Here is a 105,446-nt window from a genome sequence, read left to right as displayed (position 1 = left end):
TTGGTCGGATGAGTGTGGTAACCCATATCGAACCGGAGACCCTCGCCTATTTAACTTTTGCCACGCCGTTCACAACCACCGTAAGAGTTACAGCTAGTCCGCAGAGGCCCTCTGCCACACCGACGGCCTCCACCACTCAGGCCTCTGAGTCGGTGTCTGAAACATTGGGGGCAGAAGCGACGGCCGCTGAGGCTCCCGCTCCTGTTCCGCCTCCAAACCCGGCGATTAACCCCCAGCCGGCTACCGTGGAGTTTGTTTCGGCGGACGATGCGATAGGCATCATTGCGGAACACCTCCATTACAGTCCTGACCTCAGGTATGACGTTACCGACAATGGAGACGGGACCTACAATGTGCAGGTCACTGTTCTGTCGATCGTGGCGCAGGGGGGATCAGGGGACGCAGGGACATACCTAGTCAGGCAGGATCGCGCCTATTTCTTGAGGTAGATCACCAGGCGGGATTTAGGCTGTTGCGGCAGGTCCCGGAGCCCGTTTCTCTGTCAGAAGAAGCCGTCTTGGCACCACTCCTATGGTGATGCGTCCGAAAGCCGGTCCGCCACCGCGACAGTTCCAAAGGACGCACCCGCAAACGCCTGAAACTCGCTATAACCGCCGCATTGATTCGAGTAGGTCGCCCACAACGGCGCCCGGTGAGGGCGGCTGAAAAGCTACCGCCGCCTAAGAGTCACACGGGGTCCAACGTCCACACCCGCGCCGGCCTTAGCCGCGTGGCGTGGCCTCTGTCGGCTGCTGAGCCTGCTTCAGCCGGCGCCTTCGGCAATCTGGATGAGGTTGCCCACGGTGTCGGAGAAAACCGCCGTCGTGACCGGCCCCATCCGGGTTGGCGGCTGGGTGAAGTCCACGCCCAGGTCCGACAGCCGCTGATACTCGTCCTCCACACTGTCCACGGCGAAGGACGTGAACGGGATCCCGTCCGCCACCAGTGCCCCCGTGAACGGTGCAACGGCGGGGTGTCCGGCCGGCTCGAGCAGCAGTTCCACCCCACCGTCCTCCCCCGGCACCCCCACGGTCAGCCAGCGTGCCCCGCCCGCCGGCACATCCTGCCGCGGCTCGAAGCCCAGCACGCGGGTGTAAAAATCCAGTGCCCTGTCCTGGTCGTCCACAAAAATGCTGGTCACTACAATCCTCATGCGTGTTCCCTGCCTGTTCGGGTTGTCGGATTCGGCGGGCCGGCTATCCGGCGGTTCCGGCCGTGCACGGCAAGTATCCGGCGCGGAAGGCAAATGCGGGAGGGTGGACAGCAGGTAATTCGGCGCAGCTTAGTCCAGCCCCTCGAAAACATCACCGAGCACCGGCTCCCCCGGTGGCCGCGGCGGCCAGGCAATAACCAGCGGCTCTGCCCCCGACGTCCGCGTCCACCCCGCGTCCTCCTGCGCGTCCGAAGGCACGCCCGGGGACACTGCGTAGCGTTGGGTGCGGTGTTCCATCAGCCCTGCCACCACCCGCCCCGCGACGCTTCGGACGTCCACCTCGATCCCGATCAGCTCATCCGGGACCGGACGCAGGTCATACACGCGCGCCTCGTTCCAGGGCTCCAGGCCGTGCCGGATACGGCCGCGGTTCCAGCGCTCCCAAGTGGAGCGCCGCATGGCGCCGTGCAGCAGCCGCCGCAGCCCTGGTCCGCCGTCGGTACGCAACAGCTCGAAGGCTGCGTCGGTGGCAGCGCCGACGGCAATGTGATCGGGATGACCGGTGATCCCATCCGGACCAAAGGTAGCCACGACGTCGGGCCGTTCCTGCGCCAAGATCCCTCCGATGCGTTCCACCAGCTCGGTCCGCGGGACATCGCTGAGCGTCCCGTCGTCGTATTCGAGCCATTCGTGGCGGTCCGGAGGGCGGCCGTGCGCGGTCCATGCGGCCTCCATTTCCCGGCGCCGGACCTGGCCAAGCGGCTCATTCAGGGGAGGATAGGCAGGGTCTATTCCTCCTGCACCGCCGTCGGTCGCGTGGACCAGGACGAAGCGGAACCCCGGATCGTGTTCGTGCAGCGCAACCGTTCCCGCCAGCCCGTACGCGTCGTCGTCCGGGTGGGCGACGACGAGGGCGAGGACACGTGATCCCGTCATTTCCGGCACCTCCTGCCGATGTGGAGTCTTGCTCCCGTTCCAGCCTAGGACGGGAGGCAGGCAGGAGGAACGGGCGGCGCGTACTGTCGGTTCCGTCCGCCACCGGAGCTAGGCTGGATTGCCATGGAGCTCTTCAGCGCGGAAGGATACGAGTTCGCCCGGCAGGTGCTGCAGCGCGGCATCGCCGCAATCTTCCTGCTCGGGTTCCTGAACGCGGTTTTCCAGTTTCCCGCCCTGCTAGGTGACAACGGGCTGCTGCCCGCGCCGCAGTACCTTGCCCGGATCAAGGGCCGCGGCATCCCCACACTGTTTCACTGGCACTACACGGACCGGTTCCTGCTCGCGGTGGCGTGGTCCGGGGCAGCCGTCTCCGCGCTCCTGGTGGCGGGAGTGCCGCAGTCCGGGCCGTGGTGGCTGCCGATGGCGGCTTTCCTGCTGATCTGGGGCCTGTACCTGTCCATTGTGAACATCGGCCAGACCTTCTACGGGTTCGGCTGGGAGTCGCTGCTGCTCGAGGCGGGTTTCCTGGCCGCGTTCCTGGGCTCCAACGACGTCGCTCCCCCGCTGACCGTGCTCTGGCTTTTCCGCTGGCTGGTCTTCCGCCTGGAATTCGGTGCCGGATTGATCAAGCTGCGCGGCGACAGGGTCTGGCGGGACCTGACCGCCCTCTACTACCACCACGAGACCCAGCCCATGCCGAACCCGGCCAGCTGGTTCTTCCACCACCTGCCGAAGCCGCTGCACCGGGTGGAATTGCTGGGCAACCACTTCGCCCAGCTGGTGGTGCCGTTCCTCCTGTTCTTTCCGCAGCCGGTGGCCTCCATCGCCGCGGCGGTCATTATCGTCACCCAGCTGTGGCTGGTGGTCTCGGGGAACTTCGCCTGGCTGAACGTGCTGACCATCCTGTTGGCGTGCACCGCGGTCAGCGATTCGGCCGTGCAGGCACTGCTGCCGTGGGCGAACTTCGGCTCACCGGCTCCGGAGGGCACCCCGGTGGCCTTCGCCGTCGTCGTCGGCGCCGCCACTCTCGCAATGCTGTATTGGGCCTGGGCACCGCTGAAGAACCTGTTCAGCCGCCACCAGCTGATGAACGCCAGTTTCAACCGCTGGCACCTCTCCAACGCCTATGGCGCATTCGGCAGTATTACCCGGCAGCGCAGCGAGGTGGTGGTTGAGGGCACGAACGATCCGCCCGGGCCCGATGCCCGCTGGCGCGAGTATGAATTCCGGGGCAAGCCCGGGGATCCGCGCCGGCTGCCCCGCCAGTTCGCGCCCTATCATCTGCGTCTGGACTGGATGATGTGGTTCCTCGCGCTGGGTTCCTACGGCGCCTGGTTTCCCGCGCTCCTGCGCAAGCTCCTCGCCGGGGACGCACGGACCCTGCGGCTGCTGCGCAGGGACCCGTTCGACGGCGAGCCGCCCCGCTGGATCCGGGCGCAGGTCTACCGCTACCGCTACTCCACTCCCGCGGAACGGCGCAGCGACGGTGTCTGGTGGGTGCGCGAACCGGCCGGGATCCTGGTAGATCCGATCGAGGGTCCGGGAACGGTCAGGAACTGACCTCCGGCTTGGTGAGGACCGTGTGCGTGGCGTGGTCGTAGAGGAAGCTCAGCGGACCGCCGGAATGCTCAATCTGGATGTTGCCGCCGTCGCGGTGTGCCCCGAATCCGTAGTTTTCCTCCCAGCCGCCGTTCAGCGCCACCTTGTACTCGTAGCTGCCGGCGGGCAGGTCCAGGGTCAGTTTCCACAGTTCGTCATGACGGTCAAAGCTGAACGCTGCTGCGGCCGGATCCCAGTCGGCGATCCCCAGGGCGCTGCCAAAACTGCCGGCAAGGGCAACGGCTTCGGGCTGCGGGAAGGACGGCTCGAATCCGTCGCCGCTGTCCCGGTGTGAACCGCTGGGTTCTGCCGGCACGGTGGGAACGGCAACGGCGTCCCGTACCGCTTCCTCGACCACTTCCGCTGCGGGCGGGGTCTTCCGCGCGGCCGACGGCGTTGCGCCGTTGCCCTGCAGGGCTGCGGCGAGCCGGGTGGGTTCGGGGAAGTCCACCAGTGCCTGGCGTCCCCCGCTGGTGATGCTCCAGCCGGCCCGGCCTTCCTTGAGGATCCAGCCTGCTTTGACCAGCTTGGTGGTGGCGTTGACCAGGGCGCGCTCGCCGCGCGTGGTGCCGCTGGCCAGCTCCTCGGCTTCGCGCCCGGTCAGCGGGACGCGGTGCAGTGCGGCGGAGATGACCGTAGCCCTGCTGACTTTGCCTGACGGGTCCTCTGCAGCGAGGATCTCGAGGACCGCCCGAAGCCGCAGTGCAGTGTTTTCAACGGTGTCTGAACCCAATGGAAATCCTTTGTGACGTGTGTACTGATCAGCCTGCTGTCAGTTCCCTACCCTAGTCCGGGCGCTTCCCGGCAGGAAGCACCGCCGGGCCGGTGTTGCGTCACATCGCCCGCCGCAGCGCCTCGAAGTCCCCGTCGGCCAGACGGGCATATCCGCCATAGGCCTGCAGGACGGCGTCTTCCACGTCCGCCATGGAAAGGCCGGGCACCAGGTCCCGGGCGGCGCCGGCGGTCCGCGGGTCCCAGCCCAGCCCCAGTTCGGCGTAGCAGTCCGTCAATACCTTGCGCAGCGGGGTCCCGTTGCCCACCACCAGCACCGTGGAAAACAGCCAGGCGCCGGCGACCACCCGCTGTGCGGTGCCGGCGAGCTTGATGCGCTCCCCCGCCGCGCCTTCGCCGTACACGGTGAATTCGCCCGGACAGTATTCACCGGGGATTTCGCCGACGCCGGTCTTCAGCCCGGCCTTCTCCAGCGCCCCGGCCAAGAGGACGCCGAAGTCGGCAAACCGGCCCCGGGAGCCGGTAAGGGCGTCGGCGTCGGGCTCCACATGGTCCAGGACCAGACAGTCGCGGTGGTAGGCGGCGGCCCGCCCGCCGGCTTTGCGTACCAGCGGTTCGAACCCGTTCCGCCGGCAGGCCGCCTGGGCGGCGGCAAAACCGGGCAGTTTTGCATCCCGCTGTCCCAGCGCCACCGTGGGCCGGGGCCGGTAGATCCGCAGGGTGGGTCCCAGCACCCCGCGGCGGGCGGCCTCAAGCATCGCCAGCGCGAAGTCCAGATCCGCGGCGGCGCCCAGCGACTGCTGCTGGCGGACCACCGTCAGGGCGCCGGGCACTGTCTAGGCTCCGCCGAGCGGCCGGACGGTGAGGATCTGCTCGCTGCGGCCGAACGGTCCCCGCTCGTCATGCAGGATGGCCGAGGTCAGCCCGATGCCGTCGGTGCCGAAGGAAACCTGTGTGTCCAGCCCCAGCCACTCTCCCACCGGGTCGCGGTGCAGGTGCAGCTGCAGGTCCACGTTGGGGAACATGTAGCTGTCCCCGCCCGGCGGCACCCGGGTGGAAATGCCGTTGGCGGTGTCCGCCATGCCGACCAGCCGGACCAGGTCGGAGGTGGGCATGCCCTCCACCATTTCGTGCGGGGTGCGCAGCCAGGCCCGTCCGCGGCCGGGGCGGAGGCCGGGCAGGGCACGCATCTCCACCGATTCGATGAAGGCGCCCGGCCAGGCCGTCAGGCCCTCGCGGCCGCCGGCCTCGGCGGGGCCGGGCATGGTGCCGTCTTCGACAGCCGCCACCTCCGACGTCGTACCCCGGGCCAGGCGCCAGGCGGTGGCCCGGACGGCGGTGCGGCCGTCCGCCACCATTTCCGCCTGCAGGAGTTCGATGGTGCGGCCCGGGCGCAGGAGCGAGGTTTTCACTTCGAAGGTGCTGCGGGGAATGAGGCCCAGAATGTCATAGCTGATGCGGGCCATCCGCAGCTCCGGGCGGGGCTGGAACTGCTCCAGGCAGTGCGCGAGCAGCCCGGAGATGGGAGCCATGTGCTGCTCCTGCGGGTTCCAGGCACCCTGGGTGTGGATGGTTGCTTCATAGACGCCGTTGCCCAGCGAGCGGTAATACGATTCAGCCACGTGCTTTGCTTCTCCCTGCCGTTCGGAATTGGCTTTCAGGCTACCTCAGCACAGTGACCGGTCTGGCCTGCGAGTGCGCCGCGGGTCACAATGGCCCGATGGAATACACCCACCTCGGCCGTTCCGGCCTGTCTGTTTCCCGTCTCTGCCTGGGCACCATGAACTTCGGCCCCAAAACCGAGGAGGCGGACGCGCACTCCATCATGGATTCCGCCCGGGACTCGGGCATCAATTTCTTCGATACGGCCAATGTTTACGGCTGGGAGCGCAAGGGCTGGACGGAGGAGATTGTCGGCCGCTGGTTTGCCAAGGGCGGCGGCCGCCGCGAGGACACCGTCATTGCCACCAAGCTGTACGGCTCCATGAGCGAGCGCCCCAATGACACCTTCCTTTCCGCCCTTAATATCCGCCGCGCCCTGGACGCGAGCCTGAAGCGGCTGCAGACGGATTACGTAGACCTCTACCAGTTCCACCACATCGACCGGAATACGCCCTGGGACGAGATCTGGCAGGCCATGGAAGTGGCCGTGACCCAGGGCAAGATCATCTACAACGGCAGCAGCAACTTCGCCGGCTGGCACATTGCCCGGGCACAGGAGAACGCCCGGCGGCGGAACTTTACCGGCCTGGTCAGCGAACAAAGCATCTACAACCTGATCAACCGGACCGTGGAACTGGAAGTGATCCCCGCCGCCCGGCAGTACGGCCTGGGCCTGCTGCCATGGTCGCCGCTCCAGGGCGGGCTGCTGGGCGGAATCCTGCAGAAGGAGGCCGACGCCGGCGGGCGCCGGGCCGACGGCAGGGTGCGGGACCTGCTGGAGAAACACCGCGACCAGATCCGCCGGTACGAGGACCTGGCCGGGGAACTTGAGATCCGTCCGGGAGTCCTGGCACTGGCGTGGCTGCTGCATCAGCCGGCCGTCACCGCTCCGCTGGTGGGGCCCCGCACCCAGGAACAGCTGGACGAGGCCCTTCTCGCCCTGGAGGTGACCCTGGAGCAGAAAACCCTGAACCGGCTGGACGAAATCTTCCCCGGCCACCGCACCGCCCCGGAGGACTACGCCTGGTAGCGGCCGGTCAGGCTCTTTGGAGCCGAAGATTGTACACAATTCACGAGTTACCCCTAAATTCCATCCGCAAAACACCTTGACTGTGATCTAGGTCTCACCTAGGTTGTATACATCTTGCTCGAAACAATGGTGTTTTCGGAGGCCCCCATGCGTTTGAGATCTACGTCCGCCCTGTCACTTGCAGCTCTTGCCGCCATCTCCCTAGCTGCCTGCGGCGGCTTCTCCGGCGATGCGGACGGCCCGGACACCGTTACCGTCTCCGTTACCCACCCGGAGGACCTGTACGGACTCCCCTGGGAGGTAGGCATCGACCAGGGCTTTTTCGAGGAAGCCGGGGTGAAGATTGAACAGATCATTCCCTCCGAAGGCGGGGGAACGACCCTTCAAAACGTGGTCTCCGGAAAGCTTCCCTTCGGAGAAGTAGCCACCGGGGCGATTGTGTCCGGTTTCAATGAAGGTGCCCCGGTGCAGGTCATCGGAGGTGGTATCCAGTCGGTCTCGGATGTTTCGTGGGTTACGCTCCAGGACACCGCGCTGACCAGTCTGGAGGACGCGGAGGATGCGCGTTGGGGGTTCACCAATCCCGGTTCGGTTAGCGAGGCAATGAGCTTCCTGACGCCGGAAGGAGCCGGAATTGATCCGGCAACCGTCGACCGCACGTCTACCGGAGGCACGGGAGCCGGCATTGCACTGCTCGAGGCAGGGGACGTCGACATCACCTACGCGTCTCCCCGGGTGGCGATGGAGAACGACGACCGGCTCAAGGTCATCGGCAGCAGCGCGGACTATGTTCCCTCGTACCAACAGACAATGATCATCAGCAGCCGCGATTATGCGTCGAAAAACCCTGAAACGGCCCGGGCAATCCTGCAGGGATACTCCGACGCCGTCGACTGGATCGAAGCCAATCCGGCGGATGCCGCCGCGTTCTGGGCGGACCTGGCTGATCTGGAAGTGGCCGACGCCGAAGAGATCCTCAATGCCGCCTTGGACGCCGGCCACTGGGGTATCGCCTACAACCCCGATGCACTCACGGCAGCCGAAAAGGGCCTGGCCTATACGGACGAGCTGGAAAGCGTCAACTGGGATGAGCTCCTGACGGACGAGTACCTTCCCGAGGGCAAAAAGGGAGAAATCCCCTAACCGGTAACGCCGACAGCATAAGCGTCATGAAGCTAATACCGGCCCGGACTTCCGGTCGGCTCGAGGAAAGGCATGTGCATGGGTGCAACTGTAGAACTTGACGATGTTGACCGCAGATACGGAGACGTGCAGGCGCTCAGCCCCACAACCAAACGCTTGGAACCGGGGTCATTCACGACACTGGTCGGTCCCAGCGGATGTGGCAAATCCACCCTGCTGGACATCATTGCCGGACTCAACACCGGCAACGGCGGACGTGCACTCATCAACGGACAGCCGATCAAGGGACCGCGCAGGGAAACCGGCGTGATCTTCCAAGAGGCGGCAGTACTCCCCTGGCGTACAGTGCTGGACAACACCGCCTTTGCACTCGAGGTGCAGAAGGTCCCCGCGAAGAAGCGCAGGGAGATAGCGGAGGACGTTCTCCGCAGGGTGGGGCTTTCACAATTCGCAGGACACTATCCCCACCAACTGTCCGGCGGCATGCGCCAGCGGGTGGCGATAGCCCGCGTACTGAGCACGGACCCTGACCTCGTACTCGCAGATGAGCCCTTCGGTGCCCTGGACGAACAAACCCGGGTAGTCCTCGGTCTGGAGATGCTCCGGGTTGTCAGACAGACGGAGGCAACGGTCCTCTTCGTAACCCACAGCATCCAGGAAGCGGTACTGCTCTCCGACCGCATCCTCGTGATGGGAGCCCGCCCGGGGAAGATCCTGCTGGACTTGGCAGTTGACCTGCCGTTCGAACGGGATCCGTCCCTGGTCGGCACACCGGCGGCATCGCACCTGGTTGAACAGATCTGGTCAGTGCTTCGAAGCGAAGCCGAGCGTGCGCTCGCGGAACAGGGCGCGAAGCGATGAGTGATCTGCAGCCTCACGCCTCGGCACCGCCGGCCGCGGCTCCCGCACGCCAGGCACCGGAACAGAGACGCAAGATACAGCCGGCACCGGAGCGACGCCTGGGACTAACGGCGCGCGGATGGACGGCCGTCGGAGCCCTCGCCACCATCGCCGTCCTCGAACTTGCGCCTCGGCTGGGCCTGGTGGACTCGTATTCCCTGGTTCCGCTCAGTGACATGTCCGTCCGCGCCTTCACCCTGCTCGGCGACAGCCGTTTCCTGCTTGAAGACCTGCTTCCGTCCCTCACCGCAATCACGGCTTCATTTGTGCTGGCAGCTGTGTCAGGCATCCTCATAGGGCTGCTGATCTGGACGGTGCCTGCGGCGCAGAAAATCCTCGACCCGTGGCTGGCCACATACTATGCAATCCCCACCTTCGCGCTTTATCCGCTGTTGGTAGTGCTGATGGGCGTCGGGATGGCGCCCATCATCCTCCTGGGCACCCTTTTCGCCGTTGTTGCAATGATCAGTTCCACGGTGGACGGGCTTCGGTCCATCCCCAAGTCGGTTCTGAAGTTATCCGAGGTGCTTCAGATGGGTGCGGTTCAACGCACGTTCAAGGTGCTCCTGCCGGCGGCGCTGCCGCAGATCAATGTAGGGCTCCGGTTGGCGCTTTCGTACAGCTTGATCATGGTGCTGGCGAGCGAGTTTGTGCTCTCAACCTCAGGACTTGGGCACTTCATCTCAAATGCGTACAACGATTTTGCCATCACCGACATGTACGCGGGCGTGCTCCTGGTGTTCGTCCTCGCCCTGGGAGTAAATGCCGCTTTTGCCGCTCTCCTCAAGCGAAGCTCGAAGGGAAGAATGTGATGACCAGCAGTCCAATAGTTAGCGCCGCGCCCGGGACGTTCCGCCGCGCCTCTTCGGGCCTTGGGTGGACCCTGGTTCTACCCGCGGTCATCGTCATCGTGTGGGCCGTCATCGCCGCCGTCATGGACAGTGCAGTGTTTCCCACTCCCTGGGAATCCTTTCAGCGGCTAACCGAAGATCTTGCCCGCCCGGACTTCCGTGCCAGTATCTGGTCTACCGTCCAACTGCTTCTGCTGGGTTGGCTGCTGGCTGTAGCAGTCGGCACCCTCGTCGGATTTGCCTTGGGCCTGTCAAACTTTTGGTCCTCGGTTTTCTCTACTCCCCTGTTTGCCCTTTACAGCATCCCCAAGGTGACCCTCTACCCGGTCTTCCTCTTGTTTCTGGGCATAGGGGACAGCAGCCGTCTGGCCTTTGCGTTCTTCCACGGGGTTTTCCCCATTGCACTGCTGGTGATGGCCGCTACCCAATCAATGGATAAGAACCTCTTGAAGCTCGCCAAAGTCCTCGTGATGCCGTGGCATGTCAGGCTCCGGTCGATCCTCATACCCGCACTCCTGCCGGCGATCGTCACCGCCCTGCGGATTGCTTTCGGGCTGACCCTCCTGGGGCTCATCCTGGCCGAAATGTTCTCCGCCGAGTCCGGTCTGGGCCGTGAGCTGGTTTCCAACGTCGCAAATGTGCGGATCGACCGCATCGCCGGGCAAGTGGTGTTCATTGCCATCATCGCCGTTATCCCCGGCTTTGCCCTCCGTTGGATGGAACGCCGGGTGACACAGCGCTACGGGACGTAACCGTCCACCATGGTGCGGACCCGCCCACCTGTTTCTAAAGTTTTTTGTTTCGACCAGGAGGTCAATCTTGACTACAGTACCCACTCAGGCCACGCCATCGCGGGGACCACTCAGCGGCCTGCGGGTTGTCGAAACGGGCCAGCTCCTTGCGGGTCCCTTCTGCGGCCAGCTCCTTGGCGATCTTGGAGCCGATGTCATCAAGCTGGAGGACCCAGGCAAGGGCGACCCGCTCCGGCAGTGGGGACGGGAGCGCCCGCAGGGCCAATCGCTTTGGTGGTCCGTTGTGGGCCGTAACAAACGCTCGGTGACCCTGAACCTGAGAGAGCCTGCGGGCCAGGACCTGGCGCGCGAGATCATTTCCACAGCTGACATCCTCGTTGAGAACTTCCGTCCGGGCACCCTGGAACGCTGGGGGCTGGGTTACGAAACCCTCCAGAGCATCAATCCAAAGCTGATCATGGTGCGGGTTTCGGGGTTCGGCCAGGACGGGCCGTACGCCCAGCGGGCCGGATACGGCGCCATCGGGGAGGCAATGGGAGGGTTGCGCTACGTGGTGGGCGATCCTTCTACGCCGCCGTCACGAGTGGGCATATCCATCGGGGACACCCTTGCCGCAATGTTTGCCGCGATCGGGGCATTGGCGGCCCTTCGTGAACGTGAGGTCAGCGGGCGGGGACAGATTGTCGATTCCGCCATTTACGAGGCAGTCCTTGGAGTCATGGAATCCCTGGTGCCGGAGTGGCAAATTGCCGGCTACCAGCGCGAGCGGACGGGTGCGATCCTGCCGAATATCGCGCCCAGCAACGTGTACCCCAGCAAAGACGGCAAGTGGGTTCTTATTGCAGCCAACCAGGACACCGTCTTTGCACGACTCGCCACGGCAATCGGCAGGCCCGAACTGGCAGCCGATGAACGGTTTGCGACCCACGTCGCCCGGGGCGAACGGCAATCGGACCTGGATGAGATCATCGCGGAGTACACCTCGTCCTGTTTGGCCGAGGATCTGGAATCAACACTCATCGAACATGGTGTGCCGGTTGGAAAAATCTTCCGTCCGGTTGAGATGCTGGCTGATCCCCAGTACCAGGCACGGGAATCCATTACTGAAATAGAGCATCCCGTTCTGGGCTCCGTCGCCATGCAGAATGTATTTCCCCGTCTGAGCCGCAGCCGTGGAAACGTGCGCTGGCCCGGTCCGGCACTGGGCGAGCACACTGATGAAGTCCTTGCTGAGATGGGGTTGTCACCGGCCGATGTGGAGACCATGCGGGAGAAGGGTCTCGTTTGAGCCGGACGGGACCCGCGGATGCCTGACCGTTTAGATCAGAGCCGCTCGCCCTGCCCGCCGGGAGAGCGCTCGCCGGTTGTGCGCTCGAGGTCAGGCGCCCGCCGGCTCAATGAGCTCCGGCCCGTTGTTCCGCACGGAATTGACCTGGCTGGAGACCACCCGCGGGGTCAGGACGGGTTCGGGTACGGCGTCGAGCAGCTGCGCCACGTCGCTTCCCCCGGTCAGCTTCGGATCCAGCCAGTCCGCGTAGAGATCCGGCGGGATGATCAGCGGTGTCCGGTCATGGATGTGGCCCAGGGCGTCGGTTGCCTGCGTGGTGATGATGGTGACGCTCAGCAGCCACTTGTGCTCGTGGTCCTCGGGCAGTGCCGGGTCGGGCCAGAACTCGTAGAGTCCGGCAAAGGCCAGCGGATCCTGCCTCTCCGAGTACAGGTAGGTGGGGATCTTTCCGTCCGCGGTTTTCTCCCACTCGTAGTAGCCGTCGGCGGGCACCAGTGCCCGGCGCCGAACAGCGGCCTTGCGGAATGCCGGTTTCTCCAGAATGGTTTCCCGCCGGGCATTGATCATCCGGGCTCCGATTTTCGGATCCTTGGCCCACACCGGCACAAGGCCCCATTTCGCCGTCGCCAACCGGCGCACCGGTTCCTCCTGGCTGAACCGTTCGGTGACAATCCGCACGTCATCCGTGGGCGCCACGTTCCAGGACGGCAGCACATCCGGTCCCACCGACTGTTCGACGGCGAACGCCGACACGAGGTCCGACGTCGCCCTGGCCATGACATAGCGTCCGCACATGGCACCCATTGTGCACCATAATCGACCCGCCGGCCCGGGAGGATTCCCGGCCGGAGGACGAAGTAGGCGGTTCTCCCGGTTCGAATATATGTTCTATTTTTAAAGCATGAACCAAAACGCTGCCGAGCGGCTCGTTGCCCGCCTGGCCCGGCGGGCGGAGCCCCTCAGCCTGACCCCGGAAGAGCTGGACTTCGAGCACAATCCGGTCACCACGTCGGTGCCCGGAGTGCCGGTGTGGGCCTGGATCAGGTTCCCCGGCGCGGCCGAACGGGTGAAGGGAGAGGCCTGCAGCTGGTCCTCGCGGGCAGTGCAGGTGCTCTGGGAGGACGCCGGGCTGCGGCGGGCCACCTGGGTGTGGGCCTCCGCCGTGACCCGGAGGGAAAACAACAGCCGCAAACAGGCATTGGGCGACAGGACGGCCCCGGACCGGACGCAGCGGTGAAGGATGCCGACCGCTAATTCACCGCCCGGCAATTGATTTCATGCAAACCCGGCCAGACTGGATCGCCGTTGGTGTGAAGGATGAGCGAACCACCGCCGTCGTCGTGCCACTTGAGCTCATAATTTCCACTGTTCACCGGCTCATACCCGTCATCGGCTGTCCAGGAACCGGTTTTCCAGCCGATGCCGGCGGCGTTGACGACGTAGACCGCACCGCTGCCGGCAAACAGGAACGAGACTTCGCGCACTGCCACACGGCAACCATCGCTGTTGGCCGGTGAGAGGACGTGGTACTTGGCGCTGGAAACGTCCCCCAGTGCGCCCAGCCCGCTGAAGATGACCGAGACAACCGCCGGCAGGGTCACAAACCAGGGCCACCGGATGCGCCGGTCCCGGCCCCTGAACGTCATTGATCGCCGTCTGGACGAATCCATATTCAGCAACACCATGGCGGCCAGGAAGAGAAGCCCGCCGACGGCCCACCCGGGGACGGCCTGCTGCCCGAGAACGAACAGAAATCCGGCCCAGCCCATAACACTGCACAGCGGGGCAAGCACCAGCAAAGCAACTGATGCCCGGAAAAGTCCGGAGGAAGGCTTGGCCCCGTCTGTTCCTGGCGTCCCTACTGGTCCTGAAACCCCGGCTGCACGAGCATCACTCGGTCCCACGATCCTCCTTCATCAGCGGTGGCAGATTCCCGGCCCCGGACACGTAAACCGGGCGCCGCCCCTCAGTACTGGCTGAAATCCGCCGTCGCCGGGTCCGCGCCCAGCCGGCTGCCGGATTCCAGTCCGTCCAGGACCTCCAGGTCCTCCTGGGCCAGGTCCAGTTGTGCCGCGGCCAGGTTTTCCCGCATCCGCGCAGAATCGGCCGACTTGGGGATGACAATCCTTCCCGATCCCAGGTGCCAGGCCAGCACCACCTGGGCGGGTGTGGCCTCGTACTTGTCCGCGAGCGCGGCCACTTCGGGCGCATCCAGGCCGGCGCCCTGGCCCAGCGGCGAGTACGCCTGCACCGCTATGCCCCGCGCCGCTGTCTCGGCGGCAAGCGCCGCCTGCTGGAAGCCGGGGTGGAGCTCAATCTGGTTCACGGCCGGAAGTATCCGGCTCTGCTCGGCCAGGGCGTCCAGATGCTCCACCAGGAAATTGGACACGCCGATGGCCCGCATGAACCCGTCCTGGTAGAGGCTCTCGAGCTCCTTCCAGGCCTGGACGAAACGTCCCTGCGACGGCACCGGCCAGTGGATGAGGTAGAGGTCCATGGTGTCCAGGTTCAGGGCGTGCCGGCTCTCCAGGAACGCCGACCGCGCCCGACCCTGATCCCCGTTGCGCAGTTTCGTGGTCACAAAAACCTCCGAACGCGGAATGCCCGACGCCGCGATGGCCGCCCCCACTCCTGCCTCGTTGCCGTAGGCGGCCGCGGTGTCGATGTGCCGGTATCCGGCGGCGAGCGCATCCTCGACCACTTCCTGCGTCCGCTCGGGCGGGATCTGGAACACACCGAAACCAAGCTGCGGAATGCGCACGGAATTGCCCAGAGTCAGGTCCGGGACGGGGGTGCGGGGGCTTTCGGTCATTGCGTCGCCTTCCTCGGAGTCCGGCCGCGGGATGGTGGCTTAGGCTTGGGTGCAGTTGGGTGCCGGGAACCTCCACCTAAGCCCGCCCGCCGACCGGCGTCAAGGCGCGGGGCGGAGGTAATCCCGGCGCGGGAACTCTCGAGTAAGGCATCGCGTGGCATTGAACCTGCTCTTCCTCGGCGGAACCGGCGTGATCAGTTCCGCCGCCGTCGCCCGCGCCCGCAGCCTCGGGCACCGCGTGACCGTGCTGAACCGGGGCGTCTCCGAACAGCGTCCGGTACCCGCCGGCGTCGACCATCTCTGCGCCGATGTGCGGGATCCCGCCGCCGTCCGCACCGCCCTGGGCAACCGGGAGTTCGACGCCGTGGCGGACTTCCTGTCCTTCACCGCCGACCATGTGGCCGCCGCCGTGGAGCTGTACCGCGGGCGCACCGGGCAGTATGTCTACATCAGTTCCGCCTCGGCCTACGCGAAGCCACCCTCGCAGCTGCCCGTCCGGGAGTCCACTCCCCTGCGCAATCCGTTCTGGCAGTATTCCCGGGACAAGATCGCCGGCGAGGATGTCCTGGTGCAGGCGTACCGTGCGGCAGGTTTCCCGGGAACGATCGTGCGTCCTTCGCACACCTATGACGCGACCAAGGTGCCGCTGATCGGAGGCTGGACGGATATCCATCGGATGCGGGCCGGGCTGCCGGTCCTGGTGCACGGTGACGGTACGTCCCTGTGGACCCTGACGCACAGCCGGGACTTTGCCACGGCGTTCGTAGGGCTGCTGGGCCGTCCTGCCGCCGTCGGAGAAAGCTTCACCATTACCTCCGATGAGTTCCTGCCGTGGGACGCCGTCTACCGGACACTGGCCGCGGCGGCGGGGGTGCCGGAACCGCAACTGGTCCACGTGGCGTCCGAGACCATTGCGGCCCATGATCCGGGGCGCGGCCCGGGACTGCTGGGCGACAAAAGCCATTCCGCGGTCTTCGACAACACCAAGATCAAGGCCCTGGTTCCGGACTATTGTGCAGTCATTCCGTTTGTTGCCGGCGCCCGGGAAATTCTGGACTGGTATGACTCCCATCCGCGGGCACGGGTGCCGGACCCGGGCTGGATGGATGTCAGTGACCGTCTGGCCGCGTGGGCCCGCGCCGGCGCGGCCGAGGGCAGGCGGCGGAATGCGTCGCCGGCTACCGGTGTTTGACTGTTAGAGTGCCTGCAAGAGGCCAAATGAAAGGCAAGAGCATGTCGGATAACAACCCGTTTGCGGGACTGGGTGACGGAGCACGATCCGGTTCCGGTCCCGACGGCGACCAGTACGCCTACCCGCAGTCCAACGAACCGCGGCCGGCACCGCGGGCTCCGGAGTCCCCGGCCCCGCAGCAGGCCCCCTATCAGCAGTACCCGAACCAGGGCCAGTACCCGAACCAGCAGCAGGGGCACACCTACCCCGGCCAGCACCAGACGCCGCAGCAATACCCCGGCTATCCCGGCGGCCAGCCGCCGCAGGGGTACCCGAACCAGGTCCAGAATTACCCCGGCCCCGGACAGCACCAGACGCAGCACGGGTACGGCCAGAACCAGTTTGGTCCCGGCCCGTACGGCCAGGGACCCTACGCACAGGGCTACCCGGTCCAGAAGTCCCGGGTAACTGCCGGCCTGCTGGGCGTATTCCTCGGCGCCTTCGGCGTGCACCGCTTTTACCTGGGCCACCCGGGAATCGGTGCTGCGCAGATTGTGACGACCGCGGTTACCGGCGGCTTTGCCGGTGTCTGGGGATTTGTGGAGGGCATCATGATCCTCTGCAACGCCCAGGCCTTCCGCACGGATGCACGCGGCATTCCGCTCAAGGGATAGCGCGACGCGCGGCTGTCCCGTCCGGCGGCGGGACAGCTAGCCCTGCATGTTCCTGCGGTAGCGGTGCTCCAGCAGCAGGCGGGCCCCGTTGACCACCAGTGTTTCGACCGGCACCCCCTGTTCCTCGGCCAGTTCCTCCAGTTCCCGTCCCAGCTTCGGCGGGATCTGTACCTCAATGATCATGGCTTAAATCGTATAGCCGCCGTTGGCCTCTTCCTGACGGAGTGTCCGTCAGCTGCGTCACCACCGTGTGCCGGCGCTCGCCGCCGGGTGTTCCTTCCGCCCCTCCGGCGGGCTCCCAGACTGGCTCGCTACGATGCGAGTGAAGACTCTGAGTAAGGAACCAGGAATGTTGACCGTTGGCATTGCCGCCCACCCGTCCAAACCGATCGCAGAGGCCGTCGCCTCCGTTATGGAGTGGTGTTCCACCCATAATGTCCGTCCCGTTGGCCTGAAGTCCTCAGCCGGGCAGTTGCCAACCTCGGCTTTCTGATCGAGCTGCAGCCGAATGAGCTGGACGGCGCACTGGCACGTATTGTCGACGGCGATTTCTCCATCGAGGCCCACCACGCACTGGACGTCGCAGTGACCGATCCGGATGGTGCCGAGCAGCATCACCTGGTCTTCAACGACTTTGTGCTGACCCGCCAGCCGGGGCAGGGAACCGTACAGGCGGATATGAGCGTGGCGGGCATTCCCTACGGTTTCGTCAAAGCCGACGGAATCATCACCGCCACCCCCGCAGGGTCCACCGCATACAGTTATGCCGCCGGCGGCCCCGTGGTCTCTCCCGCGCTCCCCGCCGTCGTCGTGACGCCGGTGGCGCCCATGGCCGGACTCAGCCGCCCGTTTGTACTCGGCCATGAGGACGGGCTCTCGCTCACCCTGACAGGGCAGCGCAGCACCGTAGCGATGGAGGCCGACGGCGTCCTGATCGGCGCCGCAGGTCCCGGCACCCGGATAATGCTGAAGCTGCGCCCCCACGCCGGCGAAGTCATTCGCCTGGACAAGAGCGGGCATACCCAGCGTGGAATGCTCAAGTTGAGCCTGCTGGACCTGCCGTTCACCCGGGAGCAGCTGGCCGAGCGCTTCGGCCGGTAACCGGGCCACAGTCAAGGCCCGGTCCGGCCGGCCGATCCCCGCCCGCTCCCGGCCGTCCGGTGCTACGCTGGGATTCGAAAGTTTGTTCTAGTTGGATTCTGTTCCAGCCGGGTAAGGGTCGGAGGTCGGGCATGGCAGTGTTCTCAGCGGACCGCTCCCGCAGGACGGCGCCTCCGGCGGAGTCCGACGCCGCAACGGCCGCCGGGTTTCCCAGCCCCGCGCGTGACTATTTCGACGGCCGGATCGACCTCAACCGGCACCTCATCCGCGATCCCACCTCCACCTATGTAGTACGGGTGGAGGGCGATTCCATGGCCGGCACCGGCATCTGCAGCGGTGATGAACTGATTGTGGACCGCTCGCTCACCCCGCGGGACGGCGCCGTCGTTGTTGCCGTGGTGAACGGAGAGCTGGCGGTGCGCCGGCTGTTGCTGGACGGCGGCCGGATCGCGCTGCGGGCGGACAGTCCCGGCTACCCGGATATCGAGGTGGCCGAGCCCTCGGAACTTCAGGTGTGGGGCGTCGTGACGCGGTGCCTGCACCATGTCTGACGTGCACGGGAGGCCGGGATCCGGTGAACGGATCGCACTGGTGGACGTCAACAGCTTTTACGTCTCCTGCGAGCGTGCCTTCGATCCGAAGCTTGCCGGTGTACCTGTGGTGGTGCTCTCCAACAATGACGGCTGCGTGGTGGCCCGCTCGGATGAAGCCAAGGCGCTGGGCATCAAAACCGGCACGCCCTGGTTCCAGCTCGCCGAATCAGCCCCGCAGGTGGGCCTGGTCCAGCGCTCCAGCAACTACGAACTCTACGGCGACCTGAGCTCCCGCGTGATGGAACTGCTGGGCCGTTATGCCCTGTGGCAGGAGGTGTACTCCATCGACGAGTCCTTCCTCGGCCTGGCCGGCACCCCCGCCGAACTGGAAACGCAGGGGGCCACCATCCGCACCGCCGTCGCCCGGCACACCGGCCTGCCCGTGTGCGTCGGCATCGGCAGCACCAAAACCCTGGCGAAATTCGCCAACCGCATCGCCAAGCAGAACCGGCACCTGCGGGGCGTCTGCAACCTGGACACCATGGACCCCGCCGTTGTGGACACCATCATGTCCCGGGTGCCGGTCACCGGACTGTGGGGCGTGGGCTCCCGGCTGGGAACCCGGCTGGCGGCACTGGGCATCGAGTCCGTGGCAGACCTGCGGGCCGCGGACCCGGCAATGATCCGGCGGAAGTTCTCCGTCATCCTGCAACGGACGGTGCTGGAGCTGAACGGCACCTCGTGCATCCCGCTGGACGACGAGCGTGCGGACCGCAAACAGCTCATCTTTTCGCGCAGCTTCTCCACCCCCGTGACCACGCTGGCGGACATGCGGCAGGTAATGAGCATCTACGCGCAGCAGGCCGCTGCCCGGCTGGAGCGCGAGGGCCAGCAGGCGTCCGTCCTGACCGCTTATGCCGGCACCTCGCACTTCAGCACCTCCGCGGCGTCCTTCCCGTCCGCCACCGTCCGGCTGGCGGCCCCGACGTCGGACCCGGTCCTGCTCAGCCGGGCGGCGGTCAACGCCCTGGACGCCCAGGTGGTCGAAGGCGTGCCGTACACCAAGGCCGGCGTGATGCTCACCGGGCTGGAGGCGGCCGGAGCACAGCCTTTGTTCGAGGAATTCGTCTCCGCGCAGGAACGCCGGAACCTGGGTGAGCTGCTGGGCCGGGTGACGGACAAATACGGTGCGGCGAGCATCGGCCTGGGCCTGGCCGGGATGGCAACCGCCAAGCCCGAGTGGACCATGTCCCGCAAGTACTCTTCCCCGCGCTACACCACCGAGTGGAGTGAGCTGCCGGTGGTGAAGGCACTCTAAGCGGATACCTGCGCCCGTGCGTCCGTACAGGTAGCGGCAGTTCCCTGACAGCGCCGCCCTGTGCGGGGTAGCCTGCGGTCCGGGAGCGGTACGGACCTTCATCCGCGCGGGTGCTCCCGTCTCGCAGCCATCCCCGGGGGTACACATGGAGATTTTCTGGCCCGGCGCCGTCATCGGCCCGGTAGTGATGCTGCTCTGCCTTATCGGCTTCAGGAAGCGCGAGGCGCTTGCCCGCGGGTTCTTTTCCGGGCAGGAGGCCCTCCACGGAACGCAGCAGGCCAACCGCATTATGGGCGACCCCGCGGCACGGCCGGGCAGGCTCACTGCTCCCCTGCTGGGCGGCATGGGACTGGGCGCGGTGCTCTTTGTCCTCTCGGTCACCGGCGTTCTGGCGACGGACGGCCCGGCGGCGCCGGCCCCTCCCCCGGGCTTTTTCCTTCTCGCGGCGGCCGGCATCGGCTTTGGCGTGTCGGCCCTGGTGTATGTGCTGACCCGGAAAGGACGCAGACCCGTACGGGCGCTGCTGTGGGCACTGGTCGGCGCCGGGATGGCCTGCATCCTCCTTGCCGGGGTGCTGTTCCTGGGCCAGTGATGATGCCTGCCCCCTTCGTCAGCGGGTAGGCCCGCTTTCGTGGGAGGCTGTATTCATGGATCTGGTGGTATCGCCTGCGCTCACAATCCCGGCGGCGGAGCTCACCTGGCGCTTCTCCCGTTCCTCGGGTCCGGGCGGCCAGCATGTGAACACTTCCGACAGCCGCGTCGAGCTGCTGTGGAATGTTGCCGGATCGGCGGTGCTGACGGACGAACAGCGGACGATGCTGCTGCGGCGCCTGCAGAACCGGCTGGTTGCCGGCGTCCTGACCGTAACGGCGTCGGAACAGCGCTCGCAGCTGCGCAACCGTGAGACCGCGCTGGCCAAGCTCGCAGCGCTCGCCGCAGAGGGACTGACGCCCGCACCGCCGAAGCGGCGCAAAACCAAACCCACCCGGGGCTCGAACTACCGGCGGCTGGATGCCAAGAAACAACGCTCAGCGACCAAGCAGCAACGGCAGCGTCCGCCGCGGGACTAGCGTCACCGCCAGGCCAGGTCCGCGCTGCCGTAAAGCGGCGGAAGCCAGGGATACTCAAGCTGCTGACCGTTGATCTGCAACGGCGGCGGCACATAGGTCAGTGAACCGTAATCCCCCGATCCGCTGCGCAGCGCCGGCGCGGGCAGCGCGGACGGTTCAGTCCCCGGCGGAGGACCGGGCAGCCCCAGCAGTTCCTGCGCCGTCCGCGCCAGCGAGAGGTGCGCCGACCCGGCCACCCCGCGCGGGCGCGCCGTCACCAGGGCGAGGGCCGCGGCGGACATTCCGAGCCCGGTCGCATAGTCCAGGGCCTGCACCGGGAGCGCTCCGGGCCGCCAGCCGCCGTCGTCTCCGACACCTCCGTACAGGTACGAGATGCCGGTGGCAGCCTGCACAATGCTGTCAAAGCCCCGCCGTTCCGCCCACGGACCCCGGTCGCCCCAGGCATCCAGGGACACCACGGCCAGCTGCGGGTAATCGGCCCGCAGCGAGGCCGGGTCCAGCCCCAGCCGGGCCATCGATCCGCCGCGGTAGGCGGTCAGGACGACGTCGGCCTGCCCCAGCAGGGCACGCAGCCGGCCGGAGGCTGCCGGATCCGCGAAGTCCGCAACGGCGCTGCGCTTGGCGAACCCGGTGTCCACGTACTGGTCCTCCAGCTCCGGGAGGGCCGGCGGATCCACCCGCAGCACATCTGCTCCGAGGGCGCCCAGCAGGCGGCTGCCGGACGGGCCCGCAATAACCCGGGTAAGGTCCAGCACGCGCAGCCCGGCCAGGGGCGCCGCGCCTTCTGCGCGGGGCCGCGGAGCAGGATCTGAGGCGTCAAGGTCCAGCCGCAGCCACGGTTCGGCCCGGAGGCAGCGTCCCTGCTCCGACGCCGCCCAGGCCTCCGGTGTCCGCACCTCGGCGGCGAGCCCGCCGTGCGCGGTCACCGCTGCTTCCACGTCCGCCGCAGTACGGGCACGGACCGCCGCGTCCACCTCCTCGGGACGCTCCGCCCCGAGTGCCGTAAGCAGGGCCCTTTCATGGTGCGGATAGTTTGCATGCAGGCGTACCCAGCCGTCGGCGCTGCGCCGGAATCCGGACAGCGGAGCGAACCCGGCCACGGGCCTTCCGTTGACCCGCAAATGCGTAAAGGAGGCGAAGGCGGCCGCGGCGCCGTCGGACCTAAAACCGATCCGGTCCTGCCCGCCGGCGGAAGCATAGCCGGCCACGGCAGCGGCCAGCATCTGCAGTGCGCCCAGCGCGAGTCCCTCCACATCCAGCCGGCCCGCCCACCACCAGCGCGGCCCGGACCAGGACACCGCGCCCTCCGCCGGCTCCGGCAGCAGAGGGTCCAGGCTGCGCAGCAGCGGCGGCACTTTCCCGGGGATGCTCATGGAAGGATTATGCACCCGCCCGGGTCTCCGGAAACCCCCGGGTCTACGCTTGGCACACCGGGCGGGTCCCGGCCCTCGAAACAGCGTTTCCGGACAAAGGAGCATCATGGCAGCGGACGTACTGGTAATCATTGGTGTGGGCGGCATGGGCCTGGCGGTGCTCCGTCGGTCCGGGGCCGGGCGGAAGGTCCTTCTGGCCGATTACAACGAGGACCTCCTCGAACTGGTGCACGCCGCTGCGCTCGGTGACGGGTACGACGTCGTCTCCGCGCAGGTGGACGTCTCCTCCCGGGAATCGGTGGCCGCCCTGGCCGCCACTGCCCGCGAGCTGGGCCAGGTGACCGGCGTGGTGCATACGGCCGGCCTCTCCCCCGTTCAGGCTCCGGTCGAGGCGATCTGGAAGGTGGACCTGTTCGGTGTGGCCGTGGTGCTGGAGGAGTTCGAGAAGGTGATCTCCCCCGGCGGGTCCGGCGTCGTGATAGCGAGCATGGCCGGCTACCTGGGCGGCGGCGGGATATCAGCAGAGGATCTGGCGAGCCTCGCCGCTAAACCTGCCGATGACCTGATGCTGCTGCCGCTGGTTACCAGTATCGACCACCCGGGACAGGCCTACAGTGTGGCCAAGCGGGCCAACCAGGTCCGGGTCCAGGCCGCCAGCCCGCGCTGGGGCGCCCGGGGCGCACGGGTGAACAGCATCAGCCCCGGCGTCATTTCCACCCCGATGGGCCAGCAGGAACTCGCCGGCGAATCCGGGGCACAGATGCGCGCCATGATCGACGCCTCCGGCACCAAGCGGGTGGGGACCCCGGCGGACATTGCCAACGCCGCCGCGTTCCTGCTCAGCCGGGATTCCAGCTTCATCACCGGCACCGACCTGCTGGTCGACGGCGGCGCAGTGGCGGCCGTCGACACCGGCCGGCGAACCCAGCTGGCCGGCTGAACCCACCCCGCGAACCCGTTCGGCCGATCGGGGACGGTTACTGCGCGCAGTGATTGCCGGGCAGCCGGCGTCGTGGTGCAATCGGGCCATGGACTTCACCACTTCCCTCGATGGCACCCGGATTGCCTTGGACCAGCAGGGCAGCGGAACACCGGTGGTGGTTGTCGGCGGCGCATTCTCCACCGCCGCCGCCGGGCTTCCGCTGGCGGGCGCCCTGAACGCCGCAGGATTCCGTGCCGTGGTGGTGGACCGCCGTGCCCGCGGTGCAAGCGGGGACACGGCCCCGTACTCCCCGCAGCGCGAAGTAGAGGATCTGAGCGCTGTCCTGGATGCTGTGGGCGGAGAGGCTGCTGTCCTGGGCCACTCCTCCGGCGCCATGCTCGCGCTCCTGGCGGCAGCCGAAGGTGCCCCCGTCAACCACCTCTTCCTGTCCGAACCGCCGTTTCTTTTTGGCCGGGACGAGCCCGCCGGAGACCTTCCGGACCGGCTTCAGGCCATGGTGGACGCGGGGCACCCTGACGACGCCGTGACCACCTTCCAGCGCGAAGGCATCGGACTGCCGGAACCCTTCATCGAGCAGATCCGGACCAGCCCCATGTTTCAGGACCTGCTTCCGCTGGCGCAGTCCACCGTGTACGACGCGCTGCTGTCTGCGGCCGTGTCCACGCCCACGGCCGCCATGACCGGGGTATCAATGCCGGTCACCATCCTGCGCGGCGTGTCCACGTATCCCGTGATCATGACCGCCACAGAGCGCTTGGCCAGCCTGATGCCGCACGCGGTCCTGGTGACCGTACCGGAGTCACGTGACCACTCCGCGGATCCGGTGGGGACGGCCCGGGAGGTCGGCCGCAGGATGCCGGTGCAATGACGGGCGGACCGGCGGCGGAAGCCGTCCCGTATCTGGCACTGCTGCGCGGCATCAATGTCGGCGGCCGGAACAAGGTGCCCATGAAGGCGCTGAAGGGGCATCTGGAGGACCTGGGGTATCAGGGGGTCTCCACCTATATTGCAAGCGGCAACGTCCTGCTTTCCTCGGATCAGGAGGCCGCGGAGGTGGCCCGGAGCATCGAGGCCGCCCTGACCCGCAATTTCGACCTGGATGACGAGCTGGTCAAGGTTCTGGTCCTTACCCGGGATCAGTTGCAGGCCGTGGTGGACGGAAAACCGGAGAACTTCGGCGAGCGTCCGGATCTGTACCACTCCGACGCGGTCTTCCTCATGGATATCGACGCCGGCACCGCCATGGGTGCCTTCCGCCCGCGGGAGGGCGTGGACGAGGTGTGGCCGGGAGACGGGGTGATCTACTCCCAGCGGCTCAGCGCCGAGCGGACCAAGAGCAGGCTCAGCGCAATCGTCGCCTCCCCGCTGTACAAGTCGATGACCATCCGCAGCTGGAACACCACCATGAAGCTCCGGGACCTGCTCTAGGGCGTAACCCCCGCCACGGGCCCGCCGCTTCGGGCGGGCTGCTTCAGCCGGGCCGCCCGAAAGAACACCCTAGGGCGTCACATTGCCGGAAATCCGAGCACGCAGCTGCTCGTTTTCCGCTGCCCACTGGCGAAGCCCCGCAATAACCTTCTGCAGGAAGTCATCCACTTCGTCCTGGCCATAGCCCTCCCGGAATTTTGTGGGAGAAAACTTCTGGTTAATGACCTGATCTGCGCTCAGGCCCGGATTCGAGATGAATACCGGTTGGCTGAGGGGGTTGATGATATGCCGCTGGAGCAGCTCATTTTCCTCCTGGAGCCGGCGCAGCTCCACAACAACAACCGTGTCCAGGAACCTGTCCACTTCGTCCTGGTCATATCCTTCCCTGAATTTCGTGGGTTGGAACCGCTGGGCCATCACTTCCTCGGCCGTGATTGCGGGTTTCCGCTGGACCGCTTTGTGTTGGTCCGGCTGCTTTCCGGCTGTTCCCCTGGATTTTTTGGCTAGCGTAAAACCAAGGTAAATCAGCAGGGCAATGCCCAACGCAGACCAGAGGATGACGGAACCGCCGTCGTCGCTGTTTTCCTGGGCTATTGCCGCAATATTCACCAGGGACATGAATGCCGCCTTTCCTCAGGTTTGCCATAACGATTCGAGCTGAATACTACTGGCAATTCCTGATTCCCATCAGCACCCCAGCAGGCTCATTTTTCGTTATTCCCCGCCGACGTTGGTGACCAACCTGCCACCCATTGCATCAGCGAGTTCGTGTACTTCGTTGCTGCCCGGAACTGAGCCTTCGCGGCCCGGAAGAACCAGCACATGCCAGTTGTTCCCTTCAGCAAAGTAGCCGGGCCCGTTCTCCGCCCCCTCGATCATCTCTGCGGCCTTCACCCGGTCCGCCTCGTTTTCGTAGCGGATGATTTCGACCGTTTCAGTGCACAATCGGTACTGGGGCACGTGGCCGTCGAACTGCAGGGTTACCGGTTCGGCCAGCGTGACCGGGTCACAGTCCAGGGTCGCCGCGACGGCTTCATAGGCTTCGTCAACGGACCCGAAGGAGGACAGGGCAGGTTCCGTGGAGGAATCCTCGGGGGAAGCCGCGGTACAGGCTGTCCGCAGGTACGCCGCGGACAGCAACACGAGTGCAGAGGCGCTCCGTTTCATTACCGGTCCCCTTCCCTAGCAATTCCGCACATCCTCACACGGTTTAGCACTTTTTCGCGTCGCCGGACCTGGCGTGTGGCGGATGGGAGCCGAGTGGGCGTCCGGTGGGAAACGGATAGCGTAGAGACATGAGCTACGCGTACGACGTCGAGATCCTGCACCTGCTCGTCTCCGGCGGACACGCCTACTTCGGCCGGGCCAAGGATGGTCCCGCCGAGGTGGAAACCGTGGACGCGGATCGGGCCGAGGTCGTAGCCGGCAAGGGCATTGTGGGCGACAGGTTTTTCGGCAAGGCCGCGCACATGGACGCCGCGGTCACCCTGTTTGCCGTTGAGTCCCTCGAAGCCATCGCGGCCGAACTTGGCGCGGACCCCTTCGATCCGCTGCTGACCCGGCGGAACGTGGTGCTCCGCGGCGCCGAACTGGTGCCGCTGATCGGGCAGGACTTCACGCTGCGGACTCCCGGCGGCAGCGTCGACTTCCACGGCGGCCGGCACGCCCACCCCTGTGCATGGATGGATAAGGTCCTGGCGCCCGGGGCGCATAAGGCGATGCGCGGCCGGGGCGGCCTGCGCTGCCGGCCGGTGAGCAGCGGCGTGCTGCAGCGGGGACCGGCCGTGCTGATCAGCCCGGTTCCGCTGGATCCTGCCCGGGCGGGCGAGCCCACGCTGTTGCGTCCCGGCCGGCTGCCTTAGTCCCGGCTGCCCGGTCCCGGATGCCCCGGCCGCTGCCCGGGCCACGGCATCTGCCGGCTCCCCCACCCGTCCCGCTGGTGCCCGGCCGGGCGAATCAGCCACTTATGTGCCGATGTCCCTGCGGTTGAGGCTGAACACCGCGAGCAGCATCAGCAACGCACTGGTTCCGTACAGTGCCGCCAGCCCGGCCCAATCCGCCCCGGTGCTGAGCGGTCCCGCACCGAAGGCCCAGTGATAGGGCGAGAAGGCGTGCAGGTAGTCCAGGTCCGGGTTCTGGTTGGCCACGGCGTTGAGGGCATACCCGCCGACGGCGACCGTGACGGCGGCGCCCAGCGCCCAGGTGCGGCGACCGGTAAGTGCCCCCGCCGCCAGTGCGACGGACGCGGTGAGCAGCGCCAGTCCGACGAGCGCGGCACAGCCGGCCCAGACATGGGAGGCAATCAGTCCGAGTTCTGCCGGCCCGTTGAACATCAGCACGGCCAGACCGGTGAAGAGGCCCAACAGCACCAGCCGCGCCGCAATGGCGGCACTGCGTTCCAGCACGAGCCGGACCCGGCCGACTCCGTGGGCCAGCACCAGTTCCAGGGTTCCGCTCTCTTCGTCGCCGGCAATGGCCCGGGTTCCCCAGGAAACGGCGGCAATGGTGAAGAGTGCGAACCCTATGAGCCCGAAGAACGTCGATTGGGTGTACCCGGCGCCGGTGGTCAGCTCGTCGTAGCCCAGGGCATTGATGAGTTCGGGCGGCAGGCTCTGCAGGAGATCCTGAAAATCCTGGCCGGCCAGGGACGGATAGAGGGGCAGGTACAGGCTCAGGACAGCCAGGATGCCGGCCGCCCATCCAAGCAGGGCACGCCACGAGCCGGCCAGTGAACGGGTGAACAGTGGCAGTCCGCTCATGACGGTGCACCGCCGTCGGGTGACCCGGTGTGGCCCTCCGGGCTGTAGAACCTCAGAACAGCCTCCTCGAGGTCCGGCTCCTGCACCACCAAATCCAGGATGCGGTACCCGGCCAGGGCCGTGATCAGGTCCGCCATCTCGCCGTCGAACCGGCCATGGATGGAGGCGGCATCCTTCACCTCCCGGTCGGGTGCCTGCAGCAGCTCAAACCCGGGCACCCGCACAAGACGCTCCACCAGAACAGTCGCTTCTTCGGATGTGGCACCTATCCGCACCCGGCGGGCAGCGGATGCCCGGATGTCCTCGGTGCTGGCGGACGCCGCCACCGTCCCGGACCGGATGATCGCTATAGTGTCCGCCGCCTCCTCGATCTCACTAAGCACGTGGGAGCTCAGCAGCACTGTCTGGCCGTTGTTGCTCGCCTCCCGGACCATGCCCAGGAACTCCTGCTGAACCAGCGGGTCCAGTCCACTGGTGGGTTCATCGAGGATGAGCAGCTGCGGTTGGTGCATAAAGGCCTGGATCAGTCCGAGTTTCTGCCGGTTGCCCTTGGAGAGGGCACGCACGGGGCGTCCCAGGTCCAGGCTGAGCCGCTCTGCCAGCGCCGGGACGGTTCCCGGTTCCACGGGTCCGCTGATCCGAGCGTAGAAGCGAAGTAATTCCCGTCCGCTGACGCGCTCAGCCGCCGCCAGGTCACCGGGAAGAAAGCCGATCCTGCGGCGCAGGGCCGGACCTCCGCTGCGGGGATCCATGCCCAGGACCCTTATCGCACCGGAGCTGGGCGCAGCAGGTCCAGGAGCAGGCGCATCAGGGTGGTCTTGCCGGCACCGTTGGGACCGATGATCCCGAAGACGCTGCCGGTACGGACTTCCAGGTTTACCCCCTTCAACGCTTCCACGCGTCCGAAGGATTTATGCAGTGCACTCGTGCGGACGGCAGGCGAATTAGAACCGGTGTCCATGGCGTCAGAGCGGCCCGTCCGGAGGGTCCTCCCCCACCAGCATTCGCCGCAGGCAGCCGACCGGCGGCGGTTCGGTTTTCCGGCTCAGCTGTTCTTCGGTCATGGTGCGGAAGACTAGGCCGGACGGGGCAACCGCGTCCATAGGCAGCCGGTGTGGCGGTGCAGAACGACGGCGATTAAAGCAAAACGCCGCGGCGGTCCTTGGAGGGCCCGCCGCGGCGCCAGTGCTTGTGCTGTGGAACTACGGAACTAGAAGTCCCAGTCGTCGTCTTCCGTGTTCACGGCCTTGCCGATCACGTAGGAGGAACCGGAGCCGGAGAAGAAGTCGTGGTTCTCGTCCGCGTTCGGAGAGAGAGCGGACAGGATCGCCGGGTTCACGTCCGTCAGGGTGGACGGGAACATGGCCTCGTAGCCCAGGTTCATCAGCGCCTTGTTGGCGTTGTAGTGCAGGAACTTCTTGACATCCTCAGCCAGGCCGACGCCGTCGTAAAGGTCATGCGTGTACTGGACTTCGTTTTCGTACAGCTCGAAGAGCAGCTCGTACGTGTAGTCCTTCAGCTCCTGCCGGCGTTCCTCCGGCAGGGTCTCCAGACCGCGCTGGAACTTGTAGCCGATGTAGTAGCCGTGCACGGCCTCATCACGGATGATCAGGCGGATCAGGTCGGCCGTGTTTGTCAGCTTGGCCCGGGAGGACCAGTACATCGGCAGGTAGAAGCCGGAGTAGAACAGGAAGGACTCCAGCAGGGTGGAGGCGATCTTGCGCTTCAGGGGATCATCGCCGCGGTAGTACTCGGTGACAATCTGCGCCTTCTTCTGCAGGTTCTCATTCTCCGTGGACCAGCGGAACGCTTCGTCGATCTCCTTGGTGGAGGCCAGGGTGGAGAAGATCGAGGAGTAGCTCTTGGCGTGGACGGACTCCATGAACGCAATGTTCGTGTAGACCGCTTCCTCGTGCGGGGTGAGCGCATCGGGGATCAGTGAGACGGCGCCGACAGTGGCCTGGACGGTGTCCAGGAGGGTCAGGCCGGTGAACACGCGCATGGTCAGCTGCTGCTCTTCGGGGGTGAGCGTGTTCCAGGACTGGACGTCGTTGGACAGCGGCACCTTTTCCGGCAGCCAGAAGTTGTTGACCAGGCGGTTCCACACTTCTACGTCCTTCTCGTCCTGGATGCGGTTCCAGTTGATCGCCTGCACGTGGTCGATCAGCTTCAGCTTCTCGGTCATAGATAAATCCTTGTCTTCAAAAGTTCCGGGGAGGGAGTGCGGTGGATGCAGGCCTCACAGCATGCAGGAAACGCAGCCCTCAACCTCGGTGCCTTCCAGGGCGAGCTGGCGCAGGCGGATGTAGTAGATGGTCTTGATGCCCTTGCGCCAGGCGTAGATCTGCGCCTTGTTGATGTCGCGGGTGGTGGCGGTGTCCTTGAAGAACAGGGTCAGGGACAGGCCCTGGTCCACGTGCTGCGTGGCAGCGGCGTAGGTGTCGATGATCTTCTCGTAACCGATTTCGTACGCATCCTGGTAGTACTCCAGGTTGTCGTTGGTCAGGTACGGCGCCGGGTAGTACACGCGTCCCAGCTTGCCTTCCTTGCGGATCTCGATCTTGGACGCCACCGGGTGGATCGAGGAGGTGGAGTTGTTGATGTAGGAGATCGAACCGGTGGGCGGCACGGCCTGCAGGTTCTGGTTGTAGATGCCGTGGGCCATTACAGAATCCCGCAGCTCGGCCCAGTCAGCCTGGGTCGGGATCTTCACGCCGGCAAACAGTTCGCGCACACGCTCGGTCTGCGGCACCCATTCGGAGTTGATGTACTTCTCGAAGTACTCACCCGTGGCGTACTTGGACCGCTCAAAGCCGGCGAACTTGCGGCCGGTCTCAATGGAGAGCAGGTTCGAGGCCCGCACGGCGTGGTAGACCACCGTGTAGAAGTAGATGTTGGTGAAGTCGATGCCCTCTTCGGAGCCGTAGTGGACCCGCTCGCGGGCCAGGTAGCCGTGCAGGTTCATCTGGCCCAGGCCGATTGCGTGGGACTGGTCGTTGCCCTTGGCAATGGACGGAACGGAGCCGATGTGGCTCATATCCGAGACGGCGGTCAGCGCGCGGATGGCCGTTTCAATGGTCCGGCCGAAGTCCGGGGAATCCATGGTCTTGGCAATGTTCAGCGAGCCGAGGTTGCAGGAAATGTCCTTGCCGGTCTCGTCGTAGGACAGGTCATCCTTGTACGTGGTGGGCTCGGAGACCTGGAGGATTTCCGAGCACAGGTTGGACATGATGATCTTGCCGTCGATCGGGTTGGCACGGTTCACTGTGTCTTCGAACATGATGTACGGGTAGCCGGACTCGAACTGGATCTCGGCGAGGGTCTGGAAGAACTCGCGGGCACGGATCTTGGTCTTCTTGATCCGGGCGTCGTCCACCATCTCGTAGTACTTCTCGGTGACCGAGATGTCGGAGAACGGCATGCCGTAGACCTTCTCGACGTCGTACGGGGAGAACAGGTACATGTCCTCGTCCCGCTTGGCCAGCTCGAAGGTGATGTCCGGAACGACGACGCCGAGGGACAGGGTCTTGATGCGGATCTTCTCGTCAGCGTTTTCACGCTTGGTGTCGAGGAACCGGTTGATGTCCGGGTGGTGGGCGTGCAGGTACACGGCACCGGCGCCCTGGCGGGCACCGAGCTGGTTGGCGTAGGAGAAGCTGTCTTCGAGCAGCTTCATCACGGGGATGACGCCGGAGGACTGGTTCTCGATCTGCTTGATTGGTGCGCCGACCTCGCGGATGTTGGTCAGTGCGAAGGCCACGCCGCCGCCGCGCTTGGAGAGCTGCAGGGCGGAGTTGATGGAGCGGCCGATGGACTCCATGTTGTCTTCGATGCGCAGCAGGAAGCAGGAGACCAGCTCGCCGCGCTGGGCCTTGCCGGCGTTCAGGAAGGTGGGGGTGGCCGGCTGGAAGCGGCCTTCGATGATTTCATCCACCATCTGCACGGCCAGCTTCTCGTCGCCGCGGGCCAGGTGCAGGGCAACCATGCACACGCGGTCCTCGTAGCGTTCCAGGTAACGCTTGCCGTCGAAGGTCTTCAGCGTGTACGAGGTGTAGAACTTGAACGCACCCAGGAAGGTCTCGAAACGGAACTTCTTCTTGTAGGCACGCTGGTAGAGGTCCTTGATGAAGTTCATGGAGTACTGGTCGAGCGTCTCGCGCTCGTAGTACTCGTTCTTCACCAGGTATTCGAGCTTCTCTTCCAGGTCGTGGAAGAAGACCGTGTTGTTGTTAACGTGCTGGAGGAAGTACTGGCGCGCAGCAGCGCGATCGGCGTCGAACTGGATCTCGCCGTTCTTGCCGTACAGGTTCAGCATGGCGTTGAGCTCGTGATAGCCCAGGTCCTTGTAAGCCTCGGGGAGCTCCTTGGAGGCTGTCATGCCGGCTTCTGCGACTGATGTGTCCAAAACTTTTCCAATCCTTCGTTAACCTTGGCGACGTCCTCGGACGTGCCCGTGAGTTCAAATCGATACAGCACGGGGACCTGGCATTTCACGGCGATGATGTCCGCCGCGAGGCAGTAGGAGTCCCCGAAGTTTGTGTTGCCCGCTCCGATCACTCCCCGGATCAGGGAGCGGTTGTGCTCGTTGTTCAGGAACTTGATGACCTGTTTGGGCACGGCCCCCTTGGCCGCGGCCCCCGGCTGCGCCGCCGTTCCCCCGTAGGTGGGGAGCAGCAGCACATAGGGCTGGCGGGCCAGCAGCGTGGGCTGGGGGGTGTGGAGCGGAAGCTGGGCCGCGGAAACCCCGAGCTTTTGTACAAAGCGGCGGGTGTAACCGGAGGCCGATGAGAAGTAAATCAGGGACGCGTCCGTTTCCGGATGCCTCTCCCCTGCGGATGTACCTGCCGGAATACCGGCCTGATCTGCCATCCCCAGTGTCATGGTTGCTGCGCTCCTGACGGGTTTTGCGCGGGTGGTGCGGTGATGCGAGGTGCTGCTAAGGGAAACCGTGGGCGGGGCCCGGGGATTCTTAGGCGACGGAGGAAACCTGCGCCTGGGCCAGCTCTTCGATCTTGTCGGGGCGGAAGCCGGACCAGGAGTCCTGCTCGGTGACGACAACGGGGGCCTGCATGTAGCCCATGGAGCGGACGCGCTCAAGGACCTCGGGGTCCTGTGACATATCCACGCTCTGGTACACGATGCCCTTCTTATCGAGGGCACGGTAGGTGGCGTTGCACTGTACGCAGGCGGGCTTGGTGTAAACCGTAACGGTCATGGTCTGGTCTCCCCTAGTGAAGCTGTAAAAGCTGTTCTGTTGCTGGGTTTTGATTGCTGGCTGTAGCTGGTGAAGTCTGTTTTCTGCGGCGTTTCTGCGGTGATGCGGAAGCTTTCCGTGAAGCTCGAAGTCTGTTCCTAGATACTACATCCAGTTACATGCCCAGACACTACATCTAGTGCGCACCCCTAGGGGGAACCCCCACATGATGTATTACAAGTATGTCATTACAGGGGGCCTCCGTCCACAGTTTGTGCACAGGGATTGCCGCGATATTCGTGAGGTTTTCGCGGTTCCGGCCGGGTTCTCCACAGCCTGTGCAGAACGCGATGCACATGTGACGAGATCGGCAAGATCCTTGCGTGTCGCGTACCGTGGGCGTGTCGTCTCTAGTGCCCCCGAACACTAGATATTGTGGTCGGTGCCCCCAGGGCGGGGAAGAAGGAGCTGGCATGGTGAACCCGATCCATTTGAAGACCCTCCTTGAGGTGCTCCGTACCGGCTCCTTCGCCGCTGCGGCCCTGCGGCTGGGGTACACCGCCTCTGCGGTATCCCAGCAGATGTCCGCCCTGGAGCGGGACACCGGGACACAGCTGTTTATCCGCTCTGCCCGCACGGCATCCCCCACGGAAGCCGCCGTCGTGATGGCCCGGCACGCGGCGAAGGTGCTGACGGACATGGACGCGCTGCTGGCCGCCGCCGCGCGGACCGGGCAGGACACCGGGCACGAACTGAGGCTGGGCATCTTCCCCAGCCTCGCCACCTTTGCCCTGCCGGAACTGCTTTCCTCCCCCGGCTGGCGTGAGCTGGGTATCACCCTGAAACTCTCCGTCGCCGAACCCGCCCAGACTATCCAGGGGCTGCGCTCCGGCGGGGACCTCGACGTCGCGCTGGTCTACCAGGTGGGGCAGGGTGGACTCGCGTGGCCCTCCACCATCAGCCGCCAGTGGCTCGGGGACGACAATTTCAGGGTGGTGCTGCCGGAGTCCTGGGGCATCCGCAACGGCGCGGAAGTCACCGCCGAGCAGCTCGCCGGCATGCCCTGGATCATGCATCATCCCGGCACGCCGGATGCCCTGGTGATCGAGCGGCTGTTTGCCAGCTGCAGCCTGCATCCCCAGGTCTCCGCCTGGTGCGATGACTTCAATGCCAGCCTTGCCATGGCCGCAGCGGGCCTGGGCGCCGCACTGGTGCCGGAACTGGCAATGCTGAACCGGCCCGCGGGCACGGTCGTGCTGGACGTGCCGGAGATCCGGCTGGCCCGCAGCATCTTCGCCCTGCTCATTCACGAACAGAACGTCCAGGTGCGTTTGTTCCTGGACCGGCTGGCCGATGTCCTGGGCAGCCGGAGTATTGTGCCGATGCCCACATCCGGCGCCCGGAGCAGCTAAAAAATCGTCTTCCGGCCCCTACCGAGGCAATACTGACTTAATGACCACCGGCGAACAGTCCCTTTCCAAACGGTCATTCAGTGCCGTTACCAACCGGGTCACCGGATTCCTGCGCTACACGCGCCTTCAGCTCGCGCTGAAGGCAGCCATCGCCGTCGGCATTGCCTGGACCCTCGCCCCGCATGTTCCCGGGGTGGCTTCGCAGTACCCGTACTACGCGCCGCTGGGCGCGCTGGTGAGCATGTATCCCACCGTCTTCGGTTCCCTGCGCACCGGCCTGCAAACCCTGGCCGGGCTGGTGGTGGGCATGGCCCTGGCTCTGGGCGCGCTGCTCTTCGGCACCCCGAACGTGCTGACCATTTCCGTAATCGTGGGACTCGGCGTCCTGCTGGCCGGACTGCCTTATCTGGGTGCCTCCGGCCGGGACTACGTACCGATTGCCGCACTGTTCGTCCTGGTCTTGGGCGGTGATGATCCGGACGGTTATTCCTTCGGCTACACCGTGCAGATGCTGGTTGGAGTCGCCGTCGGGCTGGTGGTCAACGCCACCGTGTTCCCTCCCCTGCACCTGAACGGCGTCGTGAACGGACTCGTGTCGCTGCGCCGGTCCCTCGCCAGGCAACTGCGGGACATGGGCAGCGCGCTGCAGGAAACCTGGCCGCCGGAACATGAGGAATGGTCCCGGCGCGAAAGCGAACTGGACAGCCTTGCCGGCGAGGTCCGGGAAGCCGTGGAACTGGCCGACAGCAGCCGGCACGGGAACATCCGCAGCCGCAAATACCGGCGCGACTTCGACGCCGACTACCGCGCCCTGCGGGCGATGGAACGCGCAACAGCCCACGTCAAGGACATGACCGATGTGCTGACCGACGCCATCTGGCGCAACCCGGAGAACGTGGCAGTGCCCGCCACCCTGTCGGAGCCGCTGGCCAAGGCCGTGACGGCGTGCGCGGAAGCCGTGGAGGTCTGGGACCCCGAAAGCGAGGAGCACGCTGCGGCAACCAAGGCCCTGGTAGAGCTGGTGCGCCTGGTCAACACCTCGGGTTCCGCTGACAGCCCGGTCGATGCCACTGCGGCAATGGCCATGGACCTCCGCCGGATCCTGCGGGTCATCGCTACGGTGGCCGAAGGGTAAGTTGCGGGACAATTCCGTCTCCGCCGTAATCCCGCGGCGGCACTGGGAAGGACGCCCCTCGGAAACCCTGCGTCCGCAGGCAACGGTTGACACTTTTCCGCATAGTGGCAGACTCGCACTACATAGTGGAAAGTAAATGCACCATCCGTTGGGGTCGGCCGCCCGGGAACCCGGGCAGACATTCATGGTGGGCCTCCCGATACAGGGGGAACCAAATGCCAGCGAAAATACACACGAGTACCGGCACGATATTCGCCGCCATGGCAGTGACCGTCATGGCCGTCTCCGGATGTTCCGGAATGGAGACAGACACCCGTTCCAAGGACGCCGCCGCCACTGAAGTCCCGGTGACAGAGCAAACCCGATCGGTGACAGGTACTCCTGCCCCGGACAGGGGCCCGCTCGTCACCCGGATCGAAACCAACGAAGACGGCGCACCCGGCTCCCTGACAGTCGAGGGACTCACCACGGATGCTGAGGCCCTCGAGTTCGAAGTGGCATGCGACCGGGAGGACAGCATCAGGGTAGAGGTTGCGCGGATCGGTTTTGTGGAGATGACCTGCCCCATGGATAACGGCCTGAGCCACACCACCACCCTGGACATCAGCGGCTTGGAACAGGACATGGGGACGGGTGAGCGGAAGCTGCAGATTACGGCCACCGGAACCGAAGGCACGGTGTGGGAACTGACGGTCACCAAGGCGGACCTGGCCTGACGCCGCGGCGGCCCGGGGCCGTCCGTCCTACTCGGTCCCGGTGAGCAGCCCCAGCTCGGCCAGCTGCCGTGACATTCCGGCCCCGTCCGGGGCGTAGATCCACGGCACGTCAACCGGGGTCTCGCCCGGACGGCCGGTCCGGCCGCCGGCCAGGACTGCTTCCCCGGCCGACAGCTGGCGGATGGCAATAGCGCGCACCTTGTCGGGATGCTCCTGCGCGAACGCGGCGTAGATCTCTTCATCATGCTGGCCGTTATCGCCGATCAGCAGCCACTTAACGTCCGGGAACTCCTCCGCCAGGCGGGCCAGCTGGGTCCGCTTGTGCGCCTGGCCGCTGCGGAACCAGCGGTCGGTGGTGGGACCCCAATCCGTGAGCAGGAGGGGCCCGGCCGGGTAAAGGTTCCGTGTGATGAACCGGGTCAGTGTCGCCGCCACGTTCCATGCTCCGGTGGAGAGGTAAAAGACCGGACCCACAGGATTCTCTCGGGCCAGGCGGTCCATCATCACGGCCATGCCCGGGGTGGGGGTGCGTGCGTGTTCATCCAGTACGAAGGTATTCCAGGCCGCCAGCATGGGCCGCGGCAGGGCGGTGACCATGATGGTGTCGTCAATGTCGGAAACCACGCCCACCTTGGTGTCCGGATGCACCACATAGACCGGCGCCACCGTCGCCTCTCCGTCCTCGGACTGAAGGGTCACGGTGGTCCAGCCGGGCTCCATCTGCGCGGGCAGGACAACATCGACGACTCCGCCGCGGTCCGCGGTGACGACGTGTTTGCTGTCTCCTACCTGAACGGTGACGGTGGCTTTATTGACCGGAGGGCTCATGAAGTTGCGCCAGCCCCGGATACCGTCGGCAATCGCCTTGGACGCCATGGACTTTTCATTTCCGCGGAAATATCCGGGCTTGGCCAGGATCACGCGGCCCAGCACCCGTACCCAGGTGGTGGAACCGTAGCCGGTGAACGGCAGGACGGTCTGTACATCCCCGCGCTTTCGGGCATGCTCCTCGCGCCACGCGTGCAGCGAATCCTCCATGCGCATACCGAGATGGGCCACCGGGGTTTTTCCGGTGGACTGGTCCGAGGTGTTGTGTGCCATTTTCCCAGTCTGTCAGAAACGGGCGGCCGCCGTTTCCGGCGGCCGCATTGGCTTTCCTGCGCTAGACGCGGTATTTCGCCGTGACCGGGCAGTCGAACGGATCCCGGGCGGAAAGGCCCACCCGGTTCAGATACTTCACCACAATCCCGTAGGACTGCAGCAGGGTGGTTTCCGTATAGGGAATGGAGTGCTTGGCACAGTGTTCCTTGACCAGTTCACTGGCCCGGGCCAGGTGCGGCCGGGGCATGCTGGGGAACAGGTGGTGCTCCACCTGGTAGTTCAGCCCGCCCATCAGGCTGTTCATGCCTCGGCCCACAATGTTGCGCGAGGTCAGTACCTGCCGGCTGAGGAAGTCCACCTTGGAATCCTTCGGAATGATCGGCATGCCCTTATGGTTCGGGGCGAAGGAAGCTCCCATGTACACGCCGAAAACGGCCATCTGAACGCCGATGAACGCAAACGCCATGCCCACCGGAAGGAAGAAGAAAACAGCGCCCAGGTAGAGGCCCAGCCGCAGCAGGACAACGGTGATCTCTCCGACGCGGCCCTTGACCGCGTGCTTGGAGAACAGGTGCCGGAGGGAGGTGGCGTGCAGGTTGATGCCTTCAAACATCAGGATCGGGAAGAACAGCCATCCCTGCCGGCGGGCAAACCAGGCCATAAAGCCCTTTTGCCGGGCCGCCTGCTCGGGCAGGAAGGAAATGGTGTCCATCTCGATATCCGGATCCTTGCCCACGGTATTCGGGTTGGCATGGTGCCTGCTGTGCTTATTCATCCACCACTGGTAGCTGATACCCACCACTGCGTTGGCCAGGAACCTGCCTGCCCGGTCATTGGCCGGGCCGGATTCGAACACCTGGCGGTGCGAGGCCTCGTGCGAAATGAAAGCGAGCTGGGTCAGGAGAATGCCCAGTGCGGCGGCGATCAGCAGCTGGAACCAGCTTTCTCCAATGAAGAACGATCCCGTGGCCGCGGCAATAAGCCCGGCGAACAGGAACACGGCGGTGGTGATATAGAAAGACCGCCGGCGTTTCAGCAGGCCCTCGTCACGGACGGCTTTGAGCAGTCCGGAATAGGTGCTGGTGATACTGGTCCGGCGGGGCTTCTTTTCACTGGGTTCTTCATTTACGGCTGCAGTGGGGGGTGCGGTTATGCTCATTCGGCCTTCTGGTCGTCTGCGACTTCCCAGCCGATGTATCGAACGGATTCGTTCTATAGATGTGACCACCCTAACCCGGATTGCTGGTGTTTCGCTGTGACCTTTCCGTTATCCGCGTCCCTTCTTGACTTCGCGCACGTCCGCGTGGTCGTTATCCGCGCCGGGGGAAAGCGCGTTTAGGCTGTTCCAAACTGTTCCGGACGGAGGAGGACCTGAGCATGGGCGGCGATGTCAGCGCAGGAGGCGGAGTGCGGCTTTTTCCGCCCCCGGCGCACGGAAGCAGCAGCACACACCGGCCCTGGCTGGATCCTGCAGCGTACTGGCCTTCCCTCGCCGATGCGACAGCCGGGCTTCCGGCCCCCGTGGCGGTGCTGGGGATGGAGGCTTTGCGGTTTAATGCGGCTGACCTGCTCCGGCGCGCCGACGGTGTCCCGCTCAGGATCGCCAGCAAATCGCTGCGTGTCCGCGGCGTGATTGAGTCCCTGCTGCACTATCCGGGGTTCCGCGGCGTATTTGCCTACACGCTGGCGGAGGCGTTGTGGCTGGCGGAGACCTGCGACGACGTCCTGGTGGGCTACCCCAGCACGGACCGTGCTTCGCTCAGTCTCCTGCTGGGAGATGAACGGCTCACTGCCCGGGTGACGCTGATGGTGGATGATGAAGCCCAGCTGGATCTGGTGGATTCGATGGTTCCGCCGGGGCGGCGCCCGCCCGTGCGGATTTGCCTGGATGCGGACGCCTCCTGGCGTGCCCCGCTCCTGGGCTTTGTCGGGACCCACCGCTCGCCCCTGCACCGCCCGGACGACGCCGTCGGGCTGGGGGCCCGGATAGCGGAGCGTCCGGGTTTTCAGCTGGTGGGCCTGATGATGTACGAAGCGCAGGTCGCCGGAGTGGGCGACGCGGTGCCCGGTGCCCGGCCGGTGAATGCCCTGATGCGCCGCATCCAGTCCCGGTCCATGGCGGAGCTGGCCGTGCGGCGCAGCCTGATCGCCCGCCGGCTGCGGGAGCTGGCCGATCTGGAATTCGTCAACGGCGGCGGTACCGGCTCGGTGGATGCAACGCGCCGGGATTCATCGGTCACCGAAATCACCGCGGGATCCGGGCTTTTCGCCGGGCACCTCTTTGATACCTACCGTTCCTTCTCCCCCGCCCCCGCGGCAGCCTACGCGTTCGACGTCGTGCGCCGGCCCGCGCCGGACACGGCCACGGTATTGGGCGGAGGGTGGATCGGTTCCGGACCCCCGGGTGCATCACGCGTCCCGACGCCCGTCTGGCCCCGCGGACTGCGCCTGCTGCCGCGTGAAGGGGCGGGCGAAGTACAGACCCCCCTCCGCGGCGACGAGGCACGGTCCCTGCGTCCCGGGGACCGGGTCTGGTTCCGCCATGCCAAGAGCGGCGAGCCGGCCGAACACGTCAACGAATACCATCTGGTGGAGGCCGGAGAAGTGGTGGGCGTGCTGCCCACCTACCGCGGCGAGGGAAAGGCGTTCCTGTGAGCAGGCGCGAGTGGCGAAACTGGGGACGGAACATCACCGTTTCCCCGCTGAGAGTGGAGCACCCCGCCGGAACGGCTGACGTGCAGCGCAGCGTGGCGCGGGCATCAGCGGCCGGGCTGCGGGTGAAGGCGGTGGGAGCCGGACACAGTTTTACGGACATAGCAGCCGCCGACGGAGTTCAGCTAAACCTGGACCGGTTGCAGGGACTGGTCAGCGCGGACACCGGCACGGGCAGGGTACGGCTGCGGGCCGGCACCCGGCTGCACCAGGTCCCGGCATTGCTGGCGCCCTACGGGCTGGCCATGCCGAATCTCGGCGACATTGATCGGCAATCGCTCGCCGGTGCCATTTCCACCGGCACGCACGGCACCGGTTCGGCGTTCGGCGGACTCGCCACCCAGGTCTCCGGACTGACCCTGGTACAGCCCGACGGCGGCCTGCTGACGCTGGACCGCGGCGATCCTCTGCTTCCGGCCGCCGCACTGGGACTGGGGGCACTGGGGGTGATCACCGAGGTGACCCTGCAGTGTGTCCCTGCCTTTGTGCTCCGCGCCGAAGAACGGTCCGAACCATTGGCGGAAGTCCTGGCGGGGCTTGCGGACCGGGTCAAAGCGGCAGACCATTTCGAGTTTTATTGGTTTCCGCACACAGACCGAGCAGCCACCAAAACCAACACCCGGCTGCCCGGCACAGCACAGCGCAGGCCGCTGTCCCCCGCCGCCCGGTGGCTGGATGAGACCCTGCTCTCCAACACCGTCTTCCGTGCCACCTGCACTGCGGGCCGCGCAGCGCCGGCAGTCATCCCGGCAGTGAACCGCGCGGCCGCCCGGCTGCTGGGCGGCCGGGACTATGCGGACGCGTCAAACCGGGTATTTACGCAGCGGCGCACCGTGCGGTTCCGGGAAATGGAGTACGCCCTGCCCGCAACCCGGCTGGAGGCGGCCTTCACGGCTCTGCAGCGGCTGGTCCGCGAGCGCCGGTGGCGGATTTCGTTTCCGGTGGAAGTCCGCTGGGCGGCCGCCGATGACCTGTGGCTGTCCACTGCCCACGGCCGCGACACGGCCTATATTGCCGTACACCGGTATTACCGGGAGGACTACCGGGAATACTTCGACGCCGTGGAAGAGGTCATGCTGGCCCACGGAGGGCGGCCCCATTGGGGCAAGCTGCATTCACTTGCCGCGCCGGCCCTGGCCGGACGGTATCCTCGCTTCACGGATTTCCTGACCGTCCGGGACCGGATGGATCCGGACCGGGTTTTTGCCAACGCCTATCTCGACCGGGTGCTGGGGCCCTGACGCGCAGCGTCTGGAACCGCGCCGCCTGCCCGGCATTCGGCAGCACGCCGCCTAGGATGGGGGCAGCCCGAGCCAAAGGAAATTTCATGACATCAATGCCCCTCGCTGACCGGACCCCTTCCCGCGCCCGGGGATGGTGGTGGGGTTTCCTGCCGTTTATTGTCCTTTCCGTGATCCATGTGGGAGCGCGGTTCGCCGGGGCAGCCGAAATAGCAGATCCGACCAAGCTGACCCTGATGCCGTTGCTGGCCGTCGCCGCACTATGGGGCTTCCGGACGCTGGGGACGCATGGAAGCCGCTCTGTCGCGGTGCCGGCAGCCCTGCTGCTGGCGGCCTTGCTGTTCTCCTGGTTCGGGGATGGCGCGGCAACCTTTTTCCCCTTTGCCCCGGAACTTCCGGTAATGCTCGCTTCCTTCGGCATCGCCCATATCTGCTACATCTGGCTCATGGCCCGATACGTCGCAGACCGGCCCTTCCCCCGCTGGGCCCTGGTGTTTCCGCTGTGGTGGGTAGCCATGCTGGCGGCACTGTGGCCGGCCCTCGGCTCCCTGGCGTCGGCCGTGGCAGCGTACGGAATCGTGCTGGCCGGAACGGCGGCGACGGCGGCCCGCTGCGGCTGGGTGGTTGCGTCCGGCGGACTCCTGTTCCTGGCCTCGGATACCATCCTGTCCTTCCGGATCTTCATGCCGGAGGCAATGCCGGAGTGGACCAGCGGCATGGTCATGCTGACGTACTGCGCCGGACAGGCCCTCCTCGTGGCTGGAATCCTGCTGCGCGGCACCGCGCGGAGAACCGCTGCCGGGCAGCAGCCAGGCATGGTTTCCCGCCCCGCGGGGACCGCACGCCGGTAGCCTGTTGGCCGTTCGCCGGTGAGAACGATCACCGGTGCCCAAGGACGTCCGCTAGTACCCGAGCAGTTCGCGAAACAGGCCCGCACCGATGACCGTCGCGCCCGCCCCGCGGCTGCGTCCGGCCAGTTCCCGGTCGCTGGTGGCCACCGTGACACGGTGTCCGCCGGCGGCCAGCTCCTTGGCCAGCAGGGCTACGGCGTCATCGCCGGATCCCTGTGCCCGGACCACCCGGACCGGCAGCTCCGGCTCGGCCACCGCACGCGCCTCCCCTTCCACCACCACCACGAACTCGGGGAACCAGAGTTCTTCCGCGAGTCCCAGTACCGGTCCCGGCATCCCGCGCGCCTGCATGTCCCCGACCGCGGCCAGCAACCGGGCGGCAGCGCCGGCACGATCCTTCCACCATCCGTCCGGGACCGAGCCGATGACGTTTGCTGCGTCCACCACCACGACCGGCCGGATCTGAAGCAGGGCCCGCAGACGCGGCCAGGACCGTGCGAACCCCGGGTGCAGGGGGAAGGACGTCACCTGCGGCACCGGCACCCACTCCAGGGCCAGGCTCTCGGGATCGCTGATCACCGGTTCGAAGGCCTGCACCACGTCCCCCAGCAGCGTGGAGTACGTCCAGACACCGAGGTCCAGGACGCTCATCATCCGCGGCCGGATCGACGCCGGCGGCACTCCGGCTTCTTCCGCGGCCTCACGCAAAGCAGCAGCCGGCGCGGATTCGTTCCTGTGTCTGGCGCCTCCGGGCAGCGCCCAGGTTCCGCCGTGATGGCTCCAGCCTGCCCGGTGCTGGAGCAGGACTCCGCGCTGCGGATCAAAGGCAAGCAGCCCCGCCGCGCCGAACCGGCCCCAATAGCGCTGGCCGTCCGGCGCCGTCGTCCAGGCATCACCTGAATCCCGCTGCGACGGGCCCCGTCCGCTCGGCACAGAAGGTCCATTGCTCATGCGCCCAGCCTGCCATAACCCGCCCCTCAACGGCTGCCGTTCGGGGGCTTCCGGACAGGGGCTGCGACTAGGTCTCCCGCACGGGCCGGACCAGGGGCGGGCTCAGGTGCTCGTCCGCAACGGTGTAGACCGTGGCCGGTGCACCCTTGGCCCGGGGAGCCTTGCGCCCGGTATCGTGCAGCGCGCCCGTCATTTTCCGGGTGAAGTTCCCGGGATCGAGCTTGGGGACGTTCCACACGGCCTGATAGACGCGGCGCAGCTGATTCAGGGTGAACTCCTCCGGCAGCAGTTTTGCGCCGGTCAGCGTGTACTCGATTTTTCCGGCCAGGCGTTCCGCGGCCGCCGAGAGGATGTCCTGGTGGTCGAAGGCCGGCTTTTCGTTGGCGAGCACCCCGTACGCCGGCATCCACTGCGCAGTTGCGGTTTCCGTTCCGGCACTCAGAACCGGCAGCGTCCTGCCGTCGGTTGCCAGCAGGGTCAGGTGCGCAACCGACACCACGCGCATACGCGGGTCCCGCCGGGGCGAACTGAAGGTTGCGAGCTGCTCAACGTGGGCGCGGTGCTCCCCCAGGTCCAGGCCGGTCTTTTCCCGCAGCACGCGCCAGGCTGCCTCCAGGGCATCTTCCTCCGGCCCCACAAACCCCCCGGGCAGGGCCAGGGCTCCCTGCCATGGCCGGCCGTCGCGGCGGACCATCGCCGTGTACAGCGTTCCCTGGGCGACGGCGAACACCACCAGGTCCACGGCCAGGGCAACCGACGGGTAGGCCCGCGGGTCGTAATCCTTCAGGAACCGGTCTTCTTCGTTCGACATCAGACTCCCGCCAGTACCGTGCGGGTGGCCCACGGCGGGGACGTGAACCGGTTCCGCTCCTCGATGATCAGATCAATGATCCGGACGGCCGTAGCCAGGCGTTCGGCATGGTCTCCCGAAACCAGGATCCACGAATGTCCGGCCGCGGTCAGCTCTTCCTTGAACCACTCCGTCATCTCTTCCCGGGGGTGCTCGGCTTCCCGCCACCCGTCGTCCTCGAAGGCAACGCCGTCGTGGTCCGTGATGAGGTACAGGTCGCGCCGGGGCAGCTGCTCGACGGCGTGGTAGGAGCCGTAGCTCTGTTCGCCAATGTAGACACGTTCAAACAGCGCGGTGGTGATGACGTCGGTGTCGGCGATGACCAGGGGGCACCGGGCCGCTGCGTCATTTTCCAGCTGGTTCTGGCGTTCACCGATATGGGCAAAGTCCCCGGCAGTCCAAACCATGTCGGAAAGCCCTGCCCCGGGCTTGGCAGCCTGTGTCGCGGCGAACTTGTCATAGGTGTACTGCCGGCCGTATTCCGGAACGTCGGCAATCCCGGGATAGCGGGGGCGGTAGTGCGCCGTCAGGGCACGGGCAAGGGTGGTGGTGCCGGTGGACTGTGCTCCAACCACGATGATCCGCACGGCCAGGTCCTGCCGGGCGGGTTCGATGATGCCGGGCCAGGCGGCCGCAAGGTCATCGCGGCAGAGCGTGCCGCTGACCGGGTGGGTACTGCGGGAAGGATCCACCGGCACATGGACGGCGTCGAAGTCCCCGGCGAGCTGCCCGCCGTACTCCTCCGAGCTGAAGACCGCATCCACCGAGGTGATGCCGTGCATCTTCAGGGCCAGCCGAAGCGACTCGTTGTGGGCCTTCCACATGGCCGCCGAGGAATAGTCCACAGGGGCGTCGTCGGGCATCCCGATGACACTGACGTTTGTCGAGTCGAATTCGGCGGCGAGCCACTTCACCCGGTCCTCAATGCTGATGCTCTCAAACCGGCTGCCCAGCACCACGACGGCCAGCCGGACTGACTGCTCCGCAGCCCGGGCGATCAGGTGCCTGTGACCGGCGTGGGGCGGATAGAACTTGCCGATAACGACGCCTTGCCCAAAGCGGTTCATGCCGGAACCCTTCCCGCAGCGGCGGCAGGGGCCGCCGCATTGCGTGTGCGCTTCCAATCAATGAGCCCGTAGATGCAAAGGGCCAGGAAGCCGATGTACAGGATTGCGGTGAGATTCAGGCCCCGGGAGAAGTACAACGGAATACTGACCAGGTCGATGACAATCCAGGCGTACCAGTGCTGGAAGATCTTTTTGGCCTGCCCGTAGGTTGCCAGAAGCGATGCGGCGAGGACAAAGGCATCGGGCCAGGGAACCTGGGAGTCGGTTCCATGGGTCAGGATCATGGCTATGGCCACCGTGGCCACGGCTACCGCCCCGATCCCGCCGGCAAGCTCTGTCCGGCTGGCGTCCCGGATCGGCAGGTCCCCGGTGGAGTCGGTCTCCCTGGCTCCGCGGACCCAGTTGTACCACCCGTAGACGGAGACCGCAGCGAACACGGCCTGCAGCAGGGTTTCGCCGTAGAGTCCGGCACCGAAGAACAGGATCATAAAGGCCACATTGTTGACGATGCCGATGGGCCAGTTCCACGCCCGCTGCCGCGCGACGCCGTAGACACAGGCCGCGCCGGTGACAAACCCGATAACTTCTATCCAGCTGACGGGTGCTCCGAGCAGATCCGCTGCCGGGGCGTTCATCCAGTCCAGTAGTGCGTCCATGGCGTCCACGTCCTTATTAATTGTCAATCTGACAATTAATACCCTAGGCCTATGGGGCTGCAACGGGTAGACCAAGGACACGGCAGTTTTATGATTTAGCTCACAGGGCAGGTATCGGCGCCTGTTGTGAAGCGGCTTCCGGGCAATAAAAAAGCCCCACCCGAGGGCGAGGCACTTTCTATGAATATTTGGTGGAGCTGAGGGGACTCGAACCCCTGACCCCCTGCATGCCATGCAGGTGCGCTACCAGCTGCGCCACAGCCCCAATTATTCGGTGTCCGGCAATCCGTTGGATTTCTTCCACCGCAAACCCTCCGGTTTCCCGAAGGTTTTGGTGGAGCTGAGGGGACTCGAACCCCTGACCCCCTGCATGCCATGCAGGTGCGCTACCAGCTGCGCCACAGCCCCAAAAACCTGAGTTGTTTGCCTCACTTTTCCGGTGACCGGGGCGAAGCAACTCCTCTACCTTAGTACAAATCGGCAGGAGCGCAAAATCCAGTCCCGGCCCGGTTTAGCGGGCTGCACGGCGGGCTTTTCAGCCTTCCACCGGTCCGGTGGGAAGGGAGTCCAGACCCACATTGTGCTGGGTCAGGTGCCAGGCGGGACGGCCATGGCGGTCCGGGGTTTCCTGCAGCACCGACCAGTGACAGTTTGAGACCCCGGAGATAACAGCCCAGGATTCGGTGGGCAGCCCGAGCAGGGCACAGATTCCCGCCCGGATGGCTCCCCCGTGGCTCACGGCCACCAGGGTGCCCCCGGCGGGAACTGCCTGTACGGCGTCGTTCACCGCCTCCGCAACGCGCAGGCCGACGTCGACCCGCGTTTCTCCCCCGCCGGCACGGACGCTGCCAACGCCGGCGGACCATGCTGCCAGCATGGCGGCGTCCTGCTCGGCTATCTGGGTGAAGGTTTTTCCTTCCCACTGCCCGGCATAGGTTTCCCGCAGCCGTTTGTCCTGGACGACCGCCGGTTCCGTGTGCTCCGCCAGCGCCAGGGCCGTATTCAGGGCACGGCTCAGGTCGGAGGAGATGATGGCGGCAGGCTGCAGATGGCGCAGCACCTGCGCGGCGTGGGCAGCCTGCCGGGCACCGTCCGGATCCAGGGCAATGTCCTGCTGCCCCTGGAAACGTCCCACCCGGTTCCACTCAGTACGCCCGTGCCGCCAGAAGACGACTCGGCGGGACGCGGACCCGGGGTCCCAGGGGGCAGGAGCACTCATGCTCTGTGCTTACTCTCCGCCCGCGGGGGCGTCTTCCAGCTGGAGGTCAACCTCGGGGCAGTCCTTCCAGAGGCGCTCCAGGGCGTAAAACACCCGGTCCTCCTCATGCTGGACGTGCACGACAACGTTGGCATAGTCCAGGAGCACCCAGCGGCCCTCGCTGCGTCCCTCGCGCCGGACGGGCTTGAGGTCCATCTTGGACAGTTCCTCTTCGATGCCGTCAACGATGGAGTTGACCTGGCGTTCGTTCGAGGCTGAGGCAATGAGGAAAACGTCAGTGATGGCAAGCCGGTCACTGACGTCGATAGCAACAATGTCATCGGCAATCTTGGCCGACGCCGCTTTGGCCGCCGCCCGTGCAATGGCGATGGATGATTCGGTGGCGCTCAAAGTGGTTCTCCTTGGTGTAATCGGTCAGCCGCCAAGGCCGCCGACGATCATTAGTACTCCGACGATCAGGGCAAGTGTGCCCAGACCTGCAACACCGAAAACGGCAAAACGCAGTTTCCGGGTACGGCCGAGTCCGGCCGTCATAACATCAAGTGGGTCCAGGCCGAAGGCGTTGCGGGCACCAACGGGCCGTGCCGCCTCCTCGGACGCGAGCGGCGGATTGACGAGCGCATCGGCGCGGGCCAGGATCCGTGAATGCCGCACATCGGTGGCGTCCGCAGCATTGCGGCGCGGGCTGCCGGCAGGCTGCCGCGCCGGTGCCTTGGCCGGGACCACGGGAAGGGACCGTGCCGGCGGCGCGTCTGCCTTGGGGGTGGATGAGGTGACAACCGGTACGTGCGAGGTGGGCGGTGCCTTCATGACCGGATGTTCCATCCCGGGCACCTTCACAAACTCCAGCGGCGTCACCATGGCCAGGTTGTGCGCCGTCGACGGATCGTTGGAGGACGGCCGCCGCTCCTCGTTTTCCCGGGAGAGTTTCTGCATCGCCTCCGTGCGGCGGTTCAGCACCTTCGCACGCTCGGCCAGGGCCTTCTGCTGCGCCAGTAATTCGAGGTCAACCGCGTGCGGATCGTCGGCCTTCATGGCTTCCATGGCAGCGACCTGGTTACGTGCCTGGCCCTCAAGCGCCTCGCGGGCAGCCAGTGCCTGCTCAACGCTCATGCCGGCAATGTCGGCGTTGGGATCAGCGGTGGCAGCGCCCTCAGCAGACCCGGCGACACCGGACTTTCCGGGGGCGGCGGCGTCTGCCGGGGTTTTTGGTGCGGGGGTAGCCGCCGCAGGGGTGTCGGTTGCCGGAGCGGCCGAGACGGCATTACGGGCACGACGCCGGGATTCGAATCCCTGCGCCGGCTTACCGGGCGTCTTCGGCGAGGTGGTCTGGCCTGCAACGGAGCCGGCCCCTGCCGACACGGTTTCTTCACGCGCTGAGTCAGGGCGGGCGGTGGCGGATCCGGTTTCAGTCTCCGGCCGGACCGTCGCTCCCAGGTTCGGGCCGGTTTCGGCAGCCGGCTCGCGACGCCGTTCACGGCGCGGGTGTGCAGCGCCCCCGGTGGCCGGGGCGGCAGCTGCCTTGGACGTCTCCGGGGCCTCCGCGGAGCGTGCCGGCACGTTCTCAGCCGGAGCCGATGCGGACCCGGCGGAAGCCGCTGCAGCCCGCTGCTGCTGCAGCCGAAGCTGGCGGCGGGTGGGAGGAGCGGTTCCGGAGTCGCTGCGTTCCGCTGTTTCCGCCAGTGCTTTGTAGGCACGCAGAGCTTCCCGGTCGCGGGCTCGCTGCTGGGATTCACGTTCCCGCGGGCCGGCCGGCGAATCAACCGGTGCGTCAGCCGCCCTACGGCTGCGCCTCGGCGCTTCTGCAGACTCTGGACCGTTAGTCATTTCCTACCCATCCGGTATGTATGTTTACGCTACTGGTTCTGTTGTGGTTTCCACGGGGTTTGCCGCCTGTCGGTCAGGGGCATAGAGGCGGTGCTTCGCTATGTACTGAACCACCCCGTCCGGTACGAGATACCAGACCGGCTTGCCCTCGGCCACCCGCCGCCGGCAGTCCGTGGAAGAGATCGCCATGGCAGGGACCTCCATCAGCGAGACATCCTCACGGCCCACGTTCTCCAGCACATGTCCGGGGCGTGTCACGCCTACGAAATGCGCCAGGGACCATAGTTCCTGGATGTCCTTCCAGGACAGGATCTGCGCCATGGCATCAGCGCCGGTGATAAAGAACAGTTCGGCATCCGGCCGGGCTGCCTTCAAATCACGCAGCGTGTCGATCGTGTATGTGGGACCGGGCCTGTCGATGTCCACGCGGCTTACCGTGAACCGGGGATTCGAAGCGGTGGCTACAACGGTCATCAGGTACCGGTGCTCAGCAGGACTGACCTGCTGAGCCACCGGCTTATGCCAGGGTTCTCCCGTGGGGACAAACACAACTTCGTCCAAATCGAACATGGACGCCACTTCGCTGGCCGCGACCAGGTGGCCGTGATGAATCGGATCGAAGGTTCCACCCATCACGCCCAGGCGTACCCTGGGTTTACCGTTCCTGCCGGTGCTCTGCGGTTCACCCATGGGGAAGAACGCCTCCGCTGACTCCACGTGTCAGGTCAGTCCTGGATGGCCTGGCCGTGGTCGTGCTTGTTGGGGAACTGCCGCTGCGGATCTACATGCTCAGCCTCGGCTTCATGCCGGTTGCCGACGTTGCTGAAGGACACCGTGATCAGCATCATCAGCAGGAAGGCCGCGAAGATCACTGCGCCGTAGACGTACGGTGACGCCGGCAGTTCGACGTGGTGTTCTTCGGTCAGTTCCGCAGCAGTAAGCACGGCGCCCGTAAGCTGGATGAGCATGTATCTCCCCTAGAGAGCAGTAGTCGCCGGGTGGCCGGCGGGGTCGGTTTCTTAGTCAATGGTACGCGTAACGCGCTGCACATCGCAGCCGGACGCCGCCGGAGGCCGCCGGAGACGTTCTGCGGGGCTGCTAGGCCCGGGTGTGTCCGTCGCCCTGGATGATCCACTTGGTGGTGGTCAGCTCCTTCAGCCCCATGGGTCCGCGGGCGTGCATTTTCTGCGTGGAGATGCCCACTTCGGCGCCCAGCCCCAGTTCACCGCCGTCGGTAAACCGGGTGGAGGCGTTTACGATGACGGCGGCGGAGTCGATGTCCGCGATAAAACGTTCCGCGTTGGCCAGGTCATTGGTGATGATGGCCTCGGTGTGCCCGGTGGTCCACCGGCGAATATGCTCCAAGGCCTCGTCCATGGTCTCAACCACGGCCACCGCCAGGTCCATATCCATGTATTCCCGACCCCAGTCGCCGTCGTCGGCAGGTTCGGCGGTGACTCCGGCGGGCAGCAGGGCCATGGCACGCGGATCGGCATGGAGGCGAACCCCTGCCCCGGCCAGTGCTGCCAGGACATCGCCGGCTGCCGGTGCATCCTGGTGGATGAGCAGGGTTTCCACCGTGTTGCAGACGCTGGGCCGCTGCGTCTTGGCGTTGAGGAGAATCTCTACCGCCATCTCCACTGGTGCGCTGCGGTCCAGGTAGATGTGGACGTTGCCCTCCCCCGTTTCAATGACGGGGACGGTGGCGTTGGTGACCACGGACTGGATCAGAGACCGTCCGCCGCGCGGGATCAGCACATCCACCCTCCCCCGGGCCTTCATCAGGACGTTGGCGCCTTCGCGCCCGTACCGGTCAACGCTCTGCACCGCGTCCGCGGGCAGGCCTTCGGCCTCCAGCGCGTCGCGGATGATGTCCACCAGCACGGCGTTTGTCGCAGCTGCCGCAGAGCCGCCTCGCAGAATCACGGCGTTGCCGCTCTTGAGCGCCAGACCGGCAATGTCCAGGGTGACGTTGGGGCGGGCCTCGTAGATGGCCGCGACAACACCCATGGGCACGTGCACCTGGCGCAGCCTCAGGCCGTTGGGCAGCGTCTGTCCGCGGGCCACGGAACCGACGGGATCAGGAAGACCGGCAAGGTTTTCCAATGCGCCGACCAGTGCCGTGATCCGTTCCGGGGTGAGGGAAAGCCGGTCCAGCAGTGCCTGGGAGGTGCCGTTCTCCCGGCCGGCGGCAACATCCTTGGCGTTGGCGGCCAGGACCGCTGACTGCCGCTCCTCCACGTTCCGGGCGATCCGCACCAGCGCGCGGTCCTTCCAGGCCCGGTTCGCGCGGGCCAGCTGCCTGGCAGCACTGCGTGACCGGTCGGCCAGGGCGTGGACCTGGGCTTCGATGCCGGCGTCACCGGCCGGAAGGCCGGTATCCGCGGCGCTTCCGGCGGCAGGCAGGTCTCGGTTCGCGGTGTTCACTTCGGATGTGTTCACGGAAGTCATTCCCCCAGTGTAGGTCCGGTACCGGCGTCCGTCTCGGGCTCCGGCTTCTGTTGCTGGCGCAGCAGGACAAGGTCGTTGACGTGCACTACTGCGCGTTCGTAGCCGCGGCCCAGCTCGCGGGACAGCTCCCGGGTGGAGCGGCCCAGCATGGAGGGCAGCTCATCCGAACCGTAGTTGGTCAGGCCGTGGGCGATCACCCGCCCCGCGGCGTCCTGCAGGGCCACCGCGTCACCCGGCTCAAATGACCCGTTGACTGCAATAATCCCGGCCGCGAGCAGTGAGCGGTGCCGGTCCCCCACGGCCCGGGCGGCGCCGTCGTCCAGCACCAGGGTTCCCTGAAGCCGGGCGAGGTGTGCCAGCCACAGCAGGCGGATGGACTGGCGGCGGCCGCGGGTGGTGAACCAGGTTCCCACGTCTTCTCCCGCCAGGGCCGCGGCGGCGTTGGCGGTGGAGGTGACAAGCGCCGGGATGCCGGACTCCGCAGCGATGGTCGCGGCTTCGACCTTGGTGGCCATGCCGCCGGTTCCCACACCGGCCCTGCCGACTCGCCCAATCCGGACGTCGGCCAGGTCCCTGGGCCCGGTGACTTCGGGAATGCGGCGGGCACCCTCGGCGGGCGGACCATCATACAGTGCGTCGACGTCGGACAGCAGGATCAGTGCGTCGGCTTTGACCAGGTGCGCCACGAGGGCAGCGAGGCGGTCATTGTCCCCGAACCGGATCTCGTGGCTGGCAACGGCGTCGTTCTCGTTGACAATCGGCAGCACGCCGAAGTTCAGCAGCCGCTCCATGGCCCGGTGGGCATTGGCATGGTGGGCGCGGCGCATCAGGTCCTCGATGGTAAGCAGCACCTGGCTCACCGTGACCCCATGCCGGCCGAAGGCAGCAGTGTAGCGGGCCATGAGCAGGCCCTGTCCCACGCTCGCGGCGGCCTGCTGCGAGGAAAGCTGGGTGGGGCGTTTACTCAGCCCCAACGGGGCCAGTCCCGCGCTGATGGCACCGGATGAGACAAGGATGATCTCCGTTCCCTGCGCGTGCCGGGCGGAGAGCACATCGGCCAGGGACCGCAGCGCAGTATCGGAGATTCCACCGACCACGGAGGTCAGCGAGGACGAGCCGACCTTGACGACAATGCGGCGGGCACGGGCCAGCCCGGACCGGGAGGTCAGCGCACGGCGGGCAGGAGCGGCGGATTCGGTGTGTTCACTCATATCCTGCCCAGCCTATGCGTTTGCCCCGGCCGCCCGCCGGTGTATGAAGCCTTTAGCCTGCTTCATTACCCTCGGTGTCGGCGGGCTTGGAGGAATGCTTGTAATTGACCGATTCCGTCCAGATACCCGCCCGGCGCTCGGTTTCCAGCTCCTCGCGGGCAGCCGCCCGGGCTTCCTTGCGCTTCTGGTGGTCCTCGCGCTTTTCTTCACGGGTGGGCCGGGAGAAGTCCTCGATCCGGATGTCGCTGCCGCGCGGTGAGGCTGCCAGCAGTTCGGCACCGCCGATCATGGTCGGCTCCCAGTCGAAGACGACGCCGTCGCCCTCGCCGATGACCACGGCGTCGCCGGGCTTTGCGCCTTCCTTGAACAGCCTTTCCTCCACGCCCAGCTTGGCCAGGCGGTCGGCAAGGTAGCCCACGGCTTCGTCATTGGTGAAGTCCGTCTGCTGGACCCAGCGCACGGGCTTTTCACCCAGGACGCGGAAGAGCGGCTCCAGGTTGCGCTCTTCGCGGCGGATGGTGAATCCGCCCTTGCCGTTGACCGAACGCGGCTTCAGGACCGGCGGCTGGATGCGCGGCGGAGCCTGCTCCACGGCTTCGCGTGCTTCCTTGACGATGGCGGCCATGGCAAAGCCGAGCTCGCGCAGGCCCTCATGGCTGGCCGCGGATACTTCGAACACGCGGTAGCCGCGCTCCTCGAGCTCGGGGCGTACGAATTCGGCCATGTCGCGGCCGTCCGGCACGTCCACCTTGTTCAGCGCGACCAGCCGCGGACGGCGGTTCAGCGGGACGACGTCGCCGTCGGCCCCGGCATAGCTCATGTCCACTTCGTACTTCTCGAGTTCGCGCTCGATGATGTCCAGGTCACCGATGGGATCCCGGTCGGTTTCCAGTGCAGCACAGTCAAGCACGTGCACCAGGGCGGCGCAGCGTTCCACGTGGCGGAGGAAGTTGTGGCCCAGGCCCTTGCCCTCGGAGGCGCCTTCGATCAGCCCGGGCACATCGGCCACGGTGAAGCGGACATCGCCGGACTGCACTACGCCCAGGTTCGGGATCAGGGTGGTGAACGGGTAGTCGGCAATCTTGGGACGCGCCGCGGACATCGCGGCAATCAGGGAGGACTTGCCGGCGGAGGGGAAGCCGACCAGGGCAATGTCGGCAATGGACTTCAGTTCCAGGACAATGTCCCGCTCCTCCCCCGGGATGCCCAGGAGGGCGAAGCCGGGAGCCTTGCGCTTCTGCGAGGACAGCGACGAGTTGCCCAGTCCGCCCTGGCCACCGGCAGCGGCAATGAACTCGGCGCCCTGGCCCACAAGGTCCGCCAGGACTTCGCCGTCCTTGGTTTTCACCACGGTGCCGTCGGGAACGGAGAGGACCAGCGTCTCGCCGGTCTTGCCTGCACGCCAGTCACCCATGCCGTTGCCGCCGTTGGTGGCGTGGCGGTGCGGGGCGTGGTGGTAGTCCAGCAGCGTGGTGGTCTGGCCGTCCACGCGCAGGATGACGTCGCCGCCGTCGCCGCCGTTGCCGCCGTCGGGTCCGCCGAGGGGCTTGAACTTCTCACGCTTGACGGACACGCAACCATGGCCGCCTGTACCGCCCGAAACATGCAGCACTACGCGGTCTACAAAACTGGCCATGGTTCTCCTTCAAAGGAACTTCTTGATCATGCCAATTCTACTTGGCTTAAAAAAACGACGGGGCGGGCCATCAAGGCCCGCCCCGTCGGAAAAGCTAATTGCCGGTGATTACTCGGCGGCTGCAGCAGCCACGATGTTCACGACGCGGCGGCCGCGACGGCTGCCGAATTCAACTGCTCCTGCTTCCAGGGCGAACAGCGTGTCGTCGCCTCCGCGGCCGACACCCTCACCCGGGTGGAAGTGGGTGCCACGCTGGCGAACGATGATTTCGCCTGCCTTGACAACCTGGCCGCCGAAACGCTTTACGCCGAGGTACTGGGCGTTGGAGTCGCGACCGTTGCGAGTGGAACTCGCACCTTTCTTATGTGCCATTTCTTTGCCTGCCTTTACTAACTGATATTGAAACCCTCAGGCGGGATCACACCCGCGTTCCCGGCCCTGGGGCCGGCAGGAGAATCAGGAGTTGATGGACGTAACCTTGACCTTGGTCAGCGAGGAGCGGTAGCCCTGACGCTTCTTGTAGCCGGTCTTGTTCTTGAACTTCTGGATGACAATCTTCGGACCCCGGAAGTTCTCGACGATTTCTGCAGTCACGGTAACCTTGGCCAGGTCCTGTGCAGCAGAGGTGACCTTGTCGCCATCAACCAAAAGCAGGGCAGGCAGCTCAAAGGTGCTACCGGCTCCACCGGGGACGCGGTCCAGGGTTACGAGGTCTCCTACGGAAACCTTTTCTTGGCGGCCGCCAGCGCGGACAATCGCGTACACCACTTGGGAACTCACTTCTCTCGACGTTTAATACTTGGATGCGCATTTAGCGGGGCCAGATTTGTGCCCGCCTTGCGCCATGCAGTCACGCCCTGTACCGATAAACGGATTCGAAGGCGTTCGCACCGAAGTTCAAGGCTACGCTAAGGGGCCACAACCCGCAAATGCGCTCGGTGGATACACCCTGCACATATGCGGCGAGCCCCCGCGCCACCGACTTCCGGTGTCACTGCTCGGAGTCTACTTTATCCCATGAAAGCGCGGATCCGGGCATCCACGCGCCGAAGCGGGCCGATAGCCGGTTTAAACCGCGGCGGGCGGCCCGGTCCATGTGGACCGGGCCGCCCGCCGGCGGTTGGGGGAACCTGCTACAGCTCCGAGGCCGGTACGCCAACACCCAGGATGACGGGGGCCGGCGTGCCCGAGGTTTCCTTCCGGACCGCCTGCGGCCGGGACTCTGCCGTCACGGTGTGCCGTGCCTGGACTTCAGGGGCGGAGTCTGCCGACGGCGCCGTCACCTCAGCGGCGCCCTGCGGGCTGCTGGCTGCGCGGCGGCGGCGTGCCCGGCGGGCGGGCGCCTGTTCCTGCTGTGCCGCCGGTGCCTGGCGCACGGCCTCGGGCTGCGGCTTCTCTTCCGGCGCGTTGACTGACGCGGGCTTATCTGCCGCCCTGTCCGCGACGGCGGGTTCCTGCGCGGCCGGAGCCACGACTGAAGCCACCTCGTTGAACGCCTCGGTAAGGCTTTCCAGCGTCAGTGCGGGTTCTTCCTTGGCCGGACGCCGGCGCTGACGGCGCGGAACCACCACGGACTCGCCCTGAATGTTCAGCACTGCACCGGGTTCGGTATCCGTGCCGTCAGCGGAGTCATCCACGGCTGGAGCTGAGGTTTTCTCCGTCGACCCGTTACCGGCGGCGGCATCCACAACCTCATGGGCAGCGGCTGTGGCAGCGGCAATGCTGGCCAGGGCGGCACGGGCAGCCTCGGCCTTCGCCTGGCGCTCGGCGTCCTGCTGGACGGGTTCCTCCGCCGGGACAGGCTGCTGCTCGGGCGCAGGAGCGCCGGCGTTCTGCCCGCGGTCCCGGTTCCGGTTCCGCTTGCGGTCTCCGCGGCTCTGCTTTTCCTGCCGCAGGTGCTGCTGGTGGTTATCCTCGGCTACTGCGTGGGTGTGCCCCGACGGCGTGTGGCTGGTGCTCCGCCGGTGCTCAACGGGAACGTCCTGCGTCACTACGCCGCGTCCGTCGCAGTGCTCACACGTTTCGCCGAAGACTTCCAGCAGGCCGGTGCCCATCCGCTTGCGCGTCATCTGGACCAGGCCCAGCGAGGTCACCTCGGCCACCTGGTGCTTGGTCCGGTCCCGGCCCAGGCATTCCACCAGGCGGCGCAGCACCAGGTCGCGGTTGGCTTCAAGGACCATGTCGATGAAGTCGATGACAATGATGCCGCCGATGTCGCGCAGCCGCAGCTGGCGGACAACTTCCTCGGCCGCCTCCAGGTTGTTCTTGGTGACGGTTTCTTCAAGGTTGCCGCCGCTGCCGGTGAACTTGCCGGTGTTCACGTCCACCACGGTCATGGCTTCGGTACGGTCGATCACCAGGGAGCCGCCGGAAGGCAGGAACACCTTGCGGTCCAGCGCCTTGGCGATCTGCTCGTCGATGCGGTGTGCGGCGAAGATGTCTTCGTCCTTGGTCCACTTCTCGAGCCTGCCCACCAGGTCCGGAGCCACGTAGGTCACGTAGGCCTCGATGGTGTCCCAGGCTTCATCACCGGAGACCACAAGCTTGGAGAAGTCCTCGTTGAAGACATCGCGGACCACCTTGATGGTCAGGTCCGGTTCCCCGTAGAGCAGTTCCGGCGGCAGCGTCTTGGTGGATTTGGACTTGGCCTCGATGGTCTCCCACTGCGCACGGAGCCGGTTGATGTCATTCATCAGCTCCTCTTCGCTGGCACCCTCGGCCGCGGTGCGCACAATGACGCCGGCGTTCTCGGGCAGGTGGTCCTTGAGGATCTTCTTGAGCCGGTTGCGCTCGACATCGGGCAGCTTGCGGGAAATGCCCGTCATCGAACCGCCGGGCACGTACACCAGGTAACGGCCGGGCAGGGAGATCTGGCTCGTCAGGCGGGCACCCTTGTGCCCCACGGGATCCTTGGTGACCTGCACCAGGACCGAGTCGCCGGACTTCAGTGCCAGCTCGATCCGGCGCGGCTGCCCGTCCAGGCCGGCCGCGTCCCAGTTGACCTCACCGGCGTAGAGCACGGCGTTGCGGCCGCGGCCAATGTCAACGAAGGCGGCTTCCATGCTGGGCAGCACATTCTGGACCTTGCCGACATAGACGTTGCCGATAAGGGAGTCCTGCTGGGTGTTGGAGACAAAGTGCTCAGCCAGCACGCCGTCCTCGAGGACGCCGATCTGGATCCGCTCATCACGCTGGCGGACAATCATCTGGCGGTCCACGGACTCGCGCCGGGCGAGGAACTCGGCCTCGGTGATGACGTGGCGGCGGCGGCCGGACTCGCGGGACTCGCGGCGGCGCTGCTTCTTGGCTTCCAGGCGGGTGGAGCCCTTGACGCTGGTAACGCGGTCCGACGCCGGAGCGTCGGCATGCGCCCGCGGTGCCCTTACACGGGTGACCGTGTTGGGCGGATCATCATCCGCTCCCCCGGTCAGTTCCAGGTCCGCGTCTCCGCGGCGGCGGCGGCGCCGGCGGCGCGATGTTACGCCGTCGGACCCGTTGTCCTCGGGGCCGGCGGAGGCGCCGTCTTCGTTGTTTCCGGACGCGCTGCTCTCGGTCTCGGCGCCCTGCCGGCTGCGGCCGCGACGGCTGCGGCGGCGGGACCGGCCTGAATCGGCAGCGGCATCGTCTTCGTCGGTTTCATCCGCCGGCTTGGCCACCGGCACGGAACGCACGGCGCTGAGATCGGGCGCGTGGAACAGCACGGAGGTAGGCGATTCCGGCACCGTGAACGGATCCAGCGCCGAGGTGGGGCCGGCGGGAGCGGCGGCCGCTTCTGCCTGCTCGGCTTCGTTGGTCTGCGCTGCTTCGTTGGTGGCTGCTGCAGATTCGGTCCCCGCTGCCGCCTCCGGTGCCTCTTCGGCTTCCGACGGCAGGACAGGTTCTGCAGCGGAACCGGTTTCCGGTGCGCTTTCGGCTGAGCGGGCCGGGCCGGTGGGCGTGCTGGCCCGACGGCGGGTGCGCTTCTTGGGGGCCGATGCCTTGGCGGGCTCTGAGGTGCCGCCGCTCACGGAAGCGTCCTCAGTGGATTCACCGGCGGCCGGGGCAGTGCCGGCCGGCTCGGCGGGTTCGGTGTTCGTGGAGTCGGGTCCGGCTGCCAGGGTTACTTCGCCAGCGGGGCTGTCGGCCACCGGGGCGTCAGCGGGCGCGGCCTCGGCGGCTGTCGGTGTCTTCTTGGCCGGTGCCCGGCGCCTCCGGACTGCCTTGACGGGTGCTTCGGTGCCTGCTTCTGCGGAGGCTTCGGTGCTGTCGGCGGTAACCGGCTGCGCGGCGTCGGCAGCCGTGGTCTCTGCAGCGGGCGTCTCGGCAGCAGCAGTCGCAGCCGCAGGCTTCCTACGGGGTGCGCGCACCCGCTTGGGGTTCTCCGCTGCCGGCGCTTCAGCGGGAACATCCGCCTGCGGCGCTGCGGGGGCGGACTGTTCCGGGGCGCTTACTGCGCCGGTCTCAGCGGGGGAAGTTGCCGCGGGTGATGACGCCGGAACGGACTTGCGGCGGCTGCGGGTCGCTTTCTTTACCGGCGCGGCGCCCTCAGCAGTCAGGGCATCGTTCTGGTCATTCACAATGTCTGGATTATTCATTTAGGCCTATGCTCCGGCCCTGCGGCACTGGCCACATTCCAATGCCAAAGGGCAATGAGTCGGCTGTACGGTGGCATCGCAGCCTGCCCGCCAGCCGGAAGTCGTCTGGATGTCATTCGAGGTCGTGCCAGCTGTGGGGCGCGGTATCACTCGAAGACCAGCGGCGCTTTTCCTGCTACCTATGCGGAACGGATAACTACGTTTCGGCTATGGGTAGGTCTGGCCGGCGGATTCCCTGGTGCCCATCCGGATTGATGGGCTAGCTACATGGGAAGCATCACCGGCAGAACCGGAAGCCTGTCGCTGGACCGGTGACGGAATGTGGTTCCGCCATCAGCCAAAGTCATTATCTCATACGGCCACGTTTTTGGCCCTCACCAACGCATAGACTCGACCCAGACAACTACTCGGCTAAGGAGCTTCCGTGCCATCCAGTGCAGCCCGCCCATCCACCGGCAACGTATCACCGGAACCGTCCCGCGCTCAGGGCCGCAATGCCGAAGCGGTCCCCCGCGAACGCCGCTCGTTTATGTGGACGCTGCTGATTACTGCCGTAGTGGGCTGGATAGCGTCGGGAATCCTGGTCATCGAACGCCTGCATGTTTATGCGGACGCCGGCTACATCACGAGCTGCGACATCAACCCGTGGGTGTCCTGCGGCACGGTGTTCCAGACCTGGCAGGCCTCCATCTTCGGCTTCCCGAACCCGCTGATAGGGATAGTCGCCTTCGCCGTCGTCATCACCACAGCCATAGGCCTGCTGGCCGGTGCCCGATTTGCCCGCTGGTATTGGATCTCCCTGCAGATCGGGGTCACTGCCGGCATGGCGTTTGTGGTCTGGCTGTGGAGCCAGGCACTTTTCGATATCTACGTGCTGTGCATTTACTGCATTGTGGTCTGGGCCGCCATGATCCCGATGTTTGTCTTCACCACCATCCGCAACCTGGCTTCCGGCGTCATTCCCGCCCCGGCGGGTCTGGTCCGGTTCCTGACCGACTGGGGCTGGGCCATCGTCGTCCTGCTCTGGGTGGCCACGGCGGCGTCCATCTTCTTCCGCTTCCTGAACTCCTTCATCGGCGGCTAGGGACTCCTGCCACCGCAGCGGGTGCTCTGGTGGGGGAACATCAGGCGCCGGTAGTGTGCGCACATGCCCTCCCCCGTGCCTGAATTCCCCCATCTGCTCCACACTGTCCTGGACACGACCGATGTGCGGGGCCTGGCGGAGTTCTACCGCCAACTGCTTGGACTCCGGTACCGGCCGGGAGACGAGCCCGCGCCGCCGCAGGCGGACGACGACGCCGACTGGCTGGTTTTGACCGACACGGACGGCAACCGCCGGCTCGCCTTCCAGCACTTCGAGCAGCTCACGCGGACAACGTGGCCCGCTCCCGATGTGCCGATGCAGATGCACCTGGACCTCACCGTTCCCGACCGGAAGTTACTCGCAGACCAACACGCCAGGGCCCTGGCACTGGGAGCAAAACTCCTGATGGACCGCACAGCGGACGCCGTTGAGCCGTTATATGTCTATGCCGACCCGTCCGGGCATCCGTTCTGCATGTTCGTGGCCTGAAAACACCGCGTGCTGCGGATCCGGCTAACGGCCGTCCTGGACAGGCATGCCCCAGGCAAGGACCACCGGGATCGCCTGGTCCTGCCAGGTTGCCTCCAGCGAGGGATCCGGAGCTGTTCGCCCGTCCAGATCCAGCAGCCTCACCACCGAGAACTCCCAGCCGCTGTGCTCCAGCACGGACACGGTCCAGTCCTGTGGCTCCGACGGCGGTGCATCCACGAGCTCGGCGCCGTCGGGCATCCCGCTGCTGCTGATCCGCATGGACTCGGGCAGCAGCTCGCGGACACCGTTCTGCTCGGTGTACTGGGCAGCCTGCCCCTGCTTGGAAAAGAGCGCAGCCTCCAGTGCCTGCGCGTACACCGGGTCGCCCAAGGCATCGTAGACCCAGCGCCGGCCAAGAACGGAGTGGTCCATCTCGGTGATAAGGAACCGGTCCGCACCTGCCAGCGGCGCACCGCGGTAGGTGAGCGGCACCTGTACCGTCACCCCGCCCGCTGCGACGATGTGGGTTTCAATACCGACTTCACCGTCCGGATCGTCAAACCGGAAGGAGCACAGCTTGCGTGCGGTGACAGGCTCCTGCGTAGGGAACCACACCGTTGTGGGCAGCCAGTCTGAAATAAGGTCCATTTTGCCGGGACGCAGCTCGGCGTCATAAATGAGTGCCATGGGCACAGCTTAGGCGGTACTGCCGGACCGGTGCGGAATTTCCGCCACCGGTTTCCGGTTGCCGCCTAATACCGTCCGGAGAAAGTTCGGGCGTGTCCCCGCACCATTTATGAGGAGATCGATGCGTAGAACGCACGCTGCCCATCCATCCGAAAACACACCCCGCACGGCTTTGGTGGCCGGCGCCACCGGCATTGCCGGTGCTGCACTGGTGGACCTGCTGGCCCGGGAAGGATGGACCGTCCTCGCCCTGTCCCGCAGCGGGGGCATCGCCGACCCGGCGCGTCCCGGTGTTATCCCGGTAGCTGCCGATCTGACGCGGCCGGACAGCCTCACGACCGCGCTGGGCAGCGCCCGGCCCACCCACGTCTTTTTCACTTCCTGGTCCCGGCAGGAGACGGAGGCGCAGAACATTGCCGTCAACTCCGCCATGGTCCGCGACCTGCTGGCCGCGCTGGCCCATGCACCGTTGGAGCATGTGGCCCTGATGACCGGCCTCAAGCACTACATGGGACCGTTCGAGGCGTACGGCGAAGGCCCGATGCCGGACACCCCGTTCTCCGAAGACGAGCCGCGGCTTCCGGTGGAGAATTTCTACTACGCGCAGGAAGACGAACTGATGGCGGCCGCGGAACGGCAGGGCTTCGCCTGGTCCGTGCACCGCGCCCATACGGTCATCGGTTTCGCCGTCGGCAATGCCATGAACATGGGCCAGACGCTGGCCGCGCAGGCCACCCTGTGCCGGGAACTGGGGATGCCGTTTATCTTCCCCGGCTCGGAAACGCAGTGGAACTCCGTCACGGATATGACCGACGCCGGCCTGCTCGCCGAGCACATGCTCTGGGCCGCCACGGATGACAACACGGCCAACGAGGCATTCAACGTGGTCAACGGCGACGTGTTCCGCTGGCGCAGCCTGTGGCCGCGGCTGGCTGAATGGTTTGGCGTGGAGCCGGAGGGCTTTGCGGGCGACGTCCGGCCGCTGGAGGACCAGATGGCCGGGATGGGCGATGCCTGGAAGGAACTGGCCGTCCGGCACAATCTTGCCGAGACCGACCTCGGGCGGCTCGCCTCCTGGTGGCACACGGACGCGGACCTGGGCCGCAAGGTCGAGGTGCTGACGGATATGAGCAAGAGCCGTCTGGCAGGCTTCACCGGCTACCGGCGCACCGAGAACGCCTTCAAGGAACTGTTCCTGCGGCTGCGCGGCGAGAACCTGATTCCCTGATCCGTGTTCCCTGATTTCTGATCTCTGGATTGTCGGGCCTTCGGGCCCGGAGACGGAAAAGGCCGGCACCGTCAACGGTGCCGGCCTTTCTGCAAGGCTCGGGCTATTTGAACCAGATGCCGATTTCGCGGGCTGCGGACTCCGGGGAATCCGATCCGTGAACCAGGTTCTGCTGGACTGCCGTTCCCCAGTCGCGGCCGAAGTCGCCGCGGATGGTGCCCGGAGCCGCCGTCGTCGGATCGGTGGTGCCGGCCAGTGAACGGAATCCTTCGATGACCCGCTCGCCTTCGAGGACGGCGGCGACAATCGGGCCGCTGAGCATGAACTCCACGAGCGGCTCGTAGAACGGCTTGCCCTGGTGCTCCTCGTAGTGCTCTTCGAGGATGGCCCGGGTGGCTTCGGTCTTCTTCAGTTCCGCCACGGTGTAGCCCTTGGCTTCGATCCGGGCCAGGATGGCGCCGGTGAGGCGGCGCTGGACGCCGTCGGGCTTGATCAGGACGAGTGTGCGCTCGGTGCTCACGGTTGTATCTCCTTGAAAGTTCGGGTGTCTGGTCTAAGCCTAGTCGGTGCCGGGAACGGTTTCCGGGCCGTCGGCAGTGCCGGCTTCACCCGGATGTTCTTTTTCCCATTCGGCCTGCTGCCGGTCCCGCTCCCGGTTTTCCCGGTCCAGCCGCATCCCGGCCCGCAGCCCGTACCACCAGGTGAGGGCGAAGAGCACGCCCACCAGGAACATCATGGGCTCCAGGAAACCGGTGGCGATGATGACCAGCTGCAGAATCCAACCGATCACCGGCCCGGCAGGCTTGGACAGCAGCGCACAGGTTCCCACCAACGCAGCCGCCAGCAGCACGCCTCCGCCCAGCAGCAGCACCGGGGAGATGGTCCCGCGGTGCAGCCCGAAGACGGCGAGGGTGCCGAACAGCACCACGAAGGCTTCAAGCGTCAACACGGTGGAGGCGAACATAACCTTCACGGAACGGCGCTTTTTGGGCATGCCCGGGCGCCATTCGCGCTGGGCCTTGGTCAGTTTTGCCATAACCGGCTGCCTACTTTCCGAGGAGGGTGCGCGCTTCGGCGACCACGGTGATGGATCCGACGACCAGTATTCCGCCGGACAGGTCATTGTTCTCTTCGGCCTTTTCCACCGCGCGTTCCAGGGCGTTGTCCAAACCGGCCTCCACCTGGATGTCCTCGTCCGCGAATCCGGCGTCCACCGCGTCCTGGACAAGTTCCTCGGCCGGGATGGCCCGCGGCGAGCTGGACTGGGTGAGGACAACGCTGCTGACCAGGTCTCCGAGCTGCTCGCGCAGCTCGCTCAGGATGCCGACGGCGTCCTTTTCGGCCAGGATGCCGACCACCAGCACCAGCGTGCTGAAGTTGAACGCTTCACGGAGCGCTTCCGCGGTGGCCTTGGCCCCGGCCGGGTTGTGCGCGGCATCCACCACGATGGTCGGCGCCGTCCGCACTACCTCGAGGCGGCCCGGAGAGGTCACGGTGGAGAACCCGGTACGCAGCAGTTCGACGTCGAGCTCCTTGGTCCCGCCGCCGATGAAGGCCTCCAGCGCCGCCACGGCGACCGCCGCATTCTCGGCCTGGTGCGCGCCGTGCAGCGGAACCAGGAGGTCCTCGTAGCGCCCGGCGAGGCCGTTGATGGTGACCATCTGGCCGCCAACTGCCATGACCCGGGAATCGACACCGAATTCTACGCCTTCGAACCGGAACGGGACCCCGGCCTCGTGGGCCTTTTCCAGCAGCACCTGGGCAGCTTCCATAGGCTGGGCGGCACTGATGAGGAAACCGTTCTCCTTGATGATGCCGGCCTTCTCATAGGCAATGTCGGCAACGTCGTCACCGAGCAGGTCCGTGTGGTCCAGGGAGATCGGAGTGACCACGGAAACCTGCCCGTCGCCTACGTTCGTCGCATCGGTGATCCCGCCCAGGCCCACTTCGATCACGGCCACATCCACGGGCTCGTCGGCGAAGACGGCGAACCCCAGGATGGTGACAGCTTCGAAGTAGGTCAGCCGCGGCTCCCCTGCCGCCTCCAGTTCGGCGTCGACAATGTCCAGGTACGGGCGGATTTCATCCCAGATCCGCACAAACGTTTCATCGCTGACGGGTTCGCCGTCAATGCTGATCCGTTCGGTCACGCTGGTCAGGTGCGGACTGGTGTAGCGCCCCGTACGCAGCCCGTAGGCGCGCAGGCCGGCCTCGATCATCCGCGCCGTGGACGTCTTGCCGTTGGTGCCGGTGATGTGGATGATTGGGAACGCCTTGTTCGGCTCCCCCAGCACCTCCATGGCCCGGAACAGCGGAGCCATGCGCGGCTCCATCTTGTTTTCCGGGGCACGGCTGAGCAGTTCGGCGTACACGCTCTCGACGGAGAAGCCGTCAATGGATCCGGACGGACGGTCTGCTGCAGTCATTAGATCTTCTCCACGGTGACGATGTACTTGTCGGTGTCCTTGTCGTCGTCCGTGACCGTCAGGTCACCGACAACGATCAGTTCACCGGTCAGGGTCTCCGCCTTGATCAGCTCAGCGTTGGCAGTCAGCGCTTCGGCTTCGGCTTCCCCGGTCCGAACCGTCGTGCGGATGCGGTCGCTGATGTGCAGGTCCGCATCACGGCGGGCCTGCTGGATGGCACGGATGCCGTCGCGGGCCATGCCTTCAGCCGCCAGTTCGGGGGTGACCTCGGTGTTCAGCACCAGGAAACCACCGCCGGGCAGCACGGCAACCGCCTTCGCGGATTCGCCGTCACCGGACTCCACAACGGTTTCCAGAGTGTATTCGTGCTCCTGGAGTGCCAGGCCGCCGGCGGTGACCGTACCGGCGTCGTCCACCGACCAGTCCCCGGACTTGGCAGCTTTGATGGCAGTCTGGACATTCTTGCCCAGACGCGGGCCGGCGGCCCGGGCGTTGACCACAAGCTTCTGGCTGATGCCGAACTCGGCAGGATCCGCGGAGGCAGCCTCGACCAAGCGCACGTTCTTCAGGTTCAGCTCGTCGGCGATGATCGCGGCGAACTGGCCGGAGAGCGCTTCAGCATCCGGGGCGACGACGGTCATTTCCGACAGCGGCAGGCGCACCCGCAGGTTCGCTCCCTTGCGCAGCGAGGAACCCACCGAAGCGATCCGGCGGGTGAGGTCCATGCGCTCCACGAGGTCCGGGTTGTTCGGGAACAGATCAGCGTCGGGCCAGTCGGTCAGGTGCACCGAGCGGCCGCCGGTCAGTCCCCGCCAGATTTCCTCCGCGATCAGCGGCAGCAGCGGTGCAGCGACCCGGCAGACGGTCTCCAGGCAGGTGTACAGCACGTCGAAGGCCTGCGGGTCCTCGTCGAAGAACCGGGTGCGGCTGCGGCGGATGTACCAGTTGGTCAGGGTGTCCGTGTAGGCGCGCAGGATCTCGCAGGCCACGGACACGTCATAGGTGTCCAGGGCCGTGGTCATGTCCCGCACCAGGTCACCGGTGGCGGCCAGCAGGTAGCGGTCCAGCGGCTCGGTGGAGTCGTAGCGGGCCTTCGCTTCGTAGCCGTTGCCGTTGTTGGCGGCGTTGGTGTAGAGGCTGAAGAAGTGCCAGACGTTCCACAGGGGCAGGATGGCCTGCCGGACGCCGTCGCGGATGCCCTGCTCGGTGACAATCAGGTTGCCGCCGCGCAGGATGGGCGAGGCCATCAGGAACCAGCGCATGGCGTCTGAGCCGTCGCGGTCCAGCACCTCGGAGACGTCCGGGTAGTTGCGCAGCGACTTGGACATCTTCTGCCCGTCCGAACCCAGCACAATGCCGTGGCTGATGACGTTGCGGAACGCCGGCCGGTCAAACAGTGCCGTGGCCAGTACGTGCAGGGTGTAGAACCAGCCGCGGGTCTGGCCGATGTATTCCACGATGAAGTCGCCCGGGTTGTGGCTTTCGAACCACTCGGCATTCTCATGCGGGTAGTGCACCTGGGCGTAGGGCATGGACCCGGAGTCGAACCAGACGTCCAGCACGTCCTCCACGCGGCGCATGGTGGACTGGCCCTCTTCGGGGGTGCGGGGATCGTCGGGGTTGGGCCGGGTGAGCTCGTCGATGAACGGGCGGTGCAGGTCCGGCTGGCCCTCCTTGTTCAGCGGCAGCCGGCCGAAGTCCGCTTCGATCTCGGCCAGGGATCCGTACACGTCGGTGCGCGGGTAGTTGGGGTCATCCGACACCCAGACCGGGATGGGGCTGCCCCAGTACCGGTTGCGGCTAATCGACCAGTCGCGGGCGTTCTCCAGCCACTTGCCGAACTGGCCGTCCTTGACGTTGTCCGGGATCCAGTTGATCTGCTGGTTCAGTTCGACCATCCGGTCCTTGATCTTGGTGACCTCCACGAACCAGGAGGAGACCGCCTTGTAGATCAGCGGGTTCCGGCAGCGCCAGCAGTGCGGGTAGCTATGCTCGTAGCTGGCCTGGCGCAGCAGCCGGCCGTCAGCCTTCAGGGCACGGGTGATCGGCTTGTTGGCGTCGAAGACCTGCAGGGCGGCGATGTCCTGCAGTGCGGTCTGCGCGAACATCGGCAGGAACTTGCCGCCTTCGTCCACACTGAGGATCACGGGGATGCCGTTCTCCTCGCAGACCTTCTGGTCATCCTCGCCGTAGGCCGGAGCCTGGTGAACAACACCGGTGCCGTCGGTGGTGGTGACGTAGTCGGCCGTGACGATCCGCCAGGCGTTTTCCGTCCCCCACTTCTCCGTGTCGGTGTAGATGTCCCACAGCGGTGCATAGCGCAGCCCGGCCAGGTCCTTGCCCAGGTGCACTGCGCTGACGGCCGCGCGGGCGGCGTCGGCGTCGTCGTACCCCAGGTCCTTGGCGTAGGAACCGACCAGGTCCTCAGCGAGCAGGAAGCTGCCCTCACCGGCCTGCGTGCCGTTGGGTCCGGCGAGCACGACGGCGTAACGGACCTCGGGCCCGACGGCGAGGGCCATATTGGTGGGCAGGGTCCAGGGCGTGGTGGTCCAGGCGATTGCCTTGACGCCCTCCAGCTCGGCAGAGAGCGCGTTGTCGCCGCTGATCAGCGGGAACGTGACGGTGACCGTCTGGTCCTGACGCATCTTGTACACGTCGTCGTCCATGCGCAACTCATGGTTGGACAGCGGCGTCTCGTCCTTCCAGCAGTACGGGAGCACCCGGAAACCGCTGTAGGTCAGGCCCTTGTCATGCAGGGTCTTGAAGGCCCAGATGACCGATTCCATGTACTCGACGTTGAGCGTCTTGTAGTCATTCTCGAAGTCGACCCAGCGAGCCTGGCGGGTGACGTAGTCCTGCCACTCACCGGCGTACTTCATGACCGAGGCACGGCAGGCATCGTTGAACTTGTCGATGCCCATCTTCTCGATCTGGACCTTGTCGCTCATTCCGAGCTGCTTCATGGCTTCCAGTTCGGCGGGCAGCCCGTGGGTGTCCCAGCCGAAGCGGCGCTCCACACGGCGGCCGCGCTGGGTCTGGTAGCGGGCCACCAGGTCCTTCACGTAACCGGTGAGCAGGTGGCCGTAGTGCGGCAGGCCGTTGGCGAAGGGCGGGCCGTCATAGAAGACGAACTCGTTGTCGCCGTCCTGACCGGCGGGGCGGGCGTCAATGGAGGCCTGGAAAGTGCCGTCCTTATCCCAGTACGTCAGAACCCGTTCTTCGAGTTCCGGAAACTTGGGCGAGGAGGGAACGGCAGCGCCGTCGCCTGTGCTGGCCTTGGGGTATACAGAGGGCATATTCGTCATCCTGTTAGCGGCAAGTAAATCTGGCTGTGGAATTCAGGATGCGAGGGCGGCTGTCCCGGACCGGTCCGAAGACCGGCGGTAAACCGCGGTACCACCTCGCTTGCCGCCGTGTGTGCCCCGATGGAGTACGCACGGCTGCCGCTCGTTGACTGCTGTGACGGGCTTACCCGTCCGGTTCTACTGGGCCTCCGCCGCCTGAGCGGGGTGGCTGTTCTTCCGGAAGCTCACCGGTGATGGCCGGGTCAAAGCTGCTTCGCACAAGTTTAGGCCACGCCTGCGCCGGTTGTCGAAGCACCGGGGGCCTGCGCCGGGCCGGTGGTGCCCTGCGGCCGGGTGGTGCCCCGCGGGATCTGGCCTGCGGCGGGGCCGCTGCGGGACCGGGCCACGCGCGGGCGCCTGCCGACCGCCGCAGGGACGGCGGCCGGCAAAGACTGGCCAGTCCCGCCGGGCGGACCGCCTAGTTTCCGGTGCGGATGACCTTGTGCTGGGCGGCCTGGGCCAGCGGCCGCAGCACCACCTGGTCCAGGTTCACGTGGTGCGGCAGGTTCAGGGCGAAGGCCATCACCTCAGCCACGTCGTCGGCTGTCAGGGGCTTCTCGACTCCGGCGTACACCTTGTCCGCCGCGTTCGGGTCACCCAGCCGGTTCAGGGAGAATTCCTCGGTCTTCACCATCCCGGGAGCTATTTCAATCACCCTGACGTTATGTTCGGCCTCTTCAAGGCGCAGGGTACGGGCCAGCATCTCCTCACCCGATTTGGCCGCACAGTAGCCGGCTCCTCCTTCATAGGCGGTGGAGGCCGCCGTCGAGGTGAGCAGCAGAACGGAACCGCGGCCGCTGGCCCGCAGCGCCGGCAGGAACGCCTGCGTCATCCGCAGCGCGCCAAGAACGTTGACGTCATACATGCGCTGCCAGTCGCTGATGCTGCCCTCGGCAACGGAATCAAGCCCGAAGGCTCCTCCGGCGTTGTTGATCAGGGCATCCACTCTCCCTCCGGCCAGCACGGTTTCCGCCAGCTGCGCCACGGACGCGTCATCGGTAACGTCGGCGGCCACGGGGACGGCACCTGTCTCGTCCGCGAGCGCCTGCAGTCTGTCCGCGCGCCGGGCTACCGCCACCACATCCCAGCCTGAGGCCCGGAGCGCCCGCACGGCGGCGGCTCCAATGCCTGAACTTGCTCCGGTAACTACTGCGCGCTTGGGTGTGATCTCAGTCATGGGGATACTTTAGCCACGGTTGCCCCTCGACCCGTGTCCGCGGCTCTTTGCCACCCACTCTGTTACGGCCTGCTGTCCTCCCCCCGGCCATAGCCCGTTCTGCTGAGCCGCCGGTAGCGGCCTTGGGTTGTGCAGCCAGTCCCAGCGCTAGCGGCCGGTTGGTCGGGCCGTGGCTTGTCGCCGTACCCAGCTGCCACCCCAGGTGTCCCTTGTCTGCATCACCAGGCGAATGAATTCGTCCGGCTGGTGCAGGATCATCTCGGCCGTCATGCGCAGGGTGACCCACCCACCAGAGGATGAGCCGTTCCAGCGCTGTCTGTCCTTTCGGAATTCCACCCGCCCGCTGTGGAAGGCATATCCGTCAATCTCTACGATCAGCCATCCGTCTATCAGGAAGTCCACCCTTCCGACCCCGGGCACCACCACTTCCTCCTCGAATCCGATGCCGGCGGCCAGAAGGTGGAAGCGGGCGCAGACCTCCAGCGGTGAAGCCGTGGTGCGGCGGATGGAGTCCAGCAGCAGGCGGATGGGCCAGTCCCGCTGGCCGGTGAATTCCCGTCGTAGCAGTGGCAACCCCACAGCATCACGAATGACCGCCGATTCGGCCAGGACCAAGGCTTCCAGACGGGGAAGGCATCTGAAGGCATCGTGGACAATCTGCTCCGGCCGGGCCACCGGACGGTGTGCCGAGCGTTGTCCACGGTGAAGACGAGTGCCCGGGATTTCTTTGGAGGAGTTCCGGCGAATATGGGCACAGGTACCCGGCACAAGCACCCACCAACCCAGGAGGCGTGCGGCGGACACACAGGTCAGGGACGCCCCGTGGCGTGCTGCCGTCACCAGTTCCGGATCTGCATCCGGGACGGCGAAGGTCCCCCTGGCTATCCGCCGAATACTGCCCGCACCCGTTGCCCGTTCTATTTCCGTTCGGGAGAATCGGTTCGCCGTCAGGGTCCCGTACCCGGCAACACCGTGGCGGGCCCGAAGGAACAGTTCAAGTTGCTGCATTCCGCCAGCTTCGGTCCGCGAAGGGCCCGGTCCCGGCACCAGGATGCGGTATGTGGACAGAGACCCGGACGGTTCGCCTAAGCGGTATCCAGTGGAGGGGCCTCTTCCAAGGGTCCCGAATTCGTCCGGCACAGAATCCCACCCAGTGGGGCTGCTGGCAACCAGTGGGGTCCCACCAGCAACAGGGCTCACACTCGACGGGAAACTGTGCGAGACATTCCCCTTGGCGTCTCGGTGCCCCCGACAGGATTTCCCACCCAGTGGGGCTGCTGGCAACCAGTGGGGTCCCACCAGCAACAGGGTTCACACTCGAAGGGAAACTGTGCGAGCCCGGCCACCCGGTTTCCGCCACTCGGCCGCCGGGCAGGCACGAACCAAACGGCATCCGGGACCTACGCCCCGGGACCGGCCCCGGAGAGCAGATAGTCGCGCAGGACCACTGCCTCGTTCTCCTTTTCGTTCCGTGCCCCGAACAGCAGCACGGTATCCGGCCGGGACCGGCACTCGAGACTGAAGTCCGCCGCCCCGGGATTCTCCCCCAGCTCACCCCGGTACCGCCGGGCGAACTCCTCCCACCGTTCCTCCCGGTGCCCGAACCATTTCCGCAGTTCGGTGCTGGGGGCCAGGTCCTTCAACCATTCGTCCAGGTCGGCCTTTTCCTTGGACACGCCGCGGGGCCAGAGCCGGTCCACCAAAACCCGGAAGCCGCCGTCGGGAGGTTCATAGATCCGCCGGATCCGCACATTCCATGACGGGGATTCTCTCGTGGACGCCATACCGGGATGCTACTGCCGGGGCACCGGCCCCGGACAGTGCCCCAGACCATAGCGGTGCATGGAAGAATGGAAAGCATGGCTGAACATATCCCGGGCACAGACACGCCCGACAACGCACCCAAGACCGTATCCGTCCCCGACAAGCCCGCCCTTGAGGGGCTCGAGTCCAAGCTCAGTGCCCGCTGGCGCGAGGAGGGAACGTACGCGTTTAATCCGGACACGGTCCGGGAGCAGGTCTACTCCATCGACACTCCCCCGCCGACGGCGTCCGGTTCACTGCACGTGGGGCACATGTTCTCCTACACGCAGACCGACGTCATGGCCCGCTACCAGCGGATGACGGGCAAGAATGTCTTCTACCCGATGGGCTGGGATGACAACGGCCTGCCCACCGAACGCCGGGTGCAGAACTACTACGGTGTGCGCTGCGATCCCACCAAGCCGTATGACCCGGATTACCGTCCCCCGGCCAAGGCTGCCAAGAACCAGCGCGATTTCGACGTCGTCTCCCGCCGCAACTTCATCGAGCTGTGCGAGGAACTGGCTGTGGAGGACGAGAAGGTCTTCGAGGACCTCTTCTCCACCCTGGGCCTGTCCGTGGACTGGAACCGCACCTACCGCACCATTGATGACCACTCCCGCGCCGTCAGCCAGCGCGCGTTCCTGGAGAACCTGCGGGCCGGCGACGCCTACATGGCCGAGGCCCCGACTCTCTGGGACGTCACTTTCCGCACCGCCGTGGCCCAGGCCGAACTCGAGGACCGCGAGCAGCCCGGCGCCTACCACCGGATCAGCTTCCACGCCCCGGACGGCGAGAAGATCTTCATCGAGACCACCCGTCCCGAACTGCTCCCGGCCTGCGTGGCCCTCGTGGCGCACCCCGACGACGAGCGGTACCAGCGCCTCTTCGGCACCACTGTGAAGTCCCCGCTGTTCGACGTCGAGGTGGAGGTCAAGGCGCATCCGCTGGCCAAGCCCGACAAGGGATCCGGCATTGCCATGATCTGCACCTTCGGCGACCTGACCGACGTCACCTGGTGGCGGGAACTGAATCTGCCCACCCGCGCCGTGATCGGCCGCGACGGCCGCATCCTGGCCGACACCCCGGAGTGGATCGCCACCAACGCGGCGAAGGAAAACTACGCCGCACTGGCCACCAAAACCGTCTTCAGCGCCAAGGAAACCGTCGTCGAAATGCTCCGCGAAAGCGGCGACCTCGACGGCGAGCCCAAGAAGATCACCCACCCGGTCAACTTCTTCGAAAAGGGCGATAAGCCGCTCGAAGTTGTCACCAGCCGCCAGTGGTACATCCGCAACGGCGGGCGCGATGAAGAACGCCGCGAACGCCTGATCAGCCGTGGCCGGGAGATCGACTTCCATCCCGCGTTCATGCGCTCCCGCTACGAGAACTGGATCGAAGGCCTCAACGGTGACTGGCTGGTTTCCCGCCAGCGCTTCTTCGGCGTTCCGGTGCCGGTTTGGTACCCGCTGGATGCCTCCGGCAACCCGGACTACGACAATCCCGTCCTGCCGGATTCCGCGTCCCTGCCCGTGGACCCGGCCGCCGAAGCGGCACCCGGCTACGAGGAAGCCCAGCGCAACCAGCCGGGCGGTTTCATCGGCGACGCCGACGTGCTCGATACTTGGGCCACTTCCTCCCTGACCCCGCAGATCGTCGGCGGCTGGAGCGTGGACGAGGACCTCTTCGCCAAGGTCTTCCCGTTCGACCTGCGCCCGCAGGGCCACGACATCATCCGCACCTGGCTCTTCTCCTCCGTGGTCCGCGCCGATGCCCTCAACGCGGCCGCGCCGTGGAAGCACGCCGCGATCTCCGGCTGGATCCTGGATCCGGACCGCAAGAAGATGTCCAAGTCCAAGGGCAACGTGGTGGTTCCCACCGATGTGCTCAACGAATACGGTTCCGACGCCGTCCGTTACTGGGCGGCCTCCGCCAAGCTCGGCGCGGACACCGCATACGAGATTGCGCAGATGAAGATCGGCCGCCGGCTGGCCATCAAGCTGCTCAACGCCTCCAAGTTCGTCCTGAACCTGGGCGCGACGGAAGCGAACGTGGCGCTGGATGACACGTCGGTGATCACCAACGCACTGGATACTGCCCTGCTGGCCCAGCTCACCGACGTCGTCCAGGCCGCCACGAGTGCCTTCGAGCGGTATGACTACGCCAAGGCCCTGCAGCTCACCGAGTCCTTCTTCTGGTCCTTCACGGATGACTACGTGGAGCTGATCAAGGACCGCGCCTACGGTGCCGCCGGCGAAGCCGAGCAGGCCTCCGTGCTGGCCACCCTGGCCACCACCCTGGATTCACTGCTGCGCCTGTTCGCCCCGTTCCTGCCCTTCGCCACCGAAGAGGTCTGGGGCTGGTGGCGTACCGGGTCCGTGCACCGCGCGCCGTGGCCGAACGTCGACGGCCTCTCGGCAGCCGTGGCCGACGCCGACGCCGCGATCCTCGGTACGGTCGCCGCCGCGCTGGGCGGCATCCGCAAGGCAAAGTCCGAGGCCAAGGTCAAGCAGCGCACCGAGGTCCTCAAGGCCACGGTCACTGCTCCCGAGGGTGCTGTGGCACGGCTGCGGGCAGGCTCGGCAGACCTGAAGGCCGCCGGAAACGTACGGGAACTGAACCTGGCTGTCGGCGAGGGTGAACTCAGCGTCTCCGACGTGGAGCTGGCACCGCCCGCCGAATAGCGAAAAGCGCAAAGGGCCCGTCCGGATTTTTCCGGACGGGCCCTTTTGCTGTGCTCAGTGGATGTGCTCAGCGGCCCCGTGTTCCGGGGCCGGCGAAGGTCAGTCGAAACGCGGGCTTTCGGTGCGGCTGCGCTTGAGTTCGAAGAAGGCCGGGTTTGAGGCCAGCATCACTGCGCCGTCGAACATGGTGCCGGCTTCCTCGCCGCGCGGGATGCGGGTGAGCACCGGACCAAAGAAGGCGGTGCCGTTGAAGGCGACGATGGGGGTTCCGACGTCGTCACCCACCTTCGTGATGCCTTCCTTGTGGGAGGCACGCAGCTGGGCGTCATATTCGTCGCTGTCGGCGTACCGGGCCAGCTCGGCGGGAAGGCCCGTGGCTTCCAGGGATTCGCGGATCACGGCGGCGAAGTCATCATTGCCGCCGTCATGGATCCGGGATCCCATGGCGTCGTAAAGCTTTTTGACGTATTCATCGCCGTGGAGTTCCTGCGCGGCGATGATGACGCGCACAGGGCCCCAGGCCTTGTCCATCCGCTCCCGGTAGTCCGCCGGCAGGTCCCTGCCCTCGTTCAGGACAGCCAGGCTCATCACGTGCCAGTTGGTGCGGACGTCGCGGACCTGTTCCACCTCGCCCATCCAGCGGGAGGCCACCCAGGCGAAGGGGCACATGGGGTCGAACCAGAAGTCTGCGGTGGACGCGGAAGCAGTAACGCTCATGGAAATCTCCTTTGATGGCACTCTGCGGCTTTACCTGCCGCGCTCAGTACCGGGTAACAACCCCGGATCAGGCGGATTTGTTCCGGCGCTTGGTCGCCACGGCGTGCGAGATGAGCGTCGGTTCGCTCTTGTTCTGCACCGTGTCCGCGGTGATCACAACGGTGGCTACGTCGTCCCGGCTGGGCAGGTCGAACATCACCGGCAGCAGGACTTCCTCCAGGATGGCACGCAGCCCGCGGGCACCGGTGCCCCGGGCCAGCGCCTGGTCCGCGATGGCGTCCAGGGCGCCCTGCTCGAAGGTCAGCTCCACGCCGTCCAGCTGGAACATTTTCTGGAACTGCTTAACCAGTGCGTTCTTCGGCTCGGTGAGGATCCGGATCAGGGCGGTCCGGTCCAGGTTGGACACGGTGGTGATGACCGGGAGGCGGCCGATGAATTCGGGAATGAGTCCGAACTTCAGCAGATCCTCCGGCATCACCTCGGCGTAGGAGTCGGTGCCCTTGGTGGTTTCATTCAGCGGGGCACCGAACCCGATGCCCTTGCGTCCGGAACGTGAACCGATGATCTCCTCGAGCCCGGCGAAGGCGCCGGCCACAATGAACAGCACGTTGGTGGTGTCAATCTGGATGAATTCCTGGTGCGGGTGCTTGCGGCCGCCCTGCGGCGGGACCGAGGCGACCGTACCTTCCAGGATCTTCAGCAGAGCCTGCTGGACACCTTCACCGGAGACGTCGCGGGTGATCGAGGGGTTCTCGCTCTTGCGGGAAATCTTGTCGATTTCGTCGATGTAGATGATGCCCTGTTCAGCCTTCTTGACGTCATAGTCGGCGGCCTGGATGAGCTTGAGCAGGATGTTCTCCACATCCTCGCCCACGTAGCCGGCCTCTGTCAGGGCGGTGGCATCAGCGACGGCGAACGGAACGTTCAGGCGCCGCGCCAGCGTCTGGGCGAGGTAGGTCTTGCCGCAGCCGGTGGGGCCGATCAGGAGGATGTTGGACTTGCCGATTTCCACCTCGTCGCCGGCAACGGCGTCCGAGAGATTGCCGGTGGCACGGGTGGCGTGACCTGCCTGGATACGCTTGTAGTGGTTGTACACCGCCACGGCGAGGGAGCGCTTCGCGGGCTCCTGGCCGATGACGTACTCCTGCAGCGCGTCGAAGATTTCCCGCGGCTTCGGCAGCTCGAAGGTCCCCAGATCCGCAACCTCGGAGAGTTCCTCTTCGATGATCTCGTTGCAGAGATCAATGCACTCGTCGCAGATGTATACGCCGGGACCGGCAATGAGCTTGCGTACCTGCTTCTGGCTCTTTCCGCAGAAAGAGCACTTGAGCAGATCCGTGCTCTCACCAATGCGAGCCATAGTTCAGTCCCCTTAGATGGTCCATCGAAAATACGGTCTCCCGGCCAGGCGCAGTCAACCATGTTCCACTCTAGGACACTTGCCGGAGCTATTCAGCAACCAGAGAGCCCGTGGTGCCGAATTCCGCACCACGGGCCGTCTGTTGCCAACTGCTTCTATTACATTTTGTTGATGGCGGGAGTCTTGATCTTGCGCGAATCCAGCACCTGGTCGATCAGCCCGTATTCCAGGGCTGCATCTGCGGTGAGGATCTTATCCCGCTCAATGTCCGTGTTGACCTGCTCCGACGTGCGGTTGGAGTGCAGTGCCAGCGTGTCTTCCAGCCAGGTGCGCATGCGCATGACTTCAGCGGCCTGGATTTCCAGGTCGGAAGCCTGGCCGCCCTGTCCGCCGGAGAGCGACGGCTGGTGGATCAGCACACGGGCGTTGGGCAGTGCCAGGCGCTTGCCCGGCGTGCCGGCAGCCAGCAGGACGGCTGCGGCGCTGGCTGCCTGTCCCAGGCAGACCGTCTGGATCTCCGGGCGGATGTACTGCATGGTGTCGTAAATGGCCGTCATGGCCGTGAACGAACCGCCCGGGGAGTTGATGTACAGCGTGATGTCGCGGTCCGGATCGGTGGACTCAAGCACCAGCAGCTGGGCCATGATGTCATCAGCCGACGCGTCGTCCACCTGGACGCCGAGGAAGATGATGCGGTCCTCGAACAGCTTGGTGTACGGGTCCTGGCGCTTGAAGCCGTAGGGCGTACGCTCTTCGAACTGCGGCAGGACGTAGCGGCTGGTGGGCATCTGCGGTGCTGCGGCGGAGCCGGCGGTGCCGAAATTATGGTTCATGAATTACTCCTGAAGTCTGCAAGTGGAGGGGCGGGGTCCGGGACCTTAGTCCTCGTCCTTGCCCTCTGCCTGGTCCTGGTTGGTTCCGCCGCCGCCGGTAACGCCGCCGGCGTGGGCGGAGATCTTGTCGAAGAAGCCGTATTCCAGGGCCTCCTGCGCGGTGAACCACTTGTCGCGGTCATTGTCCCGAAGGATGGTTTCGACGCTCTGGCCGGTCTGCTCAGCGGTCAGCTCCGCCATGACGCGCTTCATGTTCAGGATCAGCTCAGCCTGGATCTTGATGTCCGACGCGGTGCCGCCGATGCCGCCGCTGGGCTGGTGCATCAGGATGCGGGCGTGCGGGGTGGCGTAGCGCTTGCCCTTGGTGCCCGAGGAGAGCAGGAACTGCCCCATGGAGGCTGCCAGGCCGGTCGCCACGGTCACGACGTCGTTCGGGATGAACTGCATGGTGTCGTAGATAGCCATGCCGGCCGTCACGGAACCACCGGGAGAGTTGATGTAGAGGTAGATGTCCTTCTCGGGATCTTCCGCCGAGAGCAGCAGAAGCTGGGAGCAGATCGCGTTGGCATTCTCGTCCCGGACTTCCGAGCCCAACCAGATGATCCGCTCTTTGAGCAGGCGGTTGTAGATGTAGTCGTCCCGGCCGGCCGGGTCCACCGTAGCCATGGTGGGGGTATTCGGTGCAGTTGCCATACTGAGTGACCTCTCGCTCTGGCAGGAATCAGATGCTGGCCGTGCCAGTTGCTCCTGCCGGTTGTCTCTTCTAGGACACTAGCCTGTCCACGCCCCGCCGGGCTGCCGTTTGACGGGCTGTTCGCTGACGGCGCACGATGCAGATCACATGCTCGCCGCCGTGGAAGAGCCGCGCCTCGGCGCTTAACGCACCGCGCCGCCGGCCCTTTCGGATCGGCGGCGCGGTTGGTCCTTCCTGCGGAACGCGGAAGGGCGGGACAGGCTAGGCCTTGTCTTCGTTCTGCTGCTCTTCGACGTCGGCTGCTTCGGCTTCTTCTTCACCGGCGGGACGGACGAATTCGCTCAGGTCAATCTCGGCACCGGTGGTGTCGGTGACCTTGGCGAGCTCCAGCACCTTGGCGAGGGCCTTACGACGGCGGACTTCTCCGACCATCATCGGAACCTGGCCGCTCTGGTCGATCAGCTGGGCGAACTGGTTCGGATCCATGCCGTACTGGCCTGCGGTGGAGACGATGTAGTCAATCAGTTCGCTCTGGTTGACGCCTACTTCTTCCTTCTCCGCTACTGCGTCGAGGATGATTTCGTTCTTGAAGGCGGCCTCGGTGTTGGCGCGCACCTCGGCACGGTGTTCTTCCGTGTCGTGGTCTTCGCCGGCGGCGTGGGCGCTTTCGGAGTTGAAGTGCTGCTCAAGCTGCTCTTCGATGACGGATTCCGGAACCGGAACCTCAACCAGCTCCAGGAGCTTCTCCAGCACCTTGTCGCGGGCTTCAACGCCCTGCTCCATCAGCTTGGATTCGGCTGCACGCTTGGTCAGGTCCTCGCGGAGTTCACCGATGGTGTCGAACTCGCTGGCAAGCTGGGCGAAGTCATCGTTGGCTTCGGGGAGCTCGCGCTCCTTGACGGCCTTGATGGTCACGGTAACCTCGGCGTCGGCACCGGCATGCTCGCCGCCGGCCAGCTTGGTGTTGAAGGTCGCGGATTCGCCGCTGCTCAGGCCGGTAACGGCCTCGTCCATGCCTTCAAGCATGGTCCCGGCGCCTACCTGGTAGGACAGATCCGCAGCGGAATCCACCTCTTCGCCGTCGACCTTGGCCACAAGGTCCATGGTCAGGAAGTCATCGGCCACTGCGGGGCGATCCACGGCCTTCAGCGTGCCGAAGCGGCTGCGCAGTTCTTCCAGTGCCTTCTCTACGTCGGCGTCGGAAGCTTCTGCGGGCTCAACGGTGACCTCGAGGCCTGCATAGTCCGGCAGTTCGATTTCCGGGCGCACATCCAGCTCAACGGTGAAGAGCAGCTGGCCTTCATCCGAAGCGGGGTCCGGAACTTCGGTGATCTCGACCTCGGGGCGGCTCATGGGGCTGATGCCGGTCTCGCGGACGGCTTCCTGGTAGAAGCCGTTCAGTCCGTCATTGATGGCCGTTTCGAGAACATAGCCGCGTCCAACGCGCTGGTCGATGATGCGGTTGGGAACCTTGCCCTTGCGGAAGCCCGGGACCTGCACCTGGGTGGCGATGGTCTTGTAGGCCTCGTCGATGCTCGGCTTCAGTTCCTCGAACGGAACTTCAACGTTGAGCTTTACCCGCGTGGGTGTGAGGTTTTCTACGGCGCTCTTCACAGCGTAAGTTCTCCTGAGGGTTCTGGGGTTGGTCTGCACCATGGTTATACAGAGTCGGGGTGACAGGATTTGAACCTGCGACTTCCTGCTCCCAAAGCAGGCGCTCTTCCAAGCTGAGCTACACCCCGTCAGTGCACCTGACAGCCTACCTGCCCGGCGGCGGGTATGACGAATTTCAGGGCTTACCGACGTGATCCGCGGCCGGCACGGAACCGGTTGCGGGCCGATTACTCACAGCGGGTTTTCCCATGCTAAGGTGAAACCTGCCTTACGGCGCCGGGGATGTAGCTCAATGGTAGAGCCTCAGTCTTCCAAACTGATTACGCGGGTTCGATTCCCGTCATCCCCTCCACCTTAGAAGGGCCTTTCGCACAGCGAAAGGTCCTTTTTCGTTTTTCACTGCAGATATAGACCCGACCGCGGAACAATGTCCGCGGTCGGGTGAATGCAGGCGGCCTGCCGGCGTAGAAGCCCTGACCCACAGGGCCCGGCTCAACGGGCGCGGCTCGGTTGCGTGGGTCAGCGGGCCTGGCAGACCGGGCACCAGTAGAGTTTCCGGGCGCCCATCTCGGTACCGGCGACGGCGGTTCCGCAGCATCTGCACGGCAGCCCGGTCCGCTTGTAGACGTAGTGCGCCTCGGACACCGGAACCGGCTCACCGGCATCCTGGCGGTCCTGCGGCTCGGTGGTGATGATCCGCCCCTGCCGCACGCCGTCGTTCATCAGCGTCACGGTCTCCGCCCACACGTCCGCAGCCTCCGCCGCGCTGATGTCCCGGCCCAGCCGCCACGGGGAAATGCGCCGGCGGAAGAGTATTTCAGCCCGGTAGACGTTGCCGACGCCGGCAAGCACCTCCTGGTTCATCAGCAGCAGCCCCACCGGGGAGCCCTTGCTACGGAGGCGTTCCGAGAACTGCCGGCCGCCGTCGCCGTCCGGTTCCGCCGCACCCAGGGGGTCCGGTCCCAGACGGGCCAGCACCGCCGCCCGTTCCTGTTCCGTGATGACTTCACACGCCGTGGGACCCCGCAGATCCGCCCAGCCGTGCTCGGACACCATGCGGACCCGCACAACTCCCCGGGGCGGCGGCGGGCCGGCATACCCCGTGTCCTGCGCACCGCCGTCGCCGGCAATCTCCCGTTCCCCCACGCGCCGCGGCGCACCGATGCTGGAGGCACCGGCAAACGTTTCATCCCCGCCGAAGTCGAAAGCGCCGTAGAGGCCGAGATGGATACGCAGGTACAGGTCATTGTCAAAACGCAGGAACAGCTGCTTGCCGTGCGCCTCGGCACCTTCAAGGACGTGCCCGTCCAGCTTGGCGGCCCCGGCGGCAAACCTGCCCTGCGGGCTGCTCACCGCCACCCGGCTGCCGGCAAACACCGAAGCGAACTGCCGGGCGAGCCGGTGGATGGAATGGCCCTCGGGCATCAGGCCACGGTGCCGCTGGTCTCGTACTCCGCAATCTGTCCGATGCGCCGGACATGGCGCTCCGCACCGCTGAAGGGTTCGGCCAGGAACGCATCAATGATCCGGGTCGCCTCCTCCACGCTGTGCTGGCGGCCGCCCACGGCCACAACATTGGCATCGTTGTGCTGGCGGGCCAGTTTCGCGGTGTCCAGGTTCCAGGCCAGCGCTGCCCGGATGCCCCGGACCTTGTTGGCGGCAATCTGCTCGCCGTTGCCGGAACCGCCCAGCACAATACCGAGGGCCTGCGTGCCTGCAGCCTGGTCGGCGGCCACGGCCTGCGCGGCGTTGATGCAGAAGGCAGGGTAGTCATCTTCGGCGTCATATTCGCGCGGCCCGTGGTCAACCACTTCGTAGCCGCCGTCCGTGAGGTGCTTAATCAGATGGGCGCTGAGTTCCAGGCCTGCGTGGTCGGTTGCAATATGGACGCGCATGTTAGGTCCGTTCACTTTGATCGAGGGAAGAAGAAATGCATGTCCAGCGTAGCTTTTTGGACGGCCTGGCTGACAAATCCGGGGCATCCGGCCGTAAACGCTAACCCGGCGCCTGTATATGCCGATAACACCAATAGGATTGTCCCGCCCCCGGCGGATCTACCGATCCCTAGCAACGGGCGCTGCTTGCTGCGCCCCAGGTCTCGCCCGCTCCACAAGGATTCCCATTGAAAAGTGCAAAACTGGCGCTATTGGCCCTGCTCGCTACCGCATTGACGGCAGGCGGGCTGCCCGCCCAGAGTTATGGTGATCTGGCTCCCGCGCCTTCCGCCACCCCGACGCCCGCCACCAGCCCGTCGCAGGTTGCTCTGACGCCCGGTGTCGAACTGCCGGCAGATCCGGCCCCCGAAGAGTCGCCGGTACCGGCGGAGGTACCGCCGCTGACTGCGCCGGAGGCCGTGGAGAGCGAACCTGCCGAGCCGGAGCCGGCCGCAACGGAACCTGCAGAGCCGGACGCGGAGCACACTGAAGCGGAAGAAGATGAGCAGGGCTTTGATCCGGTAGTGGGCGGCGGCTTCCCCGTGCCGGGCCCCAACACGCCGATGGTGACGGAGCCAGACGGAACAGTACGTTCAGCTGTTGAGACGGACATTTCCGCGATGCATGACCACGATCATGGCCAGGCGCAGAGCTTCAGCACCAGGGACGGCGGCGCCAGCACCATGGGCGCGGCGGCACGAAGCGGAACCATCCAGGTGACCCTCGTCTACGCCACCTTGAAGGACGACCGCCGCGGGGTAAACCAAACCGCCGCCAAAAACTCCATCACGGCGGCCAACAGCTACTGGCGTGCAATGTCGAACAACCGCCTGGGTATGACTATTGCCAGTACCCGGACACTGGCGAGCACCGCATCCTCCTGGCAGGACTACGCCGCCATGATGAACACCATCAAGAAGGACCTTGGCTGGCGGGACAGTGCCTATAAGGCGCTGGTGGTCTACGTTCCGGCAAGTGATCTCAACAGCGGGGGCTACGGCGGCATCCTGGGCGGCGGATGGACCACCGGCGGAACGGGCGGCAGCGTCCTTATGCCGGCCCCGTCCAGCTTCTCCAATAACGTGGTTACCCACGAATTCGGCCACGTACTGGGTTTGCTGCACGCCAACAGCCTCAAATGCAACAACGGCCGTGCAGATGTCGGGGTGAATGCCCAGGGACGCTGGTCCGATGGCTCCTGCACGTCCCGCGAGTACGGCGATACCTCGGACCTCATGGGTTACGCCCAATACAACTCACCGGCCATCAACTCCTTCTTCTGGGATGCAGGAGGGTTCGGCCGCGGCAACGAGGTGCTCAACGCAGGGACACCTGACCGGACCAAGAGCTACACCCTCCGCGCCTGGGCAGGATCGGCCGCAAACCGGGCCGTGAAATTCAGGGACACGTCGGGTGAAACCTATTACCTGGAACTAAGGCTTCCCGTGGGACGCGATGCCGCCACCGCGGTAGGGGGTAACCGCGGCGTCAAAATCGTCAAAGCGGACCTCGCCAACGACTGGGCCGTCAACTCACTCGTTGTCGGCCCCAACACCCGTGACTTCGTCGGCTACACCAACGCAAACAGCACGTGGCAGGCAGGCCAGACATTCACCACCCATGCCGGGACTAAGGTACGCGTGGAGTGGATCAGCGGTGATGCCGCCAGCATCACGATCAGCCCCAAGTACCCCCTCGACTGGTCCAAGAAGGTCTTCTCTCCCGGCGACTTCAACGGCGACCGGAAAGCCGACCTCCTCACCCGCCGCACCGACGGAACCCTCTGGTTCTCCGCCGGACGCGGAAACGGTACCTTCGGCACACCCGTCCGAATCGGCAGCGGCTGGGAAATCTTCAACGAGTTCATACCCGTCGGAGACACCGACGGCGACGGCCGGAACGACATATTTGCCCGCCATGTGGACGGAAGCCTGTGGCGGTACTCGGGAACCGGGGCCGTCGGATCCGGAAACGAAGGCTACAAGGCCGGCGTAAAAATCGGCAATGGCGGATGGGAAGCCTTCAATGCGTTCGCCGCTACCGGCGACGCTGACGGAGACGGCCGCAATGATTTCCTGGCCCGCACGCCCAACGGCACCGTTTCCCTCTACTCCGGCACCGGGAACGGTCAGCACGGACGTTCCCGCGTTGTTGCCACTGGCTGGCAGAAATACAACGCCATGGTCGGAGTCAGGGACTTCAACGGCGACGGACGGGTCGACGTGGTTACCCGCACTTCCGACGGAAACCTGCAGATTATGCGCGGCACCGGCCGGGGCGATTTCATCGCAGGTCCCAACATCGGGTCGTATTGGAACATGTATGCCACCCTCCTGGGCGGAGCCGACTTCAATTCCGACGGCAAGCCGGATCTCTATGGCTACCAGTCCAACGGCAAGCTGGTGTTCTACGCAGGCACCGGGCGCATCTCCGAGGGTTATGTCGCGGCCACCTCCACACGCGGGCTGGCCCCGGGAGCCGCAGCAAAGCTCATCAACGCCGGAGACTTCAACGGTGACGGCGTGGACGATCTGCTCTCCATGAATGCGTCCGGCAAGTTGCTCCTCCACCCGGGCAACGGAACCACCTCGGGGGCCTACCGCACGGCAACCGGCATCGGTGTGGGCTGGAACATCTATTCCGACGTGATTGCCGCGGACTTCAACCGCGACGGCAAGCCGGACCTCGTTGGCCGTGCCCATGATGGAACCCTCTGGTTCTATGCGGGTACCGGGAAGGTTAATTCCAAGGATGAGGGTTACAAACCCCGCGAACGAATAGGGTCCGGCTGGAACATCTTCTCCGAGACCATCGCCGCAGGGGACCTTAATTCCGACGGCATTCCGGACATACTTGCCCGCCATTCCAACGGAACCCTGTGGCTGTACACGGGCAGCGGCACCATGGGTAACGGCCGGGAGGGCTACCGGGCCGGCAAACAGATCGGCAACGGCGGCTGGGATGCCTTTGCCTCCCTGACAGCGGCCGGCGACTATGACCGCAACGGCACCAGCGACATTCTTGCCCGTTATCCCGACGGCAGCCTGTTCCTTTACCGGGGCGCCGGCAACGGCACACTCCGCAGCGGGGAGCCGGTGGGCAGTGGATGGAATATCTTCACCTCGCTGACGGGCCCTGGCAATCCTTCCGTGGCATCACGTTATGGATTTACGGCGCTCATGAGAGACGGCAGTTCGCGGTTCTACAAGAGCACCGGAATGGCAGATGAAGGCTACCGGGCAGGTACTGCGGCCGGAACACTATAAGCAATCGGCCGTCGGGCACTTGGCAGGGTGCTTAGCAATGAGAGAATGTTGCAGAAGATCACCAGCGTCCGGTGTCTCCCGCATAACCACGGGATATTTCCGGTCTCCTTTTCCGTCTGAAAGGCCTTACCTTGCCAGGTATGAATCTCACGCGCTCTGAAGCCCGTGAACGTGCAGAACTCCTCGACGTCGAGTCGTATGACGTCAATCTCGACCTCACGCGGGGGGATTCGGTGTTCGGCAGTACTACCGTTGTCCGGTTTGCCGCCCGGCCCGGTGCCTCGACGTTTATCGACGCGGTCACCGACACCGTTCACCGGATCACCCTCAACGGGGTGGCGCTTGATCCTGCCGAGGTGTCCGACGGCGTGCGCATCTCACTGCCGAACCTTGCCGAGTCCAATGAGCTCGTAGTGGAGGCCGATGCACGCTACATGAACACCGGTGAGGGCCTGCACCGCTTCGTGGACCCCGTGGACAACGAGGTCTACCTTTACTCACAGTTCGAGGTCCCGGATTCCCGGCGGATGTTCGCCGTCTTCGAACAGCCTGACCTGAAGGCCACCTTCCGCTTCACCGTCACCGCGCCGTCGCACTGGGATGTCATCTCCAACTCCCCCACGCCGGAGCCCCTGCCCGCCGGGGACCTCACCGAGACCAGCCCCCGCTCGACCTGGTCCTTTGAGCCCACTCCGCGGATCTCCTCCTACATCACCGCGCTGATTGCCGGACCGTACCAGTCCGTGCGCAGCGAGCTCACCAGCTCGGACGGCCGCGTTATTCCGCTGGGTGTCTTCGCCCGCCGTTCGCTGATGCAGTACCTGGACGCGGAAAACATCTTCGAACTGACCCGCCAGGGCTTCGCGTTCTACGAAGAGCAGTTCGGCACGCCGTACCCGTTCGAGAAGTACGACCAGCTGTTCGTTCCGGAGTTCAACGCCGGCGCGATGGAAAATGCCGGCGCCGTCACGTTCCTGGAGAGCTACGTCTTCCGCTCCCGCGTCACCGACGCCACGGTGGAGCGCCGCGCTGTGACCATCCTGCACGAACTGGCGCATATGTGGTTCGGTGACCTGGTCACCATGCGCTGGTGGAACGACCTGTGGCTGAACGAGTCCTTTGCCGAGTTCATGTCCACGCTCGCCGCCGCCGAAGCCACCGAGTTCAAGCAGGCGTGGACCACGTTCGCATCGCTGGAGAAGGCCTGGGCCTACCGCCAGGACCAGCTGCCCACCACACATCCCATCGTCGCCGAGATCCGGGATCTGGACGACGTACAGGTGAACTTTGACGGGATCACCTATGCCAAGGGTGCCTCGGTGCTCAAGCAGCTGGTGGCCTGGGTCGGGCAGGATAAGTTCATGGCCGGGGTGCGCGAGTACTTCGGCAAGCATGCCTGGGGAAACACGGAGCTTTCCGACCTGCTCTCGGAGCTGGAAACGGCCAGCGGTCGGGACCTGAAGGACTGGTCCGCCAAGTGGCTGGAAACCGCCGGAGTGAACACCCTCCGCCCCGAGTTCGAAACGGACGGGGACGGGAACATCACCTCCTTCGCGGTGTTGCAGACCGCAATCGAGGACTACCCCACCCTGCGCCCGCACCGCCTGGCCATCGGCTTCTACAACCCGGATGACGAGGGCAGGCTGCAGCGTACCCACCGTGTGGAGCTCGACGTCGACGGCGAACGCACCGAAGTGCCCGAACTTGCCGGCCAGCCGCGCCCGGCGCTGCTGCTGCTCAACGACGACGATCTCGCCTATGCGAAGATCCGGCTCGACGACGTCTCGCAGCACACCGCCACGCGGGCACTGCGCAACATCGCCGACTCCCTGCCCCGGACCCTGGTCTGGGCGGCAGCCTGGGATGCTGCCCGCGACGCCGAAATTCCGGCGCGCAACTACGTGGAACTCGTGCTGCAGAACATCGCCTCGGAATCCGATTCCACCGTGGTGCAGGTCCTCCTGCGCCAGCTGGCCACCACCCTGGCCTTCTACGTGAAGCCCGAGGACCGGGAGCCCATGACCGTGGCGGCCGCCGAAAGCCTCTGGGAACTCGCGGCTGCTGCGGCACCCGGCTCGGATTCGCAGCTGCAGTTCGTGAAGGCCTTCGCGTCGCATGCCTCCTCCGATGAGCACCTGGATACCCTGGCGGACCTCTTCGCCGGCAACCGTTCGCTCGAAGGCCTCTCCATTGACGCGGACCTGCGGTGGGAGCTGCTCACCGGCCTTGTTGCCGGCGGCCGGCTGGGCGAGGCGGAGATTGCCGCCGAACTCGAGCGTGACGCAACGGCCACCGGCGCCCTGGCTGCGGCCATGGCCCGGGCTGCCATTCCCACGGCCGAGGCCAAGGCAGCCGCCTGGGAAGCCATTGTTGAGCGTTCGGATATGCCCAACGCCGCCCAGCGCTCGGCCATCGCCGGCTTCATGCGCGTGCATGACACGGATCTGCTCGAGCCGTACGCCCAGAAGTACTTCGAGGCCATCCGCGACGTCTGGTCCACCCGCACCCACGAGATCGGACAGCAGATCGCCGTCGGCCTCTACCCCACCCGCCTGGCCCGGCAGGACACCGTAGACCGCACCGACGAGTTCCTGGCTGCACTGGGCGAGGATGCGCCTTCGCTGCGGCGGCTCGTGCTGGAAAACCGTGACGGTGTGGTCCGTGCACTGAAGGCCCAGGCAGCGGACCGCTAGCCGTTCCCGCCGCGGTTTCCCTCCCCCGGGCCGGGGCACACGGTACCTTGGAGAACGTGAATCTCTCCGAACACCGTTACGCCCTCGACCTGGAATGGACGGGAAACCGCGGCGACGGCACCTCGACCTACCGCGGCTACGGCCGTGACCACATCATCCGGGCTGCCGGGCTGCCGGACCTGCCCGGCACGGCGGACCCGACCTTCCACGGCGACCGCGACCGGTGGAACCCCGAACAGCTGCTTCTGTCCGCGCTGGCGCAGTGCCACATGCTCTCCTACCTGCACGTCGCTGTCCGCAACGGCATCCGCGTGCTCGCCTACACCGACGCGCCCGAGGGCACGCTGCGGCTGAACCGAGACGGCAGCGGTGAATTCACCTCTGTCGTCCTGCACCCGAGGGTAACCATCGCCGGCGGGGACCGGGAAGCCCTCGAACTGGCGACCGGGCCTTTGCATGCGGACGCTCACCGGCTGTGCTTTATTGCCCGCAGTGTCAATTTCCCGGTTGACCATCTGCCGCAGACCGTGCCGGAGGCCTGACTGCGGTCCGTCGCACCCCGTCGCGGGTAGCCTTAAACGAGATCTTCCCTGCCCGGCAACAAGAAGGATGTTCAGCAACCCGTGCTTTCTGCTTCCGAAATCGACCTTTCCTCCGTGACCGTCGAGGACTTCGACTGGTCCGGCCTGATCCAGGCCGGCCTGATCATTCTTGCCGCCTCCATCGTTTGGTTCCTCGCCCGGTTCCTGATTAACCGGCTGGTTGCCCGGGCCCAGAAAGGCTATTCGCTGTTCAGCGCCTCCAAGCTGAAATGGGCCCAGCCGGTTATGCGCAACCTGGACAAGAAACGCCGCGCCCAGCGGGCCGACACCATCGGTGCCCTGCTCAGCAGTGCCGTCAATGTGTCGATCTGGACCGTGGCCATCATCATGGTGCTGGATGCCATCGGTATTAATATCGCCCCGCTGCTGGCCAGCGTCGGCATTGTCGGTATCGCCCTCGGCTTCGGCGCCCGGGAACTGATCCGCGACGCCCTGGCCGGTTTCTTCATCACCATTGAGGACCAGTACGGCATCGGCGACGTCATTGAAGTGGGAGACACCACCGGCACCGTGCAGTCCGTGGGCATCCGGATCACCCGCATGATCGATGAACGCGGTGTCGTCTGGTACATCCGCAACGGCGAACTCGCGAAGGTCGGCAACCGCTCCCAGGGCAGGTACATCGGTGAACCGCAGGCTGAAGGCGAACCGGCCAAGGCGGACGCCCTCAACGACGGAATGGCCAGCAATGACTGAACCGGCATCCGAAACTCCCGGCAGTCCCTCTCTTCCTCTGCAGCCGCAGGGCTTCTCCCAGCCGCAGTACAACTTCTACGAGGCCGTGGGCGGCCATCCCACCTTTGTCCGGCTGGTGGACGTGTTCTACGCCGGGGTCGCTGAGGATCCGCTGATGCGTCCCATGTATCCCGAAGAGGACCTGGGACCGGCCAAGGAACGCCTGCTGCTGTTCCTGGAACAGTACTGGGGCGGGCCGAAGACCTACGGCGAGCAGCGCGGGCATCCGCGCCTGCGGATGCGGCACATGCCCTTCGTGGTTACCCCCGCGGCGAGGGATGCCTGGCTGCGGCACATGCGGGCCGCCGTCGATTCCCTCGACCTCGCTCCCCTGCACGAAGCGACGCTCTGGGACTATCTGGAGCGGGCCGCCCACAGCATGGTCAATTCCGCCTGACCCTTCGGATCCTTGGTACGGAACCTGCGGCCTGGCACCCGGTTAAAGGGTGCCAGGCCGCAGGCGTCTCACCGGAGGCCCGGTTCCGGGACCGGAGGTCACAGGATGGCCGGGCTGCGCACCAGAACGTGCCCCTGCGGGGTACTCAACCGCAGCCACCGGCCGTTGCTGAACAGGGCCGCATCGGCGCCCGCTTCCGCGGATCCCGGGCCTGCAGAGGGCAGGAACCCCAGGGACAGTGCTGCGAAGGCCGCACCCGCGGGTACGGGGACCTGCGTGTTGCCCATCGGCTGGGCCCATACCCTCGCCCGGGCACTGTGGACCACGGCTCCTCCGGCGCTCTGCGGGAGCATCGCCGCCACTTCGCGGATACCGCGGTGGGCGGACTGCTCGAGCAGGTGGAGCGGAACCCGGCCTGCCGGCTGCCACCCGGACCGCGGAGCGGTGATGCCGGCCCAGGTCTCCCGCACGGTCACCGGCGGCACCGCCAGGGACGTCTCGCTGCCGCCCATCCGTGCCAACCTGTCGGCCACTGCTGCCAGGGCCACGGTGGTGTCCACTGACGCCTCTGCAGCCAGCGGCATGGTCCGAAGTCCCAACACCGTGGGCGTATCTTCGCCCAGGATGCGCGGACCGAGCACGCATACGTACGCAGCCAGCACACTGCCGACCGCCTGCAGCCGGATGGCGCCGTCGTCGGCCGCCCTGGCACGCACGACAAAGTTGCGCAGGTCCGCGGTTACCTGGGGATCGGCCAGCCGTAGTTCAGTCTCCACGTCAGTTCCTCCGCCCAGCGGACACGGGAGTCCTGAAGGGCACGGGCTCCCCCATCCACCCCTGGAGGACCTCTTGCTGGGCATCCGTGAGCGGGACCGGCCTGCCGCCGGCCGAGTCCACCTGCACCATGACCGCCTCGGCGTAGGCGTAGACCGTGCCACCGTCTTCATCGGCCAGCCGGAACCCGTATGTCAGGCTGGTGGAGCCGACGCGGGTCACCCAAACGTCCACCCACACAGGCTCAGGGCGGTGCAGCAGGGGCGCACGGTATTCGATTTCCTGTTTGGCCACATAGGTGGACGTCCGGTCACCGGTCAGGTCCCGGAAACTGCCCGGACTCCCCGCGCCGAGCGGCAGCAGGCCCAGCCGGACGCGTGCTTCTTCCAGGAACTGAATGAACTGAACGTTGTTGATATGGCCGTTGGGATCTTGGTCTCCGTAACGGAGCTGGACAGGAAATCGGTGCATGCCTTCCATCCTCCCAGAGAGTGAGGTTTGCCCTAAAAAGACGGTGTCCGGGATGCCGGGCGCAGGGAAACCTGTTACTGAACGGTAAGTTTGGACTAAGAGTTTTCTGCGGCTGCCAACGTTGACGGTGCCGCCTTCCTGCTAGGAGACAGTTCCAGATGTCCATTGATGAATCCTTCGACCCGACAGCCTCCCTGCTGGAGCTGCTGGACCTAAGCTGGGCCGGCGGCGCGAAGACGGATGAGGATATCTTCGTCGGAGGTTCGCAGCCCGAACCACGCAAGCGGGTGTTCGGCGGTCAGGTCCTTGGCCAGTCGCTGATCGCGGCAGCCCGGACGGTTCCGGAGGACCGGGTCATGCATTCCATGCACGGGTATTTCCTGCGCCCGGGAGACACCGAGGTGCCCATTACCTTCGGTGTGGAGCGGCTGCGTGACGGCCGGTCCTTCTCCGCCAGGCGCAGCCATGCCTATCAGAACGGCAAGCCGATCCTCTCCATGATCACGTCCTTCCAGATCCCGGACTCGGGAGTGGACCACCAGGAGGAAATGCCCTCCGGGATCCCGGAACCTGAATCCCTGCCTACGACGGCGGAGCTGCTGAAGGACTTTGACCACCCGGTGGCCGAGGCTTGGTCGCACCGCCGCCCCATGGACATCCGCCACGTCATGGATCCTGTCTACGTGGGTCCCGGCCGGCAAAAGACCCCGCACAACGCGGTCTGGATGAAGACCTTCAAGCCAATGCCCGACGGCGAAAACCTGCACCGCGCGGCACTGGCCTATGCCAGCGACTACACACTGCTGGAGCCCGTGCTTCGCGGTCACGGGCTGGCCTGGACCACGCCGGGCATGAGCATTGCCAGCCTGGACCACGCCATGTGGTGGCACCGTCCGGTGCGGGTGGATGACTGGCTGCTTTACGTCCAGGAATCCCCCAGTGCTTCGGCCGCCCGCGGCCTGTCCACGGGCAGGATCTTCAACCGCTCCGGCGCCCTGGTGGCCACGGTGGCCCAGGAAGGCATGGTGCGGGTGCCGCAGTAGCACCTCCGCGTCAGCGCTTACAGAGCAGAGAAGCCCGGTTTCCCCTGAGGGAAACCGGGCTTCTTTTCTGCCTGCAGACTTAGTCGCGCGTCAGGCGGCGGTGGGTCACGCGGTGCGGCTTGGCCGCATCGGGTCCGAGACGCTCAATCTTGTTCTGCTCGTAGGACTCGAAGTTGCCCTCGAACCAGTACCAGTTCGCCGGGTCTTCTTCCGTGCCTTCGAAGGCAAGGATGTGGGTGGCCACACGGTCCAGGAACCAGCGGTCGTGCGAGACCACCACGGCGCAGCCGGGGAATTCCAGCAGCGCATTCTCGAGGCTGGACAGGGTTTCCACGTCCAGGTCGTTAGTGGGCTCATCGAGCAGGAGGAGGTTTCCGCCCTGCTTGAGGGTCATGGCCAGGTTCAGGCGGTTGCGCTCACCACCGGAGAGGACACCCGCTTTCTTCTGCTGGTCCGGGCCCTTGAAGCCGAAGGCCGAAACGTAGGCTCGCGAGGGCATTTCCACCTGGCCCACCTGGATGAAGTCCAGGCCGTCGGAAACAACTTCCCAGAGCGACTTCTCCGGATCAATGCCGCCGCGTGACTGGTCAACGTAGGAGATCCGGACGGAGTCGCCGATCTTCAGATCGCCGCCGTCCAGCGGTTCCAGCCCGACGATGGTCTTGAAGAGGGTGGTCTTACCCACGCCGTTCGGACCGATGACGCCGACAATGCCGTTACGCGGCAGGGAGAAGGACAGGCCGTTGATGAGCTGGCGGTCGCCGAAACCCTTCTGCAGGTCCTTGGCTTCGAGCACCAGCGAGCCAAGGCGCGGGCCCGGCGGGATCTGGATTTCTTCGAAATCAAGCTTGCGGGTGCGCTCTGCCTCGGCAGCCATTTCCTCGTAGCGGGCCAGACGGGCCTTGGACTTGGTCTGGCGTCCCTTTGCGTTGGAACGGACCCAGTCGAGTTCATCCGAGAGGCGCTTGGCCAGCTTCTGGTCCTTTTTGCCCTGCACTTCGAGGCGGGCACGCTTCTTCTCCAGGTAAGTGGAGTAGTTGCCTTCGTACGGGTAGAGGTGGCCGCGGTCCACTTCGGCGATCCACTCGGCCACGTGGTCCAGGAAGTACCGGTCGTGGGTCACTGCGAGGACGGCGCCGTGGTACGAGGAGAGGTGCTGTTCCAGCCACAGAACGCTCTCGGCGTCCAGGTGGTTGGTGGGCTCATCGAGGAGCAGCAGGTCCGGCTTCTGCAGCAGCAGCTTGCACAGGGCCACGCGGCGGCGTTCACCACCGGAGAGCACGGTTACGTCCGCGTCCGGCGGCGGGCAGCGCAGGGCGTCCATGGCCTGTTCGAGCTGGGAGTCGATGTCCCATGCGTCGGCGGCGTCAATCGCTTCCTGGAGCTTGCCCATTTCTTCGAGCAGGGAATCGAAGTCCGCATCAGGCTGGGACATCTCTTCGGAGATTTCGTTGAAGCGCTGGATCTTGCCGTAGATCTCGCCCACGCCCTCCTGGACGTTGCCGAGGACCGTCTTCTCCTCGTTCAAGGGCGGCTCCTGGAGCAGGATGCCGACGCTGTAGCCGGCGCTGAGCCGGGCTTCGCCGTTGGAAGGGGTGTCCAGGCCCGCCATGATCTTGAGGATGGTGGACTTACCGGCACCGTTCGGGCCCACCACGCCGATCTTGGCGCCAGGGTAGAAAGACATGCTTACGTCGTCGAGGATTACTTTGTCGCCAACGGCCTTGCGGGCCTTGGTCATCGTGTAGATAAATTCCGCCATATATCCAAGGCTAATGTGTCAGCGCCGATATATACCATTTATGCGGTTGCGGCCGGGATTTCCCCGCCGCGCAGGGCCGGCGAAAGGTGCCGGGCAGGCATTCGTCCCGGCGTGTCGGGCCGGGACATCCCGGGCGTACTGGGCGCATCCCGTCGGCGGCGGCGCGTCCGGTTAGTCTCCGATGAAGCAGCGGCCGCTGGACAGGACCGGCAGAACGGTGACGGTGACTTCCCCGTCCCGGACCTCACCGAAAATGCACTGCGAATCCCGGACAACCGCTGCCTGCATTGCGTCCACCTCAAGCCCGGTGGGGGTTTGGTCCGCCGAGACTTCGACGGCGGCCGGATCGAACCCGGCTGCGGCGAAGGCACCGGCCATCCCGGCGCGGTCCGGGTCAGGGTCCTGGCCCGCGAGTTTCCGCAGCTCTGCGTCCACGGCTCCCACCGCCTCGTCCTCAGCGGCGGCAGGGGCTGAACCCTGCGTCCCGGGAACCGTGGTTTCGGCACCCGAAGCGGGCGCCCCTGGATCCGTGTCCGATGACACGCCGCAGCCGGCAAGGCCGACGGCGAACGCCAGTCCGGTCACAAGGGTGGCGGGGACGGTCCGGGTGGCCTTGCGCAGGAGTCTCACCCCGCGATTGTGCCATGCACACTACGGGCTTCCAAAGGCCGCGCCGGGTGCGGCCACCGTGCTCCCGGGGCGCCGGCAGACGGTCCAGACGAATAGGGCTGCAGCGGCCATCCCTAATAGGGCCCAGCGTTATCCCTAATAGGGCGCTGTCGCGGCCATCCGCGCGGTATCCCCATCGGAGGACCCCGCTTCCTCCCCGCTGTCCGGAAGTTCCCCCGTCAGCGGGTCCGCCAACCGGTCCAGTGCGTCCCCGAGATCCGGGTCTCCGGCGGAACCGTGCTCCGCCTCCCCCGTACCCTTTGCCTGGCCCGTCCCCGCTGTGCCGGCCGCGCCCTCGCCTGTGCCGGAAACGGTACGTCGGAAACTGGCGGTACCCCACATCAGGTCGTGGCCGACGGTATCCGCATCAATGTCTGCGCTTGTGCCGCTGCGTCCGTCCTCGGTGGCCCACTGCCGCAGCCTCAGCCGCCCGGTGACTACCACCCGGTCCCCTTTGTGGATGCTGAAAGCGGCGTTGGTGGCCAGCTGGCGAAACAGGCTTACCGCGTACCAGTTGGTCTGCCCGTCCATCCAGGCGCCCGCATCCCGGTCATATCGGCGTTCGGTGGTGCACATCCGGAAGCTGGCAACGGCCAGCCCGTGATCAGTGGTGTTCTGGCGAAGTTCGGTGGCTACATAGCCCCGGAGCGTAATGGTGTCACTCATCATGTCCTGCCTTCGGCTCGGTGCAGGTGTGCCGCGTTGTCTGAGACAGCGCGTTCCCTGCCGCACGGGTTCCGGCTTATCCACCGGTCTGCCCAGTCTCCGGTACCCCGCCTGTCCGTGGCGGACCTATATCTACGGGTGTGCGTGAAGGGACGCCCGAGCCACCGCTCCCCCGCGCTGTGGAGGAAAAGCCGCTGCCGGGCGTCCCTCCTGCCCGGCTCCCTTCCGTACCCTGCCTTCCGTACCCTGCCTTCCGTACCCTGCCTTCCGTACCCTGCGCTGCCGCCGGGTCATGTGCGCTGCCACTAGGCGTTGCCGTCCCGGACCCGGCCGTGGCCGTCCCGCACCCAGCCGGCAAAGTCCTCAATAGCCCCCGCTGCGAAGCGGCTGCGGATCGAGGCGAAATAGTCAAAAGCATGCTGTGCTCCGGGCAGGCGGCACCAAACCACCGGACGGCTGGAAACCCGTTCCAAGGTCCGGGCGAAGTTTTCTCCGTGACGGATAGGCACAATCGTGTCGCTGTCTCCGTGAAGGATGAAAAACGGCGGAGCTTCGGGTGTGATGTGGGCCATCGGGGTGCTCCAAGGCGTGGCGTCCAGGACCTTGCCGTAATAGCCGTACTGGACCACGGCAGCATCCACCGACGTATCGGCACCCTCAAAGCCGGGCTGCAGGTTCGGCCGGTTGGGCGTCAGCGCACAGAACGCGGCAAGGAAAGCGCCGGCAGAGTTTCCCGCCACGATGACCGGACCCGCACCGCCTCCATGTTCCGGTCCTGCACTGCGTGCCCAGGCGACCACCCGCTTGGCGTCCACAACATAGTCGGGGAAACGGGCGGCAGGAACCAAACGGTAATTCGCACTGACGCAGGTCCAACCCCGGGCGGCCAGACGGTACAGCAGATACAGTGACTCCCGGTTTTTACCTCCGGAGGAAAACCGTCCGCCGTGAAAATGGATAAACACCCCTCCGGCGGCCGGTTGGCGGCGCGGCAGGTACAGGTCCAGGGTGTGGCGGCAGTCGGGACCGTAGTGAAGGTTGCTGATGCGCTTTACGTCCCTGCGGCGGCGTTGAAGGGGCAGGAAAAAGCCGGCAGGAACCGCTCCGTATCCCCTCCCTGCCGGGCGCCGGGTTCCGGCACCCCGGGAACGTCCGGGAAGCCTCTGCCCGAGGGCCAGGAAAGGAGCCGCCCGGTTTCGAACCGCCCGTGCGGCCACCAACAGCAGTCCAACAGCGACGAGGGACATACCGGCCAGACCGGCGGCACCGGCCGGACCGGATAGCCGGCCTTCCGCCACTGCGAGCGCCGTCGCGGACACGGCCACCACGAGCGGGAAAACGGGTGCTTCGTTGAAGCTCATTCCGATCAGAAAAACCGGGACTCTGAGAGGCAAGCGAAGCCGTCCGGAGGGTTCCGTGACGGTACTGCCGGACGGCCACAGTGCGCAGACGGTGCCCGTTGCAAGTAACAGGACAGTTATGAGGTAGCCGGCAGGCACTGCGGCTCCTTGGGAGAACGGGGCTGGAGAGCCCGAGCCTACGCCGCGGCACGGTGTTGCGGCAGGGGAACCGCCACAGGCGGAGACCGCTGCGGCGGCATATCCAGGAAGTGCCCCCGGCGCGACTCGAACGCGCAACCTACGGATTAGAAGGCCGTTGCTCTATCCATTGAGCTACGGGGGCAACCAGTTGATGATACTACGGACCCCGCTCGCCACAGTTCAGCCCGGCACCGTGGCAACCGGTCCGCCGCTGTCCGTTGGCAACCCGCCGGACAGCCCGATTCCAGCGGTGCAAAAAAAGTTTTCATGATTTTGCATCCAAACCCCGGACCGCCGAAGTAGTAGGGGTGTAAGTCAAAAAACCCGTACCGGTGGGTGCGGCAACTGAAGGAGCACAGACCATGCGTAAGACCGCTTCCGCCTTCGCGGCCCTCGGAGTAGGCGCCGCCGCAGTTCTCTCGGCCATGCCGGCATCGGCCGCCGACACCGATATGGCAAAGCTGTCGGTGCTGCACGGTGTCCCGGACACCCCCGTTGATGTCTACGTCAATGGCACTCTCACGCTGGATGACTTCATGCCCGGTGAACTTGCCGGGCCGCTGGACCTTCCGGGCGGCAACTACCAGCTGGCCATTACCGCAGCTGATGCCGCGGACGCTTCCGCACCCATCATCGGCCCGATCTCCGCTGATCTGGCAGCCGGCGGAAATTACACCGCTACCGCCAACCTGGACGCCTCCGGCAAGCCCACGGCCAATCTCTTCACCAACGACACCTCCCCCATCGAAGCCGGCAAGGCACGCCTGACCGTCCGGCACGTGGCAGCTGCTCCCGCCGTGGACGTCCTGGCCAACGGCTCCCCGGTGATCGAAGGACTGACCAATCCGAATGAAAAGATGCTGATGGTGGATCCCGGCACCATTTCTGCATCCGTTGCCGCGGCCGGTACCACGGAGCCGGTGATCGGCCCGGCCGATCTGGCCCTCATGGAGGGAACCAACACCGTCGTGTACGCGTGGGGCTCCCTTGAGGCCGGAAACCTTGCCCTTGCCACCCAGACCATTGAGGGCATGCACTCCAACCCGGCAGCTGTTCCGGGCGCACTGGAGCAGGTGGGACAGCAGTCCGACCAGCAGGGCATGATCGCAGCCGCCGCCACCGGTTCGGCCGCCGTCCTTGCCCTGGGAGCGTTCATGCTTCGCCGCCGTTCCGCATCCGCCGCCTCCGCTGAGAGCCGGTCCGCGGATAACCGCAGCTAGCAGTTCGCCACCCCTGATCCCCCGGGGCTGCAGCGCGTTCCCGCCCCTTTGAACGCTGCAGCCCCGGGGTCACCCCGTCCCGGAGGTCCCGCACCATGTCCGTCAAACCGTTCCGCAGGTTCACCGCGGCAGTATGTCTCTCCGCTGCAGCAGCCCTGGGGACAGCCGCCTGCGGTGGAAGCGCCATGCAGCCCGGGCAGGCCCCCGAGTCCATGTCCGCGACGGCGACTCAGCAGGCTCAGGCTGCGCCAACGCCCGGCGCGGCATCGCCCGGCGCGGCCGCTCCGTCAACGCCTGTACCGGTTGCACCGGCGACACAGGAACCAATGGAATCGGTTCCCGATCCGGTGCGTGTGAGCGTGGAGGGCACGGGGATTGACCTGGAAGTCATCCCGGTTGGGCAGGAGGAGAACGGTGCAATGGCCCTGCCCGATAATCACTACCAGGCAGGGTGGTACCGGTATGGGCCGGCCCCCGGATCCTCCCGCGGCTCCGCCGTCCTTGCGGCCCACATCGATTCACGGACCGAACAGTTGCCTATCGCTGATCTCGACGAGGTGCCCGCAGGAACGCCGCTGACTGTTACCCGCAGCGACGGATCAGTGCAGCGCTACACCACGGAAAAAGTGGAGAACATCCCGAAGGCGTCCCTCGGCGAGTTCGATCTGTTCAACCGTGAGGGAGAACCCCGTTTGAAGCTGGTCACCTGCGGCGGCGAATGGCTCGATTCCGTGGGCGACTACGAAGATAACGTTGTACTGACCGCGGTTCCCGTACCATAGTGTCATTCCCAGACAGCTGCCGGGTTCCTGAGGCAGCCGTTCCTGAGTATGGCAGGAGTACGGCACTGATATCACCGGGCGGAAGTAGTCACCCTGATACCGCGATGGACCATGCCTTTGCTGCGGGGGACGAGGAAGCGCTGGCCGAGGCCTACCGCCGGTTTTCTCCGCTGATACGTTCCCTCGCCCAGCGGAAGCTGTTCGACGGCGCTGCCGCCGACGACGCCGTCCAGGAAGTGTTCATCCGCGCCTGGAAGTACCGCGAAAGCTACGCACCCGATAAATCCACGCTCGCCGCCTGGCTGGTCGGAATCACCAGGAACGTCGCTGCAGGCATGGCGACGTCCGCCGTACGTACCCCTGAAACGCTGGTGGACAGCCCGGTCCAGCCGGAGACCCGTGCCGGCCAAACCGGCGGCACTCCGGACCCTGACCATGTTGCGGACCGCGTAGTGCTTGATGCGGAGCTGGATCGCCTGGGCGAACCCCAGGGTTCCATCCTGCGTCTTGCCTTCCACGAAGACCTCACACATCAACAGATTTCGGAGACACTGAAGCTACCGTTGGGCACTGTCAAAAGCCACATCCGAAGAAGCCTGGTTCAGCTACGCGAGCGATTGGAGGTCAGCGATGCAGCATCTGCCATCTGAGACGCTGGCCCTGAACGCCCTGGGCGAGGCCAGTCCTGAGGAAAGCGCCCACCTTGAGCAGTGTGCTCAATGCTCCGCCGAGGTGGCCGCCATGCAGCGTGTGGTTTCTGCCGGGCGCAGCCCCTCCGGGCCGGACGTATTGCCTCGCCCGCCGTCCTCGGTCTGGGAAGGGATCCATTCAGCCCTGGGCCTGAGTGACGCCGTGCGTGCGGACCCGTTTGAATCCGGGCCCGGGCGTTTCGATACCGCTACCGGTGTCCGGGCCGCACAGGACGGTGAATCCGAGGATGTGCCTGCTCCCCCGACGGAGACGGAACGCCCGGATGCATCCGGCCCTGCCGCAGCCCCGGCCCCGGTTCCGCTGAACACCTTCCGGGACCGCCGCAACCGGCGCCGCGCGCGTTTGCCGCAGATCCTGGGCGCAGCGGCAGCGGCTGTGGTGCTTGCTGCCGCCGGAACCTGGGGCATCTCCCGGATTCTTGCGGACCGCTCGGAGGTGGTTGCCGCCGTGGACCTGGCACCCCTGCCCTCCTACGCGGACACGGGCCGGGCGGAAGTGGACCAGCGGCCGGACGGCGCACGCGAACTGGTGGTCACTGCCAGCGGAGCCGATGCGCAGGGTTTCCGTGAGGTCTGGCTCATTGCGCCGGACATCACCCGCATGGTCAGCCTGGGCACAATGGAGGGCACCGAGGGAAGATTCACCATCCCGGCTAACCTTGACCTCGATGAGTATCCAATTGTTGATATTTCCGACGAACCGTTCGACGGCGACCCCACGCACTCGGGCGACTCGATCCTCCGGGGCGTGCTCGAGCTTTAGCCCGGCCGGCCCCTTGCTGATGCAGGGAACCGCGGAACATGGCTGAACCGGTGGAGTCATTGACCGGCGTCGGTGCCGAATGGTGGTCCAGGGTGCTGGCCGGATTCAGCCGGGTTCCTGCCGTGGAACCGGATCCTGCCGTGCTGCTCGCCGTAGCCGCCGCGGCGGCGCTGCTGAGCATTCCGCGGGCAACCTGGCGCTGGTTCGGGTTGTTCGTCACCTTCGTACACGAACTCGGGCATGCCTTTGCCGCCCTGATGACCGGACAGATGGTCAAGGGAATCCGGCTCCGCTTTGACCATTCCGGTGAGATGCTCTCGCTCGGCCGCGGCGGGTTCCCTGCCGCCTGGGCCGGTTTCTGGGGTTACCCGGTGCCGGCGGTCGTGGGGGCGGCGCTGATCCTGGCGGCATTCAACGGCTGGGCCGGTACCGCCCTGTCCGCCGGGGCACTGGTCCTGCTGGCAGCCCTGCTGTTTATCCGCAACGGCCAGGGTTTCCTCATCGCCATTGGCTGTGCGGGGGTCTCGGTACTGCTGGTCTGGTTCGCTGCCCCCGAAGTGGCGGGATATGTTGCCATGTGCGTTGGCACTGCCCTGCTGGTGGGTGCGGTGCGGGACTGGCTCAACGTCCTGGCCGTGCACACAAAGCGGCGCCGGAACCTGGAAAGTTCCGACGCCTACATCCTCTACCGGCGCACCGGGGTCCCTTCCGCCGTCTGGCTCGCGGGCTTCGCGCTGGTGATTGCAGTATCCCTGGCCGCCGTCATCATGGCCGCTGTTGCAGGCTATCCGGCTCTCTGAACCGGTCCGCCGCGCCTAAGGCAGCCGGGCCGCGGAGGGAAGGCTCAGCCCTGCGGCGGGAACGTCACGCGCAGCTCCAGCCTGTGCTGCCCGTCCTCTTCCTGGGTGTAGATCGCCTTGCCGGAAATCCCGGCCAGGTCATCCGTACCGGAGCCGGGAATGATGTGGCCCGAGCTTGCGGTGGCCGTTCCTTCGGCAAGGCCCCAGTGCTGGATGACCATGGTTCCCGTGCGGCCGGCGACGGTGCCGGCGAAAACCTCGGACCCCACATAGCCGGCGCCCACGGAGTTCCCGGCCATGATGAGATCAGCGACGCTGGTCCCCGTGATGTCGCCTTCAAAGATCTTCACTGCCCGAACAGTGGAGAGTTCGCTGTTGGTGCCCTCCACCTGGTAGGGAGTCGGTTCCCACTCCGAGACGTCAAAATCGGCCACGATCACTTCTTCAGTTAGGTCGGTCATAACACCAGTATCCCGTGTCCGGCCGCGGATTGCATGCCGGACGGTGCGCGCCGGTAGCCTTATCGCTGTGCCCGGACGCGGCACGGCTTAGGTTTCAACGAAGGAGCACCACCCTCGCATGTCCCGGAATCCGGCTTCCCTACAGCGGCGGCTCCTCCGCCCGGCAACCCTCTGGACCGTCTTTGCGGTGGTGCATGCCGGATTCCTGGCGGCCCTCTCGTCGCGGATCCTGAACGGAGATGTCCTCAGTGACGTGTCCTTCTACCGCCAGTGGGCGTTCGACGGCCTCCGGGACGGCTACTGGGTGGGGATCGACGCCGGTTGGGTGTACCCCATCGGCGCGCTGGCACCGATGGTGCTTGCTGCTGCCTTCGGACACTCGGCCTACATGTTCACCTGGTTCCTCCTGTTCACCGGGCTCAATGCCGCCGGCGTCGCCGTGCTCAGCCGCAGGGCCGGCACCCGGGGAACCCTCGCGGCCTACTGGTGGCTCGCGGTCACGGCCCTGCTGGGCCCGGTGGCCGTGGGCCGGGTGGACGGGCTGACCGCCCCACTGGTGATCATGGGGCTGCTGTTCCTGGCCACCCGCCCCGTGCTGGCCTCGGCACTGCTGGCCGTGGCGACGTGGATCAAGGTCTGGCCTGCCGCCGTCATCCTTGCGGTACTTGTGGCGTGGAAGAAGCGGCTGATCCTGCTGGCCACCGGCGCTGCCGTGTCGGCCGTCATTGCAGTGGTCGTCGCCTTCTCGGGCGGTATCCGCCACCTGCTCAGCTTCTTCGGGGAACAGGGGGCCCGCGGTATGCAAATGGAGGCCCCCTTTACGACGCCGGGACTCTGGCAGGCGATCACCGGCACCTCAGACGCGTACATCTTCGAGGACAAAGTCATCAATACCCGCGAGGTCCGCGGCGCCCTGGGCGAGCCGGTGGCAGCGCTGATGACACCCCTGCTGGCGCTGGCCGCCCTCGCCGTCGCACTGCTCCTGATCTGGGCACTGCGCCGCGGCGCCGACTCCCGGGCACTGCTGATTGCCGGCTCGCTCGCCCTGGTCAGCGCCTTCATCGTCTTCAATAAGGTGGGATCGCCGCAGTTCATGCTGTGGCTGGGTGCCGTGACCGCCGTCGGGCTGGCGTGGGAAGGACGGGCGTGGAAGGTCCCCGGCATCCTGATGGCGGCCATCGCCGCGCTGACCACCCTCGTCTACCCGATGTTCTACTCCGCGCTGTACGACGACCTGAACATCGGCGTCGCACTGCTGCTGACGCTGCGGAACATCCTGCTGCTGGTCCTCTTCGGCTGGTCACTGGCCCGGGTTATCCGGCTGACCCGCGACGGCGGGAAGCGGCCTAGTGCCGCAGTTCCCCCGGTGCAGGCGCCGTGAGCTTCTTGCGGAACAGGACCTTTGTCTTCGGATCCACAAAGATCAGGTAGAGGGCGAAGCCGAGGGCGGTCACCGCGGCAATCTGCCGGGCCGCAGTCAGGCTGAACTCGAAGTAGGGCCAGATGTCGAGCTGGTCGCTGATGGCGTAGACCATAAAGAAGGAGACCAGCAGGTAGAGGGTCTTGGCCTGCCAGTCATCGCGCAGCCCTGTCACGGCGAACAGCGGAATAAGCCAGACCACATACCAGGACTGGATCATGGGTGCGAGCATCACGATGGCCGCGAAGGCCAGGGCCAGACGCCGGATCAGGCGGCTGTATTCGCCCACGAACATCTGCCACAGCACAATCCCCACGGATGCCAGCCGGCCGATCGTGTGAACGATGTCCGCCAGGGTCCAGCCGGGCAGTCCCAGGGCGTTGCCCAAGGTGGCCACGAGCATTCCCGCAAAGCCCACCGGGGCGTACCAGATCCAGACACTGCCCGGGGTGCTTAGCGCCCCGACCCAGCCGAAGCCGAATCCGTTGATGAGGCCCATGATCCACAGCAAGCCCAGGGAGATGCCCGCAGTCATGGACCAGTAGCCGAACTTCCGGGGCCAGGAGGCGTTTTTGCCGGCCCAAAGCAGTCCGATAAACGGCAGGAAGATGACGGTGATCGGCTTGATGCCGATCGACAGTGTCACCAGCAGGATGCCGGGCAGGACCCGCTTTGTCGCGGCCAGGTACAGGCCGGCCAGCGCCAGGCCGATCATCAGCGCGTCATTGTGGATGCTGGCAATGAAGTTGGTGAGGAACAGCGGGTTTGCGGCCGTCAGCCACAGGGCACGGTTGGGATTGATGCCATGCAGCTCGGCCAGTTTCGGCACAAAGTAAATGCACATCGCCACACCGATAACGGCGATCAGCCGGAACAGCAGGATGGAGAATTCAGGCTGCCCGCCGGTAATCCGGACCACCAGCTCCTCGAGCCAGAGGAAGACCGGCCCGTACGGCGTGGGGCTCTGGGCCCACAGATCGTCGGCGCCGATCTGCAGATAGTTCGAAATCTGCGAATAGCCGTCCTTGTACGGATTTAGCCCGCTGACCATCACCAGGCCCTGGGCAATGTAGGCAAAGACGTCGCGGCTGAACAACGGCAGCGTAAAGCACATGGGGGCGGACCAGGCGATAATCGCCCGCATCACCACCGGGCGTGACTCGGGGCCCCACCCCTTCATCCGCTGGCCAAGACGGAGCCATGACCGGACCAGCAGCATGCCGCCCGTGGCCAGCAGCAACACCGACACGACCGCACCCAACGGCTGATCAAAACGCATCCAGATAATGATCGGGTTGCTGCGCAGATTGAAGGACGCCAGGGAGAGCCACCCAACGCCGAAGGAGCCGACCAGCATCATGAGGGAACCAATGAACCCCTGGATGATCGCAATGTTGGGGCGGTCGGCCTTCGCTGTCTCCGGGCCAGGAGACGAAGGCTCGGTCGCGGGGACCTGGGCGGTCATCTACATGGTTCCAATCTCTGGGGGATCTCTGGTTCTGCGGGCCCCGGGCAGTTACATTCCTGCACCGTTCCGGCACCGGTTCTGAACACGGGCACAAGAATGCCCGGGCACCGTCAATACGCTGATATTAGCACCGCCGCCCCTCCCCTCCCGGGCCGAATGCGACGCGGCCGCACTCAATCCTGTGAGCCGCGGCACGGGCGCATAGACTGAAGGCCCAGACGTGACTAATGAGGCAAGGCGGTATTGGCTGTGGGGCGCCACCGGGCAGAACCTGTAGGAAAACCTTTTTCAAAATCATCGGAGAAGAAGGCAAAATCTCCGGACAAAAAGGTAAGTACGTCCGGGCCGGACAAGGCCCGCCGAACACCCCGACGCGCATCCGCGCGCACCTCCTTCTCCGCCCGCAACTCCGAACTCATCCTCTGGGGCGCTTTCCTCGCGGCAGTGGGTGCCGGTGCCATGGTCTGGGTCCAGGTGCCGCCCGGTATCGTAGCCACGGTTTCCGGGTTGCTGCTGTTCGCTTTCGGGATCGCCTGGCAGTTCAGCTCCGCACAGGACCGCTCCCCCGCCGCACAGCCCGGACTGGCAGCACGCGGTGTGACAGCGGCGGAATCACCACAGTCCGCGCCGACACAGTCCGCTTCAGCAGCACCCGGTTCAGCAGCGCCCGACTCAGCAGCGCCCGAACCGGCGGCCCCGAAACCCTCAACGGCGACCCGCCCCGCCGCAACAGCTCCCGCCGCAACGGCATCGGCTGCAGCGCCGATTATTCTGCCCGCGGATGCAGCAATTCCTGTACCGAACGCCCCCGTACCGGATCTTTCGACGCGCGTACCCGGCACCCGGCGCCATGCCCGCATTGGTGCCGTTGCGGTTCCCCCGCCCTCGCCCGGGCCGGTCCGTATGGGCGCCGGGATGGCCGCAGCGCAGGGACGGCGTGCCGCCGCGGCACCGGTTTTCCACGAGATGCCGGCCGAGCCGAGCCGCTGGACGCGGACCTTCGGCCCTCCCGAAACCGGGCAGATCCCGCTGCAGCCCTACCTGACGGGTACTCCGGCCTCCTTCACCACCGCAGATGCGGAGCTTCCGGACAGGCGCCAGCGCAGCCATTCAAGCCTGTAGCGGCTCCTTCCTGGGGCGCGCGGACGCGGTACATTGGAATTGTGCCGATAACTAATGAACGTATGGTCTGGATCGATTGCGAAATGACCGGTCTGGACATTAAAAACGATGCCCTGATCGAAGTGGCCGTCCTGGTCACGGACTCCGAACTGAACATCCTCGGTGACGGTGTGGACGTGGTGATCAAACCCGATGAAGCCGCGCTGTCCCAGATGGGTGATTTTGTGCGCCAGATGCACACCACCTCCAAGCTGCTGGACGAACTCCCGAACGGCATCACGATGGCCGAGGCCGAGGCCGCCGTCATCGAATACATCACCAAATGGGTCCCCGAGCCGAAGAAGGCACAGCTGGCCGGCAACTCCGTCGGTACTGACAAGATGTTCCTGGCCCGCGACATGCCGGAGGTCATCGACTATCTGCACTACCGGATCATCGATGTGTCCACCATCAAGGAACTGGCCCGCCGCTGGTACCCGCGCGCCTACTTCCAGGCGCCGGCCAAGAACGGCGGCCACCGTGCCCTCGGTGATATCCGGGATTCCATCAATGAGCTGCGCTACTACCGCGAGGCCGTTTTCGTCCCCGCGCCGGGGCCGGATTCCGCCACCGCCAAGAAGATCGCCGCGGGAATTGAAAGTTAGCTCCATCACAAAAACGGTGTTTGGTGCCGGTTGTGTCAGAAGCACTCAAAAAACCGTGTAAGCTTGATTCCGCTGCCTCAGATAAATGAGTCCGCAAGACCACTCGCCTGGACTTCGCGGATGAACGTTTGAGGCACATGGTGGGTATAGCTCAGTTGGCAGAGCGCCTGGTTGTGGTCCAGGAGGTCGCGGGTTCAACCCCCGTTACTCACCCCAATGGGGCTGGCGGTTACAGCTTCGAAAGGCCGCCTCGGATGATTCCGGGGCGGCCTTTGCTGTTTGTGTTTCACTGTTAGCGGCAGGTTCGCGCAACGCAGCCGGAGGGCCCCGGCCCCAGCTGCCAGAACCTTCAGCACCGTCAGCACCGTCAGAACCACACGCCGATGCGTGGCTTATCAATGAGGAGGCTCCGCCGTGGAGCGCAGACTGTTCGAAGAGGACCATGAGCTGTTCCGGGACGTCGTCCGGGAATTCGATGCCCGCGAGGTTGCCGCCGGCTATGCCGAATGGGATGCGGCGCACATGATGCCCCGCCGTTTGTGGAAGGCAGCCGGCGAGCAGGGCCTGCTGGGTCTGGCGGTTCCCGAGGAGTTCGGCGGAGCCGGAATGCCGGACTACCGTTTCCGCGCCGTGATGGACGAGGAATTTGCCCGCTCCAACCACCTGGCCGTGGCCCTGGCCTTCCATCTGCATGATGACCTGGTGCTCCCCCACCTGCTGGCCTACGGGTCTGATGACCTGAAACAGCGCTGGCTGCCGGATATGGTTTCCGGCGACAAGGTTACCTCCGTGGCCTGGACCGAACCCGGCGCCGGCAGCGACCTGCGCGGCATCCGGACCAAGGCAGTCCGCACCGACGACGGCGACTGGCTGATCAGCGGCCAGAAGACCTTCATCGGCAACGGCATCTCCGGCGACGCTTCCCTTGTCCTGGCCCGTACCGACGGCGGTACCGGGCGCGGGCAGCGGGACTCCTTCAGCATGTTCATAGTGGAGAAGACCGAGGGGTACAGCACCGGCCGCCAGCTGGACAAGATGGGCCTGAAGGCATCCGACACCGCCGAACTGTTCTTCGACAACGTCCGCGTTCCTGCCGGTAACCTCGTGGGCGAGATCGGCCGGGGGCTGAAGTACGCCGAGGGCCAGCTCCCGCAGGGCCGGCTCGCCATCGCCGTTGCCTCCTCCGCCGTCTCCCGCGCCGTCTATGAGGCAACCCTGGACTACACCCGGGACCGCAGCGCCTTCGACAGCCGGGTGGCGGACTTCCAGAACACCCGCTTCGCGCTGGCCGATATTGCCACCGAGGTCGAGGTCACCGAAGCCTACGTCGACTCAGCGGTCACGGCCTT

At 65.7% G+C, this 105,446-nt stretch carries 102 protein-coding genes, 6 tRNA genes and 2 pseudogenes (1 of these 110 only partly in view); 46 read left to right on the top strand and 64 right to left on the bottom strand.

Annotated elements, in window-relative coordinates; all coding sequences use genetic code 11:
• Positions 1 to 763: 763 nt before the first annotated feature.
• Positions 764 to 1,153: a VOC family protein gene (locus AC5RTS_RS11745; protein ID WP_493992197.1), complete on the bottom strand. Its 390-nt coding sequence runs from the start codon at positions 1,151 to 1,153 to the stop codon at positions 764 to 766.
• A gap of 129 nt (positions 1,154 to 1,282) precedes the next feature.
• Entirely contained in the window at positions 1,283 to 2,089 is an 807-nt protein-coding gene (locus AC5RTS_RS11740; protein WP_493992196.1) for a PIG-L deacetylase family protein, read from the bottom strand.
• 123 nt (positions 2,090 to 2,212) lie between these two features.
• Here AC5RTS_RS11740 and AC5RTS_RS11735 point away from each other — a divergent pair, with 123 nt between their 5' ends.
• Positions 2,213 to 3,649, top strand: coding sequence for a lipase maturation factor family protein (locus AC5RTS_RS11735; RefSeq protein ID WP_493992195.1), 1,437 nt, complete (start codon positions 2,213 to 2,215; stop codon positions 3,647 to 3,649).
• Here AC5RTS_RS11735 and AC5RTS_RS11730 read toward each other — a convergent pair.
• The 3 genes from AC5RTS_RS11730 to AC5RTS_RS11720 form a co-directional block, all read right to left on the bottom strand.
• Positions 3,639 to 4,421, bottom strand: coding sequence for a pullulanase X25 domain-containing protein (locus AC5RTS_RS11730; RefSeq protein ID WP_493992194.1), 783 nt, complete (start codon positions 4,419 to 4,421; stop codon positions 3,639 to 3,641). The genes AC5RTS_RS11735 and AC5RTS_RS11730 overlap by 11 nt on opposite strands.
• A gap of 100 nt (positions 4,422 to 4,521) precedes the next feature.
• A complete protein-coding gene (locus AC5RTS_RS11725; RefSeq protein WP_493992193.1) occupies positions 4,522 to 5,253 on the bottom strand; it encodes a lipoate--protein ligase family protein in 732 nt (243 codons plus the stop codon).
• A 3-nt stretch (positions 5,254 to 5,256) separates the two neighbouring features.
• Positions 5,257 to 6,042, bottom strand: a complete 786-nt coding sequence (locus tag AC5RTS_RS11720) for a thioesterase family protein (protein ID WP_493992192.1) — start codon at positions 6,040 to 6,042, stop codon at positions 5,257 to 5,259.
• A gap of 98 nt (positions 6,043 to 6,140) precedes the next feature.
• Here AC5RTS_RS11720 and AC5RTS_RS11715 point away from each other — a divergent pair, with 98 nt between their 5' ends.
• The 6 genes from AC5RTS_RS11715 (at position 6,141) to AC5RTS_RS11690 (ending at position 12,046) form a co-directional block, all read left to right on the top strand.
• Positions 6,141 to 7,112, top strand: a complete 972-nt coding sequence (locus AC5RTS_RS11715; RefSeq protein ID WP_493992191.1) for an aldo/keto reductase — start codon at positions 6,141 to 6,143, stop codon at positions 7,110 to 7,112.
• A gap of 147 nt (positions 7,113 to 7,259) precedes the next feature.
• Complete coding sequence (locus AC5RTS_RS11710; protein ID WP_493992190.1) at positions 7,260 to 8,255, top strand: ABC transporter substrate-binding protein; 996 nt, start codon at positions 7,260 to 7,262, stop codon at positions 8,253 to 8,255.
• Positions 8,256 to 8,333: 78 nt separating this feature from the next.
• Positions 8,334 to 9,116, top strand: coding sequence for an ABC transporter ATP-binding protein (locus tag AC5RTS_RS11705; RefSeq protein WP_493992189.1), 783 nt, complete (start codon positions 8,334 to 8,336; stop codon positions 9,114 to 9,116).
• Positions 9,113 to 9,967, top strand: coding sequence for an ABC transporter permease (locus tag AC5RTS_RS11700; protein ID WP_493992188.1), 855 nt, complete (start codon positions 9,113 to 9,115; stop codon positions 9,965 to 9,967). The genes AC5RTS_RS11705 and AC5RTS_RS11700 overlap by 4 nt, the downstream gene beginning before the upstream one ends.
• Entirely contained in the window at positions 9,967 to 10,758 is a 792-nt protein-coding gene (locus tag AC5RTS_RS11695; RefSeq protein ID WP_493992187.1) for an ABC transporter permease, read from the top strand. Before AC5RTS_RS11700 ends, AC5RTS_RS11695 begins: the two co-directional genes overlap by 1 nt.
• A gap of 67 nt (positions 10,759 to 10,825) precedes the next feature.
• Positions 10,826 to 12,046 (top strand): CaiB/BaiF CoA transferase family protein, encoded by a 1,221-nt coding sequence (locus AC5RTS_RS11690; protein ID WP_493992186.1) that lies wholly within the window; start codon positions 10,826 to 10,828, stop codon positions 12,044 to 12,046.
• 90 nt (positions 12,047 to 12,136) lie between these two features.
• Here the strand turns inward: AC5RTS_RS11690 and AC5RTS_RS11685 are convergent, their stop codons facing one another.
• On the bottom strand, positions 12,137 to 12,841 hold the full coding sequence (locus AC5RTS_RS11685) for an SOS response-associated peptidase (RefSeq protein ID WP_493992185.1): 705 nt from the start codon (positions 12,839 to 12,841) through the stop codon (positions 12,137 to 12,139).
• A 106-nt stretch (positions 12,842 to 12,947) separates the two neighbouring features.
• Between AC5RTS_RS11685 and AC5RTS_RS11680 the strand changes: the two genes are divergently transcribed.
• Positions 12,948 to 13,283 (top strand): hypothetical protein, encoded by a 336-nt coding sequence (locus AC5RTS_RS11680; protein WP_493992184.1) that lies wholly within the window; start codon positions 12,948 to 12,950, stop codon positions 13,281 to 13,283.
• A 13-nt stretch (positions 13,284 to 13,296) separates the two neighbouring features.
• On the opposite strand, the gene AC5RTS_RS11675 is transcribed toward AC5RTS_RS11680, so the two are convergent.
• Positions 13,297 to 13,692 carry a hypothetical protein gene (locus AC5RTS_RS11675; protein WP_493992183.1) on the bottom strand — a complete coding sequence of 132 codons (396 nt, stop codon included), beginning with the start codon at positions 13,690 to 13,692 and terminating at the stop codon, positions 13,297 to 13,299.
• Between the two features lie 320 nt (positions 13,693 to 14,012).
• Positions 14,013 to 14,858, bottom strand: coding sequence for an aldo/keto reductase (locus AC5RTS_RS11670; RefSeq protein WP_493992182.1), 846 nt, complete (start codon positions 14,856 to 14,858; stop codon positions 14,013 to 14,015).
• 154 nt (positions 14,859 to 15,012) lie between these two features.
• Here AC5RTS_RS11670 and AC5RTS_RS11665 point away from each other — a divergent pair, with 154 nt between their 5' ends.
• Together AC5RTS_RS11665 and AC5RTS_RS11660 are read left to right on the top strand one after the other, a co-directional pair.
• The gene (locus tag AC5RTS_RS11665; RefSeq protein ID WP_493992181.1) at positions 15,013 to 16,050 is read left to right on the top strand and encodes an NAD-dependent epimerase/dehydratase family protein; all 1,038 of its coding nucleotides are present in this window, start codon (positions 15,013 to 15,015) and stop codon (positions 16,048 to 16,050) included.
• 41 nt (positions 16,051 to 16,091) lie between these two features.
• Positions 16,092 to 16,703 (top strand): TM2 domain-containing protein, encoded by a 612-nt coding sequence (locus AC5RTS_RS11660; protein ID WP_493992180.1) that lies wholly within the window; start codon positions 16,092 to 16,094, stop codon positions 16,701 to 16,703.
• A gap of 36 nt (positions 16,704 to 16,739) precedes the next feature.
• Here AC5RTS_RS11660 and AC5RTS_RS11655 read toward each other — a convergent pair whose 3' ends face one another.
• Positions 16,740 to 16,886 carry a hypothetical protein gene (locus AC5RTS_RS11655; RefSeq protein ID WP_227901639.1) on the bottom strand — a complete coding sequence of 49 codons (147 nt, stop codon included), beginning with the start codon at positions 16,884 to 16,886 and terminating at the stop codon, positions 16,740 to 16,742.
• Between the two features lie 402 nt (positions 16,887 to 17,288).
• Between AC5RTS_RS11655 and AC5RTS_RS11650 the strand changes: the two genes are divergently transcribed.
• The 5 genes from AC5RTS_RS11650 (at position 17,289) to arfB (ending at position 20,725) form a co-directional block, all read left to right on the top strand.
• Positions 17,289 to 17,804, top strand: a complete 516-nt coding sequence (locus AC5RTS_RS11650) for an NAD(+)/NADH kinase (RefSeq protein ID WP_493992179.1) — start codon at positions 17,289 to 17,291, stop codon at positions 17,802 to 17,804.
• A gap of 131 nt (positions 17,805 to 17,935) precedes the next feature.
• The gene (locus tag AC5RTS_RS11645; protein WP_493992178.1) at positions 17,936 to 18,355 is read left to right on the top strand and encodes a LexA family protein; all 420 of its coding nucleotides are present in this window, start codon (positions 17,936 to 17,938) and stop codon (positions 18,353 to 18,355) included.
• A 1-nt stretch (position 18,356) separates the two neighbouring features.
• On the top strand, positions 18,357 to 19,655 hold the full coding sequence (locus tag AC5RTS_RS11640; protein WP_493992177.1) for a Y-family DNA polymerase: 1,299 nt from the start codon (positions 18,357 to 18,359) through the stop codon (positions 19,653 to 19,655).
• A gap of 145 nt (positions 19,656 to 19,800) precedes the next feature.
• A complete protein-coding gene (locus tag AC5RTS_RS11635; protein WP_493992176.1) occupies positions 19,801 to 20,247 on the top strand; it encodes a hypothetical protein in 447 nt (148 codons plus the stop codon).
• Positions 20,248 to 20,302: 55 nt separating this feature from the next.
• On the top strand, positions 20,303 to 20,725 hold the full coding sequence (gene arfB / locus AC5RTS_RS11630) for an alternative ribosome rescue aminoacyl-tRNA hydrolase ArfB (protein WP_493992175.1): 423 nt from the start codon (positions 20,303 to 20,305) through the stop codon (positions 20,723 to 20,725).
• Positions 20,726 to 20,727: 2 nt separating this feature from the next.
• Here arfB and AC5RTS_RS11625 read toward each other — a convergent pair whose 3' ends face one another.
• Positions 20,728 to 22,098 carry a CoA transferase gene (locus AC5RTS_RS11625; RefSeq protein WP_493992174.1) on the bottom strand — a complete coding sequence of 457 codons (1,371 nt, stop codon included), beginning with the start codon at positions 22,096 to 22,098 and terminating at the stop codon, positions 20,728 to 20,730.
• 106 nt (positions 22,099 to 22,204) lie between these two features.
• Between AC5RTS_RS11625 and AC5RTS_RS11620 the strand changes: the two genes are divergently transcribed.
• The 3 genes from AC5RTS_RS11620 to AC5RTS_RS11610 all read left to right on the top strand — a co-directional run bounded on the left by AC5RTS_RS11620 (position 22,205) and on the right by AC5RTS_RS11610 (position 24,469).
• Positions 22,205 to 23,038 (top strand): SDR family oxidoreductase, encoded by an 834-nt coding sequence (locus AC5RTS_RS11620; RefSeq protein ID WP_493992173.1) that lies wholly within the window; start codon positions 22,205 to 22,207, stop codon positions 23,036 to 23,038.
• Between the two features lie 88 nt (positions 23,039 to 23,126).
• Positions 23,127 to 23,909 (top strand): alpha/beta fold hydrolase, encoded by a 783-nt coding sequence (locus AC5RTS_RS11615; RefSeq protein WP_493992172.1) that lies wholly within the window; start codon positions 23,127 to 23,129, stop codon positions 23,907 to 23,909.
• Complete coding sequence (locus AC5RTS_RS11610) at positions 23,906 to 24,469, top strand: DUF1697 domain-containing protein (RefSeq protein ID WP_493992171.1); 564 nt, start codon at positions 23,906 to 23,908, stop codon at positions 24,467 to 24,469. The genes AC5RTS_RS11615 and AC5RTS_RS11610 overlap by 4 nt, the downstream gene beginning before the upstream one ends.
• A 69-nt stretch (positions 24,470 to 24,538) precedes the next feature.
• On the opposite strand, the gene AC5RTS_RS11605 is transcribed toward AC5RTS_RS11610, so the two are convergent.
• The 3 genes and pseudogenes from AC5RTS_RS11605 to AC5RTS_RS11595 form a co-directional block, all read right to left on the bottom strand.
• A complete protein-coding gene (locus AC5RTS_RS11605; protein ID WP_493992205.1) occupies positions 24,539 to 24,691 on the bottom strand; it encodes a DivIVA domain-containing protein in 153 nt (50 codons plus the stop codon).
• A gap of 60 nt (positions 24,692 to 24,751) precedes the next feature.
• Positions 24,752 to 24,904 (bottom strand): annotated as a pseudogene (locus tag AC5RTS_RS11600) (DivIVA domain-containing protein); the annotation flags it as partial.
• A gap of 279 nt (positions 24,905 to 25,183) precedes the next feature.
• Positions 25,184 to 25,636: a hypothetical protein gene (locus AC5RTS_RS11595; protein WP_493992170.1), complete on the bottom strand. Its 453-nt coding sequence runs from the start codon at positions 25,634 to 25,636 to the stop codon at positions 25,184 to 25,186.
• Positions 25,637 to 25,764: 128 nt separating this feature from the next.
• Between AC5RTS_RS11595 and AC5RTS_RS11590 the strand changes: the two genes are divergently transcribed.
• Entirely contained in the window at positions 25,765 to 26,331 is a 567-nt protein-coding gene (locus AC5RTS_RS11590; RefSeq protein WP_493992169.1) for an MOSC domain-containing protein, read from the top strand.
• Between the two features lie 102 nt (positions 26,332 to 26,433).
• Here the strand turns inward: AC5RTS_RS11590 and AC5RTS_RS11585 are convergent, their stop codons facing one another.
• From AC5RTS_RS11585 to nrdH, 7 genes and pseudogenes are all read right to left on the bottom strand, one after another.
• Positions 26,434 to 27,228, bottom strand: a complete 795-nt coding sequence (locus AC5RTS_RS11585) for an ABC transporter permease subunit (protein ID WP_493992168.1) — start codon at positions 27,226 to 27,228, stop codon at positions 26,434 to 26,436.
• Positions 27,225 to 27,752: an AAA family ATPase gene (locus AC5RTS_RS11580; RefSeq protein WP_493992204.1), complete on the bottom strand. Its 528-nt coding sequence runs from the start codon at positions 27,750 to 27,752 to the stop codon at positions 27,225 to 27,227. Before AC5RTS_RS11580 ends, AC5RTS_RS11585 begins: the two co-directional genes overlap by 4 nt.
• A 6-nt stretch (positions 27,753 to 27,758) precedes the next feature.
• Positions 27,759 to 28,189, bottom strand: a pseudogene (locus tag AC5RTS_RS11575) (ATP-binding cassette domain-containing protein); the annotation flags it as partial.
• 249 nt (positions 28,190 to 28,438) lie between these two features.
• A complete protein-coding gene (gene nrdF, locus AC5RTS_RS11570) occupies positions 28,439 to 29,413 on the bottom strand; it encodes a class 1b ribonucleoside-diphosphate reductase subunit beta (RefSeq protein ID WP_227901618.1) in 975 nt (324 codons plus the stop codon).
• 54 nt (positions 29,414 to 29,467) lie between these two features.
• Positions 29,468 to 31,606 (bottom strand): class 1b ribonucleoside-diphosphate reductase subunit alpha, encoded by a 2,139-nt coding sequence (nrdE, locus tag AC5RTS_RS11565; protein WP_227901617.1) that lies wholly within the window; start codon positions 31,604 to 31,606, stop codon positions 29,468 to 29,470.
• Positions 31,603 to 32,097: a class Ib ribonucleoside-diphosphate reductase assembly flavoprotein NrdI gene (gene nrdI, locus AC5RTS_RS11560; protein ID WP_493992203.1), complete on the bottom strand. Its 495-nt coding sequence runs from the start codon at positions 32,095 to 32,097 to the stop codon at positions 31,603 to 31,605. The genes nrdE and nrdI overlap by 4 nt, the downstream gene beginning before the upstream one ends.
• Positions 32,098 to 32,197: 100 nt before the next feature.
• The gene (gene nrdH, locus AC5RTS_RS11555) at positions 32,198 to 32,443 is read right to left on the bottom strand and encodes a glutaredoxin-like protein NrdH (protein WP_493992167.1); all 246 of its coding nucleotides are present in this window, start codon (positions 32,441 to 32,443) and stop codon (positions 32,198 to 32,200) included.
• A 452-nt stretch (positions 32,444 to 32,895) separates the two neighbouring features.
• Between nrdH and AC5RTS_RS11550 the strand changes: the two genes are divergently transcribed.
• The 3 genes from AC5RTS_RS11550 (at position 32,896) to AC5RTS_RS11540 (ending at position 35,685) form a co-directional block, all read left to right on the top strand.
• On the top strand, positions 32,896 to 33,834 hold the full coding sequence (locus AC5RTS_RS11550; protein ID WP_493992166.1) for a LysR family transcriptional regulator: 939 nt from the start codon (positions 32,896 to 32,898) through the stop codon (positions 33,832 to 33,834).
• Positions 33,835 to 33,874: 40 nt separating this feature from the next.
• The gene (locus AC5RTS_RS11545) at positions 33,875 to 34,969 is read left to right on the top strand and encodes an FUSC family protein (protein WP_493992165.1); all 1,095 of its coding nucleotides are present in this window, start codon (positions 33,875 to 33,877) and stop codon (positions 34,967 to 34,969) included.
• Positions 34,970 to 35,184: 215 nt separating this feature from the next.
• Positions 35,185 to 35,685, top strand: a complete 501-nt coding sequence (locus tag AC5RTS_RS11540; protein ID WP_493992164.1) for a hypothetical protein — start codon at positions 35,185 to 35,187, stop codon at positions 35,683 to 35,685.
• Positions 35,686 to 35,712: 27 nt separating this feature from the next.
• On the opposite strand, the gene AC5RTS_RS11535 is transcribed toward AC5RTS_RS11540, so the two are convergent.
• The gene (locus AC5RTS_RS11535) at positions 35,713 to 36,786 is read right to left on the bottom strand and encodes an App1 family protein phosphatidate phosphatase (RefSeq protein WP_493992163.1); all 1,074 of its coding nucleotides are present in this window, start codon (positions 36,784 to 36,786) and stop codon (positions 35,713 to 35,715) included.
• A 61-nt stretch (positions 36,787 to 36,847) separates the two neighbouring features.
• Positions 36,848 to 37,945, bottom strand: coding sequence for a fatty acid desaturase family protein (locus tag AC5RTS_RS11530; protein ID WP_493992162.1), 1,098 nt, complete (start codon positions 37,943 to 37,945; stop codon positions 36,848 to 36,850).
• 218 nt (positions 37,946 to 38,163) lie between these two features.
• Between AC5RTS_RS11530 and AC5RTS_RS11525 the strand changes: the two genes are divergently transcribed.
• From AC5RTS_RS11525 to AC5RTS_RS11515, 3 genes are all read left to right on the top strand, one after another.
• Positions 38,164 to 39,441: an amino acid deaminase/aldolase gene (locus AC5RTS_RS11525; RefSeq protein ID WP_493992161.1), complete on the top strand. Its 1,278-nt coding sequence runs from the start codon at positions 38,164 to 38,166 to the stop codon at positions 39,439 to 39,441.
• Positions 39,438 to 40,739, top strand: a complete 1,302-nt coding sequence (locus AC5RTS_RS11520) for a D-arabinono-1,4-lactone oxidase (RefSeq protein ID WP_493992160.1) — start codon at positions 39,438 to 39,440, stop codon at positions 40,737 to 40,739. Before AC5RTS_RS11525 ends, AC5RTS_RS11520 begins: the two co-directional genes overlap by 4 nt.
• An 86-nt stretch (positions 40,740 to 40,825) precedes the next feature.
• On the top strand, positions 40,826 to 41,590 hold the full coding sequence (locus tag AC5RTS_RS11515; RefSeq protein ID WP_493992159.1) for a lysoplasmalogenase family protein: 765 nt from the start codon (positions 40,826 to 40,828) through the stop codon (positions 41,588 to 41,590).
• A 51-nt stretch (positions 41,591 to 41,641) separates the two neighbouring features.
• Here the strand turns inward: AC5RTS_RS11515 and AC5RTS_RS11510 are convergent, their stop codons facing one another.
• From AC5RTS_RS11510 to AC5RTS_RS11430, 17 genes are all read right to left on the bottom strand, one after another.
• Positions 41,642 to 42,541 carry an NUDIX domain-containing protein gene (locus AC5RTS_RS11510; RefSeq protein ID WP_493992158.1) on the bottom strand — a complete coding sequence of 300 codons (900 nt, stop codon included), beginning with the start codon at positions 42,539 to 42,541 and terminating at the stop codon, positions 41,642 to 41,644.
• Between the two features lie 67 nt (positions 42,542 to 42,608).
• Complete coding sequence (locus AC5RTS_RS11505; RefSeq protein ID WP_493992157.1) at positions 42,609 to 43,352, bottom strand: NUDIX hydrolase; 744 nt, start codon at positions 43,350 to 43,352, stop codon at positions 42,609 to 42,611.
• A complete protein-coding gene (locus tag AC5RTS_RS11500) occupies positions 43,352 to 44,458 on the bottom strand; it encodes an AAA family ATPase (RefSeq protein WP_493992156.1) in 1,107 nt (368 codons plus the stop codon). The genes AC5RTS_RS11505 and AC5RTS_RS11500 overlap by 1 nt, the downstream gene beginning before the upstream one ends.
• Positions 44,455 to 45,141: a nicotinamide riboside transporter PnuC gene (pnuC, locus tag AC5RTS_RS11495; RefSeq protein ID WP_493992155.1), complete on the bottom strand. Its 687-nt coding sequence runs from the start codon at positions 45,139 to 45,141 to the stop codon at positions 44,455 to 44,457. The genes AC5RTS_RS11500 and pnuC overlap by 4 nt, the downstream gene beginning before the upstream one ends.
• A 162-nt stretch (positions 45,142 to 45,303) precedes the next feature.
• Positions 45,304 to 45,379, bottom strand: a tRNA-Ala gene (locus AC5RTS_RS11490).
• A gap of 67 nt (positions 45,380 to 45,446) precedes the next feature.
• Positions 45,447 to 45,522 (bottom strand) — tRNA-Ala (locus AC5RTS_RS11485).
• 127 nt (positions 45,523 to 45,649) lie between these two features.
• Positions 45,650 to 46,333 (bottom strand): histidine phosphatase family protein, encoded by a 684-nt coding sequence (locus AC5RTS_RS11480; protein WP_493992154.1) that lies wholly within the window; start codon positions 46,331 to 46,333, stop codon positions 45,650 to 45,652.
• 9 nt (positions 46,334 to 46,342) lie between these two features.
• Positions 46,343 to 46,723, bottom strand: coding sequence for a ribosome silencing factor (gene rsfS, locus AC5RTS_RS11475; RefSeq protein ID WP_493992153.1), 381 nt, complete (start codon positions 46,721 to 46,723; stop codon positions 46,343 to 46,345).
• A 24-nt stretch (positions 46,724 to 46,747) separates the two neighbouring features.
• Positions 46,748 to 48,160, bottom strand: coding sequence for a hypothetical protein (locus AC5RTS_RS11470; protein WP_493992152.1), 1,413 nt, complete (start codon positions 48,158 to 48,160; stop codon positions 46,748 to 46,750).
• Between the two features lie 24 nt (positions 48,161 to 48,184).
• Positions 48,185 to 48,850 carry a nicotinate-nucleotide adenylyltransferase gene (gene nadD / locus AC5RTS_RS11465; protein WP_493992202.1) on the bottom strand — a complete coding sequence of 222 codons (666 nt, stop codon included), beginning with the start codon at positions 48,848 to 48,850 and terminating at the stop codon, positions 48,185 to 48,187.
• A 35-nt stretch (positions 48,851 to 48,885) separates the two neighbouring features.
• Entirely contained in the window at positions 48,886 to 49,128 is a 243-nt protein-coding gene (locus tag AC5RTS_RS11460) for a hypothetical protein (RefSeq protein ID WP_493992151.1), read from the bottom strand.
• A 130-nt stretch (positions 49,129 to 49,258) separates the two neighbouring features.
• Positions 49,259 to 50,611 (bottom strand): glutamate-5-semialdehyde dehydrogenase, encoded by a 1,353-nt coding sequence (locus tag AC5RTS_RS11455; protein WP_493992150.1) that lies wholly within the window; start codon positions 50,609 to 50,611, stop codon positions 49,259 to 49,261.
• The gene (gene proB / locus AC5RTS_RS11450) at positions 50,608 to 51,822 is read right to left on the bottom strand and encodes a glutamate 5-kinase (RefSeq protein WP_493992149.1); all 1,215 of its coding nucleotides are present in this window, start codon (positions 51,820 to 51,822) and stop codon (positions 50,608 to 50,610) included. The genes AC5RTS_RS11455 and proB overlap by 4 nt, the downstream gene beginning before the upstream one ends.
• A gap of 52 nt (positions 51,823 to 51,874) precedes the next feature.
• Positions 51,875 to 53,458 carry a GTPase ObgE gene (gene obgE / locus AC5RTS_RS11445; RefSeq protein ID WP_493992148.1) on the bottom strand — a complete coding sequence of 528 codons (1,584 nt, stop codon included), beginning with the start codon at positions 53,456 to 53,458 and terminating at the stop codon, positions 51,875 to 51,877.
• A 108-nt stretch (positions 53,459 to 53,566) separates the two neighbouring features.
• Positions 53,567 to 53,830 carry a 50S ribosomal protein L27 gene (gene rpmA, locus AC5RTS_RS11440; protein WP_104053918.1) on the bottom strand — a complete coding sequence of 88 codons (264 nt, stop codon included), beginning with the start codon at positions 53,828 to 53,830 and terminating at the stop codon, positions 53,567 to 53,569.
• A gap of 84 nt (positions 53,831 to 53,914) precedes the next feature.
• Positions 53,915 to 54,226, bottom strand: coding sequence for a 50S ribosomal protein L21 (gene rplU, locus AC5RTS_RS11435; protein WP_146361875.1), 312 nt, complete (start codon positions 54,224 to 54,226; stop codon positions 53,915 to 53,917).
• A gap of 365 nt (positions 54,227 to 54,591) precedes the next feature.
• Positions 54,592 to 58,032 carry an Rne/Rng family ribonuclease gene (locus tag AC5RTS_RS11430; protein WP_493992147.1) on the bottom strand — a complete coding sequence of 1,147 codons (3,441 nt, stop codon included), beginning with the start codon at positions 58,030 to 58,032 and terminating at the stop codon, positions 54,592 to 54,594.
• 424 nt (positions 58,033 to 58,456) lie between these two features.
• Between AC5RTS_RS11430 and AC5RTS_RS11425 the strand changes: the two genes are divergently transcribed.
• Both AC5RTS_RS11425 and AC5RTS_RS11420 read left to right on the top strand, forming a co-directional pair.
• Positions 58,457 to 59,116, top strand: coding sequence for a vitamin K epoxide reductase family protein (locus AC5RTS_RS11425; RefSeq protein WP_493992146.1), 660 nt, complete (start codon positions 58,457 to 58,459; stop codon positions 59,114 to 59,116).
• A gap of 63 nt (positions 59,117 to 59,179) precedes the next feature.
• The gene (locus AC5RTS_RS11420) at positions 59,180 to 59,605 is read left to right on the top strand and encodes a VOC family protein (RefSeq protein ID WP_493992145.1); all 426 of its coding nucleotides are present in this window, start codon (positions 59,180 to 59,182) and stop codon (positions 59,603 to 59,605) included.
• A gap of 24 nt (positions 59,606 to 59,629) precedes the next feature.
• Here the strand turns inward: AC5RTS_RS11420 and AC5RTS_RS11415 are convergent, their stop codons facing one another.
• Positions 59,630 to 60,274 (bottom strand): CG0192-related protein, encoded by a 645-nt coding sequence (locus AC5RTS_RS11415; RefSeq protein ID WP_493992144.1) that lies wholly within the window; start codon positions 60,272 to 60,274, stop codon positions 59,630 to 59,632.
• Positions 60,275 to 60,395: 121 nt separating this feature from the next.
• On the opposite strand from AC5RTS_RS11415, the gene AC5RTS_RS11410 reads away from it, so the two are divergent.
• The gene (locus AC5RTS_RS11410) at positions 60,396 to 61,502 is read left to right on the top strand and encodes an SDR family oxidoreductase (protein WP_493992143.1); all 1,107 of its coding nucleotides are present in this window, start codon (positions 60,396 to 60,398) and stop codon (positions 61,500 to 61,502) included.
• 103 nt (positions 61,503 to 61,605) lie between these two features.
• Here the strand turns inward: AC5RTS_RS11410 and ndk are convergent, their stop codons facing one another.
• From ndk to AC5RTS_RS11375, 7 genes are all read right to left on the bottom strand, one after another.
• Complete coding sequence (gene ndk / locus AC5RTS_RS11405; protein ID WP_227901569.1) at positions 61,606 to 62,022, bottom strand: nucleoside-diphosphate kinase; 417 nt, start codon at positions 62,020 to 62,022, stop codon at positions 61,606 to 61,608.
• Between the two features lie 39 nt (positions 62,023 to 62,061).
• Positions 62,062 to 62,538, bottom strand: coding sequence for a DUF4233 domain-containing protein (locus AC5RTS_RS11400; protein WP_493992142.1), 477 nt, complete (start codon positions 62,536 to 62,538; stop codon positions 62,062 to 62,064).
• Between the two features lie 10 nt (positions 62,539 to 62,548).
• Complete coding sequence (locus AC5RTS_RS11395; protein WP_493992141.1) at positions 62,549 to 63,928, bottom strand: bifunctional folylpolyglutamate synthase/dihydrofolate synthase; 1,380 nt, start codon at positions 63,926 to 63,928, stop codon at positions 62,549 to 62,551.
• Positions 63,928 to 67,224, bottom strand: coding sequence for an isoleucine--tRNA ligase (ileS, locus tag AC5RTS_RS11390; RefSeq protein WP_493992140.1), 3,297 nt, complete (start codon positions 67,222 to 67,224; stop codon positions 63,928 to 63,930). Before ileS ends, AC5RTS_RS11395 begins: the two co-directional genes overlap by 1 nt.
• A 466-nt stretch (positions 67,225 to 67,690) precedes the next feature.
• The gene (locus AC5RTS_RS11385) at positions 67,691 to 68,449 is read right to left on the bottom strand and encodes an SDR family oxidoreductase (protein WP_493992139.1); all 759 of its coding nucleotides are present in this window, start codon (positions 68,447 to 68,449) and stop codon (positions 67,691 to 67,693) included.
• A gap of 147 nt (positions 68,450 to 68,596) precedes the next feature.
• Complete coding sequence (locus tag AC5RTS_RS11380) at positions 68,597 to 69,457, bottom strand: putative endonuclease domain-containing protein (RefSeq protein ID WP_493992138.1); 861 nt, start codon at positions 69,455 to 69,457, stop codon at positions 68,597 to 68,599.
• A 392-nt stretch (positions 69,458 to 69,849) separates the two neighbouring features.
• Positions 69,850 to 70,233: a DUF488 domain-containing protein gene (locus AC5RTS_RS11375; protein WP_493992137.1), complete on the bottom strand. Its 384-nt coding sequence runs from the start codon at positions 70,231 to 70,233 to the stop codon at positions 69,850 to 69,852.
• A 75-nt stretch (positions 70,234 to 70,308) separates the two neighbouring features.
• Between AC5RTS_RS11375 and valS the strand changes: the two genes are divergently transcribed.
• Positions 70,309 to 72,936 (top strand): valine--tRNA ligase, encoded by a 2,628-nt coding sequence (gene valS / locus AC5RTS_RS11370; protein WP_493992136.1) that lies wholly within the window; start codon positions 70,309 to 70,311, stop codon positions 72,934 to 72,936.
• Between the two features lie 99 nt (positions 72,937 to 73,035).
• Here valS and AC5RTS_RS11365 read toward each other — a convergent pair whose 3' ends face one another.
• From AC5RTS_RS11365 to AC5RTS_RS11340, 6 genes are all read right to left on the bottom strand, one after another.
• Entirely contained in the window at positions 73,036 to 73,653 is a 618-nt protein-coding gene (locus tag AC5RTS_RS11365; protein WP_493992135.1) for a mycothiol-dependent nitroreductase Rv2466c family protein, read from the bottom strand.
• 67 nt (positions 73,654 to 73,720) lie between these two features.
• Entirely contained in the window at positions 73,721 to 75,013 is a 1,293-nt protein-coding gene (clpX, locus tag AC5RTS_RS11360) for an ATP-dependent Clp protease ATP-binding subunit ClpX (RefSeq protein WP_493992134.1), read from the bottom strand.
• Between the two features lie 158 nt (positions 75,014 to 75,171).
• Positions 75,172 to 75,846 carry an ATP-dependent Clp protease proteolytic subunit gene (locus AC5RTS_RS11355; RefSeq protein ID WP_227901554.1) on the bottom strand — a complete coding sequence of 225 codons (675 nt, stop codon included), beginning with the start codon at positions 75,844 to 75,846 and terminating at the stop codon, positions 75,172 to 75,174.
• A 45-nt stretch (positions 75,847 to 75,891) separates the two neighbouring features.
• Positions 75,892 to 76,512 carry an ATP-dependent Clp protease proteolytic subunit gene (locus AC5RTS_RS11350; protein ID WP_227901586.1) on the bottom strand — a complete coding sequence of 207 codons (621 nt, stop codon included), beginning with the start codon at positions 76,510 to 76,512 and terminating at the stop codon, positions 75,892 to 75,894.
• Between the two features lie 289 nt (positions 76,513 to 76,801).
• Positions 76,802 to 78,154 carry a trigger factor gene (tig, locus tag AC5RTS_RS11345; protein ID WP_493992133.1) on the bottom strand — a complete coding sequence of 451 codons (1,353 nt, stop codon included), beginning with the start codon at positions 78,152 to 78,154 and terminating at the stop codon, positions 76,802 to 76,804.
• 54 nt (positions 78,155 to 78,208) lie between these two features.
• Positions 78,209 to 78,282 (bottom strand) — tRNA-Pro (locus AC5RTS_RS11340).
• 150 nt (positions 78,283 to 78,432) lie between these two features.
• Between AC5RTS_RS11340 and AC5RTS_RS11335 the strand changes: the two genes are divergently transcribed.
• Positions 78,433 to 78,506: transfer RNA gene (locus AC5RTS_RS11335), tRNA-Gly, on the top strand.
• A 167-nt stretch (positions 78,507 to 78,673) separates the two neighbouring features.
• On the opposite strand, the gene AC5RTS_RS11330 is transcribed toward AC5RTS_RS11335, so the two are convergent.
• A complete protein-coding gene (locus AC5RTS_RS11330; protein ID WP_493992132.1) occupies positions 78,674 to 79,579 on the bottom strand; it encodes an Fpg/Nei family DNA glycosylase in 906 nt (301 codons plus the stop codon).
• Positions 79,579 to 80,049, bottom strand: a complete 471-nt coding sequence (locus tag AC5RTS_RS11325; RefSeq protein ID WP_493992131.1) for a ribose-5-phosphate isomerase — start codon at positions 80,047 to 80,049, stop codon at positions 79,579 to 79,581. Before AC5RTS_RS11325 ends, AC5RTS_RS11330 begins: the two co-directional genes overlap by 1 nt.
• Positions 80,050 to 80,276: 227 nt before the next feature.
• Here AC5RTS_RS11325 and AC5RTS_RS11320 point away from each other — a divergent pair, with 227 nt between their 5' ends.
• The 5 genes from AC5RTS_RS11320 to AC5RTS_RS11300 all read left to right on the top strand — a co-directional run bounded on the left by AC5RTS_RS11320 (position 80,277) and on the right by AC5RTS_RS11300 (position 87,781).
• Positions 80,277 to 83,354: an FG-GAP-like repeat-containing protein gene (locus AC5RTS_RS11320; RefSeq protein WP_493992130.1), complete on the top strand. Its 3,078-nt coding sequence runs from the start codon at positions 80,277 to 80,279 to the stop codon at positions 83,352 to 83,354.
• 140 nt (positions 83,355 to 83,494) lie between these two features.
• Positions 83,495 to 86,047 (top strand): aminopeptidase N, encoded by a 2,553-nt coding sequence (pepN, locus tag AC5RTS_RS11315; protein ID WP_493992129.1) that lies wholly within the window; start codon positions 83,495 to 83,497, stop codon positions 86,045 to 86,047.
• A gap of 56 nt (positions 86,048 to 86,103) precedes the next feature.
• The gene (locus AC5RTS_RS11310; RefSeq protein ID WP_493992128.1) at positions 86,104 to 86,589 is read left to right on the top strand and encodes an OsmC family protein; all 486 of its coding nucleotides are present in this window, start codon (positions 86,104 to 86,106) and stop codon (positions 86,587 to 86,589) included.
• A gap of 81 nt (positions 86,590 to 86,670) precedes the next feature.
• Entirely contained in the window at positions 86,671 to 87,345 is a 675-nt protein-coding gene (locus AC5RTS_RS11305) for a mechanosensitive ion channel family protein (RefSeq protein WP_493992127.1), read from the top strand.
• Positions 87,338 to 87,781 (top strand): globin, encoded by a 444-nt coding sequence (locus AC5RTS_RS11300; protein ID WP_493992126.1) that lies wholly within the window; start codon positions 87,338 to 87,340, stop codon positions 87,779 to 87,781. Before AC5RTS_RS11305 ends, AC5RTS_RS11300 begins: the two co-directional genes overlap by 8 nt.
• A gap of 98 nt (positions 87,782 to 87,879) precedes the next feature.
• On the opposite strand, the gene AC5RTS_RS11295 is transcribed toward AC5RTS_RS11300, so the two are convergent.
• Positions 87,880 to 88,557, bottom strand: a complete 678-nt coding sequence (locus AC5RTS_RS11295) for a DUF8185 domain-containing protein (protein ID WP_493992125.1) — start codon at positions 88,555 to 88,557, stop codon at positions 87,880 to 87,882.
• Between the two features lies 1 nt (position 88,558).
• Positions 88,559 to 89,026, bottom strand: a complete 468-nt coding sequence (locus AC5RTS_RS11290) for an acyl-CoA thioesterase (RefSeq protein ID WP_493992124.1) — start codon at positions 89,024 to 89,026, stop codon at positions 88,559 to 88,561.
• Positions 89,027 to 89,184: 158 nt separating this feature from the next.
• Here AC5RTS_RS11290 and AC5RTS_RS11285 point away from each other — a divergent pair, with 158 nt between their 5' ends.
• Positions 89,185 to 90,069, top strand: a complete 885-nt coding sequence (locus AC5RTS_RS11285) for an acyl-CoA thioesterase (protein WP_493992123.1) — start codon at positions 89,185 to 89,187, stop codon at positions 90,067 to 90,069.
• Positions 90,070 to 90,148: 79 nt separating this feature from the next.
• Here AC5RTS_RS11285 and ettA read toward each other — a convergent pair whose 3' ends face one another.
• From ettA to AC5RTS_RS11260, 5 genes are all read right to left on the bottom strand, one after another.
• Positions 90,149 to 91,831 carry an energy-dependent translational throttle protein EttA gene (gene ettA, locus AC5RTS_RS11280; protein ID WP_493992122.1) on the bottom strand — a complete coding sequence of 561 codons (1,683 nt, stop codon included), beginning with the start codon at positions 91,829 to 91,831 and terminating at the stop codon, positions 90,149 to 90,151.
• A gap of 171 nt (positions 91,832 to 92,002) precedes the next feature.
• A complete protein-coding gene (locus AC5RTS_RS11275) occupies positions 92,003 to 92,461 on the bottom strand; it encodes a DUF6993 domain-containing protein (RefSeq protein WP_493992121.1) in 459 nt (152 codons plus the stop codon).
• Positions 92,462 to 92,596: 135 nt separating this feature from the next.
• On the bottom strand, positions 92,597 to 93,166 hold the full coding sequence (ssb, locus tag AC5RTS_RS11270) for a single-stranded DNA-binding protein (protein ID WP_493992120.1): 570 nt from the start codon (positions 93,164 to 93,166) through the stop codon (positions 92,597 to 92,599).
• A 305-nt stretch (positions 93,167 to 93,471) separates the two neighbouring features.
• Positions 93,472 to 94,527, bottom strand: coding sequence for an alpha/beta hydrolase (locus tag AC5RTS_RS11265; protein WP_493992119.1), 1,056 nt, complete (start codon positions 94,525 to 94,527; stop codon positions 93,472 to 93,474).
• A 249-nt stretch (positions 94,528 to 94,776) separates the two neighbouring features.
• Positions 94,777 to 94,849 (bottom strand) — tRNA-Arg (locus AC5RTS_RS11260).
• Between the two features lie 220 nt (positions 94,850 to 95,069).
• Between AC5RTS_RS11260 and AC5RTS_RS11255 the strand changes: the two genes are divergently transcribed.
• The 5 genes from AC5RTS_RS11255 to AC5RTS_RS11235 all read left to right on the top strand — a co-directional run bounded on the left by AC5RTS_RS11255 (position 95,070) and on the right by AC5RTS_RS11235 (position 98,982).
• Complete coding sequence (locus AC5RTS_RS11255; protein ID WP_493992118.1) at positions 95,070 to 95,927, top strand: DUF4397 domain-containing protein; 858 nt, start codon at positions 95,070 to 95,072, stop codon at positions 95,925 to 95,927.
• Positions 95,928 to 96,253: 326 nt separating this feature from the next.
• Positions 96,254 to 96,709 (top strand): class F sortase, encoded by a 456-nt coding sequence (locus AC5RTS_RS11250; protein WP_493992117.1) that lies wholly within the window; start codon positions 96,254 to 96,256, stop codon positions 96,707 to 96,709.
• A 104-nt stretch (positions 96,710 to 96,813) separates the two neighbouring features.
• Entirely contained in the window at positions 96,814 to 97,359 is a 546-nt protein-coding gene (locus AC5RTS_RS11245; RefSeq protein ID WP_493992116.1) for an RNA polymerase sigma factor, read from the top strand.
• The gene (locus tag AC5RTS_RS11240; protein WP_493992115.1) at positions 97,340 to 98,182 is read left to right on the top strand and encodes an anti-sigma factor; all 843 of its coding nucleotides are present in this window, start codon (positions 97,340 to 97,342) and stop codon (positions 98,180 to 98,182) included. The genes AC5RTS_RS11245 and AC5RTS_RS11240 overlap by 20 nt, the downstream gene beginning before the upstream one ends.
• A gap of 38 nt (positions 98,183 to 98,220) precedes the next feature.
• Positions 98,221 to 98,982, top strand: a complete 762-nt coding sequence (locus AC5RTS_RS11235) for a M50 family metallopeptidase (RefSeq protein ID WP_493992114.1) — start codon at positions 98,221 to 98,223, stop codon at positions 98,980 to 98,982.
• A gap of 44 nt (positions 98,983 to 99,026) precedes the next feature.
• On the opposite strand, the gene AC5RTS_RS11230 is transcribed toward AC5RTS_RS11235, so the two are convergent.
• Positions 99,027 to 99,443, bottom strand: a complete 417-nt coding sequence (locus tag AC5RTS_RS11230; protein ID WP_493992113.1) for a DUF3224 domain-containing protein — start codon at positions 99,441 to 99,443, stop codon at positions 99,027 to 99,029.
• Between the two features lie 118 nt (positions 99,444 to 99,561).
• On the opposite strand from AC5RTS_RS11230, the gene AC5RTS_RS11225 reads away from it, so the two are divergent.
• Complete coding sequence (locus tag AC5RTS_RS11225) at positions 99,562 to 100,824, top strand: glycosyltransferase family 87 protein (protein WP_493992112.1); 1,263 nt, start codon at positions 99,562 to 99,564, stop codon at positions 100,822 to 100,824.
• Here AC5RTS_RS11225 and mptB read toward each other — a convergent pair.
• Positions 100,790 to 102,328 carry a polyprenol phosphomannose-dependent alpha 1,6 mannosyltransferase MptB gene (mptB, locus tag AC5RTS_RS11220; RefSeq protein ID WP_493992111.1) on the bottom strand — a complete coding sequence of 513 codons (1,539 nt, stop codon included), beginning with the start codon at positions 102,326 to 102,328 and terminating at the stop codon, positions 100,790 to 100,792. The two genes, AC5RTS_RS11225 and mptB, sit on opposite strands and share 35 nt — an antisense overlap.
• Positions 102,329 to 103,246: 918 nt before the next feature.
• Here mptB and AC5RTS_RS11215 point away from each other — a divergent pair.
• The 4 genes from AC5RTS_RS11215 to AC5RTS_RS11200 all read left to right on the top strand — a co-directional run.
• Complete coding sequence (locus tag AC5RTS_RS11215) at positions 103,247 to 103,453, top strand: hypothetical protein (RefSeq protein ID WP_493992110.1); 207 nt, start codon at positions 103,247 to 103,249, stop codon at positions 103,451 to 103,453.
• Between the two features lie 62 nt (positions 103,454 to 103,515).
• Positions 103,516 to 104,097 carry an oligoribonuclease gene (orn, locus tag AC5RTS_RS11210; protein WP_493992201.1) on the top strand — a complete coding sequence of 194 codons (582 nt, stop codon included), beginning with the start codon at positions 103,516 to 103,518 and terminating at the stop codon, positions 104,095 to 104,097.
• Positions 104,098 to 104,237: 140 nt separating this feature from the next.
• Positions 104,238 to 104,313: transfer RNA gene (locus AC5RTS_RS11205), tRNA-His, on the top strand.
• Between the two features lie 198 nt (positions 104,314 to 104,511).
• Positions 104,512 to 105,446 carry the 5' portion of an acyl-CoA dehydrogenase family protein gene (locus tag AC5RTS_RS11200; RefSeq protein ID WP_493992109.1) on the top strand. The gene runs 223 nt beyond the window's last position, so 935 of the gene's 1,158 nt are visible here — the first part of the coding sequence; the start codon lies at positions 104,512 to 104,514; the stop codon falls past the right edge of the window.

The organism is Arthrobacter sp. MDT1-49-2 (assembly GCF_059090185.1).
The sequence above is the reverse complement of the archived record's forward strand: the minus strand, read 5'-3'. Positions and strand labels throughout refer to the sequence as shown.

What these genes read in the sequence shown, in the direction of transcription:
- AC5RTS_RS11745 (WP_493992197.1), bottom strand. Translation starts at nt 1,153, where the DNA reads ATGAGGATTGTAGTGACCAGCATTTTTGTGGACGACCAGGACAGGGCA.
- AC5RTS_RS11740 (WP_493992196.1), bottom strand. Translation starts at nt 2,089, where the DNA reads ATGACGGGATCACGTGTCCTCGCCCTCGTCGTCGCCCACCCGGACGAC.
- AC5RTS_RS11735 (WP_493992195.1), top strand. Translation starts at nt 2,213, where the DNA reads ATGGAGCTCTTCAGCGCGGAAGGATACGAGTTCGCCCGGCAGGTGCTG.
- AC5RTS_RS11715 (WP_493992191.1), top strand. Translation starts at nt 6,141, where the DNA reads ATGGAATACACCCACCTCGGCCGTTCCGGCCTGTCTGTTTCCCGTCTC.
- AC5RTS_RS11710 (WP_493992190.1), top strand. Translation starts at nt 7,260, where the DNA reads ATGCGTTTGAGATCTACGTCCGCCCTGTCACTTGCAGCTCTTGCCGCC.
- AC5RTS_RS11705 (WP_493992189.1), top strand. Translation starts at nt 8,334, where the DNA reads ATGGGTGCAACTGTAGAACTTGACGATGTTGACCGCAGATACGGAGAC.
- AC5RTS_RS11700 (WP_493992188.1), top strand. Translation starts at nt 9,113, where the DNA reads ATGAGTGATCTGCAGCCTCACGCCTCGGCACCGCCGGCCGCGGCTCCC.
- AC5RTS_RS11695 (WP_493992187.1), top strand. Translation starts at nt 9,967, where the DNA reads ATGACCAGCAGTCCAATAGTTAGCGCCGCGCCCGGGACGTTCCGCCGC.
- AC5RTS_RS11685 (WP_493992185.1), bottom strand. Translation starts at nt 12,841, where the DNA reads ATGTGCGGACGCTATGTCATGGCCAGGGCGACGTCGGACCTCGTGTCG.
- AC5RTS_RS11680 (WP_493992184.1), top strand. Translation starts at nt 12,948, where the DNA reads ATGAACCAAAACGCTGCCGAGCGGCTCGTTGCCCGCCTGGCCCGGCGG.
- AC5RTS_RS11675 (WP_493992183.1), bottom strand. Translation starts at nt 13,692, where the DNA reads ATGACGTTCAGGGGCCGGGACCGGCGCATCCGGTGGCCCTGGTTTGTG.
- AC5RTS_RS11670 (WP_493992182.1), bottom strand. Translation starts at nt 14,858, where the DNA reads ATGACCGAAAGCCCCCGCACCCCCGTCCCGGACCTGACTCTGGGCAAT.
- AC5RTS_RS11660 (WP_493992180.1), top strand. Translation starts at nt 16,092, where the DNA reads ATGTCGGATAACAACCCGTTTGCGGGACTGGGTGACGGAGCACGATCC.
- AC5RTS_RS11655 (WP_227901639.1), bottom strand. Translation starts at nt 16,886, where the DNA reads ATGATCATTGAGGTACAGATCCCGCCGAAGCTGGGACGGGAACTGGAG.
- AC5RTS_RS11645 (WP_493992178.1), top strand. Translation starts at nt 17,936, where the DNA reads ATGGCAGTGTTCTCAGCGGACCGCTCCCGCAGGACGGCGCCTCCGGCG.
- AC5RTS_RS11635 (WP_493992176.1), top strand. Translation starts at nt 19,801, where the DNA reads ATGGAGATTTTCTGGCCCGGCGCCGTCATCGGCCCGGTAGTGATGCTG.
- arfB (WP_493992175.1), top strand. Translation starts at nt 20,303, where the DNA reads ATGGATCTGGTGGTATCGCCTGCGCTCACAATCCCGGCGGCGGAGCTC.
- AC5RTS_RS11625 (WP_493992174.1), bottom strand. Translation starts at nt 22,098, where the DNA reads ATGAGCATCCCCGGGAAAGTGCCGCCGCTGCTGCGCAGCCTGGACCCT.
- AC5RTS_RS11620 (WP_493992173.1), top strand. Translation starts at nt 22,205, where the DNA reads ATGGCAGCGGACGTACTGGTAATCATTGGTGTGGGCGGCATGGGCCTG.
- AC5RTS_RS11615 (WP_493992172.1), top strand. Translation starts at nt 23,127, where the DNA reads ATGGACTTCACCACTTCCCTCGATGGCACCCGGATTGCCTTGGACCAG.
- AC5RTS_RS11610 (WP_493992171.1), top strand. Translation starts at nt 23,906, where the DNA reads ATGACGGGCGGACCGGCGGCGGAAGCCGTCCCGTATCTGGCACTGCTG.
- AC5RTS_RS11595 (WP_493992170.1), bottom strand. Translation starts at nt 25,636, where the DNA reads ATGAAACGGAGCGCCTCTGCACTCGTGTTGCTGTCCGCGGCGTACCTG.
- AC5RTS_RS11590 (WP_493992169.1), top strand. Translation starts at nt 25,765, where the DNA reads ATGAGCTACGCGTACGACGTCGAGATCCTGCACCTGCTCGTCTCCGGC.
- AC5RTS_RS11585 (WP_493992168.1), bottom strand. Translation starts at nt 27,228, where the DNA reads ATGAGCGGACTGCCACTGTTCACCCGTTCACTGGCCGGCTCGTGGCGT.
- nrdF (WP_227901618.1), bottom strand. Translation starts at nt 29,413, where the DNA reads ATGACCGAGAAGCTGAAGCTGATCGACCACGTGCAGGCGATCAACTGG.
- nrdE (WP_227901617.1), bottom strand. Translation starts at nt 31,606, where the DNA reads ATGACAGCCTCCAAGGAGCTCCCCGAGGCTTACAAGGACCTGGGCTAT.
- nrdI (WP_493992203.1), bottom strand. Translation starts at nt 32,097, where the DNA reads ATGGCAGATCAGGCCGGTATTCCGGCAGGTACATCCGCAGGGGAGAGG.
- nrdH (WP_493992167.1), bottom strand. Translation starts at nt 32,443, where the DNA reads ATGACCGTTACGGTTTACACCAAGCCCGCCTGCGTACAGTGCAACGCC.
- AC5RTS_RS11550 (WP_493992166.1), top strand. Translation starts at nt 32,896, where the DNA reads ATGGTGAACCCGATCCATTTGAAGACCCTCCTTGAGGTGCTCCGTACC.
- AC5RTS_RS11545 (WP_493992165.1), top strand. Translation starts at nt 33,875, where the DNA reads ATGACCACCGGCGAACAGTCCCTTTCCAAACGGTCATTCAGTGCCGTT.
- AC5RTS_RS11540 (WP_493992164.1), top strand. Translation starts at nt 35,185, where the DNA reads ATGCCAGCGAAAATACACACGAGTACCGGCACGATATTCGCCGCCATG.
- AC5RTS_RS11535 (WP_493992163.1), bottom strand. Translation starts at nt 36,786, where the DNA reads ATGGCACACAACACCTCGGACCAGTCCACCGGAAAAACCCCGGTGGCC.
- AC5RTS_RS11530 (WP_493992162.1), bottom strand. Translation starts at nt 37,945, where the DNA reads ATGAGCATAACCGCACCCCCCACTGCAGCCGTAAATGAAGAACCCAGT.
- AC5RTS_RS11525 (WP_493992161.1), top strand. Translation starts at nt 38,164, where the DNA reads ATGGGCGGCGATGTCAGCGCAGGAGGCGGAGTGCGGCTTTTTCCGCCC.
- AC5RTS_RS11515 (WP_493992159.1), top strand. Translation starts at nt 40,826, where the DNA reads ATGACATCAATGCCCCTCGCTGACCGGACCCCTTCCCGCGCCCGGGGA.
- AC5RTS_RS11510 (WP_493992158.1), bottom strand. Translation starts at nt 42,541, where the DNA reads ATGAGCAATGGACCTTCTGTGCCGAGCGGACGGGGCCCGTCGCAGCGG.
- AC5RTS_RS11505 (WP_493992157.1), bottom strand. Translation starts at nt 43,352, where the DNA reads ATGTCGAACGAAGAAGACCGGTTCCTGAAGGATTACGACCCGCGGGCC.
- AC5RTS_RS11500 (WP_493992156.1), bottom strand. Translation starts at nt 44,458, where the DNA reads ATGAACCGCTTTGGGCAAGGCGTCGTTATCGGCAAGTTCTATCCGCCC.
- AC5RTS_RS11480 (WP_493992154.1), bottom strand. Translation starts at nt 46,333, where the DNA reads ATGAGTGCTCCTGCCCCCTGGGACCCCGGGTCCGCGTCCCGCCGAGTC.
- AC5RTS_RS11470 (WP_493992152.1), bottom strand. Translation starts at nt 48,160, where the DNA reads ATGACTAACGGTCCAGAGTCTGCAGAAGCGCCGAGGCGCAGCCGTAGG.
- nadD (WP_493992202.1), bottom strand. Translation starts at nt 48,850, where the DNA reads ATGGGTGAACCGCAGAGCACCGGCAGGAACGGTAAACCCAGGGTACGC.
- AC5RTS_RS11460 (WP_493992151.1), bottom strand. Translation starts at nt 49,128, where the DNA reads ATGCTCATCCAGCTTACGGGCGCCGTGCTTACTGCTGCGGAACTGACC.
- AC5RTS_RS11455 (WP_493992150.1), bottom strand. Translation starts at nt 50,611, where the DNA reads ATGACTTCCGTGAACACATCCGAAGTGAACACCGCGAACCGAGACCTG.
- proB (WP_493992149.1), bottom strand. Translation starts at nt 51,822, where the DNA reads ATGAGTGAACACACCGAATCCGCCGCTCCTGCCCGCCGTGCGCTGACC.
- obgE (WP_493992148.1), bottom strand. Translation starts at nt 53,458, where the DNA reads ATGGCCAGTTTTGTAGACCGCGTAGTGCTGCATGTTTCGGGCGGTACA.
- rpmA (WP_104053918.1), bottom strand. Translation starts at nt 53,830, where the DNA reads ATGGCACATAAGAAAGGTGCGAGTTCCACTCGCAACGGTCGCGACTCC.
- AC5RTS_RS11430 (WP_493992147.1), bottom strand. Translation starts at nt 58,032, where the DNA reads ATGAATAATCCAGACATTGTGAATGACCAGAACGATGCCCTGACTGCT.
- AC5RTS_RS11420 (WP_493992145.1), top strand. Translation starts at nt 59,180, where the DNA reads ATGCCCTCCCCCGTGCCTGAATTCCCCCATCTGCTCCACACTGTCCTG.
- AC5RTS_RS11415 (WP_493992144.1), bottom strand. Translation starts at nt 60,274, where the DNA reads ATGGCACTCATTTATGACGCCGAGCTGCGTCCCGGCAAAATGGACCTT.
- AC5RTS_RS11410 (WP_493992143.1), top strand. Translation starts at nt 60,396, where the DNA reads ATGCGTAGAACGCACGCTGCCCATCCATCCGAAAACACACCCCGCACG.
- AC5RTS_RS11400 (WP_493992142.1), bottom strand. Translation starts at nt 62,538, where the DNA reads ATGGCAAAACTGACCAAGGCCCAGCGCGAATGGCGCCCGGGCATGCCC.
- AC5RTS_RS11395 (WP_493992141.1), bottom strand. Translation starts at nt 63,928, where the DNA reads ATGACTGCAGCAGACCGTCCGTCCGGATCCATTGACGGCTTCTCCGTC.
- ileS (WP_493992140.1), bottom strand. Translation starts at nt 67,224, where the DNA reads ATGCCCTCTGTATACCCCAAGGCCAGCACAGGCGACGGCGCTGCCGTT.
- AC5RTS_RS11385 (WP_493992139.1), bottom strand. Translation starts at nt 68,449, where the DNA reads ATGACTGAGATCACACCCAAGCGCGCAGTAGTTACCGGAGCAAGTTCA.
- AC5RTS_RS11380 (WP_493992138.1), bottom strand. Translation starts at nt 69,457, where the DNA reads ATGCAGCAACTTGAACTGTTCCTTCGGGCCCGCCACGGTGTTGCCGGG.
- AC5RTS_RS11375 (WP_493992137.1), bottom strand. Translation starts at nt 70,233, where the DNA reads ATGGCGTCCACGAGAGAATCCCCGTCATGGAATGTGCGGATCCGGCGG.
- valS (WP_493992136.1), top strand. Translation starts at nt 70,309, where the DNA reads ATGGCTGAACATATCCCGGGCACAGACACGCCCGACAACGCACCCAAG.
- AC5RTS_RS11365 (WP_493992135.1), bottom strand. Translation starts at nt 73,653, where the DNA reads ATGAGCGTTACTGCTTCCGCGTCCACCGCAGACTTCTGGTTCGACCCC.
- clpX (WP_493992134.1), bottom strand. Translation starts at nt 75,013, where the DNA reads ATGGCTCGCATTGGTGAGAGCACGGATCTGCTCAAGTGCTCTTTCTGC.
- AC5RTS_RS11355 (WP_227901554.1), bottom strand. Translation starts at nt 75,846, where the DNA reads ATGAACCATAATTTCGGCACCGCCGGCTCCGCCGCAGCACCGCAGATG.
- AC5RTS_RS11350 (WP_227901586.1), bottom strand. Translation starts at nt 76,512, where the DNA reads ATGGCTACGGTGGACCCGGCCGGCCGGGACGACTACATCTACAACCGC.
- AC5RTS_RS11330 (WP_493992132.1), bottom strand. Translation starts at nt 79,579, where the DNA reads ATGCCCGAGGGCCATTCCATCCACCGGCTCGCCCGGCAGTTCGCTTCG.
- AC5RTS_RS11325 (WP_493992131.1), bottom strand. Translation starts at nt 80,049, where the DNA reads ATGCGCGTCCATATTGCAACCGACCACGCAGGCCTGGAACTCAGCGCC.
- pepN (WP_493992129.1), top strand. Translation starts at nt 83,495, where the DNA reads ATGAATCTCACGCGCTCTGAAGCCCGTGAACGTGCAGAACTCCTCGAC.
- AC5RTS_RS11300 (WP_493992126.1), top strand. Translation starts at nt 87,338, where the DNA reads ATGACTGAACCGGCATCCGAAACTCCCGGCAGTCCCTCTCTTCCTCTG.
- AC5RTS_RS11290 (WP_493992124.1), bottom strand. Translation starts at nt 89,026, where the DNA reads ATGCACCGATTTCCTGTCCAGCTCCGTTACGGAGACCAAGATCCCAAC.
- AC5RTS_RS11285 (WP_493992123.1), top strand. Translation starts at nt 89,185, where the DNA reads ATGTCCATTGATGAATCCTTCGACCCGACAGCCTCCCTGCTGGAGCTG.
- ettA (WP_493992122.1), bottom strand. Translation starts at nt 91,831, where the DNA reads ATGGCGGAATTTATCTACACGATGACCAAGGCCCGCAAGGCCGTTGGC.
- ssb (WP_493992120.1), bottom strand. Translation starts at nt 93,166, where the DNA reads ATGAGTGACACCATTACGCTCCGGGGCTATGTAGCCACCGAACTTCGC.
- AC5RTS_RS11265 (WP_493992119.1), bottom strand. Translation starts at nt 94,527, where the DNA reads ATGAGCTTCAACGAAGCACCCGTTTTCCCGCTCGTGGTGGCCGTGTCC.
- AC5RTS_RS11255 (WP_493992118.1), top strand. Translation starts at nt 95,070, where the DNA reads ATGCGTAAGACCGCTTCCGCCTTCGCGGCCCTCGGAGTAGGCGCCGCC.
- AC5RTS_RS11250 (WP_493992117.1), top strand. Translation starts at nt 96,254, where the DNA reads ATGGAATCGGTTCCCGATCCGGTGCGTGTGAGCGTGGAGGGCACGGGG.
- AC5RTS_RS11245 (WP_493992116.1), top strand. Translation starts at nt 96,814, where the DNA reads ATGGACCATGCCTTTGCTGCGGGGGACGAGGAAGCGCTGGCCGAGGCC.
- AC5RTS_RS11240 (WP_493992115.1), top strand. Translation starts at nt 97,340, where the DNA reads ATGCAGCATCTGCCATCTGAGACGCTGGCCCTGAACGCCCTGGGCGAG.
- AC5RTS_RS11235 (WP_493992114.1), top strand. Translation starts at nt 98,221, where the DNA reads ATGGCTGAACCGGTGGAGTCATTGACCGGCGTCGGTGCCGAATGGTGG.
- AC5RTS_RS11230 (WP_493992113.1), bottom strand. Translation starts at nt 99,443, where the DNA reads ATGACCGACCTAACTGAAGAAGTGATCGTGGCCGATTTTGACGTCTCG.
- AC5RTS_RS11225 (WP_493992112.1), top strand. Translation starts at nt 99,562, where the DNA reads ATGTCCCGGAATCCGGCTTCCCTACAGCGGCGGCTCCTCCGCCCGGCA.
- mptB (WP_493992111.1), bottom strand. Translation starts at nt 102,328, where the DNA reads ATGACCGCCCAGGTCCCCGCGACCGAGCCTTCGTCTCCTGGCCCGGAG.
- AC5RTS_RS11215 (WP_493992110.1), top strand. Translation starts at nt 103,247, where the DNA reads ATGGCCGCAGCGCAGGGACGGCGTGCCGCCGCGGCACCGGTTTTCCAC.
- orn (WP_493992201.1), top strand. Translation starts at nt 103,516, where the DNA reads ATGGTCTGGATCGATTGCGAAATGACCGGTCTGGACATTAAAAACGAT.